Genomic DNA, 86,513 nt, shown 5'->3' on the forward strand with positions numbered 1-86,513 from the left:
CCATCGGGTACTCCCCGTCGAAGCAGGCCCGGCAGAGCTGGTCCTTGGGGATCGTGGTCGCCTCGATCATCCCGTCGGTGGAGATGTAGGAGAGCGAGTCGGCCCCCAGCGACTTGCCGATCTCATCGGTCGACAGCCCGTTGGCGATCAGTTCGGCGCGGGTGGCGAAGTCGATGCCGAAGAAGCAGGGCCACTTGATCGGCGGCGAGGAGATCCGCACGTGCACCTCGGTCGCCCCGGCCTCGCGCAGCATCCGCACCAGGGCGCGCTGCGTGTTGCCGCGGACGATCGAGTCGTCCACGACGACCAGCCGCTTGCCCCGGATGACCTCCCGGAGCGGGTTGAGCTTGAGGCGGATGCCGAGCTGGCGGATGGTCTGCGAGGGCTGGATGAAGGTACGGCCCACGTAGCTGTTCTTGACCAGGCCGGAGCCGTACGGGATACCGCTGGCCTCCGCGTAGCCGATCGCGGCGGGAGTGCCGGACTCCGGGGTCGCTATCACCAGGTCGGCGTCGGCCGGGGCCTCGGCGGCGAGCTTGCGGCCCATCTCCACCCGGGAGAGGTACACGTTCCGGCCCGCGATGTCGGTGTCCGGGCGGGCCAGATAGACGTACTCGAAGACACAGCCCTTCGGCTTTGCTTCGGCGAACCTTTGGCTGCGCAGTCCGTCCTCGTCGATGGCGACCAGTTCGCCCGGCTCGATCTCCCGGATGAAGCTCGCGCCGACGATGTCCAGCGCCGAGGTCTCACTGGCCACCACCCAGCCGCGCTCCAGGCGGCCGAGCACCAGCGGCCGGATGCCCTGCGGGTCCCGGGTCGCGTAGAGCGTGTCCTCGTCCATGAAGACCATCGAGAACGCGCCCCTGACCTGCGGCAGCACCAGCGGCGCCGCCTCCTCGACCGTGAGCGGCTTGCCGTCCGCGTCGGTCTGGCCCGCGAGCAGCGCGGTGACCAGGTCGGTGTCGTTGGTGGCCGCCACCTGGGTGGCCCGGCCGCCCGGCACATCGGCCTGCTCGGCCACCAGCTCCGCCAGCCGCGCCGTGTTGACCAGGTTGCCGTTGTGACCCAGGGCGATCGAACCGTGGGCGGTGGCGCGGAACGTGGGCTGGGCGTTCTCCCAGACCGAGGCGCCTGTCGTCGAGTAGCGCGCGTGACCCACGGCGATGTGGCCGCGCAGGGATCCGAGGGAGGTTTCGTCGAAGACCTGTGAGACCAGGCCCATGTCCTTGAACACCAGGATCTGGGAACCGTTGCTCACTGCGATGCCCGCGGACTCCTGACCGCGGTGTTGCAGGGCGTACAGGCCGAAATACGTGAGCTTCGCGACCTCTTCCCCCGGCGCCCAGACCCCGAAGACGCCGCATGCGTCCTGAGGGCCCTTCTCACCGGGGAGGAGGTCGTGGCTGAGCTTTCCGTCACCACGTGGCACGCTTCGAGTCTACGGCCAGCCACCGGCTACGCCGAACCCGGGACCTGTGACCTTCAGCCCAGTACCGGCAGCACCGGCGACAGATCGGCCCGGGCGCCGCTCGCGGTCAGCTGCGGGCCGGCCAGCGCCTCGGCCCAGGCGACCCGGCCGGTGGCCAGCCTGAGCCAGGTCAGCGGGTCGGTCTCGACGACGTTCGGCGGGGTGCCGCGGGTGTGCCGGGGCCCCTCGACGGCCTGGACGACGGCGAACGGCGGGATCCGCACCTCCACCGAGGCGCCCGGCGCCTTGGCCGCCAGCGCGTCCGCGAGCAGCCGGACCGCGGCCGCCGTCGCCTGCCGGTCCAACGCGATCCGCAGCCCGGTGGCCCGGGCCAGGTCGTCGCTGTGCACCACCAGCTCCACCAGCCGGGTCACGGTGTAGTCGAGCATCCGCATCGTGCCGAACGCGTGCGGGACCAGCAGGTCCTCGCGCACACAGGACTCCAGGACCGGCTCCAGATCGGCGACGGCCCGGTCGATGCGCTCCGGGCCGTCGGGCGAGGCCACCGCCTCCGCACGGGTCTCCTCGTCCAGCACCTCGGCGCGGGTCGCCGCCGCGAGGGCCCACCGGGAGAGGGTGACCTGCGGGGCCTGGCCAGAGACCTCCGTCCCCGGCCTGCCCAGCAGGCGGGGCACCGAGTCGATCTGCCGGGCGAGGTGGACGAGCAGGTGGTGCACATCCCAGCCGGGCAGCCCGGACGGGAGGGCGTGCTGCTCCGGTGCGAGGCGGTGCGCGGCGTCGGCCACGGCCTCGACCTGGTTGATGAGCGCCGTGCGGACGCGGGTCGGGTCGTAGGTACGCCGGTCTCTTCCGGTCGGGGCGGTGCGTCGGGCGGGCGGCATACGCGTGAGATTAGCGGGCCGCACACTTCCGCGCCCTCCCGCCCTGCGGAGGGCGGGAGGGCGCGGGCCGGGGCCGGGACGGGCCTCGGCCCGTCGGTCAGGGCCGGGACCGATCAGCCGAAGAGCTCCGGGATCGTGGCCTCGTGGTGGCGCCGCAGCTCCGCCAGCGGAAGCGAGAACTGGCCCTGGACCTCCAGCGCCTCCCCGTCCACCACGCCGATGCGCGCCGCGGGCAGCCCGCGCGCCGCGCACATGTCGGTGAACCGGACCTCCTCGCTGCGCGGCACGGCCACCAGCGCCCGGCCCTGCGACTCCGAGAAGAGGAAGACGAAGGGGTCGAGCCCGTCCGGGACGACGATCCGGGCACCCCTGCCGCCCTTGAGGCAGGACTCGGCCAGGGCCTGGACGACGCCGCCGTCCGAGACGTCGTGCGCCGCGTCGACCATGCCGTCGCGGGACGCGGAGATCAGGATCTGCGCCAGCAGCCGCTCCCGCTCCAGGTCGGCACGCGGCGGGCGGCCGCCCAGATGGCCGTGCGCGACCTGGGACCAGGCCGAACCGCCGAACTCCTCGTGCGTGTCGCCCAGCAGGTAGACGAGGTGGCCCTCGTCGCGGAACGCCATCGGGGTGCGCCGGGCGACGTCGTCGATGACGCCCAGTACGCCGACCACCGGGGTCGGGTGGATGGCGGCCTCGCCGGTCTGGTTGTACAGCGAGACATTGCCGCCGGTGACCGGGGTGCCCAGCTCCCGGCAGGCGTCCGCGAGCCCGCGGCACGCCTCGGCGAACTGCCACATCGCGGCGGGGTCCTCGGGGGAGCCGAAGTTGAGGCAGTCGGTGACCGCCAGCGGACGCGCGCCGGTGGCGGCGACGTTGCGGTACGACTCGGCGAGCGCCAGCCGCGCGCCCTCGTAGGGGTCGAGCTTGGCGTACCGGCCGTTGCCGTCGGTGGCGACGGCGACGCCCAGACCCGTCTCCGCGTCGATCCGGATCATGCCGCCGTCCTCGGGCTGCGCCAGCACCGTGTCGCCGAGCACGTAGCGGTCGTACTGGTCGGTGATCCAGGACTTCGCCGCCTGGTTCGGGGAGCCGACCAGGGCGAGCGCGGCGGCCCGCAGCTCCTCGCCGTCCGCCGGCCGGGGCAGCCCGGCCGGGTCGTCGGCCTGCAGCGCGTCCTGCCAGTCGGGGCGTGCGTAGGGGCGCTCGTAGACGGGGCCCTCGTGCGCGACCGTGCGCGGGTCGACGTCGACGATCTTCTCGCCGTGCCAGAAGATCTCCAGCCGGTCGCCGTCGGTCACCTCTCCCACGACGGTGGCGGTGACCTCCCACTTCTCACAGATCTCCAGGAAGCGGTCGACCTTGTCGGGCTCGACGACCGCGCACATCCGCTCCTGGGACTCGGACATCAGGATCTCCTCGGGGGAGAGCGAGGAGTCGCGCAGCGGCACGGTGTCGAGTTCCACCTGCATACCGCCGGAGCCGTTGGAGGCCAGCTCGCTGGTGGCGCAGGAGAGCCCCGCGGCGCCCAGGTCCTGGATGCCGACGACCAGGTCGGCGTGGAACGCCTCCAGGGTGCACTCGATGAGCAGCTTCTCCTGGAAGGGGTCGCCGACCTGCACGGCGGGGCGCTTGCTGGGCTTCTCCGCGTCGAAGGTCTCGGAGGCCAGGATGGAGGCGCCGCCGATGCCGTCGCCGCCGGTCCGCGCGCCGTAGAGGACGACCTTGTTGCCGGTGCCCGCGGCCTTGGCCAGGTGGATGTCCTCGTGCTTCATCACCCCCACGCACAAGGCGTTGACCAACGGGTTTCCCTGGTAGCAGGGGTCGAAGACGACCTCGCCGCCGATGTTGGGCAGGCCCAGGCAGTTGCCGTAGCCACCGATCCCGGCGACGACCCCCGGCAGCACCCGCTTGGTGTCGGGGTGCTCGGCGGCGCCGAACCGCAGCGGGTCCATCACCGCGACCGGGCGGGCGCCCATGGCGATGATGTCGCGGACGATGCCGCCGATACCGGTGGCCGCGCCCTGGTACGGCTCGACGTACGAGGGGTGGTTGTGCGACTCGACCTTGAAGGTCACCGCGTAGCCCTGGCCGACGTCCACCACCCCGGCCTGCTCGCCGATGCCGACGAGCATCGCCTCGGCGCCCGGGCCCTCGGTCGGGGCCTTCTCGCCGAACTGCCGCAGATGCACCTTGCTGCTCTTGTAGGAGCAGTGCTCGGACCACATCACGGAGTACATGGCCAGCTCGGCGCCGGTGGGGCGGCGGCCGAGGATCTCCCGGACGCGGTCGTACTCGTCCTGCTTGAGACCGAGTTCCGCCCAGGGGAGCGCGGTGTCGGGGGTCTGTTCGGCGTGCTTGACGGTGTCGAGCGGGTGGGAACTCATGAGGCGACCAGCTTCTTCAAGGCCGAGGTGAAGAATCCGAGCCCGTCGGTCGTCGGCCCGGTGAGGGCCTCGACCGCGTGCTCCGGATGCGGCATGAGGCCGACCACGTTCCCGGCCCCGTTGGTGATTCCGGCGATGTCCCGGCGCGAGCCGTTGGGGTTGCCGCCGAGGTAGCGGACGACGACCCGGCCCTCCCCCTCCAGCTCGTCCAGGGTGCGCTCGTCGGCGACGTAGCCGCCCTCGCCGTTCTTCAGCGGAACGACGATCTCCTGGCCCTCGGCGTAGTCCGCGGTCCACACGGTCTCCGGGTTCTCGACCCGGAGCCGCTGGTCCCGGCAGACGAAGTGCAGATGATCATTGCGGGTCAACGCGCCCGGCAGGAGATGGGTTTCGCACAGGACCTGGAAACCGTTGCAGATGCCGAGTACCGGCATTCCGGCCTTCGCCTGTTCGACAACCGCCTCCATGATGGGGGAGAAGCGGGCAATTGCGCCGCACCGCAGATAGTCGCCGTAGGAGAATCCGCCCGGCAGCACGACCGCGTCCACCTGCTGCCGGCGCAGGTCCCCGTCTCGGTGCCAGAGGGCGACGGGTTCCGCGCCGGCGATACGCACGGCGCGGCGCGCGTCGCTGTCGTCCAGGGAGCCGGGGAAAGTGACGACGCCGATACGGGTGGTCACGCGACTGCTCCCTCGGATGTCGCGTTCCCGGTGTCGCCGCCGTGCGGGTCCCCGTCACCGGCCGGGCGCTCGCTGCCGTCCGCGTCCTGGACGCGGACGGTGAAGTCCTCGATCACGGTGTTGGCGAGAAACGTCTCGGCGAGTTCGTGTATGCGGGCGAGGGCGTCCGCGTCGACGGGGCCCTCCACTTCGAGTTCGAAGCGCTTGCCCTGGCGGACATCGGAGATGCCCTCGAAACCCAGCCGGGGCAGTGCGCGCTGCACCGCCTGTCCCTGGGGGTCGAGGATCTCCGGCTTCAGCATGACGTCGACGACGACGCGAGCCACAGGTACTCCTAGTGCTTAGCGGGGCGCTGCGCTGGCCAGCGTACCCGGCGCCAGGATCTACGCGCGTTGATATCTCGGCCGGCCGCACCGGGACTTCACGAAGCACTGGGAAAAACGGCAGGAAAAAAGTAGGGTCCCGATTGCGGCCGGAAGCGGAACTCAATTCCGTGGGCCACAATCTTTGTGCGCCCTTTGCACTCCGGTGCCGAAGCGTCGCACACAGTTGAATATGAACCCGTCTCCTACTCGGGTTCGCCTGCATACCCGCCGATCGGCGGGGGCTTGCCGAGGAAGCCGCAATGCCGGGGGACCCCCTTTCGTGATCCTGCAGGAAGGACCGATATCCGTGGCACAGCGCGTAGTGGTCATGCTCTCCGACGACATCGACGGCGGAGAAGCCGCGGAGACGGTCTCCTTCGGCCTCGACGGCAAGACGTACGAGATCGATCTGAACGCCGAGAACGCGAAGCAGCTGCGCACCGAGCTGGCCCCCTTCGTGGAGGCCGGCCGCAAGCGGGCGCGCTCCGGCAAGACCTACCGCCGGACGTCGATCGACCCCGACCCGCGCGCGGTGCGGGCCTGGGCGGAGTCCAACGGGTTCGACGTCCCGGCCCGCGGGCGCATCCCGAAGAAGGTCTACGAGGCGTTCCGCGCCGCGAGCTGACCCGGCGGCCCGCCCCCGGCCGCCCCGGCCGCCCCGGTCGAACCGGTCGGGCCGCGCCGGTCGCGCGCCGCGCGGTCGGGCCGGCCCTCCCCCGCCCGGCGACACCCGCGGCGCCCTCCCCGCGCTCCCCGCGTCACGGGCCCCGAAAGCGGGGCGGCGGTCGGTCCGGAGTGTCCCCCATGGGCGTGACGAACCGGAACGGGCCGGTTCGGGGCTCGACTTGCCAGGGACCCCGGGTGATCGGCTAGAGTCAAGGCACGCCGCGAGGGAAGCCCCCGAGGGAAGACCTCAAGCAAGCGTGCGGGTGTAGCTCAGTAGTAGAGCGCCCTCTTTCCAAGAGGGAGGCGCAGTGTGCGATTCCTGTCACCCGCTCTCCAGTACGGACCTCCGGTCGGAAACGATCAGGTAGAGTATTGGTCGCACCACTCGGTGAAAGCCGGGTGGGGGCAATGCGGACGTAGCTCAGTTGGTAGAGCGCAACCTTGCCAAGGTTGAGGTCGCGAGTTCGAGCCTCGTCGTCCGCTCACTTCGGTAGGAAACGGCCCCGGTCCTCGGACCGGGGCCGTTTCTCGTGCTCGTGCTTGCTGGTGACCGGACGGCCGCTCGTGACCGGACGGGCCGGACTCCTCGTGACCGGACGTCTCGTGGCAGCGCGTCCGTGCTCCCGGCTCCGCGCCCGCGCGACGGCGCTCACCGGTCCGCCCGGCCTCCGACGTCCGCCGCCCTCCGATGACATTCGTCATCCACACCCATGACCGCGCGCACTGCCCTCGCGCCCTGACCGGCGGAAACCTGAAGGCATGGACGCGATCGAGGTCGAAGGACTCAAGCGCCGCTATGCGGGCCGGGCCACGTCCGGGCGCCGCACCGGCGCGACCGAGCAAGGATTCGAGGCGGTACGGGACGTGTCGTTCTCGGTGCGGGAGGGGGAGATCTTCGCGCTGCTGGGCACCAACGGGGCCGGCAAGACCTCCACCGTGGAGGTGCTGGAGGGGCTGGCACGTCCCAGCGCCGGCACCGTACGGGTGCTGGGATTCGACCCGTACGGCGAACGCGCCTTCGTCCGCCCCCGTACCGGAGTGATGCTCCAGGAAGGCGGCTTCCCCTCCGAACTCACCGTCGCGGAGACCGCGACGATGTGGGCCGGCGTCACCAGCGAGGCCCGGCCGCCGCAGGAGGCACTGGAGATCGTCGGGCTCGGTGGCCGGGCCGGCGTACGGGTCAAGCAGCTCTCCGGCGGCGAACGGCGGCGGCTGGATCTGGCACTGGCGCTGACCGGACGGCCCGAGGTGCTCTTCCTGGACGAGCCGACCACCGGCATGGACCCCGAAGGGCGCCGGGACACCGCCGAGTTGGTGCGCAACCTGCGGGCCGAAGGCACCACGGTGCTGCTGACCACCCACTATCTGGAGGAGGCCGAGCAGCTCGCGGACCGGCTGGCGATCATGCAAGCCGGCCGGATCGTGGCCTCGGGGACCCCCGAACAGGTGGTGGCCGAACGCCCCTCCCGGATCACCTTCCGCCTCCCCCGCGGCGTCCCCGCCGAGCGGCTGCCGTTGAACGTACCGGCCGCCGTGGACGGCCGGACGGTGGCGGTGCGGACGCACGAGCTGCAGTGGGCGCTGACCGAGCTGCTGGTATGGGCCCGCGAGTCCGGCATCACGCTGGAGGGACTGCAGGCCCGGTCGGCCTCGCTGGAGGAGGCGTTTTTGGAGATCGCCGAGGCGGGCAACCGGCCGGAATCCGGCCCGGACCGGACGGGTCCGGACACCGGAACGGGCACCGAGGCCGGAGCGGACGACGGAACGGGCACGACGACCGGCGCCGGCACCGGGGCCGGCGCGAGGACGGGGGTTCGGGCATGAGCGGGACGACGACCACGGCACCGGCCGGGAAGCCGGTGCGGAACACCCCTGCGGGGGCGTGGCGCAGGCTGTCGGCGCGCCGGGTGCGGGCGCTGGCCCGCGCGGAGCTGACATTGCTGGTGCGCAACCGGTCCGCGCTGTTCATCGCACTGCTGCTGCCGACCGCGATGGCCTTCTCCCTGAGGTCCACCGCCGCCCAGGCCGATCTGTCCGGCACCGGACTCTCGGTGGGCACCACCGTGCTGCCGGGCGCGGTGGGCATGGTGCTGCTGTTCGCCATCTACAGCAATCTCGTGGGCGTCTATGTGGGCCGCCGCGAGGAGCTGGTGCTCAAGCGGCTGCGCACCGGAGAGGCGGACGATCTGGAGATCCTCGGGGCGGCGGCGCTGCCGTCCGTCACCATCGGGGTCCTCCAGTCGGTGCTGCTGCTGGCGGGCGGGGCCGCGCTGCTGGACGTGGGAGCGCCGGCTCGGCCGGATCTGCTGGTGGCCGGGCTGCTGCTCGGCATGCTGCTGATGGCGACGCTGGCCGCCGCCTCCTCGGCCTTCACCCGCACCATGGAGCTGGCACAGCTCACCCCGATGCCGCTGATGCTGGCGACGTTCGCGGGCTCGGGGGTCTTCATCCCGCTGGAGATCTACCCCGACCGGATCGCCGAGTTCTGCCGCTGGCTGCCGATGACGCCGGTCATGGACCTGCTGCGGAGCGGCTGGACGGAGCAGCTCAGCGGCCCCGAGACGCTGCGGGCGCTCGCGGTCGCGGTGGCCTGGACGGCGCTGGGCGGATACCTGGTGCGCAAGCGGTTCCGGTGGGAGCCCCGCCGCTGACCGGCTGCCCCGGCCCCGGCCCCGGCCCCGGGGCCGGGGCCGGGGCCGGGGCAGCTCCTCGCGGTCGACCTCCCGATCGGGCCCCGCACCGCTTACGGTGGCCGGAGTGCGCCGGAACGAAAGAAGGCGTGCTCCGGAACGGGAGGCGGGCCACCGATGATCCACTGGGGCCGGGAGAAGCGGCGGAAGTGGCAGCGGCGCAGCAAGCTGCAGCAGGTCGAGGCCTCGACGTACTGGCTGCTGCTGCTCTCCCCCTGGATCTTCTACGTGAGCGGTATGCCGCAGTTCGGGGTGCAGGTGGCGGGACCGCAGCCCGCGGCGGTCCTGGAGGGGGCCGTCGTCGTGCTGGGGTTTCTGCAGTGCCTGCTCGGGGTGCGTGGCCTGCGGCGCGGTCTCGACACCTATCTGGGCACCGAGCAGGAGCCGCCGCGCCGGTTGCCGGCCGCCGGACTCGTGACGTTCCTGCTCACCACGGCGCTGGTCACGTTCCTGATCGCGCGGGGCTGGGCGGCGAACGACAATCCGGGGCCCGCGATGGCGCTGTTCGCCGGGCTCCCGAGTCTGACGGGCGTCTACGGGCTCACCGTGCCGCCCCGCCGCTCGGCGGCCCTGACCGCCGGAGGCTGCGTGCTGATCACCGCCGCGTTCGCCGCGGCCGGGGCGACCTGGCCGGCGCTGCTCGGCACGCTGTTCGTCCTGGTGATCGGCGGGCTGGTCGGGATCTTCTCGCCGCGCTGCTCGGCCTGGTACCTCGCGGTGATGCGGGAGCTCGACGAGGCACGGGAGGCGCAGTCGCGGCTCGCGGTCGCGGAGGAGCGGCTGCGCTTCAGCCGCGACCTGCACGACGTGATGGGCCGCGACCTGTCGGTCATCGCGCTCAAGAGCGAGCTGGCCACCCAGCTCGCCCGCCGGGGCGCCGCCTCGGCCGCCGAGCAGATGCGCGAGGTGCAGGAGCTCGCACGCAAGTCGCAGACGGAGGTGCGGGCCGTCGTCCGCGGCTACCGCGAGGCGGGGTTGGAGACCGAACTGGCCGGGGCACGCGCGGTACTGCGGGCGGCGGGGGTGGACTGCCGTATCGAGTCCGCGCAGCCGGGCCTGGGGCTCGACGCGCAGGCGGCGCTGGGCTGGGTGGTGCGCGAAGGGGCCACCAACGTGCTGCGGCACGCCGAGGCGAGCTGCTGCGTGATCCGGCTGACCCGCGACGCGGCCGACGCCACCGCGCTGGTGATGGAGAACGACGGGCTGCGGACGGACCAGGACCGGGCCGGCAGCGGGCTCACCGGCCTCCGGGAACGGCTGGCCGCCGTGGACGGCACGCTGACCGCGGAACGCGACGAGACGGCCCGGCTCTTCCGGCTGCGGGCCGAGATCCCGGCGTCCGGCTCCCGGAGTCGGCGACCGCCGCCGGGGCCGGAGGAGGCGGGGCCGGGTGCGGGGGCGCCCGGCCTCGCCGACGCCGCGGTCGGTGAGGGGACCGGTTCGGCGAGGGGGGAGAACCATGGGTGAGGAATCCGGCGAGGTGCCTGCCGCGTCCGGCGGGGAGGCCGTCCGGGTGCTGCTGGCCGACGACGAGCATCTGATCCGCGGGGCACTGGCCGCCCTGCTGGCGCTGGAGGACGATCTGGTCATCGTCGCCGAGGCGGCCTCCGGACCCGAGGCGCTGGCCATGGCCAGGGCGCACCGCCCGGACGTGGCCGTGCTCGATCTGCAGATGCCGGGCGCCGACGGCCTGCGGGTCGCGGCCACGCTGCGGGAGTCGGTACCGGACTGCCGGACGATGATCGTCACCAGCCACAGCCGGCCGGGGCACCTCAAGCGGGCGCTGGCGGCGGGCGTCCGCGGCTTCGTCCCCAAGACGGCGTCCGCCCAACAGCTCGCGGAGATCATCCGCAGCGTGCACGGCGGGAGCCGGTACGTGGATCCCGAGCTGGCCGCCGACGCCATCAGCGCGGGGGACTCGCCGCTGTCGGCCCGGGAGGCCGAGCTGCTGGAACTGGCCGCGGACGGAGCGCCGATCGCCCGGATCGCCGAGCAGGCGTCGCTGACCCAGGGGACCGTCCGCAACTACCTGTCGGCCGCCGCGGCGAAGCTGGGCGCCGAGAACCGGCACGCGGCCGCCCGGTCAGCCCGCGCACGAGGCTGGATCTGAGACCCGCGGGACGCGGTCCGGCACCGCCTCCGCTCCGGCTATACTGGGCCCCGCGCCACGGCGGCCCCGGTGAGTGGGCCGGCCGACGCGCAGTGTGCGGACGTAGCTCAGTTGGTAGAGCGCAACCTTGCCAAGGTTGAGGTCGCGAGTTCGAGCCTCGTCGTCCGCTCGGCAGACAGCCGTACGGCCCCGGTCATCCGACCGGGGCCGTACGCGTGTCGGGGCCCGGTGCGGGCCGGCCGTCGGCCGCCGCTCCGGGGAGGGGCCGCCGTCTCCGGAAAGGGGGCGCCGCTCCGGGTGTGGCGCGCCCCCTCCCCGGAGTGGCCGCGGGACGGCGTCAGCTCCAGGGGACGCCCGTGAGGCGTTCGTACGCCTCGATGTAGCGGCTGCGGGTGGCCTCGACGACGGCCTCGGGCAGCGCGGGCGGCGGCTGCTCGGAGGTGCGGTCCCAGCCGGATTCGGCGGAGTCCAGCCAGTCGCGGACGTACTGCTTGTCGAACGAGGGCTGGGAGCGTCCCGGCTGCCACTGGTCGGCGGGCCAGAAGCGGGACGAGTCGGGGGTGAGGACCTCGTCGGCGAGGGTGAGCACCGGTTCGCCGTCCTCGGTGCGGTTGTCGTCCCAGCCGAACTCGAACTTGGTGTCGGCCAGGATGATGCCCCGCTCGCGGGCGATGTCGCGGGCGCGGTCGTAGGCGGCGAGGGTGGACTGGCGCAGCGCGGCGGCGGTCTCGGGGCCGAGCCGGCGGGCCACCTCCTCGTAGTCGACGTTCTCGTCGTGCTCGCCGACGGCCGCCTTGGTGGCCGGGGTGAAGAGCGAACCGGGCAGCTCGGAGCCGTTCTCCAGGCCCTCGGGCAGGGCGAGCCCGCAGACGGTGCGGGACTCCTCGTACTCGGCCAGCCCGGACCCGGCCAGATAGCCGCGGGCCACGCACTCGACGGGCAGCATCCGCAGGGAGCGGCAGATCATGGTGCGGCCCGCCCAGTCGGCGGGGGCGCCCGCGGGCACCTCCGTGCTGATCACATGGTTGGGCAGCAGGTCCTCCAGCAGCTCGAACCACCACAGGGACAGCCGGGTGAGGACGCGGCCCTTGTCCGGGATGACGGTCGGCAGCACCCAGTCGAAGGCGGACAGCCGGTCGGTGGCGACCATCACCAGGTCGCCGTCCTCGTTCCGGTAGAGGTCGCGCACCTTGCCCGTGTGCAGGTGCACCAGGCCGGGGACCTGGGCGGGCTCGGGCTTTTCGACGAATCCCGTCACGTTCTCTCCTCAGCGGGGGGCCGGATTCCTGCGGCGCTTCCCACAGGTGCCCCGATTCTTCCTTGTCGCCCGCGCCGGGCGCCGGGCGGTACGGCCCCCGCCGGGTCGACGGCCCGGTGGTTCACCCGCGCAGCCTGGGGCCGGGTACGTCGGCGGCGGGCTCCGGGCGCCGGCACGCGGGTCCGGCGGCGATCCGCGTGGGCGGTCGCGGGGGTCATTCCCTGTGGCAGATGCGGTCCAGGAGGTTGCTGGTGGCGCGCTGGACTCGGGTGTCGATGTAGCCGGGGCGGTCCAGGGCCGGGGACCAGGCGAAGGAGCCGGAGGAGAAGACCAGCGCGCCGGAGGGCGCGCGGTAGAGCGAGGTCTCCTGGTGGCGGAGTGCGCCGGCGCGGTCGCGGTAGGGGGAGTGTGCCAGCAGGATCCGGGAGGTGTGCTGGGGCAGCGCGGTGCGCGGGAAGTAGCGGTCGGCCTCGCCGGCGACGAGACCTGGCAGCTCGTCGCCCTCGTGCGCCTCGGTGGCCGCCCACAGCCAGTGGTCGGCGTTGCGGACGATCAGCGGGTAGGGCTCGGCGACCTGTCCGGCGTACTGGATGCCCAGCAGCGCCTGCTCGGGCTCGCCCTGCTCGCGCCAGAGCGCGGGGCGCCCGGGTCCGCGCCGTTTTCGGCAGGTCAACAGCCGGTCGGTGGCGCCGGAGGGCAGCGCTTCGAGCTCCACTTGCCAGTACATGGTGTTGGCGGAGAGGAAGACCAGCGACGTGCCGCTGTCCCGCGCTCGTTCGGCCGCCCGGCGCATCGGGACGGACCAGTACTCGTCGTGGCCGGGGAAGACCAGGGCCCGGTAACGGGTGGGGTCGATGTGCCCGGCGTGCAGGTCGCGGGTATCGGCGTAGGCCAGGTCGTAGCCGTACCGCTCGGCCCAGCGGATGAAGTCGTAGGCGTGCCCGACGTGCAGGGGAAGGCCGGAGCCGGCGTAGGGGCGGTCGAACGAGACGGTCATCGCCGCCTCGCTCTCGCCGATCAGCCGGCCCTCCGCGTCCCAGGCGTGGTAGAGGCTCGCGCCGGTGCGGCCGTCCTCGGGGAAGAGGTTGTACGCCTGCCACGTCACGTCCGGGAGGATCAACAGCAGATCGGCCGGGTCACGGTCCCGGACGGTGAAGGGGATGTGCGAGCGGTGCCCGTCGGCCGTGGTCAGCACGGCGACGTAGGCACCGGTGGACCAGTAGTCGGGGATCTGGAGGCGCCAGGAGAGCCACCAGTGGTGGCAGGAGACGGTGCGCTCGGCGGTGAGCGGCGCGGGCTGCTGGATGCCGGACAGCCGCGGGCTGGTCGTGACCTTGGTGGCACCCGCGCCGCCGTAGTGGCCGATCCGGTAGACGTCGACGCTGAAGGGCTGCGGTGGATTGACGGTGATCCGGAAGTCGAGGGACTCGCCGGGCGGTGTGCCGCCCGCCGCCGAGGCGAAGCCCTTGATCTGGCAGCGCACATCGTCCGCTGCGGGCGGGGCGCTGCTGGAGAGGCCGCGGCTCCGGGGGCGGGGTACGGTCTGCCCGCCGCCGGCCAGCTCACGCACCAGTTCGGGGGTGCGGGAGGTCTGGCCGGGAGCCGGGTCGACGCAGTCCACGTACCAGGGGACGAGCCGGCCGTTCTCGAAGTAGTTCTCGCTCACTCGCAGCCACGGCAGGGGGCCCTGGCCGAAGGGGTCGGTCACGGCGTGCGCCAGCGCACCCGACTCCCAGCGCCGGGTCGGCTCGGTCGGTCCGGTCGCCTCGGCGGCCTCGTGGACGAGTGACGCGGGCTGCTGCTCGGTCCGCTCGGCTTCCCGTACGGGCTGTCCGGTCCGCTCGATTCCCATCGCTGCTCCCTCCCCGTACCCTCGCTGCGCTCGATGTGACGGCAGACAGCACATCACACTACGCAAGGGTGTGGTCACCCTTCGTCGCCAAATGGCTGGAGATGATCTTCAGACGAGCCGCACGGGCTTCTCCGGCCGCACTCCGGCCACCGCCAACCAGTCCCGCAGCCCCTCCGCCTCACCGTCCTCGACGAGAGCGAGCACCAGCGAGGGCAGCTCGCCCGCGCGCTCGCCGTCGACGTAGAGCGCCGGTCCGTCCAGCCAGTCCAGCCCCGGTACCGCCTCGGCCGTGTCGACGGCGGCGCAGCAGACGACGGCGGTGACGTGGTCGGCCAGTAGTTCCTTGCCGCTCCGCGGCGGCTGCAGTGGCAGTCCCATCGGTGCCAAGGGCGCGAGATGTGCGCCCCCGGTACCCGGCGGGGGCTCCGCGCCGGGGCTCGCACCGAGGCCACCGGGGGCGCTCACCGCATCCTCGCGCGCCACTTCCGCACTGATACGCGCTGCCAGAGCGTCGGTTCCGCCCGCCGCGGCGAACCTGTCGAGTACCCGCGCCAGCGTGGGCCCCGCCCACTCCGAGCCCGCCTCCTCGGCGGACGCCCCACTCGGCGCTCCACTCCCACCGGAGGGCGGTGCACAGGCGGAGGGCGGCAGCCGACGGCCGACCGGCACCGCGGATGTCGTGGCAGCGGAGGCCGAAGCCGCGGCACTCGCAGCCGACCTGGACGCGCCCACCGGCTCCGCGGGGCCGAGCGCGTCCAGCGCGGCGAAGAGGCGGGCGGCCTCCGCGCGCCAGATGCGGTCGACGACCTCCTCCGGATACGCCGCCCAGTCCACCGGCGTCCACTCCGGCGCCGGGCCGTGCCCGCCGGCCGCCGCGGGCGCCGGAGGGCACGGCCCCAGGAAGATCCGAGCGGCGAGCAGCGAGACAGCGCCGTCCGTGCTGCCGGGCTCCTTCAGCAGGTCGCAGGCGGGACGTTCGCCGAGCCGCGAGGTGAAACCCGCCGCGAGCCGGTCGCGGCGGGACAGCTCGGTCAGCGCCGAGACCACCCCCGCGTCGAGCCGGGTGGGCCACAGGCCGAGCCGCCAGGCGGGCAGCGCCACCCGGGTCAGCAGCCGGTCCCAGCCGGCATAGGCGAGGCCGACCTGTTCCTGCGCCGCGACCCGCAACCCCTGGTCGACGGCCTGGGCGCGGTCGGCCGCGGCAGCGGCGACGCCCTGCTCCATCGCGGCGGCGTGCGGTCCGGCGGCGCGCAGCATCAGCCGGGCGACCGGCCCCACCGCACGGTGCACCGCGCGGCGCAGCGGTGCCGCGCATCCGCGCACCACCCGCGCGAGCGCCCCGGGGGCCCGGAGCGCGGGTGCGCCCGGCCCGTCCGCCGCCGGGCCATCACCGTGCCACGGGTCCGCGGGGCGCTGGGCGTTGGCCACCGCCGCGTCCAGCCCTCGAACGACCCGGCGGGCCGCCGCTATGTCGGGGTGGGCGGAGGGGCCGGTGCCGGCGACCACCGGGGCGAGCAGCGCGCGCAGTTCGGCGACGCGCATCCACCACAGGAACGGTGAGCCGATGACCAGCACGGGGGCCGCACCCCGGGCGCCGCCCGCGCGCGCGTGTGAGCGGTCCTCCAGCCAGCTGTCGCAGTCCGGGGTGAGCGCGATGGCGGAGGGCGCGGGGACTTCCAGCCGGTCGGCGAGGTCGCGGACCAGCGCGTGCAGGTCGGGGGCCGCGGGCTCCTCGACCGGCACCGTCGGGGAGACGGCCGGCCGGCCGCGGGCGATGGCGAGCCCGGCGACCGCCGCGCAGGCGAGAACGGCGACGGCGAAGCCGCTCACGGTCCAGCGCGCCGTCTCCCAGCCGGGGCCGAACTGCCCCGTCGTGCGCCCCGTCCAGAGGATCACCGCGGCGGCGGCCGGGAGCAGCGCCAGGGCGAGCACCGTGCTGCGCACCCGCAGCACGGCGAGGGCGTGCGCGCGCGCCGAACGCACCCCTGCTCGGCTGCCGGGACCAAGACCCTCTGAACCGCGCACGTCTCACCCCCGCACCTTCGGGTCCGCCACCGGACTTTCCGGCTTCCACCCACTGTGTCACCGCGCTCCGACACCGCAATACGCGCTGCGCCAGTCGACGGACGGTTCGCCGGGCGGTCGGCGAGGCGCCCCGCAGTCGGCCGGGCCCGCCCGCGCAGGGCTGTCGGCGGGTGCACGGCAGTTGTGCGGCACCCTAGTCGGGGCCTCGGCGGGCGTCAGCAGTAAGCGGACGCGCTCACTCGATGGAATGGCTTTGGGGAGAGCTCTTGCCCGGCGGGGGCGGGAGGTATATGAGCCGCAGGTATGCCGGTATGCAGCGCTGCGCCCCCGCGCACGCCGTCCCGCCCGACCGCCGCCTACGGTCCGGGCGAGCCGGGGGATTCCGGACCGCTCAGTCGGCCGCGGCGGTCGCTCAGTCGACCGAGGCGGTCGCTCAGTCGGCCGCGGCCGCCTCGGCGGCGGCCCGCTCCGCGATGTCCGTACGGTGGTGCGAACCCGCCAGCCGGACGCGTCCGACGGCCGTGTACGCCCGCTCGCGCGCCTCGGCCAGATCGGCTCCGGTCGCGGTGACCGACAGGACCCGGCCGCCCGCGCTGCGCACCGTGCCGTCCGCGTCGGCCCTGGTGCCCGCGTGCAGCACGTAGGCGTCCGGACCGTCCTCCCGGACGATCTCGGCCAGCCCCTCGACGGCATCGCCCTTGCGGGGCTCGGCCGGGTACCCGTGTGCCGCGACCACGACGGTGACCGCCGCGCCGTCGCTCCAGCGCAGCGCGGGGAAGTCGGCGAGCTCCCCGGTGGCCGCCGCGTACAGCAGGCCGCCCAGCGGCGTGCGGAGCCGGGCGAGGACGGCCTGCGTCTCCGGGTCCCCGAACCGGGCGTTGAACTCGATGACACGCACACCGCGCGAGGTGAGCGCCAGGCCCGCGTAGAGCAGCCCGGAGAAGGGCGTGCCCCGGCGGCGCAGTTCGTTGACCGTCGGCTCCAGCACCGTGGAGACGACCTCGTCCACCAGCTTCGGGTCCGCCCACGGCAGCGGCGAGTAGGCGCCCATCCCGCCCGTGTTGGGGCCCCCGTCGGCGTCGTAGGCCCGCTTGAAGTCCTGCGCGGGCTGCAACGGGACCACGGTCTCTCCGTCGGTCACCGCGAAGAGGGAGACCTCCGGACCGTCCAGGAACTCCTCGACGACGACGGCGCCTCCGCAGGCGCGCGCGTGGGCGCGCGCCTCCTCGATGTCGTCGGTCACCACGACGCCCTTGCCCGCGGCGAGGCCGTCGTCCTTGACCACGTAGGGCGGGCCGAACGCGTCCAGCGCGGCGTCGGCCTCCTCCGGTCCGGTGCACACATAGCTGCGCGCCGTGGGGACCCCGGCCTCGGCCATGACCTCCTTGGCGAACGCCTTGGAACCCTCCAGCACGGCGGCCTCGGCCGACGGGCCGAAGACGGGGATGCCCCGCGCGCGGACCGCGTCGGCGACTCCCTCGACCAGCGGCGCCTCGGGGCCGACGACGACCAGGTCGGCGCGGACCGCGTCGGAGGCGGCGAGCGCGGCGACCGCGGCGCCGTCCAGCACATCCACCGCGTGCGGTGTGGCCACCTCGGCGGTCCCGGCGTTGCCGGGCGCGCAGTGCACGGCGACGACCTCGGGGTCCAGGGAGAGCGAGCGACAGATTGCGTGTTCGCGGGCACCGCCGCCAATGACCAGAATCCTCACGCCGCCAACCCTAGCGGCCCGCGCAGCCGCCTCCGCGCGGCCCTTACGGGTGACAAGGTGCCGCCCCCTACCCGACAGACCGCCACTTCCGGGGGGAATTCCGTGCGGATCGTCGGTGAGGTCCCACTTTCGGCGGTATGAATTGGGCGGTCGGACCGAACGCCGGGCTGCCGGACGCGTCGTCGAAGGAGCATGGGTGAAGCGGGTCAAGCAGCCGGATCTGCTGGGGCGGGGGTTCCCGTCCGGGGACTGGAACGAGCCCGCCGAGCGCCTGGAAGAGCTGTACCAGTGGGTCGAGCAGGAGGCGATGCGCCTCGTCGAGTGGTATCTGGCGGACCGCGTGCGCAAACGCCGCTGGGCCCGGTGGCTGCGCGGCGGCGTCGTGGCCGGGGCCTGCGTGGGGGCGATGCTGCCGCTCGCCGACCTGGCCGGGGTCGCCCTGGTGCAGGAGAGGTCCGGCTACCTCGGCTATCTGGCCCTGCTCGGCGCGGCCGGCTGCGCCCTCACCGACCGCTGGCTCGGCCTGACCTCCGGGTGGATGCGGGACGTCGCCGCGGCGGTGGCCCTGCACCGGCGGCTGGAGGCGCTGCGGTACGAGTGGGCCGCCGAGAACGTCCGCGAGGTCCTCGGCCCGGCCGAGGGCACGGCCGGTGAGGCGGCGGAGCGCGCCCTGGCCGTGCTCCGCCGGTTCTCGGACGACGTGAACGAGACGGTGCGGGCCGAGACGGTCGACTGGATGGTCGCCTTCCGCACCTCGGGCTCCCCGCTCCTGCTGACCCCGCAGGGCACGGTGCCCGGCGCGCGGGGCGCGCCGGCACGCCGCATGCCGCCCCCGAACGGAACCGCCGGCTGGGCCACCATGCCCCGCCAGCGGCCCCCGGGCGGCTGACCGGGGGCCGCGCGGGGCGGCGGCCGGACAGCGGGCCGGCGGCGAACGGTCAGCCGAAGACGATCATCGACCCCTGGGCCAGGCTGCGGGTCACGGCCGCGTGCAGACTCAGCCACACATGCCGCTCCCTGCCGAACGGGGTGCCGTCCTCGTAGCCGATCGCGGCGGAGGCCGCGGGCTCGTCCAGATCGGTGGGACGCAGCGGCGCGGCGGGCGCGGGCGGCGGGTTGCCGGGGTCGATCCCCAAGTGCGGCCCGAGCGCCTGGAGTTCGCGCAGCAGGCCGTGGCTGGAGCCCAGCGGACCGTTCCCCTCCAGCAACTCGTCGTCGTAGAGCGGCGCCTGGAAGTCCACCGGGATGTAGACACCCGCGTGGTCGTAGTGCCACACCAGATGGGACTGCTGCGCCGTCTGCTCGAACATCTCCAGGAGCTGCTCGTAGTCGCTGCCCAACTCCCCCACCGGCGCCACCTCCAGACCGGAGGCCAGCAGCAGGTGGGCTCGGCGCAGGTAGTGCAGCGCCTCGTAGTCGAAGCCCGCGACCGGGGCCACGTCGCCGGAGAGGCCCGGCATGTAGCCGAAGACGGGAACCGTGGGCAGACCGGCCTCGGTGAGCACCCTGTCGTAGGTGGCGATCTCTTCGGAGAAGGGGTTGTCGGGGCTGTGGCACAGCACGTCGACGAGGGGTACGAGCCAGAGGTCACAGGCCAAGGGGCGCTCCAATACCGTCAGGGACCTGCCTGCACCCCAGCGTAGTGCGGTCTCCTGCCGCCCGTCCCCCGTCCGGCGTACGCGGACCGGGGCCGGTGCGCCCCGGCGGCGCCCCCGGCACCCCGGCGGCGCCCCGGCGGGCTCACTCCGCTTCGGGGCCCTCCTCGGGCGGCGCCACCCCGTCCGCGCCCACCTGCGCCAGCGCGTGCCGGTTGTAGGCGGCGACGACCTCGCGGGCCGCCCGCGCGTCCCCCGACTCGACGGCGTCCAACAGCGCGTTGTGCCCCGCCCACAGGCGGCCGCGCAGCGAGGCGTGGCGGCGCAGCACCGGGACGGCGTAGACCCAGCACTGGACGCGGAGCCGGTCGAGGAAGTCGCAGACGTAGGGGTTGCCCAGCAGCCCGCTCAACTCCCGCCAGTACCGCAGGTCGTAGGCGATCAGTACGTCCAGGTCCCCGGCGCGGGCCGCGCGTTCGGCCGCGTCGGCGCGGCGGCGTACGGAGCGCACCACCTCGGGCCCCAGACCGTCGAAGGCACGGCGGGCGACCGCCCGCCCGGCCAGGACGGTCCCGCCGCCGGCAGCCCCGTCCGGACCGCCGGCGGCCCCGTCGACGCCCCGGAAGACCCCGTCGACGACGAGCTCCCGCGCCTCGCACATGGCCCGGTAGTCGGCCGCCGTGAACTCGTGCACGCGGAAGCCCCGGTGCTGCTCCACGTCCAGCAGCCCCTGCGCCGCGAGATCGACCAGCGCCTCCCGCACGGGCGTCGCGGAGACGCCGTACTGCTCGGCGATCTCCTTGACGGTGAAGTCCCGGCCGGTGGTGAGCCGGCCGGCCAGGATCTCGTCGCGCAGCGCGGTGGCGATCTGCGAGCGCAGGGTGCTGCGTGTGATCACTCCCCCGTGCTCCCCGTGCCCGCCGCGGCGCCGCCGGTGCCCGCCGTGGTGTGCGCGTCGGCCGCGGTCAGGGCCTCGTCCAGCACGCTCAGCCCTTCCTCGAGGTCGGCCTCGGTGATGTTGCACGGGGGGACGACATGGGTGCGGTTCATGTTCACGAACGGCCACAGGCCGCCGCGCTTGGCCGCGGCGGCGAAGTCCGCCATCGGCGCGTTGTCCGCGCCGGAGGCGTTGTAGGGCACCAGAGGCTCCCGGGTCTCCTGGTCACGCACCAGGTCGAGGGCCCAGAAGACGCCGGTGCCGCGCACCTCGCCGACCGAGGGGTGACGGGCGGCCAGCTCGCGTAGGGCCGGGCCGATGACGGTCTCGCCGAGCCGCGCGGCGTGCTCGACGATGCCCTCCTCCGCCATGGTGCGGAGCGTGGCGACGGCCGCACCGCAGGCCAGCGGGTGACCGGAGTAGGTGAGACCGCCCGGGTAGGGGCGCTGGTCGAATGTCGCGGCGATCTCCCCGGAGATCGCCACCCCGCCGAGCGGCACATAACCGGAGTTGACGCCCTTGGCGAAGGTCAGCAGGTCGGGTACGACGCCGTAGAGGTCGGCCGCGAACCAGGAGCCGGTACGGCCGAAGCCCGCCATCACCTCGTCCAGCACGAGGACGACGCCGTACTTGTCGCAGATCTCCCGCACCCCCGCCAGGTAGCCGGGCGGCGGCATCATGATCCCGGCGGTGCCGGGGATGGTCTCCAGGATGACGGCGGCGACGGTCTGCGGGCCCTCGTACGCGAGGGTCTGTTCCAGGTGTGCCAGCGCGCGCTCGCACTCCTGCTCCTCGGTCTCGGCGTAGAACGGGGTGCGGTAGAGGTGCGGCGCGTGGAAGTGCACGACGCCCGCCGTGCCGCTGTCGGACGCCCAGCGGCGCGGGTCGCCGGTGAGGTTGATCGCCTGCTGGGTACCGCCGTGGTACGAGCGGTAGGCGGAGAGCACCTTGGGGCGGCCGGTGTGCAGCCGGGCCATCCGGATCGCGTGCTCGACGGCGTCGGCACCGCCGTTGGTGAAGAAGATCTTGTCGAGGTCGCCGGGGGTCCGCTCGGCGATCAGCCGGGCCGCCTCGGAGCGCGCCTCGATCGCGAAGGCGGGCGCGAAGGTGCACATCCGCGCCGCCTGCTCCTGGACCGCGGCCACGACCTTGGGGTGCGCGTAGCCGATGTTGGTGAAGACGAGACCGCTGGCGAAATCGAGGTACCGCTTCCCCTCGTAGTCCCAGAAGTGGGAGCCCTGGGCGCCCGCGACCGCCGGAGGGTCTATCAGCCCCTGCGCCGACCAGGAGTGGAACACATGGGCCCGGTCGGCCTCGCGGACCGCCCGGCCGGCGGCCGGGTCCGGGGCGGTCGAGGTGGAGGGGGCGGTGGGAGTGTCCGACGAGGGGTGGTGCGTCGTCACGATCGGTACCTCGGTTCGCTCGCGTGGTGCCCGTCCGGCCCAGGACGGGCGGCTTCCGGGCGGGGAGGCCCCCGGAAGGGTGACAGCCAGCGTAATGTCGCCGCCCCCGGCCGGACGCGGGGAGGGCGGAAGTCTTCCGCGGCCGACACCCGGGTCGGACCGCAGCAGGGCACCGGGACCGCCCGGTGGGAAGCTGCTCCATCCGGTGCGCAGGCTGCTCCGCTCAGTGGGGAAGCTGCTCCACCAGCAGCAGTGCGCCGAGCAGGATCATCGCGACGCCGGAGAGCCGGGTGACGAGGCGGGCCGCGGTCGGCCGGGCCCGCAGCACGGTGCGCGCCAGCGAGCCCAGACCGAGGTAGACGGCCCCGGCCGTGCACATGTGCAGCAGTCCCAGGAGCCCGATCTGGAAGGCGAGCGGCCACTGCCCGTGCTGGTCGGCGAACTGGGGCAGCAACGCGACGTAGAGCAGCAGCGCCTTGGGGTTCAGTCCGCTGACCCCGGCGCCCTTGAGCACCCGGGAGCGGGCGCCCCCGGCCGCGGCGGTGGCGGCGTCGGTGTCGTCGTCGGCCTGCGGCAGCCCGGCCTCCTTCGCACCGGCGAACGTCGTCGCGCCGAGCCAGACCAGGTATCCGGCGCCGAGTGCGGTGAGCGAGGTCAGCACCCCGGGCGTGCGGGCGACCAGCGCGGCCACACCTGCCACGACCACGGCCGTCAGCCCCACGTACCCCAGCATCAGCCCGCCGACGGCGGGCACCACCGACCGGTCCCGCAGCCCGGAGGTGATGGTGAACGCCCAGTCCGCGCCCGGGACGAGGACGAGGAGGAAGGAGAGGGTGAAAAACGCGGCTATGGAACTGACAGCCATGGGGGGGTGTCCCTATGGGTTTCGTCAACCTGTAGGGGCTGGTTGGGGGGTGTAGAAGGTGCCGTCGCGGAGCATCGCGAAGAGCACGTCGGCTCGTCGTCTGGCGAGGCAGAGGAGGGCTTGGGTGTGGTGCTTGCCCTGGGCGATCTTTTTGTCGTAGTAGGTCCTGGATCTGGGCTCGGACAGGGCGGCGAACGCGGACAGGAAGAAGGCCCGTTTGAGTTGCTTGTTTCCTCGCCGGGACGGCTGTTCGCCCCGGATCGAGGACCCCGAGCTGCGGGTCGCCGGGGCCAGGCCGGCGTAAGCGGCGAGGTGGGCGGCTGTGGGGAAGCCGCTGCCGTCGCCCACGTCGATGAGGATCCTGGCTCCGGTCCTGACGCCGATGCCGGGCATGGACGTCAGGACCCGGGAAAGAGGGTGGGCATCCAGGAGTTCCTCGATCCTGGTGGCCAGCAGTTTCCGTTGGTCGAGCACGTTCTGGAGCGAGCCGGCCAGGCTCGGGACGATGAGTGCGGCCGCGTCGGTGCCGGGAACGACAACGGTCTGTTCGTCGAGCGCGGTGAAGATGTCCTCGACGAGTCGTTCGGCCATGCGCGGGGCTTTGGGACGTATGAGGCTGATGAGCCGCCGACGGCCGGCCTTGCGGATCTGGGCCGGGGAACCGAACCGGTCGAGCAGGGTGAGGACGGCCGGGTGCTGGATGCGCGGGCCCAGGACGCGTTCGAGGTGCGGGTGGATCTGGGTGAGCAGGCCGCGGAGGCGGTTGCTGATCCTGGTCGCCTCGCCGGCGAGGTCGTCGTCGAAGCCCACGACCATCTCCAGCTCGGCGACCGCCTCGTCCTCGAGGGCGATCGCGCGGAGGGTGTGAGGCATGGAACGGGCGGCGTCCGCGATGACGAAAGCGTCGCGGGCGTCGGTCTTGGCCTCGCCGGGGTAGAGGTCGGCGATCCTCCGCATCGTCAGTCCGGGAAGGTAGGCGACCTCGCAGCCCATGTCGCGGGCGACCGCGAGGGGCAGGGCCCCGATGGAGGCCGGCTGGTCGACGGCCACGAGCACGGTGCCGTGTTTCGCGGTCAGCTTGCCGAAAACCTCGCGGAGTTTGGGTTCGCTGTTGGGCAGCCGCCGGTCGAACGCCTTCTTCCCGGCCGGGGTGACGGCGGTGGCGTGGTGTTCGCCCTTGCCGACGTCCAGGCCCAGGAAGACGCCGATGTCGCTGATGTCGATCACGTGCAGTCTCCGGTCGTCCTCGCCCGGCCTTGGCACGGCACCGATCGCCACATCCACATTACGAAGAGCCTCCCGACCTGCGAAGAAGCCGGTGGTCATGTCCCTAATCAGCGGTCTGTCGATGCCTCCGGAACTGGTGACACCACCCCCCGGGCCATACGTTCGACAGGGGGACACAGTCATGCCAGCTCCAGAGGCCGGGAGCCCCGTTGCGAGGCCACGAAAACGGTAATGGGCGATCCCTTTCGCTCTGGCGGGAGTGCGGGAGGAACAATAGGAAGTTCAGCCCCGAAAGTGCTCCCCGGAATCCTCCGCAGTGCCGCCTGCGGTGGAATAATCTTCCCCATGGACGACATGGATCGGCAGATTCTTGCGGAGCTCCAGAACGACGGTCGGCTGACGGTCACCGAGCTGGCCGCACGGGTGGGGCTCAGCCTCTCCCCGTGCCACCGGCGACTGCGGGAACTGGAGCGCAGCGGCGCCATCCGCGGCTACCGCGCCGTGGTCGACACCGACGCGGTGGGGCTGACCTTCGACGCGCTCGTCTTCGTCACCATGCGCCAGGAGGACCGCACCACCATCTCCGCCTTCGAGCAGGCCCTGACCGAGCTGCCGCAGGTCGTCCAGGCCCAGCGGCTCTTCGGCGACCCGGACTACCTGCTCCGTGTCATCACCGCCGACCTGCCCGCCTTCCAGCGGCTCTACGACGAGAACCTCGCCACCCTGCCCGGCGTCCAGCGGCTGAGCTCCACGCTGGTGATGAAGCACGTGGTGCACGAGCGGCCACTGCCCGCCTGAGCCGCACCGCCCTCCGCCGCCGCCCGGGCCGCCGGGGCGCGCCGCTCCGCGTGCCCGGAAGCACGCGGGGAACCCGGATCCCCTCGGGATATCCGGGATATCCGGAACACCCGGGACGCCCGCCGGGCGGCGGGCGGATCGCGAAAGATTGACAGGGTGCTGCCATTTTGACAGAATGCTGTCATTACCTCGAGCGCCCGGAGGCCGCCATGACCGTTCACCTCGCCGTGTACGACACCCTCGCCGACTGGGAGTACGGGCACGCCGTCGCCCACATCCCCGGCGGCGTACGCACCGTCGGCCTGACCGGCGCCACCGTCACCACCAAGGGCGGACTGCGCATCGAGCCGGACCTGACACTGGACGGCCTGCGCCCCCTCGACAGCAGCATGCTGATCCTTCCCGGCGCCGACACCTGGACGAGCGGCACGCTCACCGCCTTCGCCTACACCGCGCGGGAGTTCCTGCACGAGGGCGTACCCGTCGCGGCCATCTGCGGAGCCGTGTACGGGCTCGCGGACGAGGGGCTGCTCGACGAGCGCGCGCACACCGCCGCGGCGCCCGAGTTCCTGCGCGCCGCCAACGGCTACCGGGGCGCGGCGCACTACCGCGACGCCGACGCCGTCACCGACCGCGACCTGATCACGGCCGGGCCGACCGAACCCGTCGCCTTCGCCCGCGAGATCCTGAACCGCCTGGGCGTCTTCGAGCCGCCCGTGCTGGATGCCTTCCACCGGCTGTACCAGCACTCCGACCCGGAGGCGTACGCGGTGTTCGCGGCGACGCAGGTATGAGCGGTACGCCGGACACGGCCGGACACCCGCGCGACACCGAACTGCTGAGCGAGACCGCGCTGGCCGTCTTCCGGCTCAACGGCCAGTTCCTCGCCGCCTCCGAAGTACTCGCCCGCCCGGCCGGGCTGACCGCCGCGTGGTGGCAGGTGCTCGGCGCCGTGCTCCGCGAACCGCTGCCCGTCTCCGGGATAGCCCGCGCCATGGGCATCACCCGGCAGAGCGTCCAGCGGATCGCCGACCTCCTGGTCGAGCGGGGCCTCGCGGCGTACGAACCCAACCCCGCCCACCGCCGCGCCAAACTGCTCGCCCCCACCCCCGAGGGGCGCACCGCCGTGGCGGGTATCGACCCCGGGCACGCCGAGCTGGCCCGGCGGCTGAGCGAAGAACTGGGCGGCGACCGGGAATTCGCCCGGGTCGCCGAGGCGCTGCGCCGGCTCTCGGGCGCGATGGCGGCGCTGCACCCGGAGGCCTGACCGGCTCGCCCCGCCCGGCCCCGGCGTCTCGCACGGCCGCCGCGTCGCACCGCGGCGGCCGTGCCGCACGGCCGCCGCTTCCTGCTTCGGCTCGCCGCCGCGTCCTACTTCGGATCCAGGTCCCGGCGCCGGAACCCCGCCAGCCCGGTGGCGATCAGGGCGGCGGCCACCAGCGTCAGGAGGACCATCGGGGTCCAGCTCATCTCCGCGGCGGGGAGCTGCGGGACGTGGCTGAAGGGAGAGAGGGCGCCGAAGGCGTCGGGCAGCCCGGAGAGCTTGCCGAGATAGCCGACGGCGAACCCGTAGGCGGGGACGATCCAGGCCAACCGGGTCGCGCGGGGCGCCCAGCCGTACACCAGGGCGGCGGCCCCGCCGGTCACCCACAGCGCCGGCGCGTAGGCCAGCCCCGCGCCCAGCAGCCGTACGCCCAGGTCTCCGTCGTGTGTGGCGGCGGCACCGGTCAGGGCCAGGGAGAGGGAGCCCAGCAGCAGCACGAGCGTGCCCCCGCCCAGCGCGGCCACCAGGTGCGAGGCCAGCCAGCGCGACCGGGACAGGCCGGTGGCCAGCAGGGGTTCGGCGCGTCCGGAGGTCTCCTCGGCGCGCGGCCGCAGCGCGACCAGGACCACGAAGAGAGAGGCGACGACGGCGACGATCAGCAGGATCGTGGAGGCGAACGACTCGACCAGCGTCCCGCCCGCCTCGGCGAGCGCCTCGCGGACCTCGGCCAGGTCCTTGAGCATGTCCTCGGCTCCGCCGAGGAGCGAGCCGTACATCGCGCCGAGCACCAGCAGCGCCGCACCGAACCCGGCGCACAGTCCGCGGTGCAGCCGGACGGCGAAGCCGACCGGGTGGGTGAGGGCCGCGGACGCTCCGGCCCGGCCCGTCCGAGGCGGCAGCAGTCCGGCGCCCACGTCGCGCCGGGTGCTGAGCAGATATCCGGCGGCGGCGGTACCGGCGGCCAGCGCGAGTGCGGGCAGCAGCGGCCACCAGCGGTCGTCGGCGAAGGGGTAGCTGCGCTGGATCCAGCCGATGGGGGAGCACCAGGAGAGCGCGTCGGGTCCGACGTCGCCCGCGGCCCGCAGCGCGTAGGCGGCGCCGAGGGCGGCCAGCGCCGCCCCGGTGGCGGTTCTGCCGTGCGAGGAGAGCTGCACGGTCACGGCGGCGACGCCCGCGAAGACCAGGCCGACGACGGTGAGCGCGGCGCCGTAGAGCAGGGCGCCGCCCGCCGTGGCGCCGCCGAGACCCGTGGCGGGCAGCAGGACCGCGAGCAGCAGCCCGAGCACCGTGTCGGCCGCCGCCGCGGTGGCGAGGGCCGCGGTGAGGGTGGCGTGCCGGCCGACGACGCCGGAGCGGAGGAGTTCGGCGATGCCGGTCTCCTCGTCGGCGCGGGTGTGCCGGACCACGGTCAGCACGTTCATCAGCCCGACCAGGACGGCGCCGTAGCCGAGCATCAGCATGCTGAGCACGGCCGCGGGCGTGGGGTCGGCGAGGTAGTGCTCGGGGCCGGTCATCGCGAGCATGGCGGGGCCGCCGAGGGTCGCGGCCGTGTCGGCGGCCTCACCCGGGTCGTCCGGCGCCAGGTCCGTGGCCTGCTGGAGGCTGGAGAAGGTGACCAGGAGGACGGCCAGCATCCACACGGGCAGCCGCACCCGGTCGCGGCGCAGGGCGAAGCGGAGGAGTACGCCGGTTCCGGTGAGCGCGCCGCCGCCGGGCTCGACCTGGCGGTTTCCGGCCCCGGTGCGGGCCGGCGCGACTCGGGTGGTGGTGCTCATCGCGGGCCGCCTTCCGGCGCGTCGGTGCCGGTACGGGTGCCCGAGTCGGCCGCGGCCGGGTGCGGTACCGGGTGGCCGCGGCCGGTCAGGTCGTCGCCGTAGTGCCGCAGCATCAGCTCCTCGAGGGTGGGCGGGTGGCTGACGAGGCTGCGGAGGCCGAGCCCGCCGAGGTGGCGTACGACGGCGTCGAGGTGTCCGCCGTCGACGGCGAAGTACGCCCGGCCGCCGTCCGTCCGCAGGTTGTGGACGCCGGGCAGCTCGCGGAGTCCGTCGAGGGGGCCGTCGGCCTCCGCCTCGATGGTGGTGCGGGTGAGGTGGCGCATCTCGTCGAGCGACCCGGACTGCACGGTCCTGCCCAGCCGGACGATGCTGACCCGGTCGCAGAGCTTCTCGACCTGGGACAGGATGTGGCTGGAGAGCAGGACGGTGCGGCCCTCGGCCTTCGCCTCGAGGATGACGTCCTGGAAGACGACCTCCATCAGCGGGTCGAGCCCTGAGGTCGGCTCGTCCAGCAGCAGCAGTTCGGCGTCCGAGGCGAGCGCGGCGACGAGCGCGACCTTCTGCCGGTTGCCCTTTGAGTAGCTGCGGCCCTTCTTGGTCGGGTCGAGGTCGAACCGCTCGACCAGTTCGGCCCGCTTGGTCGGGTCGATGCCGCCGCGCAGCCGCGCGAGCAGGTCGACGGCTTCGCCGCCGGTGAGGTTCGGCCACAGTTCGACGTCGCCGGGGACGTAGGCGAGCCGCCGGTGCAGGGCCACCGCGTCGTGCCAGGGGTCGGCGCCGAGCAGCCGCGCGGTGCCGCTGTCGGCGCGCAGAAGGCCCAGCAGGATGCGCAGGGTGGTGGACTTGCCCGCCCCGTTCGGGCCGAGGAAGCCGTGCACCTCGCCGGTGGCGACCTCCAGGTCCAGCCCGTCCAGGGCGCGGGCCGTGCCGTAGGTCTTGACGAGGGCGGATACGGAGATCGCCGTGCTGGGGGGCGCCGCGGAGGGGCGGGCGGTCGCGGTCGTGGACGCGTTCATGGTTTGGAAGCTACGCTCATTTCACAAATTTGTGAAGTTAAAGAAGCGTTAGGATCTTCCACAGGGCCCCTGGGCAGGAAGAACGGGAAGAGACGGGCAGACGTGTCAGACGACTCCGCGGCGGACGACCGGACCACAGAGGACCACCGGACCACAGAGGACCGCCGGAGGACCGCGGACCGCCAAGAGGCGGCGGACCACCCGGAGGTGGCGGACTACCGCACGAGGGTGTCCCCCTTCGTCGAACGGTTCGCCGCCGACCTCACCGAGGCGGGCATGCAGCGCATGGCGTCCCGCGTCTTCGCCTGCCTGCTCGCCTCCGAGGAGGGCGCCCTCACCTCCGCCGAACTCGGCGACCGGCTCCAGGCCAGCCCCGCCGCCATCTCCGGCGCCGTGCGCTACCTCTCCCAGGTCGCGCTGGTCTCCCGGCAGCGCGACCCCGGCTCCCGCCGCGAGCGCTACATGCTGCACCAGGACGTCTGGTACACCAGCCTGCTCAGCCGCGACCACGTCCTCGGCCGGTGGCTGGGCACCCTGAACACCGGCGCGGACGACCTCGGCGCCGACACCCCCGGCGGACGCCGGGTGCGGGAGAGCGCGGAGTTCCTGGAGTTCATGCGCACCGGTCTGGAGGACATGCTCAACCGCTGGCACGCCCGCCGGCAGTCCGAGTGACCGGTACCCGGGTGACCGAGACCCGGGCGGCCGGCACCGGAGCGGCTCACCCCGCCGGAAGCACCAGGTGCCAGGCCCGGGGCAGCACGGTCCAGGTACGGGACGCGGCAGGAGCCGCCGGAACACCGGAGTCGGCGTCCGCGTCGGCACGGTAGCGGAACCCGGGGAACCCCTCCGGCGCGGAGACCGTGACCGTGTGCGCCCGCACCCGCAGCGGCGTGCCCGCCAGCGGCTGGACGGACACCTCGGCGAGCCCGCCGGTACCCGTCGTACGCACCGTCACGTCCGTCACCGGCCGGTCCGGACCGGCCACCACCGCGCCGTCCGCCTCCACCCGCAGCCACTGGCCGCCGCGCACCGCCGGCCGGCGGGAAGGAGTCGGGGACGGCGGCACGGGCCGCCCCGCGGCCGCCGGCGGCAGCGCGCCGTGCTCCCCGGACGCCCGCCCGCGCCCGTGGGCCGGCATCGCGCGCGTCAGGGCCCGGTACATCCGCCGCCACTGCCCGGAGCGGCCGGCTCCGTCCGGGTCCCGCTCGGTGCGCTCCTCCCGGCGGGGCGAGCGCGCGGCCGGAGAGGCTTCGGTGCGCACCCCACCCAGCACGACGCCGTCCTCGTCGTCGACCAGCAGATCCATGGGGTGCGGGTTGCCGCGCAGCACCGCGCGGGCGGCCGAGACCGCGTCCATCGGCAGTCCGAGGCTGCGCGCCAGGGCGACCGAGGGGCCGTCGCCCACCGGCACCACCGACAGCGCCGTGGCCCCCAGCGCGCGCTCCTCGTGCAGATACCGGACGGCGTGCAGCAGGGCCCGGTCGTCACCGACCAGGACGGGGCGTCTGCTGCCACGACGGGCCAGCAGCCGCGGCGTCTGCGCGGGATCGTCGGGCAGGCACAGCTTGAGACCCGGCGTCGCCGCCCGCAGCACATCGCGTGCGATGCGTACGGACTCGGCGTCCGCGAGCCGGGCGACCGGGTCGACGACCAGGAGCAGCGGAACCTCCCCCCGGCTCTTCGAGCAGGTGCCCCCGGCGGCCCGGGCCACGCCCGCGGGGGGCCTCGCGGAATCTGGAGCCGACACCACGGTCCTTCCTCATGAATCCGGAGGGATCCGGATGGTTCCGACGGGTGATATGAGGTGTTACGCGTGTTACAGGTGGTTCCGATCGGTGTTTCCGACGGATACGCACGGTGCTGCGGCGGTACTGGTTCGTACGCCTGTCCGGGCCGGAGCACTCCCCTGTTCGTCACCCGGGAGAATTGTTCGGTAATCTCTCGGTGCAAGAGCCCCTGCCGCTGTTGCGCCAGGGGCTTCCTCTATCGGGGTACCGGACTGCGGCTCTTGCGAGGGTGCCGATCGGCGCCACCGCACGTGGGACATGCCCCGCCCGGAAGGGGTGTACGCCTGTGCCCGCACTTGTGCTGCTCGGTGCTCAGTGGGGTGACGAAGGCAAGGGAAAGGCCACCGACCTGCTCGGCGGCTCCGTGGATTACGTGGTGCGCTACCAGGGCGGCAACAACGCCGGCCACACGGTCGTCGTCGGCGACCAGAAGTACGCGCTGCACCTCCTCCCTTCCGGGATCCTCTCCCCGGGGTGCACCCCGGTCATCGGCAACGGCGTCGTCGTCGACCCCTCGGTCCTGCTCTCCGAGCTGAGCGGACTCCAGGAGCGCGGCGTCGACACCTCCAAGCTGCTGGTGAGCGGTAACGCGCATCTGATCACGCCATATCACGCGACGCTCGACAAGACGACGGAACGGTTTCTGGGCAAGCGCCGGATCGGCACCACCGGCCGGGGCATCGGCCCCAGCTACGCCGACAAGATCAACCGGGTCGGCATCCGGGTCCAGGACCTGTTCGACGAGTCGATCCTGCTGCAGAAGGTCGAGGCCGCGCTCGACTTCAAGAACCAGGTGCTCGCCAAGCTCTACAACCGCCGCGCGATCTCCCCGCAGCAGGCCACCGAGGAGCTGCTGGGCTACGCGGAGCAGCTCAAGGGCTTCGTCGCGGACACCACGCTGATCCTCAACGACGCCATCGACGAGGGCAAGGTCGTCCTGTTCGAGGGCGGCCAGGGCACGCTGCTGGACGTGGACCACGGCACCTACCCGTTCGTCACCTCCTCCAATCCGACCGCCGGCGGCGCCTGCACCGGCGCCGGCGTCGGCCCGACGAAGATCAACCGGGTCATCGGCATCCTGAAGGCATACACCACACGGGTGGGCGCGGGGCCGTTCCCGACGGAGCTGTTCGACGACGACGGCGAGGCGCTGCGCCGCATCGGCGGCGAGTTCGGCGTCACCACGGGCCGCAACCGGCGCTGCGGCTGGTTCGACGCGGTCATCGCCCGCTACGCGACCCGCGTCAACGGGCTGACCGACTTCTTCCTCACCAAGCTGGACGTGCTCACCGGCTGGGAGCAGATCCCGGTGTGCGTCGCCTACGAGATCGACGGCGAGCGCACCACCGAGCTGCCCTACAACCAGAGCGACTTCCACCACGCCCAGCCGGTCTACGAGTACCTGCCGGGCTGGAGCGAGGACATCACCAAGGCGAAGACCTTCGGCGACCTCCCCAAGAACGCCCAGGCGTACGTGAAGACGCTGGAGGAGATGTCCGGAGCCCCCATCTCCGCCATCGGCGTCGGCCCGGGCCGCGACGAGACGATCGAGATCAACTCCTTCCTCTGAGCACCCCGGCCCGTAGGCTCCGGGCTCTCCCCCGGCCCGCCGCAGTCGCACGGCTCTCCGGCCCCGCAGTCGCACGGCCCGGTCCGTGCGGCTGCGGGCCGGACCACTACGCTGCCCCGCGTGCAGCTCGCCGTGGACGGCACCGTCGTCGTGTCGGTCCTCCTCTCCCTGGCCCTCGCCACCCGGCTCCCGCTCGCCGCGACCGCCCGGTGGCTGCCCGGCCCGCGCCCCGCGCCGCCGGCCGGTCCGTCCGTCAGCCCCTCCGCCGGGCCGCCGCACGGTGTCCGTGTCCGGTGGGGACGACGGCGGCCCCCGTCCGGCGCGGGCCGGTCCCGCCGGGTGCCGGGACCGCTCGGTCTGCTCGGGCTGCTGGTCGGGGCCGTACTGGTCAACCAGATCGCCGTCGTGGTCCACATCCGGCGGGTGCACGGCGGCGACCCCGGCTTCGTGGCCCGGTATCTGCCGCCCGGCTGGTTCGAACTGCCGGCAGCGGACTGGCCGCCGACCCGGCTCGCGGCACACTGGCCCTGGCCCGAGGTGCTGGCCGGGTCCGTGCTGCGGGTCCAGGCCGCCCTCGAACTCCCGCTCGTGCTGCTGGCCTTCGCGGTGGTGCTGCGGTGGCTGGACGACGGGCTGTACCGCCGGGTATTCACCTCCCCGCTGCTGCTGGTGGCCGCGCTCGCCTACACGGCGGTCTTCTGCGCCGTCGAATGGGACCTGCGCAACCCGTGGACCACGGACGACCTGCTGATCCGGTGCGCGTCAGCACTGGTGACCCCGCCGCTGCTGGCGGCGGCTGCCCGGCACGGAGCACCCGGCCGGACGCCGCCCGCTGGACTCCCCCGACCCCGACCCCGACCCCGGCCCCGGCCCCGGCCGCTGTCCGCCGGGCGGCTGCTGCTCTTCCTCGGATCCCTCGCCTCCTTCGGCGGACTCGTCCTGCTCGCCTACGACACGCTGCTCCTCTACAACCTGGGGCGGCTGGAGGCACGGCTGCCCTTCGTCGCCGGATGCGCCGTCGTCCTCGCCGGCTGCCGGACGGCCGACCGGCGGCGGCGCACCGGCCCGGACGCGGGACCCGCCGTCGCCTTCCTCGGCCACGCCCTGCGCCGCTTCCTGCTGCTGTTCTTCGCCCCGGCGCTGGCCGTGCGGTACGGCGTCGTCTTCGGCACCCCGGCGCTGGCAGCCGGTGCCGGACTGCTGCTCGGCGCGGTGGCCGCGGCTCTCGCGCTGCGGGACACGCTCACCGCCGAGTCCGCCGGGACCGCCGCTCCCGGGCGGCTGCTGCTGCGGCTGGCCGCCGCCGCGGTCGCGGGCACGGCCGCCGGTTGGGGTGCGGCGCGGGTGATGAGCGGCGGCTACTACGAGACGGCGCTGCTCGCCGCCGCCGCGGCGTTCCTGGCGGTGGCGGTCGGCGTGTGCGTCCTCGGCGACGCCTGGGACGCGCGCCGTTCACCCGTGCGAGTGAAAGTGTGAAGATCGTCCCCGGTGCCGGGTCCGGGCCGGGCGACGCTGGCTTTCGCCTGGAAGGAGGTGCAACATGACGGTTATGGCCGAGCGCACGTCTCACATGACGGCGGAGGAGTTCGAACGGCTCGCCTCCACCGCCCCCGAGACCGTCACGTTGGAGTTCATCGACGGACGTATCGGAGAAAAAGCCGTGCCGGACGGAGACCACGAGACCATCGTCATGTGGCTGCTGAGGCAGTGCATGCAGTCCCGTTCCGAACTCGACCTCCACACCTCCCAGGGGCTGAAGGCCGGCGCCTACCGGAAGGGGAGAGTGCGCCCGGACGGCTCCCTCGCGCCCATCGCCCACTTCGCCGGGCAGGGCGAGTGGGCCGATCCCGCGGGTGTGCTGATGACCGTGGAGGTCACCTCCTACGACTCCGACACCGACCGGCGCGACCGGCAGGAGAAGCCGGCCGCGTACGCCGCAGTCGGCATCCCGGTCTATCTCCTCGTCGACCGCGACCGGTACGAAGTCGTCGTCCACACCAACCCGGACCGGGAAGCGGGCCGCTACCGCGACCTGCACACCGCGTCCTTCGGTGAAGAGGTGGTGCTCCCCGAGCCGGTCGGGTTCACGCTGGAGACCGACACGCTGAAGAACTACGCCCGCTGACCCCGGCTGCCGCGCCGGAGCCGCAGCAGCCGGCCCGCCGCACCGTGCGAGAGCGCGGTCGCCGCGGCGGCGGTCGCGAGGCCGACGGCGAGGTCGCGGGGCGCTGCCGGGCGGAGCACGCCCGCGTCCAGCAGCCGCCCGCGGGCCCAGGCCGTGAACGGGATGACCAGCAGCGGCGAGGTGACCGAGCCGGGGGTGTAGCCGCGGACAGCGGCGGCCTGCGCCAGATGGACGAAGCCGTGCAGCCCGAAGCCGGTGAGCGCCCCCTGGTAGAAGCCGCTGCGCCCGCCCGTGCGGTGGCCGTCGGCCGCGGCCGCCGCCACGATGACGCCCATGACGCCGACCGCCGTGGCGAACCGGCGTCCGTCCAGCGACTCCATCCGCTCCCACACCGCCTCGGGCACGCCGGGTATCCGCTCCCGCAGCTCGGGCACCCGGGTCCGGGTCCAGCGGGGCACCATGGCCACCTCCTCCGCGTCGTGCAGTGCCCATGCGGCGAAGAGCCCCAGGGTGACGCCGACGCCGACCGCTCCGGCGGGGTCCGCGTCGCGCGCTGCCGCAGCGGCCCCCGCCACGTTCGTCCGCTCGGTGTCCACATCCGTACGCATGTCCGTGTGCATGACGGAAGTGTGCCGGGGCGACCGCAGGGCCCCGCGGGCACCCCCGGTCGGCTCAGGTCCCGTTCGGCCGGGAGGCGCCCGTGCGGGGTAGATGAGCGGCACGTACGGACTAATGATGATCGTTCCGGTGCGCGGTGTGGAAGAGGTCTCGACGCACAGCCAGAACCGCGCGAGACCGCGCACCAGACCCGCAAGGAGCACCCATGCGCATCCGCACCGCGACCGCAGCCGCCGTGCTGGCGACCGCCGCCGTCCTCGGCTCGGCGGGCACCGCCTTCGCCGGCAACTCCTGGAACTCGTACGCGCAGGACTTCAGCGACCACATCCTGAACGCGCGAGTGAGCAGCAGCGACAACGACACCACGTCCGTGAAGTCGTTCCAGATCAACCACATCCACGACAACGTGGTGACGAACATCAACAGCGGCCTCGCCATCGGCGAGCTCGAACTCGACTGAGCCCGCCCCTCCTGAGGGCGCCCCGCGCGCCCGCGCCCGCTCCGGCCCCGCACACCGCGGGGCCGGACGCGTGTGCGCTGCGGATGCGCACGAGCGTGCGCCCCCAGGGGGCTAGCGGAGCGACCTGACGAGCACGTCGAAGGCCGGGGTGCGCGGGGTGATGGGCGCGTAGTGGCCCACGCCGGGCAGCAGGTGCAGCCGAGCACCCCAGTTGTTGGCGTAGCGGCGGGACAGCTCGATGGGCACCTCCTGGTCCGCGGTGCCGTGCAGGATCTCCACCGGTGTGCGGGGCAGCAGCCGCATCGGGTCCGCCTCTTCCAGCGCCGAGGCGACCTGCTCCTCGCCCCCGAGGAAGTCGGAGACGACGCCGCCGTTCAGCCGCGCCGCATGGGCCCGCTCCAGGTCGGCGACCGGCGCCGCCACCACCACCCGCCCGGCGGCCCGCTCCCGCGCGGCCGCGGCCCACAGCGCCAGGTGCCCGCCCGCCGAGTGGCCGAACAGCACACTGGGCGGAGCGCCCAGCAGGTCGAGCGCGGCACCGACGTCCTCGGCGGTCGCGGGCCAGCCGCCGCCTCCGCCCACTCTGCGGTACTCGACCAGCGCCACCGGTATGCCCTGGCCCGCCAGCGCCGCGGCGAACGGCGACAGATGGCCGCGGTCCCACCGCTCCCGCCAGAAGCCGCCGTGCAGCAGCACCACCCGGCCACCGGGCGCGCCCTCCCCGTACAGATCGACGACCTGCGAGGGGTGCGGCCCGTACCGCTCCTGGCGGTCCGGGGCCGCCGCCGGGAGGGCCAGCAGCGCCTTCTCCTCGTCCTGGCTCATCGTGCTCCCCCGATCACTTCGCCCAGGACGCGGGCAGCGCGCTCGGCGTCCCGGAACGAAGTGTAGAGCGGGGTGAATCCGAAGCGCAGGACACCGGGGCGGCGGAAGTCCCCGACGACGCCGCGCGCGATCAGCTCCTTCATCACCGGTTCCGCCTGCTCCGGCGGATCGCACAGCAGCGCGATCTGGCTGCCGCGCCGGGCGTGTTCGGCCGGTGTCAGGGACCGGACACCGAGCGCGCCGCCGTCCGCGTGGGCGGCGACGCAGCGCAGGAAGAAGTCCGTGAGCGCCAGCGACTTGGCCCGCACATCCTGGATCCCGACCCCGTCCCAGACGCCGAGCGAGGTCTCCAGCGCGGCCATCGAGAGGATGTCGGGGGTGCCCACCCGGCCGCGTACCGCACCGCTCGCGGGCGTGTAGTCCGGCGCCATGGCGAACGGGTCGGCGTGCGAGTTCCAGCCGGGCAGCGGGGAGTCGAACCGCTCCTGCAGGGCGCTGCGCACATAGAGGAAGGCGGGCGAACCCGGGCCGCCGTTGAGGAACTTGTAGGTGCACCCCACCGCGAAGTCCACGCCGTGCGCGTCCAGCTCCACGGGCAGCGCACCGGCGCTGTGGCACAGGTCCCAGACCGCCAGGGCGCCCGCCGCGTGCGCGGCCGACGTGAGCGCGGGAAGCGCGCGGAGCTCTCCGGTGCGGTAGTCGACGTGGTTGAGCAGCACGGCGGCGGTGCGCGGGCCCAGCGCCGCGTGCACCTCTTCGGGCGGTACGGCGCGCACCGTGCAGCCGGTGAGCCGGGCCGCGGACTCGGCGATGTAGCCGTCGGTGGGGAAGGTCGCCGCGTCCACCAGCAGCTCACCGCGGTGCGGGTCCTGCTCGCGGGCGATCCGGACCGCGCCGACCAGCGCCTTGAGGAGGTTCACGCTCGTCGAGTCGGAGACGACGACCTGCCCCGGCCCGGCGCCGACGAGCGGGGCCACCAGCTCGCCGACCCGCTCCGGCATCGTCCACCAGCCGGACTCCGCCCACGAGCGGATCCGCAGCCGGCCCCACTCGCGGGAGACGACGTCGGCGAGCCGTTCCTCGACGGCCCTGGGCAGCGCGCCCAGGGAGTTCCCGTCGAGGTAGACGGTGGCCGGGTCGAGCACGAACCGCTCCCGCAGCGCGGCGAGCGGGTCGGCGGCGTCCAGGGCCTGTGCTTCCGCGGCGAGTGCCTCGGCGGCCGGGCCCCGGGCCGCCGCGCGCGCGGCGACGGGTGCGTCCGCGGCTTCGGCTGATCCGCGGTCAGACATGGCTGCGTGCCGTCCACAGCTCGGGGAACACCTGCTTGGCCGCCCGCTTCTCCAGCCAGGCGACCCCGGACGAGCCACCGGTGCCGACCTTGGCTCCCATCGCCCGGCGGGTGGCCACGAGGTGGTCGTTGCGCCAGCGCCACACCAGCTCGGCGACCTCGGTCAGCGCCTCGCCCAGCCGGTGCGCCGCGGAGCCCGGGTCACCCGCGTAGACGCGTACCCAGACCGCCTCGACGCCCGGGTCGGGCTCGTACCGGGCGGCGACGTCCCGGCGCAGCACCGCCTCGGGGACCTCCGCGCCGTGCCGGGCCAGGAAACGCAGCGCCTCGTCGTAGAGGCCCGGCTCCTGGAGCGCCTTCTCCAACTCGGCGTACACCCGCGGCGCCCCTCGGTGCGGCACCAGCATGGAGGCCGACTTCTCGCCCAGCAGGAACTCCATCCGCCGGTACATCGCGGACTGGAAACCGGACCCGTCCCCCAGCGCCGCCCGGTAGGCGTTGAACTGGGCGGGGGTGAGATGCGCCAGCGGCTCCCAGGACGCGTTGAGCGACCGCAGCTCGTGGGTGGAGCGCTTCAGGGCTGCCAGCGCGCCCTCGGTGTCGTCCCGCCGCAGCGCCGCGGCGGCCGTCTGCCACTCGTGCACGATGACGGTGAACCACAGCTCCATCACCTGGGTGGTGACGAGGAACGCCAGCTCCCCGGGGTCGTCGGAGAGCGGTTCCTGGAGGTGGGTGAGGACGTCCGCGCGGACGTAGTCCTCATACGGTGTGGTGCCCGCGAAATCCAGTACCGGGGCATCGGGGTCGTGTGACATCGCTGTCTCCACTCACTGTGCGTCCGGGTAGCGGTCCGCCCCTTCCGGATAGACATCGGAGCCCCGGTCCCCTCGGGCCCTGCGGGCCCACGGGGCATCATGCGCGCTACGCGGCGGCGGCGGCAAGGTCACCGCTCTCCGCAGGCTCCCTCACCGCCGCCGTGCGCCCGCCGGCCACCGGCCGGGGGCTCAGCCCAGGGTCGAGGCAGCGGTGGGCGAGCTCTCCTTCAGGAAGGAGGAGCAGCGCTCGTACTCATCCTGCTCCCCGATCGCCTCGGCCGCACGCGCGAGCGCGTGCAGCGCACGCAGGAAGCCGCGGTTCGGCTCGTGCTCGAACGGCACGGGCCCGTGCCCCTTCCAGCCGTTCCGGCGCAGCGCGTCCAGCCCGCGGTGGTAACCGGTGCGCGCGTAGGCGTACGACTCCACGACGCGGCCCGCCTCGAACGCGTCGTCGGCGAGCTGCGCCCACGCCAGCGACGAGGTGGGGTACTGCGCGGCGACCTCGGAGGGCGCCGTCCCGGCGGCGAGCAGCTCGCGCGGCCCGGGGTCGTCGGGGAGGTGGGTCGGGGGCGGACCCCCGAGCAGGTTCTCGTGAATGGCCATGGCCCCAGTGTGCCTGTCCCTGTCCGCGGAACGGACACCGCGCCGCCCCGCCCGGCACCCCGCGCGCGCCCGGGACGGCCGCACCGGCGCCGCGGAACGCGGGAAGGCTCCCGGCGTACCGGGAGCCTTCCAGGGGTGCGGCGCTGTCGCGGGCGGCCCGTCGCGGGTGTGCCCCGCACGGGCGTACCGCCGCGGGCGGGGTGTTACTTCAGCCGGGTGCCGGTGGAGCGCAGGTTGCCGCAGGCGGTCAGGACGCGCTCGGCCATCCCCTTCTCGGCGGCCTTGCCCCAGCTCCGCGGGTCGTAGACCTTCTTGTTGCCGACCTCGCCGTCGACCTTCAGCACACCGTCGTAGTTGCTGAACATGTGCGCGGCGACCGGCCGGGTGAAGGCGTACTGGGTGTCGGTGTCGAGGTTCATCTTCACGACGCCGTTCTGCAGCGCGGTGGCGATCTCCTCCTCGGTGGAGCCGGAGCCGCCGTGGAAGACGAAGTCGAACGGCTTGCTGCCCGCGGGCTTGTCGAACTTCTCGGAGACACCCTGCTGGAGGTCCTTGAGCAGTTCGGGGCGGAGCACCACGTTGCCCGGCTTGTAGACGCCGTGCACGTTGCCGAAGGAGGCGGCGAGCAGGTAGCGGCCCTTGTCGCCGAGGCCGAGGGCCTCGGCGGTGCGGACGGCGTCCTCGACCGTGGTGTACAGCTCGTCGTTGATCTCGTGGGTGACGCCGTCCTCCTCGCCGCCGGTCGGGGTGATCTCGACCTCAAGGATGATCTTGGCGGCGGCCGCCTCGGCGAGCAGTTCCTGGCCGATCGCCAGGTTGTCCTTGAGGGTCTCGGCGGACCCGTCCCACATGTGGGACTGGAAGAGGGGGTTCTCGCCCCGCTGCACCCGCTCGCGGGAGACCGCCAGCAGCGGGCGGACGTAGCCGTCGAGCTTGTCCTTGGGGCAGTGGTCGGTGTGCAGGGCGATGTTCACCGGGTACTTCTTGGCGACGATGTGCGCGAACTCGGCGAGCGCCACCGCGCCGCTGACCATGTCCTTGCTGTACTGCCCGCCCAGGAACTCGGCCCCGCCCGTGGAGATCTGAACGATGCCGTCGCTCTCCGCCTCGGCGAAGCCGCGGAGCGCGGCGTGCAGCGTCTGCGTCGAGGTGACGTTGATGGCGGGGTAGGCGAACGTGCCCTCCTTCGCCCTGTCGAGCATCTCGTTGTAGATCTCGGGGGTTGCGATGGGCATGAGACCGCTCCTTGGGGTGCGTGGTGATCCGGCTTCGGGTCAACGGAACGACGTCATTGTCGTGCCCATCTTCCCAGACGGGGCCGGATGCTCCGGACGGGTGAGTTCACAAATGCACTTAATGCGCGCTGCGGCGCACTAGTCACCGCTCCACGCGCACGCATTCCACCCGAATGCGTTTCACGTGAAACAGCAGCCGCGGACGGACCGGACACTCAGGCCAGTTCGAGGTCGGACAAATCGAACGCATGGACGTACGGCACGCCGGCCCGCTCCATCGCCCCGGCAGCGCCGCGCTCCACGATGGTCGCCACCGCGACCACCTCGGCCCCCGCCTGCCGGGCCGCCTCGACGGCGGTCAGCGGTGAGTTCCCCGTCGTCGAGGTGTCCTCGACGATCAGCACCCGGCGCCCCGCCACGTCCGGGCCCTCGATCCGGCGCTGGAGGCCGTGCGCCTTGCCCGCCTTGCGGACGACGAACGCGTCGAGGTGCCGGCCGCGGGCGGCCGCGGCATGCAGCATCGCCGTCGCGACCGGGTCGGCCCCCAGCGTGAGGCCGCCCACCGCGTCGAAGTCCAGGTGCTCCGTCACATCCAGCATCACCTGGCCCGCGAGGGGCGCCGACTCCCCGTCCAGGGTGACCCGGCGGAGGTCGACGTAGAAGTCGGCCTCCGCACCCGAGGAGAGAGTGACGCGGCCGTGCACCACGGCCTTGTCCTTGATCTGCCGCAGCAGCGCGGCGCGCACGTCGTCGTTCATGAGACCTCAGCCTATGCGCCCCCGGCCCGCGCCCCGCGCCCCGGCACCACCCGCCTACAGCCGCTGCCAGCTCCAGGTGGTCGTCAGCTCCAGCGGATCCAGCGGGGTCACCTGGCGCGGGTGGGAGTTGAGCCCGTTGGGCGGGCCGCTCTGCGGCTCCACGCAGACGGCCTCCGCCGGCTCGTCGTAGACCACCAGGTACTCGGCGCGCGAGGTGATCCGCAAGGACAGCTCCGACGGCCAGGTCAGCGTGGCGTCGACACCGCCCGGCATCCCGAAGCAGTCGTCCCAAGGACCCGGCTGCGGCGCGATCCGCGCACCGGTCGGGATGTGGTCCGCACCCCGCTCCTCCTGCCACTCCGGCGAGAAGTCGAGCCGGACGTCTTCGCCGCCCCGGCCGAGATTGCGCAGGAACCAGGGGTGCCATCCGGCCTGCGCCGGGAAGGAGACGTCGAAGGTCTCGACGGCGAGCTTGAGGGTGAGCGAGCCGCCGTCCTCGGCGAGCTCGACGACCTGGGTCACCCGGCCCTCCCAGGGCCACGGGTCGGTCAGGTCGTAGGTGAAGGACGCCTTGGTGTCGGTGCCGCCGGGCGTCTGGCGCCAGACCGCGTCGCGAACGGTGCCGTGGAGGGCGTGCACTCCGCTGTTCAGCGGGAGTTGAAACATCTCGCCGCCGTTGCGGAACCGTCCCTGCGCGGTGCGGCCGCACCAGGGCGCCATCACGAAGGAGCCGTACTGCGGCCCCTGGCGAAGGAGTTCGGTGCCGCCCACCCGGAGGGAGGCGAGCCGGCACCCGCGCCCGGGTTCGACCGACACCTCGGTCCCCTGGGCGCTGAGCACAACGGACGTGGCTTCTGCGGAGGTGGGCAGATCAGTCATACAGCGACCATAACGGCGGTGTCAGCAACCCCGCCGCAAGACCCGCTGTCAGCGCCGTCTCCGCAGCACCCGGCCGAGTACGACAGCGCCCGCCACCACCGCGGCGGCGGCCGGTGCGGCCCAGCGCAGGGTGGCGGTCGCCGAACCCTGCTCCGGCGCCGGGACCGGCGCGTACCGGCCGCGCGGCGGGGCGTGGTCCACCTCCTCCGCGCTGCGCCCGATCATCGTGCGCCGGGCGTGCGCGGCCTCCGCATTGAGCCCCTCCGGACTACCGTCGAGCCCCTCGGCACCACGCGGCTCATCCGCCCCGGCTGTCCCGGCTGTTCCCTCGGCGGCGTCGAGCTCCGACTCCTCGTCGCGCCCCAGCGACGAGGGCGGCACCTCGGTCTCGAACAGCGGGGCGCGCTCCGGCTCCGGCTCCGGCTCCGGGATGCCCGGGATCGCGCGCTCGTTGTCGCCCGGGGCGCCGATGCCGCCCGCGACCGGGCCCTCGCTACCCTCCGGCCCCTCGTCGCCGGACGCGCCGTCACCGGACGCCTCCGCCTCCGGGCTGCCCGCGGGCGGTTCGGCGCGGATGCTGTCCCCGAGGGCCGCGGCGAACCTGTCGAGCAGTCGCACCCCCGCCGACGTGGCCGCCTTCTCCTCGAACGCGGCGAGTCTGCCGGTTCCGGTGACCGTGCCGACACAGACCAGCGCCGTGCCCTCGCCGTCGTCGGCCGACCGCGGCTCGACCGAGAGCGCGAGTTCGACCGTGCCCTCGCCGCGGGCCTCGCTGCCGCTGCCCTCGACCTCCAGCCGCTCCAGCGCGTCGGGAGCCGCCGCGGGGCCGGTGCCGCCGTGCGGGGTGAGGGTGAGAGCACCGCGGTAAGTGATGGTCGAGCCGCCGATCCGGACCTTCAACCGGCCGGCCACCCGCTCGGCCCCCCGCCCGTCGGCCGGCTCCTGCTGCTCCTGCTGGTCCTCCTGGAAACCGGGCACACAGCGGGCGACACGGGCGCTGTCGGTGAGAGCGGCCCGCACCGAGCCGACGGAAAGCGGTACGTACACCTCGTGCTCCATGGGCCGGAGCCTATTACCCCGCGGTGCGGCGCACATATGACCGGGCCGCATCTTTCGCGCAGCCGTGTTGGCCGGGCCCGGCCCGCGCCTCGGGGCCCGACCCGGCCCGTTCGTCCCGTCAGCCGGGATAGCGCGGGTGCATCAGCGTGGAGGGGCGGGCCTGCGGATCGCCCCTCGGCAGCGAGGCGGTCCGGCCCCCGGGCAGTTCGCAGTCCTGCGGCGCGGGCCGGGCGTGCCGGGCCAGCAGGAACCCGGCGTCGTCGGCGGCGTCCGGGTAGGGGCAGGGGCTCAGCTCGGCGGCCCGCAGAGTGGCGTGCACGGTCCAGAAGACGCGGGCCCGCTCGGCGGGTGCGCCCGCCCGCACGGCGAGGCGCCCCTCCTCGGCGAGCACCCGCTCGGCGAGACCGTAGAACTCCTGCGAGTACAGCTCGGGACCGGCGACGCGCGGGGCGGCCAGCGCGGAGATCACCACGTCGAACGGGGCGGCCCCGGAGCCCACCCGGTCCCGCAGCCAGTGGAAGGCGTCGGCCCGCACGACCCGGACCCGCCGGTCCTCCAGGGCTCCTCCGTTGAGAGCGCGCAGTCCCGGATCCCGCCGGGCGAGCCGTACGACACCGGGGTCGCCCTCCACCACCGTGACCTCGCGCACCTCCGGATAGCGCAGCACCTCGCGCAGCGCGACCCCGTCGCCGCCGCCGACGACCAGCACCCGGGCGCGCGGGCCGCCGGACATCGCGGGCCGGACCAGGGCCCGGTACTCGGCGCGGGCGCGGCGACCCCGCAGCACCAGCGCACCGTCCCGGAACAGCCGCAGCTCGCCCGCCGCCGACCACTGGCCGCGGGTCGCGCCACCGGTCAGGACGAGCTCCTGCCGGTCGGTGCGCACGGCCACCCGGACGTCCTCGCCGAACACCGCACGCCGCGCGGCGTGTTCGAACGGTCCGGTGAACGCCGTCCCCGCCAGCAGTACGAGGAGTACGCACCCGTTGGCCGCCAGCAGTCGACGGCGCACCGGGCCCGTCAGATCGTGGCGGAAGAGCCACTGCACGACCAGCCCTCCGGCCAGCGCGTTCACCACCCCGGTGAGCAGCGCGCCGGCCAACTCCCCGGCCAGCGGCAGCAGCAGGAACGGAAAGGTCAGCCCGCCGACCAGCGCCCCCACATAGTCGGCGGCGAACAGGTCGGCGAGGGCACCGCCCGGATCCTGCGCGCGGATCCGCTGGATCAGGGTCATCAGCAGCGGCATCTCCGCGCCGATCAGCACCCCGATGGTGAAGGAGATGACGACCAGCGCCACCCGGGCTCCGCCCAGCCAGGCGAAGGAGGCGTACATCCCCATGGCCGAGCCGCCGCCGACCAGCGCGAGCAGCGCCTCGACATAGCCGAAGCCCGCGGCGGCGTGGCAGCGCAACCGCTTGGCCAGCAGCGAGCCGACGCCCATCGCGAAGACCATGACGGACAGGACGACGGACGCCTGGGTGACCGAGTCCCCGACCAGCGAGGAGGCCACGGCGACCAGTTCGAGTTCGTAGACGAGACCGCAGGCCGCACACACGAACACCGAGGCGAGGACCAGGCCGCGCCCGAACCCCGCGGGGACGGGCAGCCGGGGGCTCTCCACGGAGGGCGGTGGACGGTCGATCATGGGTGCACGGTACGTCACATCATAGACACCTTAGGTCACTCACATGAGTGCTTCCGGTGTGCCCGGTCCCCCACCGGACCGGTCCCGGCGAGAGGTGCACGGCGCACCGCGTGCCGTGCCGCCCCGGGCCGCCCCGAACCGTGTCGACCGTGCCGGATCACCTCAGGCCATGGCCGGGCCGCGGCGGAGCGGGATCACGGAAGCGCCCTCCGGCCCCGGGGCTCCGCCCGTCCCTCTCCGCGCCCGGGTGGCCACCCGGGTCCGGGTCGAGACCAACGACCCTTCCTGCGGATAGGAATGCCAGGTACGCCAGCGGATCTGCCCCTCGTGCCGCTGGACGAGCAGCGCGGTGAAGGCGCTCGGCGCCCCGGGGAACGTCCCCGCGAAGCCGTGGGGGTGGTCCGCGACCAGCGCGAGCAGCTCCTGCGCGCGCCCGGAGAACGAGCTGGGCGACAACCGCTCGACGCGCGCCGCGAACTCGTACTCCCACCCGGTGAAGCGTTTGGAGACGCCCAGCGGGAGCGGGGTACTGCTGCCCGGCAGGCAGGCGACGGTCTCGCAGCACCCGCCGAAGTCATCGCCGAGCAGGACCTGGTGCGAGGCACCCAGCAGCCGCAACTGCACATGGGTGCCGTCCAGTTCGACATCCATGCAGGCGAGTGCCGGCAGCGGCGCACGACCCAGGTCCCAGGCGAGGTCGTGCGCGCGGGTGTCGGTGTAGGCGGTCTTCAAAGTGGTGAGCATGGGTCGGCTCCGCAGACACGCAGGGAGGAGTGGGCCGCCCCACTCCTCGACCTCCCGCACCTCCGGGCCGGGGACCAGGAGGTGCGGGGACGACAGTTCACGATTCACCGAATCACGGAAACGCCGTACCCACAGCGCTTTTCCCCAGGTTCTACGGATTTCCATCCCATAGGTATGGATGAGGTCATGTGTTCCCTTCCGGCTCAGCCACCGCCGGCTCCGTCCGCCGAGCTCCGGAGCGGGGTACGGGAGGCGGAGCAGAGGCGCGGGCGCCGGGCGCGGTTGCCGGTCGCGGGCGCAGGGCGCGGAGCCCGGGCGCGGGCCGCGTCGCGCGCCCACCGCGCGAGCGCTTCAGTCACCGTCGCCGGATGCCGCGCCGTCGCCGTACGCGGGGCCGTCGCCGTCCGAAGCACCCCCGCCGTACGCGGGGTCGCCGCCGGTCGGAATGTCGCCGTCGTACGAGGTGCGGTTGCCGCGGCCGCCCCGAACCCGCCGGGAGCCGCCGCGGGGCGGGTGGTACCGCGGGCGGCCGGAGACGGCCGGCTTGACGAGCACCGCGACCAGGGCGAAGGCGGTGACGATACCGACGAACACCAGAACTTGGGACATGGGCGCTTCCCCTCGAGTTCTGTGAACGGCAAGTCCCTTCCCGTGCAACCGTGCTGCCGTCCGCAGGCGTAGTCGGCTCCTGCCCGCCGCCGCGGGTGGGCAATGCCGGGTTGAGGAAGACCAGAGCTTGGCGGAGGATGGCTGCCATGACTGCTGGCCACGCCGCCGCCCCCGGAGCGCCGGGGACCGCGGACGCCGCCCGGACGGAGTCCGGCGAGGGGCGCCCGCTGCTCAACCGCCGCCTCGCCGGGTTCGGCACCACGATCTTCGCCGAGATGTCCGCGCTCGCCGTCCGGACCGGCGCGATCAACCTGGGCCAGGGTTTCCCCGACACGGACGGCCCCGAGGAGGTCCGGGAGGCCGCGGTCCGCGCGCTGCGGGACGGCCGGGGCAACCAGTATCCGCCGGGTCCCGGCATCCCCGAACTGCGCACGGCCGTGGCCGAACACCAGCAGCGCTTCCACGGCCTGCGCTACGACCCCGACACCGAGGTCCTCGTCACCGCGGGCGCCACCGAGGCCATCGCCGCCTCGCTGCTGGCGCTGGTCGAACCCGGGGACGAGGTCATCGCGCTGGAGCCGTACTACGACTCCTACGCGGCCTCCATCGCGATGGCGGGCGGCACCCGGGTACCCGTCACCCTGCGCCCCCGGGACGGCGCCTACCACCTCGACCTGGACGAGCTGCGGGACGCCGTCACCGACCGCACCCGGCTCCTCCTCCTCAACACCCCGCACAACCCGACCGGCACCGTGCTGCGCCGCGACGAACTGGCCGCCGTCGCCGAGCTGTGCGTGGAGCGCGACCTGCTCGCCGTCACCGACGAGGTCTACGAGCACCTGGTGTTCGACGGCGCACATCATCCGCTGGCCGGCTTCCCCGGGATGCGGGAGCGCACGGTCACCATCTCCTCCAGCGGGAAGACGTTCTCCTTCACGGGCTGGAAGGTCGGCTGGATCACCGGCACCCCCGCGCTGGTGACCGCCGTACGCGCGGCGAAGCAGTATCTGACCTTCGTGTCGGCGGGGCCCTTCCAGTACGCCGTCGCGGAGGCCCTGGCGCTGCCCGACAGCTACTACACCGATCTGCGCGAGGGCCTGCGCCGCCGACGGGACCTGCTGGCCGACGGGCTGGCGGAAGCGGGCTTCGCGGTGCACCGCCCGCAGGGCACCTACTTCATCACCACAGACATCCGCCCGCTCGGCGCCACCGACGGGGTCGCCTTCTGCCTCGCCCTCCCCGAGCGCGTCGGCGTCGTCGCCGTCCCCACCCAGGTCTTCTACGACCACGCCGCTGAGGGCGCTCCCTACGTCCGCTTCGCGTTCTGCAAGCGGGAGGACGTGCTGGAGGAGGCGGCGCGGCGGCTGCGGGGTGTGGCGGGCACCGGCTGACCCGCCACCCCCGGCGCGCGAGCCCCCCGTGCCCGCGCCCCACACGCGGGACCCGCTCTCCCCCGTGCGTCCCCCGTTCCGCGGGTCCCGCGCGCTTGTCCAGGAGTCTCCCGGCTCGGGATGCTGCGCGGTACCTGACGGATGACAGGGGTCCGGCGGGAACCGGGCACCAGGCACAATGCGGGCCGGGCCCCCGGGCGGGGGTGCGGACAGCACGAGGGGCCGGGCGCATCACCAGGATGCGCCCGGCCCCTCGGGAACTCGGGGTGCCGACGCCGCTACGCGTCGCCGCCCTCGCCCTCGGAGGAGTCGATGTCCTTCTCCAGGCCGAACTGCTCCACCAGCCACTTGTCGAACTCGATGCTGGCGCGCACCCAGCTGACCGTGGACGAGACGAAGTGCTCCAGCGAGACGCCCGTGCCCACCAGCATCTGCGCCTCACCGATCAGCCGGACGCTGCCGTCGTCGTGGGTGTGGCTGTAGACCTTGGGCCACAGGGTGCGACGGTTCCAGTCGTCGATGGCCTCCAACAGCTTGGGCTTGTCCTCGATGGTGTGCGGCCGGTCGTAGAACGTACGCACCGAGAAGACCTGCTGCTCCGCCTCACCCCGGAACATGAAGTAGGTGCGGAACTCCTCCCACGGCGCCGCGAGGTCTCCCTCGTCGTCGACGACGTACTTCAGCTCCATCTGGTCCAGGAGCTGCTTGACGAGATCCTGGTCGGGGATGATCGGTCCGGTGGGACCGGACTCCTCCGGCTCCTCGGGCTGGCCCCCGAAGTTCGGGATCGAGGACGGGTCGATGCTCACGTGGGTGTTCCCTTCATACGGCTTCGGTCATCCTCCCGCACGGGCCCCCCGCGGTGACAACCCTGGGGGTTCGGCCCGGCCGGGGCAGCGGAGGGGCGGCGCCCGCTGCGTGCGGCACCCCGCCACCCTTTCACCGTTTCACCGATTCCGGCACCGACGCCCCGGAATGCCCGGGGTGGCCCGGCACCCGGAGCGCCGTGCCCGCGGGTGCGGAAGGCGGCAGCGGAGAGGCCGGCAGCCGGCCCCTCCGACGGGTTTCAGGCCCCCGCGGCCGCTCCGGCGGTCGAGCCGACCGCCAGCCCCTCCCGCCCCTCGACGTGGTCCACCCGCACGGTGTCGCCGTCGCGGACTTCGCCCGCGAGGATCTCCCGGGCGAGCTGATCGCCGATGGCGGTCTGGACGAGGCGGCGCAGCGGCCGGGCGCCGTAGGCCGGGTCGTTGCCCTCGGTGGCGAGCCAGTCCAGCGCGGCGGGGGTGACGTCCAGCGTCAGCCGCCGCTCGGCGAGGCGGGTCTGCAGTGCGTCGACCTGGAGCCGGGCGATCCGCCGCAGCTCGTCGCCGGCCAGCGCGGAGAAGACGACCAGATCGTCCAGCCGGTTGAGGAACTCGGGCCGGAAGGCGGACCGGACGGCGGCGAGCACCTGCTCGCGCTTCTCCTCCTCCTTCTCCAGGGGATCCATCAGGAACTGGCTGCCCAGATTGGAGGTGAGGATGAGGATGGTGTTGCGGAAATCGACGGTGCGGCCCTGGCCGTCGGTGAGCCGTCCGTCGTCGAGGACCTGGAGCAGCACGTCGAAGACCTCGTGGTGCGCCTTCTCCACCTCGTCCAGCAGGACGACGCTGTAGGGGCGGCGCCGCACGGCCTCGGTGAGCTGGCCGCCCTCCTCATAGCCGACGTACCCGGGCGGCGCGCCGACCAGCCGGGCGACGCTGTGCTTCTCCCCGTACTCGCTCATGTCGATACGGACCATGGCCCGCTCGTCGTCGAAGAGGAAGTCCGCGAGCGCCTTGGCCAGCTCCGTCTTCCCCACGCCGGTGGGACCGAGGAAAATGAACGAGCCGGTCGGACGGTCGGGGTCGGCGATACCGGCCCGGCTGCGGCGCACCGCGTCGGAGACCGCGCGCACCGCCTCCTGCTGCCCGATCAGCCGCTTGCCGAGCTCCTCCTCCATCCGCAGGAGCTTCTGCGTCTCGCCCTCCAGCAACCGGCCGGCCGGAATACCCGTCCAGGAGGCGACGACGTCCGCGATGTCGTCCGAGCCGACCTCCTCCTTGACCATCCTGCTGTCCTGGTCGGCCTGGCCCGCCGCGATCTCCTTCTTGGCCTCTTCCTCCTCCTCGGTGGCGGCCGCCAGCTCGCGCTCGACGGCCGGGATCTCCCCGTAGAGGAGCTTGGAGGCGGTGTCGAAGTCGCCGTCGCGCTGGGCACGCTCGGCCTGGCCGCGCAGCTCGTCCAGGGTCTCCTTCAGCTCACCGACCCGGTTGAGGCCCTGCTTCTCCTTCTCCCAGCGAGCGGTGAGCCCGCGCAGCTCCTCCTCCCTGTCGGCCAGCTCGCGGCGCAGCCGCTCCAGCCGCTCGACGGAGGCGGGGTCGGTCTCCTTGTCCAGGGCCAGCTCCTCCATCTTGAGCCGGTCGACGGCCCGCTGGAGTTCGTCGATCTCCACAGGTGAGGAGTCGATCTCCATCCGGAGCCGCGAGGCCGCCTCGTCCACCAGGTCGATGGCCTTGTCCGGGAGGAAGCGGGAGGTGATGTAGCGGTCCGAGAGAGCGGCGGCGGCCACCAGCGCACTGTCGGAGATCTGCACCTTGTGGTGCGCCTCGTACCGCCCCTTGAGCCCGCGCAGGATCGCGATGGAGTCCTCGACGGTCGGCTCGGCGACCAGCACCTGCTGGAAGCGGCGCTCCAGCGCCGGGTCCTTCTCGATCCGCTCGCGGTACTCGTCCAGCGTGGTGGCGCCGACCATCCGCAGCTCACCGCGGGCCAGCATCGGCTTGAGCATGTTGCCCGCGTCCATCGCCGAGTCGCCGCCGGCGCCCGCTCCGACCACGGTGTGCAGCTCGTCGATGAAGGTGATGATCTGGCCGTCGCTCTCCTTGATCTCGGAGAGCACGGTCTTGAGCCGCTCCTCGAACTCGCCGCGGTACTTGGCGCCCGCCACCATGGCGCCCAGATCGAGAGCGACCAGCCGCTTGTTCCGCAGCGACTCCGGTACGTCGCCCTTGACCACCCGCTGGGCCAGTCCCTCGACGACGGCGGTCTTGCCTACACCCGGCTCACCGATGAGGACGGGGTTGTTCTTGGTGCGCCGGGAGAGCACCTGCACCACCCGGCGGATCTCCTGGTCCCGGCCGATGACGGGGTCGAGCTTGCCGTCCCGGGCCGCGGCGGTCAGGTCGGTGCCGAACTTCTCCAGGGCCTTGTAGGTGCCCTCGGGGTCCGAGTTGGTGACCCGTCGGCTGCCGCGCTGGGCGCTGAAGGCGTCCAGCAGCTTCCGGTCGTCGGCGCCCTGCTGCTCGAGCAGCTCGCCGGTGGCGCCGCCCTTGGCCGCCAGCGCGATCAGCAGGTGCTCGGTGGAGACGAAGCTGTCGCCGAGGTCCTTGGCCCGCTGGGCCGCGTCGGCGATGACGGCGAGCAGGTCGCGGTCGGCCTGCGGCCGGCTCACCGTCTGCCCCTGCACGGTGGGCAGGCCCGCGAGCAGCCGCTCGGCGCCCGAGCGCAGCGCCGCCTGATCGGCCTCGACGCCGGCGATCAGGTCCTGGATGTTCTCGTTGTCCTCGCCCGTGAGCAGGGCGAGCAGCAGATGGGCCGGGGTGATGTCGGGGTGCCCGTCGCTCACCGCCCGGTCGTTGGCCGCGCCGATGGCGTCCCGGCTCTTGTTGGTCAGCTCCGCGTCCACTGTCCTGCGTCCTCCTCCGGTGCTGGCTGCGGGTGCCGTGCCCTGGCGCCCCCTGCGCCCCGATCACCGGCACTTGCTACCCATAGCATGCAACAAGTTGAGTCTATTCCACTCAACCTAGAAACGTCTACGATCCTTCTTGTTTCCCGGCCGCTCCGGCCCGGAAAATCGCCCAACGAGCCGCTCAGCAGCGGCATTTGGAGCTGACAGAGTGAAGATCGGCATTGCTGGCACCCACCGTGTCGCCACGGTGATGGTCACCTCCTCCACCGTCCTGACGGCAGCCGCACTGACCGCCCCGGCCGCCGCGGCAGCCCCCGCGGCCACCGCACCGACCGCCGCCCGCACGGCCGCGACCCCCACGGTCACGGCCGCCAAGAAGCCGTCCGTCACCGCAAGGGGCGGCTATGTGATGAACAGCGGCACCGGCAGGAGCCTCTACACCAAGGCCGCCGACACCCGCCGGTCCACCGGCTCGACCACCAAGATCATGACCGCCCGGGTGGTGCTCGCCCGCAAGAACCTCGACCTCTCCCGGAAGGTCACCATCCGGAAGGCGTACAGCGACTACATCGTCCGCAACACCGCCTCCTCGGCGCGGCTGATCGTCGGCGACAAGGTCACCGTCCGCCAACTCCTCTACGGGATGATGCTGCCCTCCGGATGCGACGCCGCCTACGCGCTCGCCGACACCTTCGGCAAAGGCAGCACCCGCAAAGCCCGGGTGAAGTCCTTCATCGGTTCGATGAACTCCACCGCCCGCGGCCTCGGCCTGAAGAACACCCACTTCGACTCGTTCGACGGCATCGGCAAGGGCCGCAACTACTCCACCCCGCGCGACCTGACCAGGCTCGCCCGCGACGCGATGCGCTCCCCGACCTTCCGCTCGATCGTGAAGACCCGCTCCACCAAACAGAAGACGATCACCAGGAGCGGCGGCTACCGGTACATGAACTGGCGCAACACCAACCCGCTGCTGGGCGGCTACTCCGGAGCGCTCGGCGTCAAGACCGGCTCGGGCCCCGAGGCGAAGTACTGCCTGGTCTTCGCCGCCAAGCGGGGCGGCAAAACCGTGATCGGCACCGTGCTGGCCTCCTCCTCGTCCGCCGGCCGCACGAAGGACGCTAAGAAGCTGCTCTCCTACGGCTTCGCGCGGTAGGACCCGGCAGACCGGCCGGCCTTGCCCCGGAGCCGCTTCCCGGGCCGGTCCCGGCGGCCGCGACCGCCCCACGGGGGTGGCCGCCTGGACCGGGCCCGGGTCACTCCCGGGGCCGGATCACTCCCGGGGCCGGGGCCGCCAGACCACCAGCGCGCTGGACTGGCGCACATCCTCGTAGGGAACCAGATCGCGCCGGTAGGAGGCGTGCACCTGGGCCTCCCGCTGCTGCATCGCCGCCGCGGCGCCCTCCACCGCGGCCGACAGCTCGGCCACCCGCTGCTGGAGCGCCGTGACCTGGTTCTCCAGCTCGATGATCCGCTTGATACCGGCGAGGTTGATGCCCTCGTCCTGACTGAGCCGCTGCACCTCGCGCAGCTGCTCGATGTCGCGGGCCGAGTAGCGGCGGCCCCGCCCGGGCGTACGGTCGGGCGAGACCAGCCCCAGCCGGTCGTACTGCCGCAGAGTCTGCGGGTGCAGCCCCGAGAGCTGCGCTGCGACCGAGATGACGTAGACGGGAGACTCGTCCGTCAGCTCATACGCCGCGGAGCGCCCGGCCGCGAAGCGTCTGCGTCCGTCCCGGCCGTCCACCTCAGTCTCCCTTCGCTGCCTTGAACAACGCGGCCCGCGGATCCTCACCCGCCGTCGCGTCCCGATAGGACTCCAGGGAGTCCTTCGCCTCGTCGTCCAGCGCCACCGGTACCGCGACCTCCACCGTCACCAGCAGATCGCCGCGGGTGCCGTCCTTGCGGACCGCGCCCTTGCCCCGGGCCCGCATGGTCCGCCCGGACGGCGTACCCGGCGGGACCTTGAGGGTGACCGGCGGACCGCCCAGCGTGGGAACCTTCACCTCGCCGCCGAGCGCGGCCTCCGGGAAGGTGACCGGAACGGTGACCGTCAGGTTGTCGCCCCTGCGGCCGAACACCGGGTGCCTGTCCACGTTGACGACGACATACAGATCGCCGTTGGGGCCGCCCCGCTCGCCGGGGGCGCCCTTGCCGCGCAGCCGGATGCGCTGCCCGTCGGTGACGCCCGCCGGGATGCGGACCTGCATCGTGCGCGAGCTGGTCGCCCGGCCGGACCCCTTGCAGGTGTCGCAGGGGTCCTGCGCGATCAGGCCGCGGCCCTTGCAGTCCACGCACGGGTCGGTCAGCGAGAAGCCGCCGCCCGTGCCCCGGGAGACCTGGCCGGTGCCCACGCAGGTGGGGCACACCCGCGGGGTGCCGTTCTTGTCCCCCGTCCCCGCGCAGTCCTTGCACGCGGCGCTGGAGGACATCCGCAGCGGGACCGTGGCCCCGTCCACCGCCTCGGTGAAGCTGAGCGTCACCTCGGACTCGATGTCCTGCCCGCGCCGCGGCTGGGTACGGGTACCGGCTCCGCCGCGGTTGAACAGTCCGCCGAAGACATCGCCGAGCCCGCCGCCGAAGCCCCCGGCACCGCCGGGGCCGCCGGGGCCGCCGGCGCCGCCGCCCTGGCCGCCGAACAGGTCGCCCAGGTCGAAGTTGAACGTTCCGGCGCCGCCCGGCCCGCCCGCGCCGCCGCCGGGCCGGAAGCCGCCGCCGTTGCCGAAGAGGCTGCGCGCCTCGTCGTACTCCTTGCGCCGCTTGGCGTCACCGAGCACGTCGTACGCCTCGGAGGCGTCCTTGAAGCGCTCCTCGGCCTTGGGGTCGCCGGCGTTGGCATCCGGGTGGTTCTCCCGGGCCAGCTTGCGGTACGCCTTCTTGATCTCGGCTTCGGTGGCGTCCTTGGGGACGCCGAGGACCTTGTAGTAGTCCTTCTCGATGAAGTCCTTGGTACTCATCCTCGACGTCCCTCCTCCCGCACGCGGTCAGCCCTCGTCCGGGCCACCGTTCTCCTCTTCAGCCGCCGGTGCCTCGGCACCGGCCTCGCCCTTGCCGCCCGCGGCACCCGGCTGCGGCTCGGCCACGCCGACCCGCGCGGGACGGATGGTCCGCTCGCCGATTCGATACCCGGGCTGCAGGATCTGCACGCACGTCGTCTCCGTGACGTCCGGAGAGTAGGAGTGCATCAGGGCCTCGTGCACCGTCGGGTCGAAGGGCTCGCCCTCCTTGCCGAACTGCATCAGCCCCATCTTGGCCGCGACGGTCTCCAGCGACTCGGCGACCGACTTGAAGCCGCCCACCAGCTCGCCGTGGTCCCGCGCCCGGCCGATGTCGTCCAGCACCGGCAGCAGCTCGGTCAGCAGGTTCGCGACGGCGATCTCCTTGACCGCCTCCCGGTCCCGCTCGACCCTGCGGCGGTAGTTCTGGAACTCCGCCTGCAACCGCTGCAGGTCCTGGGTGCGCTCGTGGAGGGCCTTCCGGGCGGCCTCCAGCTCGGTGGTCGGGCCGCCCTCGGCGGACTCGCCCCGCTGCTGGTCGGCGCCCTCGCCCTCCCAGACGTCCTGTGCGCTCACATCGCCCTCACTCTGCTGGGCGTCCCCGGCCGGCGGCGCCCCGGGCGCCGCCTCCTCGGAGGCGGCGGCCCGGTCCGCGTCACTCGGCTCACCGGCGTCGGCGGGGACGTCGGGCTCCTTGCCGAAGCCCGCGGTCTCCTCCGTCACGCCGCACCGTCCTTGGGCTTCTGGTCCTCGTCGACGATCTCGGCGTCCACGACGTCGTCCTCACCGGCGCCGCCCTCGGCCTTGCCGGCACCGGCCGCGCCGCCCTCGGCACCGCCTTCCTGGGCCTGCTGGGCGTCGGCGTAGAGGGCCTGGCCCAGCTTCTGGCTGGTGGCCGCCACCTTCTCGGACGCCTCGCGGATGGCCGCGGTGTCCTCGCCCTTGAGCTTCTCCTTCAGGTCCTCCAGCGAGGTCTCGACCTCGGACTTGGTCTCGGCCGGGACCTTCTCCTCGTTGTCCTTGAGGAACTTCTCCGTCGTGTAGACGAGCTGCTCGGCCTGGTTGCGCGTCTCGGCGGCCTCGCGGCGCTTGTGGTCCTCGTCGGCGTACTGCTCGGCCTCCCGCATCATCCGCTCGATGTCTTCCTTGGGAAGGCTGGAGCCGCCGGTGACCTGCATCTTCTGTTCCTTGCCCGTACCCAGGTCCTTGGCGGAGACGTGCATGATCCCGTTGGCGTCGATGTCGAAGGTGACCTCGATCTGCGGGACGTTGCGCGGCGCCGGGGGCAGGCCGGTCAGCTCGAACATGCCGAGCTTCTTGTTGTAGGCGGCGATCTCCCGCTCGCCCTGGAAGACCTGGATCTGCACCGAGGGCTGGTTGTCCTCCGCGGTGGTGAAGGTCTCCGAGCGCTTGGTCGGGATGGTGGTGTTGCGCTCGATCAGCTTGGTCATGATGCCGCCCTTGGTCTCGATACCGAGGGACAGCGGGGTGACGTCCAGCAGCAGGACGTCCTTGACCTCGCCCTTGAGCACACCGGCCTGGAGGCTGGCGCCGATGGCCACGACCTCGTCCGGGTTCACGCCCTTGTTCGCGTCCTTGCCGCCGGTCAGCTCCTTGACGAGCTCCGCGACGGCGGGCATCCGGGTGGAGCCGCCGACGAGCACCACGTGGTCGATCTCGCTGAGCTGGATGCCCGCGTCCTTGATCACGTTGTGGAACGGCGTCTTGCAGCGCTCCAGCAGGTCCTGCGTGAGCTGCTGGAACTGCGCCCGGGTCAGCTTCTCGTCCAGGTGCAGCGGGCCCTCGGCCGAAGCGGTGATGTAGGGCAGGTTGATCGTGGTCTCGGTGGACGAGGACAGCTCGATCTTCGCCTTCTCCGCGGCCTCCCGGAGGCGCTGGAGGGCCATCTTGTCCTTGCCCAGGTCCACGCCGTGGCCGGACTGGAACTGCTTGACCAGGTAGTCGACGACCCGCTGGTCCCAGTCGTCACCACCGAGGTGGTTGTCGCCGTTGGTCGCCTTCACCTCGACGACACCGTCGCCGATCTCCAGCAGCGAGACGTCGAAGGTGCCGCCGCCGAGGTCGAAGACCAGGATCGTCTGGTCCTCCTTCTCCAGCCCGTAGGCGAGCGCCGCGGCGGTCGGCTCGTTGACGATCCGGAGCACGTTCATGCCCGCGATCTCACCGGCCTCCTTGGTGGCCTGCCGCTCGGCGTCGTTGAAGTACGCCGGGACGGTGATGACCGCGTCGGCGACCTTCTCGCCCAGGTACGACTCGGCGTCCCGCTTCAGCTTCTGCAGCACGAAGGCGCTGATCTGCTGCGGGTTGAACTCCTTGTCGTCGATACCGATCTTCCAGTCGGTACCCATGTGCCGCTTGACCGACCGGATCGTCCGGTCGACGTTGGTGACCGCCTGCCGCTTGGCCACCTCGCCGACGAGCACTTCGCCGTTCTTCGCGAAGGCCACGACGGACGGCGTGGTCCTGGCGCCCTCGGCGTTGGTGATGACGGTGGGCTCACCGCCCTCGAGAACACTGACGACGGAGTTCGTCGTACCCAGGTCGATGCCGACCGCACGAGCCATTTCGGGTTCCTCCAGCTTGGTCTTGAGTGAAGCTGACTCAAGAGTGCACGACCGAGGAGAATGCGTCAAGAAGCTTGAGCCGAGCCGACTCAACCTCCATGACTACGGTGCGCGCATATCTGGCTGCGAGAGGGTGCGGAGCGGTGCCTCGGAGCCCCGCGACGGCGGCCCGACCCCGGGCCGGGCGGCCCCCGGGGTCGCCCCCGGGGGCCGGCGACGGCGGCCTCGGCCGTGCGGTGACCCGTGCGGGGCGACGCAAATCACCGGGGTGCGCGGTGCAGGGAGTGGCGACGAGTGGGTAGTCTCGTACGGACTGGATAAGTTACTGCTTAGTAAACGCCGCCTCCGTGCTCCGAGGAGCCGCTATGCAACTCGCCGCGATCGTCGTCACGCTGCTGCTCACCGCGGTCGGCGTTGCGCTGTTCGCCCGCGCCATTGCGCAGATCTACCGCTTCGTCAAGCTCGGCCAGCCACTGCCCGCGGGTACCCGCAAGGACAGCCCCAAGCAGCGAACGGCCACACTCCTCCGGGAGTTCCTCGGGCACACGAAGATGAACCGGTGGGGCGTGGTGGGCGTCGCCCACTGGTTCGTGGCGATCGGCTTCCTCACCCTGCCGCCCACCATCGTCAACGCCTACGGCCAGCTCTTCCAGGCCGACTGGACGCTGCCGGTCATCGGCGGCTGGCTGCCGTACGAGATGTACATCGAGTTCATCGGCTTCGCGACCACCGTCGGGATCGCCGTCCTGATGGTGATCCGGCTGCTGAGCCTGCCCTCCAGGGCGGGCCGCAAGTCGCGCTTCGCGGGCTCGAAGATGGGCCAGGCGTACTTCGTCGAGTACGTCATCTTCGTCATCGGCCTGGCCATCATGATGCTGCGCGGCCTCGAGGGCGCCCTGCACCACGTGGACAGCTACGAGCCGGCCTACTTCCTCTCCTACCCGCTGGTCGCGGCGTACAACGGGCTCGACACCGGCACGCTGCAGAACCTCGTCTACCTCTGGGCGCTGATCAAGCTGGGCACGACCATGATCTGGATGATCACGGTCGGTCTGAACACCAACATGGGTGTGGCCTGGCACCGGTTCCTCGCGTTCTTCAACATCTGGTTCAAGCGGGAGGCCACCGGCGGCGCGTCGCTCGGCGAGCTCCAGCCGATGATGTCCGGCGGCAAGGTCATCGACTTCGAGACGGCCCTGGACGACAGCGACGAGGACGCCGAGGAGGTCCGCTTCGGCGCCTCCCAGGTCGAGGACTTCTCCTGGAAGGGCATCCTCGACTTCTCCACCTGCACCGAGTGCGGCCGCTGCCAGTCGCAGTGCCCCGCCTGGAACACCGGCAAGCCCCTCTCGCCGAAGCTGCTGATCATGTCGCTGCGCGACCACGCGTACGCCAAGGCCCCGTATCTGCTGGCAGGCGGCGGCAAGACGATGGAGGGCGCGGAGAAGGCGACCGAGGAGCAGCTCAAGGACGTCCCGGCGGCCGCGCTGGCGGAGGCCGAGCGCCCGCTGGTGGGCACCGCCGAGGAGAACGGCGTCATCGACCCGGACGTGCTGTGGTCCTGCACCACCTGCGGCGCCTGCGTCGAGCAGTGCCCCGTCGACATCGAGCACATCGACCACATCGTCGACATGCGCCGCTACCAGGTGATGATCGAGAGCGCGTTCCCCTCCGAGGCGGGCACGATGCTCAAGAACCTGGAGAAGAAGGGCAACCCCTGGGGCCTGGCCAAGAAGCAGCGGCTGGAGTGGACGAAGGAGATCCAGCAGGACGCCGGCTTCGAGGTGCCGATCGTCGGCAAGACGATCGAGGACCTGACCGAGGTCGAGTACCTGTACTGGGTCGGCTGCGCCGGCGCCCTGGAGGACCGCGCGAAGAAGACCACGAAGGCGTTCGCCGAGCTGCTGCACATCGCGGGCGTCAACTTCGCCATCATGGGCGGCGACGAGAAGTGCACCGGTGACTCGGCCCGCCGGCTGGGCAACGAGTTCCTCTTCCAGCAGCTCGGCGAGGAGAACGTCGGCACGCTGAACACGGCCTTCGGCGAGTCCCTCGGCGAGGACGGCGAGGTGGACCCGGCGACGCGGAAGCCGAAGTCCGCGAAGAAGATCGTCGCCACCTGCCCGCACTGCTTCAACACGCTGGCGAACGAGTACCCGCAGCTCGGCGGGCACTACGAGGTCATCCACCACACCCAGCTGCTCCAGCACCTCATCGACGAGGGCAGGCTGGTGCCGGTCACCCCGGTCGAGGGGCTGATCACCTACCACGACCCCTGCTACCTCGGCCGCCACAACAAGGTCTACACCCCGCCCCGGGAGATCATCGGCCGGGTGCCGGGCCTGCGCAACGAGGAGATGCACCGGCACAAGGAGCGCGGCTTCTGCTGCGGCGCCGGCGGCGCCCGGATGTGGATGGAGGAGCGCATCGGCAAGCGGGTCAACAACGAGCGGGTGGACGAGGCGCTCTCCCTCGACCCGGACATCGTCTCCACGGCCTGCCCGTTCTGCCTCGTCATGCTGACCGACTCGGTCAACGGGAAGAAGAACGACGGCAAGGCCAAGGAGGCGCTGCAGGTCGTGGACGTGGCCCAGCTCCTGCTGGACTCGGTCAAGACGCCCGGCGAGCCTCCGGCGGCCGACGGCGAGACGGAGCCCGAGCCGGAGCCCGAGCCGGAGCCCGCCTCGTAGCACCCAGGTGGCCTGAACCGGGTACTTCGCACCCTCACGATGGCCGGTCCCGTATCCACGGGGCCGGCCGTTGCGCGTTTTCCGGCAAGTCGTGGTCAAATGCGATCAGTTAACGCACCACACGAGCCAAACCACGGTCGCGGTATACCCATCGCCGCGTGCCGGGCCTAGCCTCCTAACCGCACGCACGCGGAGCGGAGCAGCGGGACAGGCGAGGAGGAGCAGCAGGTGGCGGACCGCGAGGCCCCGGGCCCTACGGCCCAGGACGGACCGGCCGAAAACGGCCGGCCGCCGGACCCCGGCCCGCGCGCGATCACCCGGAGCCGCCCCGCCGCCCGGCCCGCCGTCAGGCACACCTCCCGGCCCGCCGCGGCCCGGCCCGCCCTCCGGCCCGCCCCTCGGTCAACGGCGTGGGAAGGTGCCCCATGCTGACACCCGAGCTGCTGTGCCGACTGCGCTTCACCCTCCGCGACCTGCCCAGACTGCGTGCCGAGGTCGAGGCGCGGGCCGCGTCGGCGGGGCTCGGCGAGCCGCGCAGGGGCGAATTCGTCGTCGCCGTCGACGCCGTGGCCACCAACGCCGTCGAACACGCGGGCGGCGGCGGACAGCTCGTCCTGCGCCACCTGCCCGGCGAACTGGAATGCCAGGTCGCCGACTCCGGCCCCGGCTTCACGGAGGACGTCATCCCCGAACTGCTGCCGGGCCTGGACGGCGCCACCAGCGGGCGCGGCCTGTGGCTGGCCCGGCTGGTGACCGACCGGCTGACCGTGGCCGGCGCAACCGGCCAGGGCGCCCTCGTCACCTTCGCCGTCCGCCTCCCCGGAGAGTGACCCTCCCCCCGAGGGAGTGACCTCCTTCCGGAGGAGCGCGCCCTCCTCCCCGGTCCCCTCCCGGCCGGGCCGCCTCCCCCCTCGGTGGGGGTCGCGCGCGCCGGTTCCCCTAGGGGATGTCACAGGTCAGCAGCGATGTCCGGCCATCTCGCCCGGCCGTGGCACACGTGACCCGCGGAACACGGTACGTTCGATCGCGTGGCTGGTTTCAGGAGCGGACGCGGCCGGGACTCCCGGGGCGCGCAGCAGCATGGGCAGTACCCGCAACACCCCCCGGGTTCGCCGTACCCGCAGGGCCCGGGGCCAGGACCCGGGCCCGGCCCAGGGCCCGCGCCCGGCCCCTGGCAGGGCGGCGGGCAGCACGGCGAACCGGAGTACTTCGGCGACCCGCAGCCGCACTACGGCGGACCGCAGGGCTACGGCCCGGGCCCCGGTGCCGGAGCGCACGGCGGGCAGCCCGGTGGCCCGCAGGGCTGGCACGGGCAGGACCCGCACGCCAACAACCCCGGCAACACCCAGGCGTTCAGCATCCACGACCCGTACGGCGGCCCCGGACCGGACCCGCACGGCCCCGGCGGCGGCCCCGGTCCGGACGGCTACGGGTACACCGGCGGCGCGACGTACCACGCGGGCAATTCCCCCGCCCCGCCGCCCGGACCCCGGCTGCCCTGGAAGGACCTGCTGACCGGGATCGTGCTGCGCCCGAACGCCACGTTCTGGCAGATGCGCGACTACCCGGTGTGGGCCCCCGCGCTGATCGTCACGTTCGTCTACGGGCTGCTCGCGGTCTTCGGCCTCGACCAGGCACGTGAGGACGTCCTCCACACGACGCTCTCGCAGGCCGTCCCGTATGTGCTGATCACCGGGGTGGCCGTGGTGTTCGCGGGGCTGATCCTGGGCGCCGTCACCCACACGCTGGCCCGGCAGTTCGGCGGCGACGGCTCGTGGCAGCCCACCGTCGGACTCGCCATGCTGATCATGTCCCTGACGGACGCACCGCGACTGCTGTTCGCCCTGTTCCTGGGCGGCACGGCCACCTTCGTCCAGGCCGTCGGATGGGCGACCTGGGTAGCGGCCGGCTTCCTCTTCACCTCCATGGTCAGCCGGTCCCACGACCTGCCCTGGCCCAAGGCCCTCGGCGCCTCCGCCATCCAACTGCTGGCCCTGCTCTTCCTGATCAAGCTGGGCACCCTGTAGGCCCGGCCCCGCTCGCCAGGCCCCGGCCCCGGGCTCCGGTCGCTTCGCGCACGCAGGGCGGGGCGCCCCCGCTCGGGGCGCCCCGCCCTGCGGGGGCCCCGGCACCGCGGAGGCACCCCGCCGCACGGAGCGACGGCTCAGCAGCTCAACCGGCGAACCGCTGCGCCGCGGACCCGTCGCACGCAGCGAGCCGCGCCCGCTCCTCTGCGCCCGGCAGCGTCACACACAACCCGGTGTCCCCGGCGGGCCGGAACGTGGATCCGTTCCGCACGAACTGCTGCGCACCCGCCCCGGAGCAGTTGCCGAGCTCCAGCCCGGCCCCGCCCCGGACCGCGCCATCACTCTGCACGCACCGGTCGTGGGTCTGGCCCGCGTAGAGCGCCTTGCCCTGCGCGTCGTACCACCACTGCTGGTTGCGCTTGTCCGCCGCACCGCAGGCCCAGCCGCGCACCTCCGTGCCGACCCCGCTCGCGGCCCCGTCGGCGTCCAGGCAGCTGCCGGTGCCCTCGTTCCGCAGCGGCCCGAAGGCGTCGTCCCAGGCGAGTCGGTAGAGCTTCGGCTCGCCGCGGCCGGCGGGATCCGCGCAGGAGGCTTCCCGTACGCCCTGCTGCCCGGCCCGGTACATCTCGGTGAAGCACGCGGCGAACGCGCCGTGCCCGCGCACGTTCGGGTGGAAGGACTGGCGGACCGAGTTGGAGTCCGGCGGGAACGGGTTGGTGAGGTCCACATACAGCCCGCGGGCCCAGGTGTTCTCCATGCACACCTCGTGACCGTGGAAGAGCCGGGAGGCGTCCAGGAAGTCGGCGCCGGTGTGCGCGGCGGCCGCCCTGATGCCCTTCTCGAACTTCGGCACCGCCGTGTTGCGGCCCCAGGCGGCGTCACTGGTGTAGCCGACGCAGCCGCCGACCAGCTTGCCGGGGAACTTGGGGTTGTCCTTGATGTCCGGACCGATGGGGCTGGGATAGGCCATCAGGACGAGCTGGTAGTCGTCGTCCGCGTAGCCCGCGTCACGCATCACCGTCCGCAGGTCGCCCACGGTCCGCTCCACCTTGGGCACCAGGCCGTCGACCCGGTCCTGCCAGCCGGGGTCGTACTTGGGCTCACACCGCCCCTGAAAGGTCAGGTAGCGGGTGACGCAGTCGGTCATCACCGGCCCGAACCGCAGGTCGTCGTTGGCCCCGACGACGAGCATGATCTGCTTGAGCCGCGTGTTGCGTGCCTTGATGGCCAGGCTGTCGCTCTGCACCAGTTCGTCGGCGTACTGCTTGGTGCCGCCGATCCGGATGTTCTCGGTGCTCGCACCGGAGCAGGCCACGTTGTACGTCACGTCCGCGTCGATGCCCGTACGATGTACGGCCGCGTCGGGCGACCGATGGCACCAGTTGTCCGGGCCGTTGGTGCCCGGCTCGTAGGTGCCGACACCCTCCCCGGAGATCTCGCTGTCACCGAGCGAGATGAGGCTCGTGCTGCGTTCGTCCAGCGGCCGCTCCTCCGGGCTGCCGTAGAGCTCCCGGGCCTCCGCCGCCCGGATCTTCTCCAACTCGGGCGGCAGCGGCGCACTCACACGGGCGTCCGCCTTCGCGGCCGCCCCGCTCGCGACCGCCCCGCTCGCGGGGGCGGCCGCCGCAGCGCCCGCACCTCCGCACACCATGAGCAGAGCCGCCGCGAGCGCGGTCGCGGATCTCCTACGCGCCATCAGGTGGTCTCCCTACGGCCGGCAACATTGTTACCAGCGGTACCTACCCGCAAGTACCGGAGAAGGGAACCACCCGCGCGGACCCCACCGCACGGCGCTCACCCTCGACACGCCGCCACCACGGCACAGTTGACCGACCCCGCCGACCTCCCGACCCGCCCTCAGGGTCGAGCACCTGACCCTCCCGACGGACCACAGGGGGCTCGACGGATTAGCTGACTTGACTAGATGACAGTAGTAATCTAGTCCCTGCTTTCGCGGGCAGGGGAGGGCCGAAGTGGCGCGTAAGGTGGGCATTTACACCCGCATCTCACGGGACGACGAGGGCGATTCGCTCGGTGTGGCCCGACAGCAGCAGGACTGCGAACGTCTGACGGACCTTCGGTCGTGGCAGGCGGTGAAGGTCTACGAGGACAACGACGTATCCGCCTTCAAGCGCAACGTCACCCGCGACGACTTTGAGCTGGTGCTCAAGGATCTGCGCGCCGGACTGATCGACGGCATCGTGGCCTACGACCTCGACAGACTCGCCCGGCAGCCCCGTGACCTCGAACGCCTCATCGAGGTCTTTGACGAGCGACCCCGCTTGGAGTTCGCCACCGTCACCAACGACATCAATCTCGGCACCCCGGATGGCCGAACCATGGCCCGGATCATGGTCGCGTTCGCCAATAAGTCATCCCACGACTCCTCACGTCGCATCAGACGCAAGCACCTCGAACTGGCCCAGCAAGGCAGAGACAGCGGCGGCCCCGCACCCTACGGATGGCGTAAGGAAGATCGCACCAAAGTTGACCCCAAAGCTGCGGCAGCCATCCGAGAAGCCCAACGCGAGATTCTCGCCGGCGTCCGTATCGGCACCATCCGAACAAGGTGGCAGGAACAGGGTCTCGGTAACCCCCGCGCGGGAACGAAGCGCATGGCCCATCACCAGGTCGAACACATTCTGATCAGTCCGCGACTCGTCGGATATCGGACCTACCACGGCGAGATCCTGTACGGGGAAGACGGCCGACCGGTACCCGGCAACTGGGAGCCCATCAACAGCCTCGAAGAGTGGGAAGCGGTCTGCGCCGCTGTCGCGGAGCGGAAGCAGAAGAAGCCCGGGAAGTCGCTTGCGCGCAAGTACCTGCTGTCCGGTATCGCCCGGTGCGGCCTCTGCAAGAGCAAGATCCGGGGACAGACGAATACGCGCTGGGAACCAGGCTCCAAGGCAGCCAAGTTCACCTACCAGTGCTCCGTGGTGAACGGCGGTTGCGGCAAAGTCGGCCGCGTGGGAGAACCAATCGACAGACTGATAGCCCAGCTCGTACTGGAGGAGCAGCGGGAGCGTGCAGCAGTCACCAGCGTCCCCGCGGAACAGCGATGGGACCGCGAAGGCGAGTTGGCTGAGGTGGAGCACGATATCACCCAGCTCGTTGAGGCCGAACGCGCGAAGGAGATCTCCGTAGCCACTCTCTTGCAGCTTCTACCTGGCAAGGAGCGAGCGCGCGAGGGGCTGAAGCTTGAGCGAGCCCGCTTCCACAAGGAGCAGAAGCAGGCCGAGGCGAAGGAGAACGCAGCTGACCTGTCAGTGGACGACTTCTTCACGCTGCCGATCGAACGTCAGCAGGAGATCGTGCTGCACAGCCTGTCCGCCGTCCTCATCCATCCTGCCGGCAGGGGCCGAAGGAAGTTCGACCCCAGCCTGATTGAACCAGTCTGGCACTGACGATCACCAGGCTGCTGCGATGTATTCGCAGATCAAACGGCTTCCTTGTTCTCCTTGGGAGCCTCGCCAGACTTATGTACCGGAGGCAAGACGCTCCAAGGGAAATTGATCCACTTGTCGGTGCGACGCCACACGTATTCACAGTTGACCAGGGAAGACGGCTTCTCATAGATCACAGCGCTACGAACTTCCGCCGCGTGCCCCTCGCAGAACTCATAGACCAATTTGAGCGTCTTGCCCGTATCTGCAACGTCATCAGCCACTAGCACCCGCTTTGCGGAGAAATCGACCGCGTTGGGCAGAGGTGGCAGCATTATCGGCACGTCGAGAGTGCGCCCAACACCCTCGTAAAACTCGACATTCATCACATGAAGGTTCTTCACGTCGAGCGCATAGCCCAGCCCGCCGGCCACGAAGAGCCCGCCCCGGGCGATGGAGAGGATGATGTCCGGCTCGTACCCGTCATCGGCCACCCGCTGCGCCAGCTCCCGGATGGCCTGCCCGAAGAGGCTGTAGGTCAGGTTCTCGCGCTCGTGCGCCTGCTCGTCACTCACAGGTGGCCCTCTGCTCTCTCGTCCCTCAGTTGCTCGGCCGTCCGCCCAGCCGGTCACCCGGCAGGTCGCTCGGCCGCGGATCCGCCTCAGACATGGGTCCGGTGAAAGTTCAGATAGGAGCGGGACGGCGTGGGCCCGCGCTGCCCCTGGTAGCGGGAGCCGTACCGCGCCGAGCCGTACGGGAATTCCGCAGGCGTCGTCAGCCGGAACATACACAGCTGGCCGATCTTCATACCGGGCCACAGCTTCATGGGCAGCGTCGCGACATTGGACAGCTCGAGCGTCACATGTCCGGAGAAGCCCGGATCGATGAAGCCCGCCGTCGAGTGCGTCAGCAGCCCCAGCCGCCCCAGCGAACTCTTCCCCTCCAGCCGCGAGGCCACGTCCTCCGGCAACGTGATCACCTCATAGGTCGACGCCAGCACGAACTCCCCGGGGTGCAGGATGAACGGCTCGTCGCCCTCGGCCTCGATCAACCGCGTCAGATCGGGCTGCTCGACAGCGGGGTCGATGTGCGGATACCGGTGATTCTCGAACACCCGGAAGTAGCGGTCCAGCCGCACATCCACACTCGAGGGCTGCACCATGGCCGGATCGTAGGGGTCGATCCGCACCCGGCCGGCGTCGATCTCGGCCCGGATGTCCTTGTCTGAGAGAAGCACGGGCCGAGACTACGCGCACGGAACGGGGCCGGCCCAATCGGACCGGCCCCGCAACGCTGAGCGCCCCCTCGGAGGAGGACGCCGCGCCCTCATCCCTTCCGCTGCCGCACCACGGGCACCGCCTGCCGCAGCCGCCCGCACTGGGGACAGCGCAACAACCGCCCAGGGCCGATCCGGGAGGTTCCGAGCTGCTGCATCGGGAACGTCGTGGTGCTGAAAACATGCCCCTCGGCACACCGGACGACAGTGGATTCCATCGCTTCCCTCTCCCCAGTCACGTGGATGCGTGGACGACAAAAGCCACGTTAGGGGATGAGTCCGACGCTCTGACGCCCGGCACTCCGCCCCCACCGTACGCCCCCCCAACTCGCCCACCGAGCCGCCCGGAACACGCCCGGACCACGGTTGCGGACACGGTTCCGGGCACGATTCCGGACACACCGAAGAGCCGCGGACACCCGCGATGACAACGGCGAAACAGCACCCGCGAACCGGGCCGACGAAGACCGGACGACACCCCCACCACCCGCCCGAGGCCCGCGCCGACGCCCCCGCGCCCCGCGCCCCGCGCCCCCGGAACAGCAGAAAGACCCAGGCCGTATGCGACCCGGGTCCGCCATGGGGTAGAGTGTCCGACGACGAGCCAGCCCATATCCGGCTCCTCGCGGGCGTAGTTTAATGGTAGAACATGAGCTTCCCAAGCTCAGAGCGCGGGTTCGATTCCCGTCGCCCGCTCCATGACGAAGACCCAGGTCAGCGACCTGGGTCTTGCTTGTTGTCTGGACCAATTTCGGGTCGCGTGCCATTCGCGTGCCATAGCGCACCACTTAAGTGGTGCGGTGCGAGCCGCATGGGGATGCCGTCCCCAACCTGGCGCTCCGTCATCTCATTGAATGAGATCGACTTTCTGTGCAGTGGGTCACAGGCTGGCGCGGAAGTCGATGTGTGCGGATGCGAAGCCGCGACACACCACTGGGCCGGACCCGCGCTGTGCGGGTCCGGCCCAGTGGCACACCGATCCCCACCTGGTCGCCTCCTGGGACGGCTACGCACCCGATCCCGGCCGCACAGACGACGCCATCGCCACGAGGAAGCTCCTGGTGGCAGACCTCGACCTGCGGGTGCGCCAAGCCGGCGACCGCGCACCTCAGCAGCACGTGTGGCACTGCTCCCTGCGGGCCACCCCGGAAGACCGCCTCCTCGCCGACGAGGAGTGGGCCGAGATCGCCCGCCGCGTCGTCCGGGCCACCGGCATCGCCCCCGAGGGCGACCCGGACGGCTGCCGCTGGGTAGCCGTCCGCCACGCCGACGACCACATCCACATCGCCGCCACCACCGTAGGCGGCGATCTCCGCAAGGCCCGCCACTGGAACGACTACCTCACTGCCGACCGGGAACTGGAAGCCGTGGAGAAGGACTACGGCCTCCACCAGTTCGTGCGCGGTGACCGCACCGCCGCCAAGCTCCCCACCCGCGCCGAACAGGAGAAGGCTCACCGCACCGGCCGCCCCCAGCTGGCCCGCGAACAACTCCGCACTACCGTGCGCACCGCAGTCTCGGCGGCCACCAGCGCAGAAGAGTTCGTCCGCCTTCTCCGTGGCACGGACGGCGTCCTCGTGGAGGTGCAGCACGCCCCCCCGGCGACATCCGCGGCTACAAGGTCGCCCTGGGTCGGCGACGTCAACGCGGCAGGTGAACCGGTGTGGTTCTCCGGCTCCAAACTCGCCCCCGACCTCTCCTTCCCCAAGATCCGCGAACGCCTTAGCGCCACCGCATCCCCTGAGTCAAACGGCAAGCCCCACACCTGGCACCAGGCCACGGCCGCCGCCGAGCGCATACCCCACCGCTTGGAGCAGAACAACGACAACGCCTCCCAGGCCCACCTGGCCGCCCTCGGTGAAGCACTCGACGCCCTCCCCCTCCTCGCACCAGCCGGCCTCCGCCCGGACCTCCTCCAGGCCGCGACCGAGCGCGCTACCCGCTCCCGCATCCGCCCAGACCACCAGCGCAGCCGAGCGCTCCGCGGAGCAGTCCGGACCATGCTGCGCGAACCCGCCCCTAAGGACGGGGCCGCACTCGCGATGTTCCTCAACGCGGCACTCCTCGCCGTGATCGCCGCCGTCCGCTGGCACGAGAAGCGTCACCACCAGCAGCAGCAGGCCCTCGCCGCACAACAGGCCCTGGTGCCCCTCCAGGCCACCTACGACAAAGCCGCGAAGGCACCCCTGGCCTCGCTCGCCAACCGCAAGCCCCCGCGCCCCGCAACCGAACGGCACGCAGAGGCCATCCGCCACACCATGCCCGAAGACACCGACAGCATCCTCAACAGCCCCAGTTGGGACGCACTGGCAACCGTCCTGAGCGACGCCAGGACCGCAGGGCACGACCCCGCCCCGACTGCTGAAACACGCCGTCGACCAGCGGGCACTGGACGACGCACGCTCCCCCACCAGGGTTCTGATCTGGCGCATCGAGCGCCTGAGCCAGCGCCCCGCCCCCAGCGCACGGGCACGAGCAGCCCAGGCCCGTAGCGCCGGAACCCGGCCGACGCCTCCGACGGCACCCACGCCCGCACACCGCGCGGAACCCGGCCACAACTCAGCACCCGGGCACCACCGCAGGAGGTGACGGAAGGCGTCCCCGAGAGCACGGCAGAGATATCCGCAAGCTGGCTTCCACAGGTACCGTTCCGGTGGAAGCCAGCCCACGAGTGAAGTTGGTGTCTGTATGCCGTTCGAGTTGGAGGAGCAGGAAGCGATCGGCCGCCGGATCAAGCGGCAACGCCTCCGGTTGGGTATGGCGCAGGCGGACCTCGCCGCAGCCGTCGGAAAGTCGCAGGGGTGGCTCTCGAAGGTCGAGTCGGGGCGGCTTGAGCTGGACCGCACGGCGTTGATCAACAGGATCGCGGCGGCCTTGCACTGCCACCCCAACGATCTGATCTCCAGGCCGTACAACGGGGCGGCGCCTGACAATCAGTGGCAGATGGCGGCAGCGTCGATCCTGCGTGAGCTGCGCCGATACGACCTCGCTCCGACCTTCGACGGCGTACCGCGGTCCTCGGCGATGCTGTGGGGAGAGATGCGCCGTCTGCACAGGCTGCGGGACGCGGCAGCGAACGTGGCAATCCTGCGCACTTTGCCCGACCTGCTACGCGAGGCACGCGCGCTGGCTGAGGTCTCGCAGGGGCACGAGCGTGAAGAGGCTTTCGGGGTCTATGCGTTGTGCTGCAAGTTCGCGCACACGGCCGCCCATGCCATGGGCCACCCCGAACTGGTGGCCACCACCTGCGAGCGGGCGGCCTGGGCTGCCGGCCTCTCCGGAGATCCGGTACTGCCGGCCGTCTCCGACTGGATGCGCGTCTGGGACATGTGGGCCACGGCGGACTGGGACGATGCCCTCGCGCTGACAGACAAGGCACTACGCAGCATCGGCGATGAGTTCGAGCACGGTGAGCCTCTGGCCGTTCGGGCCTGGGGGGCGTTGCAGCTGCGGGGCGCGGTCTCGGCGGCGCGGGCGAACAACTCCGCAGAGGCCGATCACAGGCTCGGCCTGGCACGGCAAGCCGGTGACCGGGTCGACGCCGAGACGGGACCACCGATCCAGGACCGGCACTCCCTCACGTTCTCGACCGGGAACGTGCAGATCCACGGGATCAACGTGGCGCTGGAGATGAGCGACCAAGCCAAGGCGCTGCGTCTGAACGAGGAGGCCAGCGACGAGCACTTGGCGACCTTGCCCAACTCCCGTAGAGGCCACCACCGAATGGATCTGGCGCGGGCCTGGCTATGGGACGGGGACCGGCACCGCGCCCTTCGCGAACTCACTGAAGCCGAGCACTTGGCCCCGCAGTTGGTGCGCAACCACCCCATCGCGCGAGCCACGCTACGCCGCATCGTGTATGCCGAACGCGCCTCTACACGCGAGCAGTTGAGGGGCATGTCCAGTCGATTTCACCTGGATGACCAGGAGCTATTCCCCTGATTCATATTCAAGGGTAGCCGCGCCCCTACCTTGCGTGACATGTCCGGAGAACGCAGCAACAACCCCCAAGCCGGGCCAGCCGCCGGGACGCATCGATGGGAACCCAAGCGCGGCGAGCTGGCCTACGACACCCGAAGTGATCGCCTGGGCGTGGTCGTCGCCGTGCCCAAGGACACCGGCACTCGTCTGTACCACCTGAGCCCCGAGGGAGGTGGCGAGACCTGGACCGCGCGCTCGGAAGCCTTGCGGCCGCACCCGGGGGCGGCGGAAGACGGCACCACTCTGGATGAGGCGGTCATGCCTCCGAAGCGAGAGCGTCCCCCGGAGGTCCAGCAGTGACCAACCGTCCTGCGAACACCGCGCCCCCTGACAGCGACTACTGGCTGCGTTTCGGCACGCGCGTACTGGATCGCGCGGCGAACGCCGAAGGCCAGGTGACCGGCATCGGCGAGCCGTTCGAGCACTGCACCGAGGCACCCTCCGTGGCATACGTCCGACCGCTTCACGGAGGCGTCGAGTGGAAGGCCGCAGTCAAGGACCTGTCCCCCGTCGATGAGACGGGAGGTTGCAGGTGATGCGGCGCATCACGAGGTGCGTACCGACGCCCATCCGTCCCCGCGAAGCGGAAGCACGGAGGTCCAGTGACCCGGTCGCCGCCGTTCTGAGCTGGGTCTGGGCCTGCGGGGCTGCGGCCACCATGGGGTGCCTCGGCGTCTTGGTACACGAAGAAGCTGGTCAAAGCCAGCCGACCACGAGCCCCGCAGCCTCGGTCCCGGATTCCTTCCCCGGCACCGAGCCACCCCAGACAACCATCTGAGGCCCCTCGCGCCGGTCGGTTCCATCCCCGGCTCCCCGCCCCGGCAGGCGCGAGGTTTCGCAATGCGTCACCAACACATCGAGAGGAGCCCGTTGTGCACGACTTCACCCCACCCCCGCCCCGTCCTTCGCAGCCACTGGAGAGGCTGTTCACCACCAAGAGCGTCAAGCGCGTACAGAGCCCCGCCGAGAGCCACGAGTACAAGAAGGAGTCCGGCTCCTCGGACGGCGCCATGACCTACGACACCACCAAGGTCTGACCCCAACCGACCAGCACACCGGGGAGCACGGGTCCCGTGCTCCCCGGCCCGGAGGCTCCCATGCTTAAGCTGCGCCTGACCCCCTACACCGATCTCACCGAATGGCACTGGGACGGAACCCATTACGTCACCGGTGACCGACTCAGCCACGTCACACCGTACGCGCATCCGCTGGTGGAGAGCCTGTCGGTCACCGACGGAGTGCGGACCCTGATCGTTGTACGCGAGCGCGTCACCGGCCGCGACCAGTGCGAGCCGCTTGTCCGCCGCCTCTCGCCCGGCGAGTACGACCGGACCCGCGCCCTGGCCGAGAACTGGCCGACCGACTACGTGCTCACCGAGACGTTCCCGGACCAGCCCGCACGGGTAACCGTCGGCGCGTGCAGAACCACCCCCCTCTATCTCGCCCACGATGATCGCTCACTGCACGGCTCGTGGGACATGGCCGACCTCAGGGAGCACGCACGGGGGCTGAACCCGAAGGAAGCCGCTCGGCTGCTGCTCTACCGGCCCCGCTACAGCAGCGAGACCCTGTTCCGCGGCATCCTCCGCCTCACCGAACGCGCCACAGCCCATTTCGGCGGCCACCTCAATCTTCGCTACCCCGAGCCGGCCCTACACAGCGGTCCGCGCGAACTGACCAGCCACTCCGATGTACTCGGTGCCTTCACGCACGCCATCGACACCGCGCTCGACCTGCGCCCCTGGCGACCGCAGGACACGATCTTCCACCTCACCGGAGGCTTCGACTCCGGCACCGTGGCCACTCGTGCCGCCCAGCAGCATCCCGACCAACTGGCGACCGCGACCCTCTTGATCGGCGGGCCGGGGCGCGAGCAGCAGATCCGCCGTCGCAAAGAGATGCGCGCTGCGGTTCCTTTCACCTACCGCGACACGCTCACCGACGCCATGGCGCACCTTCCCCTCGCACCTGCTTGCGACCGAATGCGAGGAGAAGCTGTCAGCCCGTACGAGGAACCCCTCCACCACCCCTTCACCCAGCTCACCCGCACCCTCGCCAAGGACGGCGCGAAGGCCCTTGTCACCGGTCTGGGAGGTGACGAGATGGTCGCCCTCGCCCAGCATGAGTACCCCCACCGCGCCATGGGCGACATCAGCGAACTTCCGCTTCTTCCCTGGATCGGCTCCCGGGCACGCGCCGCTCTGGAGTACGCCGATGACGCCATCGCCCCACCCGCCGTGATCAACTCCATGACGTTGCTCTCGCTGGAGACGACTGCTCCCATCCTGCTGCGCGACGGTATCTGGCCCCTCCACCCGTTCGCCGACCCCTACATGGTGCAGCTCGGCGAATGGCTCCCCTTCCACTGGCGAGAACTCAAACAGCTCCAACGCCGCCGCCTGGCCTCCCTCGGCCTCAGTGACGACGTCACCGACCCCACCGAACGCGAGTCCTTCGCCGAAGTCGTCCAGCACGCTCTCACCCTGCACGGCCGCCCTTTGCTCGCCCGCATGCTGCGCGACGGCTCGCCTCTCCTGGACACGGGGCTCCTCGATCCGGACGGGCTCACCGCCGCCCTGCATCGCCTCTCCTCCGGCACGTACCAAGAAAACGGCGACGCCCAACTCCTGCAAGTCATCAACATGCACCACGCCGCCCTCGCGTACCTGTGATCCCGTGGCAGGCTCCTCCGCGGAGCCTGCCGACACGCACCCCAGGAGCCCACGCATGTTCACCATGCGACCCGCCACCGGCGACGACACCAGCGCCGTGAAAGACGTCATCCTCGCCCGCTCCGCATGGCTGGAAGAACGCGGCCGACCCACCTGGCGCGACAGCGCCGAAGATCTCGCCGCCCAGGCGAGCAAGGGCTACATGTGGGTCCTGGAGTCCGACAGCTCAGGCGTCATCGGGTGCACCACTCTCCAGGAGGAGCACCCACCCTGGGGCTGGACTCCCGCCGAACTCGCCCAACCGGCGCTCTACCTCTACACGACAGCCACTCACCCCGACTGGCGCCACTACAAACCCGGCACCCTCATCGCATTCTGGGCCGTCGACCACGCCGCCAGGAACGACAAGCAGTGGGTCCGGAGAGGCTGCTTCTTCCCCGGACTCGTCCGCTACTACGAAACGCAGGGCTTCCACCTCGCACACGAAGTCGCACGGACGCATCACCGGGTCTACCTCATGGCTCGACAAGCGCAGCATCTGGCGGCGGGGGCGATACTGCGATAACTGGTGCCTGCCGCAGACCAAGACTCCTCCTTGGCAGCGACACCGTATAGGTCATCGACGCCCTGGGCTCATTCACCATCCCCCCTGTACAGAACGTGTGTTCGACATAAAGGATGGGGGGCGATCGCGTGCCAGTTCGGCGCGCGCCTCGTTAGACAGCGCAGTCGACGCGCACTTGAGCGCTGGCAGCGCTTCTCGGCGTGTACCAGGGAGGGCAGCGATGGGAGATCGCAGCACGATCGAGTGGACGCAAGCGACATGGAATCCGACAACTGGCTGTGACCGAACCTCGCCAGGCTGCGACAACTGCTACGCCCTGACGTTATCCAGGCGTCTCAAAGCGATGGGTACAGCGAAGTACCAGGCCGACGGAGACCCAAGAACCTCGGGCCCAGGGTTCGGCCTCACGCTCCATCCGGATGCGCTCACCGTCCCCCGTCGGTGGAAGGCGCCACGGATGGTGTTCGTGAACTCCATGAGCGATCTCTTCCACGCGAGAGTACCGCTCGACTTCGTCCGCCAAGTGTTCCAAGTGATCGCCGAGACCCCTCAACACACCTACCAGCTGCTCACGAAACGCGCTCGGAGACTACGGCGCCTGGCTGGCGAGCTGGAGTGGCCACCCAACCTCTGGATGGGCGTCTCTGTCGAGAACGCCGGACAACTGGACCGCATCGACGACCTGCGCCAGGTACCTGCCTCCGTACGGTTCCTGTCCTGCGAGCCACTGCTCGGCCCGCTGCACGACCTTGAGCTCGATGGGATCGGGTGGGTGATCGCCGGAGGGGAATCCGGCCTCAACCATCGCCCCCTGGAGGAAGCCTGGGTGACCGAGATTCGCGATGCCTGCAACGACGCCGAGGTCCCGTTCTTCTTCAAGCAGTGGGGCGGCCGTACACCCAAGATCGGAGGCCGACAGCTTGACGGCGAGACCTGGGACGAGATGCCGCTCATCCCGGCGACCCCCGCTCGATAACACCCCATCTCTCCTGTATGTCGCATGCCCTCTGGTGACCGGATACGGCAGCGTGTGACGCTTTCTCACAGGTTCACCTGGGGAGGGGAGAGTCGGCATGGCCGTACCCAAAGGAGTCATATGGGCACGTGATCCACACACAGCCGCCAAGCACGACCTGCTCAGGCAATACTTGCGGGCCTGGGCGCCGATCCTCCTCTCACGTCACGACGTGATCACGTACGCAGAAGGGTTCTCCGGACCAGGACGGATTCAACTGATCGTCGCAACACCTTGATCGGAAGGTGGAGCGATGGGTGCTGTGGAACGGCACAAGCAGGTTCGTGCGTACCGGGGGTTGATGCCGTCGCCGGGCAGGCCGTCGGTGGCCTGGCGTGAGGACAGGGTCAGGTTCTGGACGGAGATTGCTCGGGGTGCCAAGACCGAGGTTGCGTGCAGTGCTGCGGGGGTGTCCGGGCCGGTGGGGTTCCGCTGGTTCCGGCACGCTGGCGGCGTGAATCCGTGTCTTCCTGATGAAGTGTCCGGGCGCTACCTGTCGTTTCGAGAACGGGAGGACATCGCTGTCTGGCATGCCCAGGGCGCCGGCGTCCGCGAGACCGCCCGCAGGCTCGGACGGGCGCCGTCGACTGTCTCCCGTGAGCTACGGCGCAATGCCTCCACTCGGACCTACACGCTGGACTACCGGGCCTCGACCGCGCAGTGGCACGCTGAACGCCGGGCCCGGCGCCCGAAGACAGCCAAGCTCGTGGACAATCCAAGACTGCGAGTCTATGTCCAGGCCCGTCTGTCAGGGGACGTCACCGACGCCGGAGGCAACCGTGTCGGCCCCGAGGGCCCGGCCTGGAAGGGGCGCAACAAACCGCACCGCGGGGACAGAGGCTGGGTGACAGCATGGAGCCCGGAGCAGATAGCGCGACGCCTACCCATCGAGTTCCCCAACGACGAGGACATGCGCATCAGCCACGAGGCGATCTACCAGGCGCTCTACGTCGAGGGACGTGGCGCGCTGAAACGCGAGCTGGTGGCCTGTCTGCGCACCGGACGGGCGCTGCGTGTTCCCCGGGCTCGCGGCCGGCAGAAGGCGTGGGCCCACGTCACCGACAAGGTCCTCCTCAGCGAGCGTCCCGCCGAGGCCGAGGACCGCGCCGTTCCCGGGCACTGGGAGGGCGACCTCATCATCGGGCTGAAACGCTCGGCAATCGGAACCCTCGTCGAGCGCACCACCAGGTTCACCATGCTGGTCCACCTGCCGCGCGAGGAGGGCTACGGCGTGATCCCGCGCACGAAGAACGGCCCTGCCCTGGCCGGATACGGCGCCATCACGATGAAGGATGCCTTGGCCAGGACGATGACCACGCTGCCTGAGCAGCTCCTGCGGTCCCTCACCTGGGACCGCGGAAAGGAGTTGTCCGCGCACGCCGCCTTCACGGTCGAGACCGGCATCCCTGTCTACTTCGCCGACCCACACAGCCCCTGGCAACGCGGGACCAACGAGAACACCAACGGCCTGCTGCGTCAGTACTTCCCCAAGGGCACCGACTTGTCCCGCTGGAACAGCGAAGAACTCCAGGCCGTCGCGGCCGTCTTCAACAACCGACCCCGGAAGACCCTCGGGTGGCGAACCCCGGCTGAAGTGTTTACCAAGCAGCTACGATCGCTCCCACCAGTCAACGTTGCGACGACCGATTGAATCCGTCCAGGCATTTACGAGCACGGCGAGCCGGGATCCCCAGTCGTGGCCTACGACGTCTTCGCCGGCGCCCTGCACCGGTACCCCAAGAGACTCCGCATGTTCCTCATGGAGGAGCACAAACAGAGGGCTCAACAACTTGATCACCAGATGGGCCTGGCTCAGGCCAGGCGCCCCAGCGACCTGCGCAACCGGCTGAGCGTGGACGTGCGGGAAGGCGACTTCCACCCGGCCCTCATACAGAAGCTGCGCGCTACCGGCTCGTTAGGCAAACCGTTATTCGTCCTGCTGGACGGTTACGGAGGGCCGGACATCCCGTACTCGCTGCTTCACGAGCTCGCGCAGCAGCCGAGCACGGAGGTGATGGTGACGTTCGCTCCCAGCTTCCTGACACGCTTCGCAGAGAAAGACGCCGCCCACCGGCAGCGCGGAGACGCCGCCTTCGGCGGACAGGAGTGGCAGGAAGTATTCAGGAAGCCAAAGTCTGACAAGTTCCCTTTTCTCCGTGACCGGTATAAAGAGACGCTCCACCGTGCGGGCTTCTCCCACACCTTGCAGTTCGAGATGCTCGATGAGGGCGGCAGGTTGCTCTACCTCATCTTCGGCACCAGCCACGCCAAGGGCCTCGAGAAGATGAAGGACGCCATGTGGGGAGTCGACCCATCCCACGGCATCCGGTACCGCGACCCCAAAGACCCTGGCCAACAGCAGCTCGACCTCGCGCTGGAGCCCAATACGGCGCCGCTCCGCAGGATCCTCCTGGACCACGTCGCCTCGTCCAACGCCGGGAGAACCGTCGAGGAGCTTCAGGCGTACACCCTGCTGGAGACCGTCTTCCGGCCGGCCCAAGTCATCAACGTCATCCGCCGAATGCGCGACGCAGAGGCTGTGAGAACCGAACCCAACGGCGTCACCAAGAAGACCCGCGTACTCCTGCCCGCGAGCCATCCCACACCAAGCACGGCAGAGCAGGCCGCCCTCTGGTGAATCCGTGCCGGCGCTGTGGCGCTGCATGGCTCGTTGCCGCCGTCCATCAGCCGTCAGGCCGAACCTAGTCTCACCTGTAGGGGGCTCTTCATGCCGCGCCGGCAGGGACGCCTGTGCGCACGCGTGCCATTACGTGCCATTCGAACCGGTAAACAACGGCCACTATGCGTAACCACGGTCACGTGCGCGGACGGGGCAGCCGATGCATCTCGCCTGGTCAGAAAGCTACATGGCCCGCAACTCCGGGTGATTCCCAAGCTCAGAGCGCGGGTTCGATTCCCGTCGCCCGCTCCAACGCGAACCCCCAGGTCATGGACCCGGGGGTTCGTTCATTGTCGAGCAGCAACATGCACCGCTCAGGCCGCATACGGGGTGAAGGTTACCCGGGAGTCCTCCGCTGTGAGCGCAACGTTCAGCGAGCCGTCCAGGGCCTTGGCAAGGCGACGCAGCAGAGGAAGCGTCGGGACGGTGTCTCCACCCTCGATGCGCGAGATCCGCGGTAGCGTCATCTCCGCACAAGCGGCCAGTTCGGTCTGAGACAGGCCGAGTTCGACGCAGCGGTCGTAGATGGCCTGCCCGAGGTCACCGGCGAGACGTGTGTCGATGTACTCCTGGTCGTACTCCACAGCTTCGCCGAGAAGCTGCTTGGTACGACGCGTCTTCCACTGGTTGTGGTTCATCACGCCTCCCTGACTCGGTCGTAGATGTGCTGGGCCGGACCATGCTCGGCCTCGCAGGCTTTCTGCGCCTGATGGGTCCGGTCGACAGGGCGCCCCGGTGCACCGCGGCGCTCGCACCAGGTCACCGTCAGCGGTCGTAACAGGTAAACGAGCCATCCTGCTCCCGCGCGGTGGCGCTGGCGCCACCGCACTTCAGCATCGGTACGAGCGTGTACGCCCTGTAGCCGGCCGCGATGAGCAGCAGGCCGCACACCACGAACGTGGTGATCCGCAGTACCCCGGACGCTCGGGCGGCCGCGGCCAGCGCACACAGGGCTGCCCCGACACCGACAACGAGGATGTGCAGTGCAAGCCCACTGCGGTTGTCCCGAAGCCCTGAGAACGACTCTTGCTCCATCGTGAACATGAAGCTGAGCAGGAGCAGCAGCGCGGCAAGCGGCGCACAGCCCAAGACCAGACACCCTTTCACGAGCCCTCGCCCCTTCATCTGATGAAAAGCCGACCCGAGTCGCAGGGCAGCCTACGGCTCCTCGAAGTACGGGCCCGTGCCCGGTCCGTGCCCGATCGGACGGTGAATGACGGTCAGCAGGGACTTCGACGGGTCCTGGGACGCCAACGAAGATCTACCGGTTCTCCCGAGAGAATCAAGCTGGAAGATCAGGTGTGGCAGGGCCCAACGTTGAACCGCCCGATGCAAGGAGCTGAACCGTGCCGGTGATCCGGTACTTGAAGAGCAATAGCGGAGGGCCCGACACGGCGGCTGCGGTGACGGGGGACTGGATGAGGCCATGTTGAGCTTCCCTGCTGTGTGCGCCGCCGTCGCCGTAGTAGTGGCGGTCCTGGGTGAAGCTGGTCATGGGCAGGGAACACCACCACCGAATCGAAGAGGAAGAGCCCTACGGCGACACGTAGTCGCTCCTGCGGATGCGGCTGTGCGGATGAACAGGCCCATGTCCGTCGGACGGCCCCGGGTCGGGGCACGGTTGTCTGACAGTCCGTCCTGGACGTGCCAATCGCACGCCCTCCGGTCATCCGGTACTTCGCCTCCATGGCCGGCGGTTCCACCGGGTCCCGTTCCGGGAACGGAACCGCATGAGCGCGGCATGGCGTAGTGGACCGTGATCCGCGCCCGCTCGGAATCGGAGGCGAGCATGCGTTCACCCCTCCTGGAGAAGGGTCGCAAGGTGCCCAACCGTCGCCGGATCATTGCGGCGCGCCTCGTTCAGCTTCTTGCCTTGGGTGTGGTGCCGATCGGGATATTCCTCTCCTCCGTCAGTGCGGCCCTCGGCGCGCAGCTCACTTGGAAACGGTGGGTCGACGGCGCGGGCGGAAGCGACGTGGAGCGGTTGATCGAGGGGACGTTCGGGTTGGTCGTGACTCTCTTCGGGCTCTGTGCCCTGGCTGTCACCCTCTGGGCGGCGGGGTACGGCGTTCGATGGCTGGGGGCGCGCGTGGCCGGGACCGCCCTGGCGCAGATGACCGACGGCCTCGGAGGTGGCGGGGGAGGCTTCTTCGAGACGGTCTCGTCCGCCGACCGGAGGGTCCTGCCGCCCGGGGCCGTCCCGCGCCGAAGTGGTCCGCGCGACCGGAGGGGGTCCGTCTCGACCCGCCCACGTTTCGTCACTCTGCTGCTGGGGGTCTGGACGCTCTGCACCCTCTTCGTCGCATTGTTCCTCACCCTGGTGGGCATGGGTGCGGGCGTACTCGTCGCCGGGCGGGCCTCTCCCCTTCACAGCTGGTACGCACCGCTCGCCGGCCTCTTGGGCATCGTGGTCACGCTGGGAAGCCTCGGCGGCGTGCTCGGCGCCTTGTGGCTGACCCGTATCGCCTACTGTCGGGGCGTTCGCCGTCTCTTCGGGAGCGACGGCACGGTCATCACCGAGCCCCTGCCGAACAGCACGTCGCCGGGCGGCACATCACAGGTGGACAGCCGCCCCCGCAGCACCCGACGGGTCGTCGTGGCAGGCTTCCTGAGGTGTTGGGGAGTCTGCACGATCCTCGTCTGCCTGCTGATCTCTCTGTCGGGTTGCCTGATCGGTGCCAAGTTCGTCTGGGACGGGCTGTTGTCGTCGCAGGGCGCGGAGCGATGGACAGAGGCGCTCGTGGGCGCCCTCTTCACAGCCGGCTCGGCGGGTGGTCTCTTGGCCACCGGCTGGTTCTGCAGGACCGGCCTCGGCCGGATGATCCGCCACGTCGCCCCGGGACCGCTGCACGCGGACGGGGCCGTCTGCGACAGCGGTTGACGCCACCGGCGCCCCACGGACAGCCGTCTGCGTTCTCGTCGCGGGTGAGCAACTGGTCCGATGGCAGTTCACCGTGGACCCTGGGCAGATGGCGGATGCTGTCGGTCCCGCGTCTCCTCGGCTTCGTCGCCCGTGGCGAGGAACTGCATCCAGACATGGCAGCGTCCTACCGGCCAACGTATGAGGGGGCGTGTTGCTGCACCGCAAACTGCCGGAAGAGCTCGGCGAACTGATCGAGGTGCACCGCCCGCACCACCCTGTGGGGTGGATCCTGCCGCTCGGGGTGTCGGTACCGATAGCCGTGCTGTTCGCCGTCGGGCCGCCCGGACCGCTGGTGGGACTGACCGTGTTCGCAATGACCTTCGTGCCGCTTCTCTACATGTTCGCGGAGTGGTTCCTGCTCGAGCACCGGGTCCACGAGAACGCACTCGTCCTGCGTACCGTCCTCCCCGGTACGTACACGTACGTCGTGCCCCTCCCGGGGGTCGAGCCCGCCCGCATCGGGGTCGCACCGCGAGCCAGGATGCCGAAGGACGCCACGGCGGCCCCCCGGGTGGACCGACGGTTCCGCCACAATCCGCTGCTGAAAGAGGTGGTGGGCTTCACCGGGCTCGATCCGGAGCCGGCGAGGGAACTGGCCAAGGGAAAGATCTCTTGGGACGAAGCGTGCGGCTCCGGGTACGCGCAGGACTGGGAGCTGAGTTCCCGTGACCCGGTGCGGCTGGCCCGGCAGGTCGCGGCCCGTTGCCATGGCACAGGGGGGATCGTGCGGCGCCCGGCGCGATAGCTGCCCGTAACGGGAGTAGCTTGTAGCTGGTCCTGAACAGGGTGTCGAGTTGCCGATCGTCCGGTCGTACGGCGCATCGTCCGGTCCGGAGTCGTACGGCGGTCAGCGCGGGACGCCCAGGTCCGGTCGGGAGAGCCGCCGGGTGGCCTTGGTGTTCAGGCCCTCGGCCGAGCCGGGGAGCAGCCAGAACTGCCGGGGTTCGTATGTGGTGGTGGCGAGGACGTCGAGAGAGCCGTCCCCGTCGACATCGAGCAGCGGGGGCCGTGGACGGAAGCGGGGGCGGGCGTGTGGCGTGTTCTGCCCCGGAACGCCGGCGCTGTCCAGGTCGGCGGACTGGAGCCGGGAGTTTCGGTCGGCGTGCGCCACGTCCGGGAGCAGCAGCACCACGCCGTGGGCTTTGTCGGCGCCGGCCAGGCCCAGTACGAGGTCGGGTTTTCCGTCGCCGGTGACGTCTCCCACGGTCTCGCCGGTCACATCGCCGTCGTTGAAGCCCTTGGGCGCGTCGAGTCCGGGCACGTCGCGGAAGGTGACACGGGTGCCGGCGCCCGTTCCCGGACCCTTGCCGGAGCTGGCGGTGACGCTCACCGTCAACTCCTCCCGGTAGGCGTCGAAGCCGACGCGGCAGATCTCGTCCGTCCCGTCGTCCTCCACATCGCAGATGAAGCCTTGCAGCGCGCGGTGGTCGGGGTATTCGCGCAGGTAGTCCGCTCCTTTCTCGGAGCCGCGGAAGTGCAGGACGTCGTCGATCCGGGGGTCGCCGTCGCCCTCGTTCTCCGGGTCCGTCCAGCGGAACCACACCGTGAAGTCGCTGCGGCCGTCGCCGTTCCAGTCCCCGACGGTCGCCTCGTACGGCTCGCTGTGGTCGGCGTGTTCGGCGTCGAGGGTCTGGGTGCGGGTGGGCTCCCCGGATCGGCTGAACGGGCCGTAGTGGATGACCCCCAGCGCTCCCGACCCCGTGCCGAGCCAGAGGACGTCACCGCTGCCGTCCCCGTCGAAGTCGCCCGCTCCGCCCGGCTCCCAGCCCGCGGAGGGTGGTGCGGGGTCGGCAGCGTATCCCGTGGCGAGCAGCCTGGGGGCGCTGACGCCGCGCGCCCCGCCCCACATCGCGTACTGGCGACCGTCGCTGAGTGTGGCCAGCAGGTCGACGAATCCGTCCTGGTCGAGATCGCTCCGGTGCAGCCGGGTGGCAGGCGACAGCCCGTTTCCGGCGTCCTCGGGCATGCGTACCGTGGCGCGGGTGCGCGGTTCGGGTCCCTCGGCGGAGCCGTAGACCACAGCGATGTGGGCGCCGGTGGCCATGGCCAGGTCGTCGTGGCCGTCGCCGTTGAAGTCGCCGGGCCGGGGGCGGTCCGCGGCGGATCCGGCGGGGGGCCGCTCGGGTCCCGGGCGCAGGTCGCCGGGGCTCCCGGTGGGCTTCGGGGGTGTCGGCCGCGGCGGGCCTCCGTCGTCCGTGGTTCTTCCGCTGTCGGTGGTGCACGCGCCGAACAGCAGCGCGGCGAGCACGGCACCCGCCGCGGCCACGGTCGTCCTGCTCCTCATGGGCCCCCCATCTGACGCCGGCCGAGCGACGACGACCGTACACGGCGGCCTTCGACCGGAGAAACCTGTGCGTACGGGACATGGAGGCGGGAGGCGGGCACCCGGGGAAAGCGGTGGGCCGCCCGGCTTGCTCGGGTGCCGTATGTCTTGCGCAGAGGCTGCCGTATCGCATTCGCCGCAGCACGCGTCGCCTCCGGCCAACTCCCCGGACCGCGGTTGGGTCGAGGCGGACGGCGAGAGTGTCGTCCCTCCTCGGTCCGAACCGGCCGGCCGGGCAGGCGGGCAAGCGGGCAAGCGGGCAAGCGGGCAGCCGGGCAGGTGCTGCGCTCGGGCAGGAGGCAACAGGTCAGCGCGCGGTGACGCTACTGGCTGGGCCGATCCCCTCCGCCTTCGGCTCGGTGGCAGTCGTCGGGAAAGCGTGGCGAACCTCCGCGAAGAGGTGGGGATAGCCGGTGTCATAGGTGACCGCCGCGGCGAGGAGCGCGTCCAGCGCCGCCTTGAGGGGGTCAGGGGCAGCAGCATCCGAGAGAGCGGCGAGGGCGGCGGCTTGGGGCAAGCCGGGGGTTCCGTCGTGCGGCCTCGGAACACGTGCGTCGGCGAACACTGCGTTCCGCAGCCGTCGTGAGTCGTCCAGCGGTGGCGAGAAGGGCTTCCCCAGGTCGAGCTCCGCCAGTCCGCGCGCGACCCAGTCGATCTCCCTGAGCCCTGCCGCCGCACAGGCGCGGTGCGCTGCCCAGCAGGCGAGCGCACGCTGCTCCTCGGCGCCTGCGGCGTCGATCGCGTGCACGAGTGCGGCGTCGAGGCCCACGATGCCCTTGGGGTGATCCTGGAATTTCCGGAGCTTGTTCCGGACCTCCCGCAGTCGGTCGCTGGGCAGGCGCCCGCCCCACGCGTTCCTCTGCTGTCGCAGCTCGGCTTTCTCCTTCGCCTCGCGGGCCTGCCGCTCTGCCTCGGCTTGCTCCTCGGAGGTGGGTACGCGGGGCTGCTCGCGCGCGAACGCGTGCCAGTAGGCGGCGGTTCGGCTGGTCTCTTCGACCACACGGTCCGGGGACGGCGGACTCGGCCAGAAGCGCAGCAGATACTCATCCCGTGGGGGCTCGCCGGCGTCGTGTACAGCGCCCCTCACTCCGTCCATGCCCCGGCAGCAGTACCTGACCCGGTACGAGAGCGCGGCGAGAGGTAGTGGATACCAGTCGCTTTCCCACTCGGCGAGCACGACCTCGTCCGCCGCGGGCCGGAACGACACCTCGACGATGTCCTCCCAGACGTCGGTCTCCAGGGGCGGCTCCGCCTCGTGCAGCTCAATGGTGATCGGGACACGGCCGGTGTGCGTGCCGGTCAGCAGAAGGAGATGGCCGGGCACCGCCCCACCGCACAGCCCAGCCCGCTGCCCGGCGAAGGAGCGCTCGAGGGCGTGGCTTTCGTCGCTGCAGACGTGGAGCTGACCGTATTCCACCCTCACTTCGCCGCTGAAGAGTGTGCGCATGGACCAAGCATGGTGCGGGGGTCTGACAAGGAGCGGTCTCTTGACAACGGTCGCACCTGTATCCGGCTCGCAGTCGGTTTCAGCGCCGGAGCGGCCACCGCCCGGCGCTACGTCACCGAGGTCGCCCGAGTGGCCGGGCGGGATGTCAGTCCTTGCCCGCGCGCTTTCGGACGTCCATCGCCACAGCGACACCGAGCATCAGCACGGCCATGCTGCTTCCGAACGTCAGGCTGTCCGACCAGGGGTCCTCCCACAGGCGTGACACCACGCCGATGAGCGCCCCGTACGCCATCGCCACGCCTATGCGCTTCCCCCACAGGATCACGGAGCGCTCGTACCCTCCTCGGGCCGGGGTAAGCGTCGACCACGCCGGACGTGGCCGGGTGTGCGGTACAGCCAGCGTCTCCCCCTGCGCTGTCGCGCAGGGCAGCTCCTCACGAGTCCGGTTGTCCGGGCTCGGCCGTCGGCCGCTGGTTGCGCCGCCAGAAGGTGGGACGCCACCAATAGAGCGCTGTCTGGTCGTCGGGCCACGAAGCGCTGCTGCCCGGTTCCTCGAAGGAGTCCCGGGTGAGGTCGATGGGCCGCCAGCCCGGATCGAGCGGTTCATCGTCCTTCGGCGGCCTCACCATGTTCCGGAAGCGCTCTTCCATCGCGCCGAACCGCTGGTGGTTCTGCTGGGCCTGGATCAGCGAGACGGCGTTCGCCCCCCAGCCCATCGAAGGCCAACGCATTTGCACGAGGTCGTCCTCCCAGAAACACACGGAGCAGATCTCGTATCCCCCCAACTCGGCGAACATCTGATGTCCGCAGCAAGGGCAGGGGAACCACCCCTCGGGGGGTGGCTGCACATGATTCTCCGGTTCCGGAAGGGGCTCCCCCCGCTCGACTGCGGCCTCCAGCGCTTCCAATTCGGCAAGCTCAGCGCGCAGCTGGTCGTCCACGTTGTCCATCAAACGATCGTATGAGGGGTATTACGGTCGAATCCACGCCTTAATGGAGCGGAGTGGACGTCCTCCGACAACGGCCGAGTCCTCACGAAGGACCACCCTCCGCCGGGGGACGGCTATTTCGCCGGGAGTGTCGCGACGTACCCCCATTCCGTGCCGACCCACTGGTCCAGTGCGGCCCCGTCGAGTGTGTCTCCGGCCGCGCGTACTCAACCGCGCATGGTCCTCCAGCGGCCTACGGCGACCCCCCGAGGAGAGCCATCGCCCGCCGGACCCGATTCCCCCCCACCGTCGTGACCGTTGTCAGCCCGCGTGCGTCCAGGCATCCGGGCGGGGCGACAGTACCGCGGAGACCACCGCTTGGGACGAGGCCATGACCTCGGCGACGAACCGCATGCGCCTGATGCCGAGTCGGCGCAGTGCCGAACCGTGGTCGGCTGCGACGACGAGAGAGACCGCGAGCAGAACAAGTCGCCACAGGGCCATCGTCGGGCGGCGCAGTGCGCGGGGCAGCTCCGCCAGGGAGGCGTGCAGCCGCTCGCAGTGGAAGGGGACGTGGCGCTGCTCGTCGGCCAGGATCCGCCCCGCCACATCCGCGGTGAGCGAGTCGTCGGTGCCGTCGCGGAGGGCGCGGTAGTAGCGCAGCGCCACCACTTCCGCGATCATCAGCATCAGCAGTTCCGTACGGAGGCCCATGAGACGCCGCAACCGCACGAACGCCGCGTCGCTCCAGTGCCCGGGCAGCGTGCCTGTGCCCCCGGCGGTCAGCAGTCGGGCCAGAAGACGGGCGTGGTTCTGTTCCTCGGCGACGAAGAGCCGGACGGCCTGCCCGTAGTCGGGGTCGCCGGCCTGGTCCGCTTTGTCGATCAGGTTGGCGCCGTCCCCGTCCTCGCCGACCTGGAAGCGCTGGATGCTGGCCCACACCGCCGACGGCAGCGCCGCGCCCTGCTCCCAGTCCGGATCACCCTGTGCGTGCCGGTGCGCACGCTCGTCCTCGAACCGCCTTGTCCACTTGGCGAAGCCACCCGTATACACCTGGTTCCCCCTTTCCAGGGCACAGCCACCGCGTCCTGGAAAGGGACGACGCAAGCGGACGCCCGAACCGTTCCACTGCTGCCAGGCCCAGCAGCTGACGTCAGCGCCGGGCAGTCCGGGGATCCGAGCAGCCGGAGGTGTCGCGGCCACCGTCCCGGAGGGCGACTGGGAACGGCCATGCACTCCGCTGAGCGGCCTGGCACGTCAGCTCATCCGGTCACCCCGTCGCGTCCGGCACTCACAACCCGGTCGGACGGCGCTTCCCGGGTGCTCCGCGATCGTGCTCATGGGGCCAGCTCGAGCAACTCGTTCACGCCGTACGGGTACAGCCATGGGCTGTGGTCACCGGCCTGGAGGCGGTCGACCGCGATCACCGCGTCCGCAGCGGTCTTGCAGCTCGGATGCCGCCGGGCAAAGGCGGCGATGCGGGGTCGCTGGGTGGGAAGCCAGGCGGCAATCACCTGGGGATCGCCCTCGTGCCACCACGTGAACTCGAGCTCCTCCCAGAGGAGCTCGGTCGCCCAGTCGAGAGTGAGACGGACGAGCCCGGCATCCGCCGCTGGTCCGGGAAGCCCGGCAAGATGAACCAACCACGGCTCCACACCATCCGTCGCGTGCGCGATTCCCTCGATGAGTTCGGTGATGTCCGAAGGGAGACGACCGTCGACCAGAGCGATGGCCAGCAATGCGCGGAAGGCTTGCTCCACAGCAGCGCGTTCCGGCGCGGGCCAGTCGACGAATCCGGCACCGCGTCGGCCGAGGTGACCGAGCTCCTCGGAGGGATCGGCACCGTGCCCGTCCGGTCCCCAGTAGCGCAGCGCGCGGGGCATGAGGCGACGCCACAGGACGGGGTACTGGTCCGCCTCCCAGTGGCTGGGGACCTCACGGATGAATTGCCCGAGGAGATCGTCCGG

At 71.6% G+C, this 86,513-nt stretch carries 78 protein-coding genes, 4 tRNA genes and 1 pseudogene (1 of these 83 only partly in view); 36 read left to right on the forward strand and 47 right to left on the reverse strand.

Translation table 11 applies throughout. The features are described from left to right. The 5 genes from purF to purS form a co-directional block, all read right to left on the reverse strand. Positions 1 to 1,429 carry the 5' portion of an amidophosphoribosyltransferase gene (purF, locus tag P2424_RS29530; RefSeq protein WP_276478709.1) on the reverse strand. The gene continues 122 nt to the left of window position 1, outside the view, so the window shows 1,429 of its 1,551 coding nt (coding positions 1–1,429); the start codon lies at positions 1,427 to 1,429; its stop codon lies beyond the left edge, outside the window. A 53-nt stretch (positions 1,430 to 1,482) separates the two neighbouring features. Further along, a complete protein-coding gene (locus tag P2424_RS29535; RefSeq protein ID WP_276478710.1) occupies positions 1,483 to 2,310 on the reverse strand; it encodes a sterol carrier family protein in 828 nt (275 codons plus the stop codon). Between the two features lie 113 nt (positions 2,311 to 2,423). Continuing rightward, complete coding sequence (purL, locus tag P2424_RS29540) at positions 2,424 to 4,694, reverse strand: phosphoribosylformylglycinamidine synthase subunit PurL (RefSeq protein ID WP_276478711.1); 2,271 nt, start codon at positions 4,692 to 4,694, stop codon at positions 2,424 to 2,426. Then, entirely contained in the window at positions 4,691 to 5,374 is a 684-nt protein-coding gene (gene purQ / locus P2424_RS29545) for a phosphoribosylformylglycinamidine synthase subunit PurQ (RefSeq protein ID WP_276478712.1), read from the reverse strand. Before purQ ends, purL begins: the two co-directional genes overlap by 4 nt. Beyond that, positions 5,371 to 5,700 (reverse strand): phosphoribosylformylglycinamidine synthase subunit PurS, encoded by a 330-nt coding sequence (gene purS / locus P2424_RS29550; protein ID WP_276478713.1) that lies wholly within the window; start codon positions 5,698 to 5,700, stop codon positions 5,371 to 5,373. Before purS ends, purQ begins: the two co-directional genes overlap by 4 nt. 346 nt (positions 5,701 to 6,046) lie before the next feature. Between purS and P2424_RS29555 the strand changes: the two genes are divergently transcribed. From P2424_RS29555 to P2424_RS29590, 8 genes are all read left to right on the forward strand, one after another. Then, positions 6,047 to 6,364, forward strand: a complete 318-nt coding sequence (locus P2424_RS29555; protein WP_026004379.1) for an Lsr2 family protein — start codon at positions 6,047 to 6,049, stop codon at positions 6,362 to 6,364. 300 nt (positions 6,365 to 6,664) lie between these two features. After that, positions 6,665 to 6,736 (forward strand) — tRNA-Gly (locus P2424_RS29560). Positions 6,737 to 6,815: 79 nt separating this feature from the next. Further along, a tRNA-Gly gene (locus P2424_RS29565) sits at positions 6,816 to 6,888 on the forward strand. Positions 6,889 to 7,164: 276 nt separating this feature from the next. Beyond that, positions 7,165 to 8,229 carry an ABC transporter ATP-binding protein gene (locus P2424_RS29570; protein WP_276478714.1) on the forward strand — a complete coding sequence of 355 codons (1,065 nt, stop codon included), beginning with the start codon at positions 7,165 to 7,167 and terminating at the stop codon, positions 8,227 to 8,229. Further along, positions 8,226 to 9,056, forward strand: a complete 831-nt coding sequence (locus P2424_RS29575) for an ABC transporter permease (protein ID WP_276478715.1) — start codon at positions 8,226 to 8,228, stop codon at positions 9,054 to 9,056. The genes P2424_RS29570 and P2424_RS29575 overlap by 4 nt, the downstream gene beginning before the upstream one ends. A 156-nt stretch (positions 9,057 to 9,212) precedes the next feature. Continuing rightward, positions 9,213 to 10,562, forward strand: coding sequence for a histidine kinase (locus P2424_RS29580; RefSeq protein ID WP_276478716.1), 1,350 nt, complete (start codon positions 9,213 to 9,215; stop codon positions 10,560 to 10,562). Continuing rightward, positions 10,555 to 11,205, forward strand: coding sequence for a response regulator transcription factor (locus tag P2424_RS29585; RefSeq protein ID WP_276478717.1), 651 nt, complete (start codon positions 10,555 to 10,557; stop codon positions 11,203 to 11,205). Before P2424_RS29580 ends, P2424_RS29585 begins: the two co-directional genes overlap by 8 nt. 96 nt (positions 11,206 to 11,301) lie before the next feature. Then, positions 11,302 to 11,374, forward strand: a tRNA-Gly gene (locus P2424_RS29590). A gap of 168 nt (positions 11,375 to 11,542) precedes the next feature. Here P2424_RS29590 and P2424_RS29595 read toward each other — a convergent pair. The 4 genes from P2424_RS29595 to purD all read right to left on the reverse strand — a co-directional run bounded on the left by P2424_RS29595 (position 11,543) and on the right by purD (position 18,051). After that, complete coding sequence (locus tag P2424_RS29595) at positions 11,543 to 12,463, reverse strand: phosphoribosylaminoimidazolesuccinocarboxamide synthase (RefSeq protein ID WP_276478718.1); 921 nt, start codon at positions 12,461 to 12,463, stop codon at positions 11,543 to 11,545. Positions 12,464 to 12,677: 214 nt separating this feature from the next. Next, complete coding sequence (locus P2424_RS29600; RefSeq protein ID WP_276478719.1) at positions 12,678 to 14,315, reverse strand: N,N-dimethylformamidase beta subunit family domain-containing protein; 1,638 nt, start codon at positions 14,313 to 14,315, stop codon at positions 12,678 to 12,680. 108 nt (positions 14,316 to 14,423) lie between these two features. Beyond that, entirely contained in the window at positions 14,424 to 16,298 is a 1,875-nt protein-coding gene (locus tag P2424_RS29605; protein ID WP_276478720.1) for a hypothetical protein, read from the reverse strand. Positions 16,299 to 16,773: 475 nt separating this feature from the next. After that, positions 16,774 to 18,051: a phosphoribosylamine--glycine ligase gene (gene purD / locus P2424_RS29610; protein ID WP_276478721.1), complete on the reverse strand. Its 1,278-nt coding sequence runs from the start codon at positions 18,049 to 18,051 to the stop codon at positions 16,774 to 16,776. Between the two features lie 196 nt (positions 18,052 to 18,247). Here purD and P2424_RS29615 point away from each other — a divergent pair, with 196 nt between their 5' ends. Beyond that, positions 18,248 to 18,940 (forward strand): SLATT domain-containing protein, encoded by a 693-nt coding sequence (locus P2424_RS29615; protein ID WP_276478722.1) that lies wholly within the window; start codon positions 18,248 to 18,250, stop codon positions 18,938 to 18,940. Positions 18,941 to 18,989: 49 nt separating this feature from the next. On the opposite strand, the gene P2424_RS29620 is transcribed toward P2424_RS29615, so the two are convergent. The 5 genes from P2424_RS29620 to P2424_RS29640 form a co-directional block, all read right to left on the reverse strand. Beyond that, positions 18,990 to 19,649 (reverse strand): hypothetical protein, encoded by a 660-nt coding sequence (locus P2424_RS29620; protein WP_276478723.1) that lies wholly within the window; start codon positions 19,647 to 19,649, stop codon positions 18,990 to 18,992. A 142-nt stretch (positions 19,650 to 19,791) separates the two neighbouring features. Continuing rightward, complete coding sequence (locus P2424_RS29625) at positions 19,792 to 20,544, reverse strand: GntR family transcriptional regulator (RefSeq protein ID WP_276478724.1); 753 nt, start codon at positions 20,542 to 20,544, stop codon at positions 19,792 to 19,794. Next, positions 20,541 to 21,986: an aspartate aminotransferase family protein gene (locus tag P2424_RS29630; RefSeq protein ID WP_276478725.1), complete on the reverse strand. Its 1,446-nt coding sequence runs from the start codon at positions 21,984 to 21,986 to the stop codon at positions 20,541 to 20,543. The genes P2424_RS29625 and P2424_RS29630 overlap by 4 nt, the downstream gene beginning before the upstream one ends. Before the next feature lie 223 nt (positions 21,987 to 22,209). Then, positions 22,210 to 22,851, reverse strand: a complete 642-nt coding sequence (locus P2424_RS29635; RefSeq protein WP_276478726.1) for a LysE family translocator — start codon at positions 22,849 to 22,851, stop codon at positions 22,210 to 22,212. A gap of 24 nt (positions 22,852 to 22,875) precedes the next feature. Continuing rightward, positions 22,876 to 24,078 (reverse strand): IS110 family transposase, encoded by a 1,203-nt coding sequence (locus tag P2424_RS29640; protein WP_276478848.1) that lies wholly within the window; start codon positions 24,076 to 24,078, stop codon positions 22,876 to 22,878. A 345-nt stretch (positions 24,079 to 24,423) separates the two neighbouring features. Between P2424_RS29640 and P2424_RS29645 the strand changes: the two genes are divergently transcribed. The 3 genes from P2424_RS29645 (at position 24,424) to P2424_RS29655 (ending at position 26,143) form a co-directional block, all read left to right on the forward strand. After that, positions 24,424 to 24,876 carry an Lrp/AsnC family transcriptional regulator gene (locus tag P2424_RS29645; protein ID WP_019355060.1) on the forward strand — a complete coding sequence of 151 codons (453 nt, stop codon included), beginning with the start codon at positions 24,424 to 24,426 and terminating at the stop codon, positions 24,874 to 24,876. Between the two features lie 209 nt (positions 24,877 to 25,085). Then, positions 25,086 to 25,670: a DJ-1/PfpI family protein gene (locus P2424_RS29650; RefSeq protein WP_276478727.1), complete on the forward strand. Its 585-nt coding sequence runs from the start codon at positions 25,086 to 25,088 to the stop codon at positions 25,668 to 25,670. Further along, positions 25,667 to 26,143, forward strand: coding sequence for a MarR family transcriptional regulator (locus P2424_RS29655; protein ID WP_276478728.1), 477 nt, complete (start codon positions 25,667 to 25,669; stop codon positions 26,141 to 26,143). The genes P2424_RS29650 and P2424_RS29655 overlap by 4 nt, the downstream gene beginning before the upstream one ends. 104 nt (positions 26,144 to 26,247) lie before the next feature. On the opposite strand, the gene P2424_RS29660 is transcribed toward P2424_RS29655, so the two are convergent. Both P2424_RS29660 and P2424_RS29665 read right to left on the reverse strand, forming a co-directional pair. Continuing rightward, complete coding sequence (locus tag P2424_RS29660; protein WP_276478729.1) at positions 26,248 to 27,915, reverse strand: ABC transporter permease; 1,668 nt, start codon at positions 27,913 to 27,915, stop codon at positions 26,248 to 26,250. Beyond that, the gene (locus P2424_RS29665; RefSeq protein ID WP_276478730.1) at positions 27,912 to 28,931 is read right to left on the reverse strand and encodes an ABC transporter ATP-binding protein; all 1,020 of its coding nucleotides are present in this window, start codon (positions 28,929 to 28,931) and stop codon (positions 27,912 to 27,914) included. Before P2424_RS29665 ends, P2424_RS29660 begins: the two co-directional genes overlap by 4 nt. Before the next feature lie 102 nt (positions 28,932 to 29,033). On the opposite strand from P2424_RS29665, the gene P2424_RS29670 reads away from it, so the two are divergent. Beyond that, positions 29,034 to 29,606 (forward strand): MarR family transcriptional regulator, encoded by a 573-nt coding sequence (locus P2424_RS29670; RefSeq protein ID WP_276478731.1) that lies wholly within the window; start codon positions 29,034 to 29,036, stop codon positions 29,604 to 29,606. A gap of 46 nt (positions 29,607 to 29,652) precedes the next feature. Here P2424_RS29670 and P2424_RS29675 read toward each other — a convergent pair whose 3' ends face one another. Continuing rightward, positions 29,653 to 30,681: a hypothetical protein gene (locus tag P2424_RS29675; RefSeq protein ID WP_346660122.1), complete on the reverse strand. Its 1,029-nt coding sequence runs from the start codon at positions 30,679 to 30,681 to the stop codon at positions 29,653 to 29,655. A 326-nt stretch (positions 30,682 to 31,007) separates the two neighbouring features. Here P2424_RS29675 and P2424_RS29680 point away from each other — a divergent pair, with 326 nt between their 5' ends. From P2424_RS29680 to P2424_RS29690, 3 genes are all read left to right on the forward strand, one after another. Next, the gene (locus tag P2424_RS29680) at positions 31,008 to 32,291 is read left to right on the forward strand and encodes an adenylosuccinate synthase (protein ID WP_276478732.1); all 1,284 of its coding nucleotides are present in this window, start codon (positions 31,008 to 31,010) and stop codon (positions 32,289 to 32,291) included. Positions 32,292 to 32,411: 120 nt separating this feature from the next. Further along, positions 32,412 to 33,767 (forward strand): hypothetical protein, encoded by a 1,356-nt coding sequence (locus P2424_RS29685; RefSeq protein ID WP_276478733.1) that lies wholly within the window; start codon positions 32,412 to 32,414, stop codon positions 33,765 to 33,767. A gap of 64 nt (positions 33,768 to 33,831) precedes the next feature. Continuing rightward, a complete protein-coding gene (locus P2424_RS29690) occupies positions 33,832 to 34,416 on the forward strand; it encodes a Uma2 family endonuclease (protein WP_276478734.1) in 585 nt (194 codons plus the stop codon). On the opposite strand, the gene P2424_RS29695 is transcribed toward P2424_RS29690, so the two are convergent. Next, a complete protein-coding gene (locus tag P2424_RS29695) occupies positions 34,404 to 35,036 on the reverse strand; it encodes an HXXEE domain-containing protein (protein WP_276478735.1) in 633 nt (210 codons plus the stop codon). The two genes, P2424_RS29690 and P2424_RS29695, sit on opposite strands and share 13 nt — an antisense overlap. A gap of 203 nt (positions 35,037 to 35,239) precedes the next feature. Between P2424_RS29695 and P2424_RS29700 the strand changes: the two genes are divergently transcribed. Further along, on the forward strand, positions 35,240 to 35,494 hold the full coding sequence (locus tag P2424_RS29700; protein WP_276478736.1) for a hypothetical protein: 255 nt from the start codon (positions 35,240 to 35,242) through the stop codon (positions 35,492 to 35,494). Between the two features lie 111 nt (positions 35,495 to 35,605). On the opposite strand, the gene P2424_RS29705 is transcribed toward P2424_RS29700, so the two are convergent. The 11 genes from P2424_RS29705 to P2424_RS29755 form a co-directional block, all read right to left on the reverse strand. Next, the gene (locus tag P2424_RS29705) at positions 35,606 to 36,319 is read right to left on the reverse strand and encodes an alpha/beta hydrolase (RefSeq protein WP_276478737.1); all 714 of its coding nucleotides are present in this window, start codon (positions 36,317 to 36,319) and stop codon (positions 35,606 to 35,608) included. Continuing rightward, on the reverse strand, positions 36,316 to 37,608 hold the full coding sequence (gene kynU / locus P2424_RS29710; protein ID WP_276478738.1) for a kynureninase: 1,293 nt from the start codon (positions 37,606 to 37,608) through the stop codon (positions 36,316 to 36,318). The genes P2424_RS29705 and kynU overlap by 4 nt, the downstream gene beginning before the upstream one ends. Beyond that, complete coding sequence (locus P2424_RS29715; protein ID WP_276478739.1) at positions 37,601 to 38,422, reverse strand: tryptophan 2,3-dioxygenase family protein; 822 nt, start codon at positions 38,420 to 38,422, stop codon at positions 37,601 to 37,603. Before P2424_RS29715 ends, kynU begins: the two co-directional genes overlap by 8 nt. 189 nt (positions 38,423 to 38,611) lie before the next feature. Next, positions 38,612 to 39,025 (reverse strand): DUF3151 domain-containing protein, encoded by a 414-nt coding sequence (locus tag P2424_RS29720; protein WP_276478740.1) that lies wholly within the window; start codon positions 39,023 to 39,025, stop codon positions 38,612 to 38,614. Between the two features lie 203 nt (positions 39,026 to 39,228). Continuing rightward, the gene (gene fbaA / locus P2424_RS29725; RefSeq protein ID WP_276478741.1) at positions 39,229 to 40,260 is read right to left on the reverse strand and encodes a class II fructose-bisphosphate aldolase; all 1,032 of its coding nucleotides are present in this window, start codon (positions 40,258 to 40,260) and stop codon (positions 39,229 to 39,231) included. Positions 40,261 to 40,475: 215 nt separating this feature from the next. Beyond that, positions 40,476 to 41,018, reverse strand: coding sequence for an orotate phosphoribosyltransferase (pyrE, locus tag P2424_RS29730; RefSeq protein ID WP_276478742.1), 543 nt, complete (start codon positions 41,016 to 41,018; stop codon positions 40,476 to 40,478). A 54-nt stretch (positions 41,019 to 41,072) separates the two neighbouring features. After that, the gene (locus P2424_RS29735) at positions 41,073 to 41,897 is read right to left on the reverse strand and encodes an aldose 1-epimerase (protein ID WP_276478743.1); all 825 of its coding nucleotides are present in this window, start codon (positions 41,895 to 41,897) and stop codon (positions 41,073 to 41,075) included. Between the two features lie 48 nt (positions 41,898 to 41,945). Beyond that, positions 41,946 to 42,956 carry a hypothetical protein gene (locus tag P2424_RS29740; protein ID WP_276478744.1) on the reverse strand — a complete coding sequence of 337 codons (1,011 nt, stop codon included), beginning with the start codon at positions 42,954 to 42,956 and terminating at the stop codon, positions 41,946 to 41,948. A 118-nt stretch (positions 42,957 to 43,074) separates the two neighbouring features. Further along, complete coding sequence (locus P2424_RS29745) at positions 43,075 to 44,601, reverse strand: polyamine aminopropyltransferase (protein WP_276478745.1); 1,527 nt, start codon at positions 44,599 to 44,601, stop codon at positions 43,075 to 43,077. Between the two features lie 162 nt (positions 44,602 to 44,763). After that, positions 44,764 to 45,345, reverse strand: a complete 582-nt coding sequence (locus P2424_RS29750; protein ID WP_019355040.1) for a DUF2617 family protein — start codon at positions 45,343 to 45,345, stop codon at positions 44,764 to 44,766. Between the two features lie 351 nt (positions 45,346 to 45,696). Continuing rightward, the gene (locus tag P2424_RS29755) at positions 45,697 to 45,954 is read right to left on the reverse strand and encodes a hypothetical protein (RefSeq protein ID WP_276478746.1); all 258 of its coding nucleotides are present in this window, start codon (positions 45,952 to 45,954) and stop codon (positions 45,697 to 45,699) included. Positions 45,955 to 46,100: 146 nt separating this feature from the next. Here P2424_RS29755 and P2424_RS29760 point away from each other — a divergent pair, with 146 nt between their 5' ends. Continuing rightward, on the forward strand, positions 46,101 to 47,345 hold the full coding sequence (locus P2424_RS29760) for a pyridoxal phosphate-dependent aminotransferase (protein ID WP_276478747.1): 1,245 nt from the start codon (positions 46,101 to 46,103) through the stop codon (positions 47,343 to 47,345). A 278-nt stretch (positions 47,346 to 47,623) separates the two neighbouring features. On the opposite strand, the gene P2424_RS29765 is transcribed toward P2424_RS29760, so the two are convergent. Then, complete coding sequence (locus P2424_RS29765) at positions 47,624 to 48,154, reverse strand: YbjN domain-containing protein (protein ID WP_276478748.1); 531 nt, start codon at positions 48,152 to 48,154, stop codon at positions 47,624 to 47,626. 257 nt (positions 48,155 to 48,411) lie between these two features. Next, on the reverse strand, positions 48,412 to 51,051 hold the full coding sequence (clpB, locus tag P2424_RS29770; protein ID WP_276478749.1) for an ATP-dependent chaperone ClpB: 2,640 nt from the start codon (positions 51,049 to 51,051) through the stop codon (positions 48,412 to 48,414). 211 nt (positions 51,052 to 51,262) lie between these two features. Here clpB and P2424_RS29775 point away from each other — a divergent pair, with 211 nt between their 5' ends. Next, on the forward strand, positions 51,263 to 52,210 hold the full coding sequence (locus tag P2424_RS29775) for a serine hydrolase (RefSeq protein WP_276478750.1): 948 nt from the start codon (positions 51,263 to 51,265) through the stop codon (positions 52,208 to 52,210). Positions 52,211 to 52,327: 117 nt separating this feature from the next. On the opposite strand, the gene P2424_RS29780 is transcribed toward P2424_RS29775, so the two are convergent. The 4 genes from P2424_RS29780 to dnaK are packed head-to-tail and all read right to left on the reverse strand — an operon-like array spanning position 52,328 to position 56,632. Then, positions 52,328 to 52,798 carry a helix-turn-helix transcriptional regulator gene (locus tag P2424_RS29780; protein ID WP_074998948.1) on the reverse strand — a complete coding sequence of 157 codons (471 nt, stop codon included), beginning with the start codon at positions 52,796 to 52,798 and terminating at the stop codon, positions 52,328 to 52,330. A gap of 1 nt (position 52,799) precedes the next feature. After that, on the reverse strand, positions 52,800 to 54,008 hold the full coding sequence (gene dnaJ / locus P2424_RS29785) for a molecular chaperone DnaJ (protein ID WP_276478751.1): 1,209 nt from the start codon (positions 54,006 to 54,008) through the stop codon (positions 52,800 to 52,802). Positions 54,009 to 54,035: 27 nt separating this feature from the next. Beyond that, positions 54,036 to 54,770: a nucleotide exchange factor GrpE gene (gene grpE, locus P2424_RS29790; RefSeq protein ID WP_276478752.1), complete on the reverse strand. Its 735-nt coding sequence runs from the start codon at positions 54,768 to 54,770 to the stop codon at positions 54,036 to 54,038. Then, positions 54,767 to 56,632 carry a molecular chaperone DnaK gene (dnaK, locus tag P2424_RS29795; RefSeq protein ID WP_276478753.1) on the reverse strand — a complete coding sequence of 622 codons (1,866 nt, stop codon included), beginning with the start codon at positions 56,630 to 56,632 and terminating at the stop codon, positions 54,767 to 54,769. The genes grpE and dnaK overlap by 4 nt, the downstream gene beginning before the upstream one ends. Before the next feature lie 365 nt (positions 56,633 to 56,997). Here dnaK and P2424_RS29800 point away from each other — a divergent pair, with 365 nt between their 5' ends. The 3 genes from P2424_RS29800 to P2424_RS29810 all read left to right on the forward strand — a co-directional run bounded on the left by P2424_RS29800 (position 56,998) and on the right by P2424_RS29810 (position 61,349). Beyond that, positions 56,998 to 59,322, forward strand: a complete 2,325-nt coding sequence (locus P2424_RS29800; RefSeq protein WP_276478754.1) for a (Fe-S)-binding protein — start codon at positions 56,998 to 57,000, stop codon at positions 59,320 to 59,322. Positions 59,323 to 59,747: 425 nt separating this feature from the next. Then, positions 59,748 to 60,152, forward strand: coding sequence for an ATP-binding protein (locus P2424_RS29805; RefSeq protein ID WP_276478755.1), 405 nt, complete (start codon positions 59,748 to 59,750; stop codon positions 60,150 to 60,152). A gap of 198 nt (positions 60,153 to 60,350) precedes the next feature. After that, positions 60,351 to 61,349 carry a Yip1 family protein gene (locus P2424_RS29810; protein WP_276478756.1) on the forward strand — a complete coding sequence of 333 codons (999 nt, stop codon included), beginning with the start codon at positions 60,351 to 60,353 and terminating at the stop codon, positions 61,347 to 61,349. A gap of 145 nt (positions 61,350 to 61,494) precedes the next feature. Here P2424_RS29810 and P2424_RS29815 read toward each other — a convergent pair whose 3' ends face one another. Then, positions 61,495 to 63,045: a ricin-type beta-trefoil lectin domain protein gene (locus tag P2424_RS29815; protein WP_276478757.1), complete on the reverse strand. Its 1,551-nt coding sequence runs from the start codon at positions 63,043 to 63,045 to the stop codon at positions 61,495 to 61,497. Positions 63,046 to 63,322: 277 nt separating this feature from the next. On the opposite strand from P2424_RS29815, the gene P2424_RS29820 reads away from it, so the two are divergent. Then, positions 63,323 to 64,756 (forward strand): recombinase family protein, encoded by a 1,434-nt coding sequence (locus tag P2424_RS29820; protein WP_276478758.1) that lies wholly within the window; start codon positions 63,323 to 63,325, stop codon positions 64,754 to 64,756. 32 nt (positions 64,757 to 64,788) lie between these two features. Here the strand turns inward: P2424_RS29820 and P2424_RS29825 are convergent, their stop codons facing one another. Beyond that, positions 64,789 to 65,310: a phosphoribosyltransferase gene (locus P2424_RS29825; RefSeq protein ID WP_276478759.1), complete on the reverse strand. Its 522-nt coding sequence runs from the start codon at positions 65,308 to 65,310 to the stop codon at positions 64,789 to 64,791. Between the two features lie 86 nt (positions 65,311 to 65,396). Further along, a complete protein-coding gene (dcd, locus tag P2424_RS29830) occupies positions 65,397 to 65,972 on the reverse strand; it encodes a dCTP deaminase (protein ID WP_074998957.1) in 576 nt (191 codons plus the stop codon). A gap of 664 nt (positions 65,973 to 66,636) precedes the next feature. Here dcd and P2424_RS29835 point away from each other — a divergent pair. From P2424_RS29835 to tcmP, 11 genes and pseudogenes are all read left to right on the forward strand, one after another. Next, positions 66,637 to 66,710 (forward strand) — tRNA-Gly (locus P2424_RS29835). Between the two features lie 263 nt (positions 66,711 to 66,973). Next, positions 66,974 to 68,600 (forward strand): annotated as a pseudogene (locus P2424_RS29840) (mobilization protein); the annotation flags it as partial. Between the two features lie 99 nt (positions 68,601 to 68,699). Then, positions 68,700 to 69,953, forward strand: a complete 1,254-nt coding sequence (locus P2424_RS29845; protein WP_276478760.1) for a helix-turn-helix transcriptional regulator — start codon at positions 68,700 to 68,702, stop codon at positions 69,951 to 69,953. Positions 69,954 to 69,992: 39 nt separating this feature from the next. Further along, entirely contained in the window at positions 69,993 to 70,292 is a 300-nt protein-coding gene (locus tag P2424_RS29850; RefSeq protein ID WP_276478761.1) for a hypothetical protein, read from the forward strand. Beyond that, positions 70,289 to 70,528, forward strand: a complete 240-nt coding sequence (locus tag P2424_RS29855) for a hypothetical protein (protein ID WP_276478762.1) — start codon at positions 70,289 to 70,291, stop codon at positions 70,526 to 70,528. The genes P2424_RS29850 and P2424_RS29855 overlap by 4 nt, the downstream gene beginning before the upstream one ends. A 336-nt stretch (positions 70,529 to 70,864) precedes the next feature. Beyond that, positions 70,865 to 71,029 (forward strand): hypothetical protein, encoded by a 165-nt coding sequence (locus P2424_RS29860; RefSeq protein ID WP_276478763.1) that lies wholly within the window; start codon positions 70,865 to 70,867, stop codon positions 71,027 to 71,029. Between the two features lie 60 nt (positions 71,030 to 71,089). Continuing rightward, positions 71,090 to 72,664 carry an asparagine synthase-related protein gene (locus P2424_RS29865; protein ID WP_276478764.1) on the forward strand — a complete coding sequence of 525 codons (1,575 nt, stop codon included), beginning with the start codon at positions 71,090 to 71,092 and terminating at the stop codon, positions 72,662 to 72,664. Positions 72,665 to 72,719: 55 nt separating this feature from the next. After that, complete coding sequence (locus P2424_RS29870; protein WP_276478765.1) at positions 72,720 to 73,229, forward strand: GNAT family N-acetyltransferase; 510 nt, start codon at positions 72,720 to 72,722, stop codon at positions 73,227 to 73,229. Positions 73,230 to 73,449: 220 nt separating this feature from the next. Next, positions 73,450 to 74,205, forward strand: coding sequence for a phage Gp37/Gp68 family protein (locus P2424_RS29875; RefSeq protein ID WP_276478766.1), 756 nt, complete (start codon positions 73,450 to 73,452; stop codon positions 74,203 to 74,205). A 292-nt stretch (positions 74,206 to 74,497) separates the two neighbouring features. Continuing rightward, positions 74,498 to 75,895, forward strand: a complete 1,398-nt coding sequence (locus P2424_RS29880; RefSeq protein WP_276476414.1) for an IS30 family transposase — start codon at positions 74,498 to 74,500, stop codon at positions 75,893 to 75,895. A gap of 12 nt (positions 75,896 to 75,907) precedes the next feature. Then, entirely contained in the window at positions 75,908 to 76,882 is a 975-nt protein-coding gene (gene tcmP, locus P2424_RS29885) for a three-Cys-motif partner protein TcmP (RefSeq protein ID WP_276478999.1), read from the forward strand. Between the two features lie 356 nt (positions 76,883 to 77,238). Here tcmP and P2424_RS29890 read toward each other — a convergent pair whose 3' ends face one another. From P2424_RS29890 to P2424_RS29900, 3 genes are all read right to left on the reverse strand, one after another. Then, positions 77,239 to 77,562 (reverse strand): helix-turn-helix transcriptional regulator, encoded by a 324-nt coding sequence (locus P2424_RS29890; protein ID WP_276476413.1) that lies wholly within the window; start codon positions 77,560 to 77,562, stop codon positions 77,239 to 77,241. A 127-nt stretch (positions 77,563 to 77,689) separates the two neighbouring features. Beyond that, positions 77,690 to 78,031, reverse strand: coding sequence for a hypothetical protein (locus tag P2424_RS29895; RefSeq protein WP_276476412.1), 342 nt, complete (start codon positions 78,029 to 78,031; stop codon positions 77,690 to 77,692). Positions 78,032 to 78,206: 175 nt separating this feature from the next. After that, complete coding sequence (locus P2424_RS29900) at positions 78,207 to 78,419, reverse strand: hypothetical protein (protein WP_276476411.1); 213 nt, start codon at positions 78,417 to 78,419, stop codon at positions 78,207 to 78,209. Between the two features lie 294 nt (positions 78,420 to 78,713). Here P2424_RS29900 and P2424_RS29905 point away from each other — a divergent pair, with 294 nt between their 5' ends. Continuing rightward, complete coding sequence (locus P2424_RS29905; protein ID WP_276476410.1) at positions 78,714 to 79,805, forward strand: hypothetical protein; 1,092 nt, start codon at positions 78,714 to 78,716, stop codon at positions 79,803 to 79,805. A gap of 190 nt (positions 79,806 to 79,995) precedes the next feature. After that, positions 79,996 to 80,592 carry a hypothetical protein gene (locus tag P2424_RS29910; protein WP_276476409.1) on the forward strand — a complete coding sequence of 199 codons (597 nt, stop codon included), beginning with the start codon at positions 79,996 to 79,998 and terminating at the stop codon, positions 80,590 to 80,592. A 102-nt stretch (positions 80,593 to 80,694) separates the two neighbouring features. On the opposite strand, the gene P2424_RS29915 is transcribed toward P2424_RS29910, so the two are convergent. The 6 genes from P2424_RS29915 to P2424_RS29940 all read right to left on the reverse strand — a co-directional run. Further along, a complete protein-coding gene (locus tag P2424_RS29915) occupies positions 80,695 to 82,131 on the reverse strand; it encodes a VCBS repeat-containing protein (RefSeq protein WP_276476408.1) in 1,437 nt (478 codons plus the stop codon). 346 nt (positions 82,132 to 82,477) lie between these two features. After that, positions 82,478 to 83,617: a hypothetical protein gene (locus P2424_RS29920; RefSeq protein WP_276476407.1), complete on the reverse strand. Its 1,140-nt coding sequence runs from the start codon at positions 83,615 to 83,617 to the stop codon at positions 82,478 to 82,480. A gap of 145 nt (positions 83,618 to 83,762) precedes the next feature. After that, positions 83,763 to 83,942, reverse strand: coding sequence for a hypothetical protein (locus P2424_RS29925; RefSeq protein ID WP_276476406.1), 180 nt, complete (start codon positions 83,940 to 83,942; stop codon positions 83,763 to 83,765). A gap of 109 nt (positions 83,943 to 84,051) precedes the next feature. Continuing rightward, complete coding sequence (locus P2424_RS29930; protein WP_276476405.1) at positions 84,052 to 84,567, reverse strand: CPCC family cysteine-rich protein; 516 nt, start codon at positions 84,565 to 84,567, stop codon at positions 84,052 to 84,054. A gap of 300 nt (positions 84,568 to 84,867) precedes the next feature. Continuing rightward, positions 84,868 to 85,599: a ferritin-like domain-containing protein gene (locus P2424_RS29935; protein ID WP_276476404.1), complete on the reverse strand. Its 732-nt coding sequence runs from the start codon at positions 85,597 to 85,599 to the stop codon at positions 84,868 to 84,870. 284 nt (positions 85,600 to 85,883) lie between these two features. Then, positions 85,884 to 86,513, reverse strand: a 630-nt coding sequence (locus P2424_RS29940; RefSeq protein WP_276478767.1) for a hypothetical protein, incomplete at its 5' end; no start/stop codon positions are given.

The sequence above is a fragment of the Streptomyces sp. WMMB303 genome, from assembly GCF_029351045.1.
GTDB lineage: Bacteria > Actinomycetota > Actinomycetes > Streptomycetales > Streptomycetaceae > Streptomyces.

Excerpts from the sequence above, each read along its gene's own strand:
- P2424_RS29900 (WP_276476411.1), bottom strand. The coding sequence starts at position 78,419 with ATGACCAGCTTCACCCAGGACCGCCACTACTACGGCGACGGCGGCGCA.
- P2424_RS29890 (WP_276476413.1), bottom strand. The coding sequence starts at position 77,562 with ATGAACCACAACCAGTGGAAGACGCGTCGTACCAAGCAGCTTCTCGGC.
- P2424_RS29650 (WP_276478727.1), top strand. The coding sequence starts at position 25,086 with ATGACCGTTCACCTCGCCGTGTACGACACCCTCGCCGACTGGGAGTAC.
- P2424_RS29745 (WP_276478745.1), bottom strand. The coding sequence starts at position 44,601 with ATGATCGACCGTCCACCGCCCTCCGTGGAGAGCCCCCGGCTGCCCGTC.
- P2424_RS29755 (WP_276478746.1), bottom strand. The coding sequence starts at position 45,954 with ATGTCCCAAGTTCTGGTGTTCGTCGGTATCGTCACCGCCTTCGCCCTG.
- pyrE (WP_276478742.1), bottom strand. The coding sequence starts at position 41,018 with ATGAACGACGACGTGCGCGCCGCGCTGCTGCGGCAGATCAAGGACAAG.
- P2424_RS29800 (WP_276478754.1), top strand. The coding sequence starts at position 56,998 with ATGCAACTCGCCGCGATCGTCGTCACGCTGCTGCTCACCGCGGTCGGC.
- P2424_RS29870 (WP_276478765.1), top strand. The coding sequence starts at position 72,720 with ATGTTCACCATGCGACCCGCCACCGGCGACGACACCAGCGCCGTGAAA.
- P2424_RS29735 (WP_276478743.1), bottom strand. The coding sequence starts at position 41,897 with ATGACTGATCTGCCCACCTCCGCAGAAGCCACGTCCGTTGTGCTCAGC.
- P2424_RS29585 (WP_276478717.1), top strand. The coding sequence starts at position 10,555 with ATGGGTGAGGAATCCGGCGAGGTGCCTGCCGCGTCCGGCGGGGAGGCC.
- P2424_RS29750 (WP_019355040.1), bottom strand. The coding sequence starts at position 45,345 with ATGCTCACCACTTTGAAGACCGCCTACACCGACACCCGCGCGCACGAC.
- P2424_RS29740 (WP_276478744.1), bottom strand. The coding sequence starts at position 42,956 with ATGGAGCACGAGGTGTACGTACCGCTTTCCGTCGGCTCGGTGCGGGCC.
- P2424_RS29920 (WP_276476407.1), bottom strand. The coding sequence starts at position 83,617 with ATGCGCACACTCTTCAGCGGCGAAGTGAGGGTGGAATACGGTCAGCTC.
- P2424_RS29695 (WP_276478735.1), bottom strand. The coding sequence starts at position 35,036 with ATGCACACGGACATGCGTACGGATGTGGACACCGAGCGGACGAACGTG.
- P2424_RS29635 (WP_276478726.1), bottom strand. The coding sequence starts at position 22,851 with ATGGCTGTCAGTTCCATAGCCGCGTTTTTCACCCTCTCCTTCCTCCTC.
- P2424_RS29905 (WP_276476410.1), top strand. The coding sequence starts at position 78,714 with ATGCGTTCACCCCTCCTGGAGAAGGGTCGCAAGGTGCCCAACCGTCGC.
- P2424_RS29705 (WP_276478737.1), bottom strand. The coding sequence starts at position 36,319 with ATGAGCCAGGACGAGGAGAAGGCGCTGCTGGCCCTCCCGGCGGCGGCC.
- P2424_RS29930 (WP_276476405.1), bottom strand. The coding sequence starts at position 84,567 with ATGGACAACGTGGACGACCAGCTGCGCGCTGAGCTTGCCGAATTGGAA.
- P2424_RS29715 (WP_276478739.1), bottom strand. The coding sequence starts at position 38,422 with ATGTCACACGACCCCGATGCCCCGGTACTGGATTTCGCGGGCACCACA.
- P2424_RS29570 (WP_276478714.1), top strand. The coding sequence starts at position 7,165 with ATGGACGCGATCGAGGTCGAAGGACTCAAGCGCCGCTATGCGGGCCGG.
- dnaJ (WP_276478751.1), bottom strand. The coding sequence starts at position 54,008 with ATGAGTACCAAGGACTTCATCGAGAAGGACTACTACAAGGTCCTCGGC.
- P2424_RS29915 (WP_276476408.1), bottom strand. The coding sequence starts at position 82,131 with ATGAGGAGCAGGACGACCGTGGCCGCGGCGGGTGCCGTGCTCGCCGCG.
- P2424_RS29655 (WP_276478728.1), top strand. The coding sequence starts at position 25,667 with ATGAGCGGTACGCCGGACACGGCCGGACACCCGCGCGACACCGAACTG.
- dnaK (WP_276478753.1), bottom strand. The coding sequence starts at position 56,632 with ATGGCTCGTGCGGTCGGCATCGACCTGGGTACGACGAACTCCGTCGTC.
- P2424_RS29805 (WP_276478755.1), top strand. The coding sequence starts at position 59,748 with ATGCTGACACCCGAGCTGCTGTGCCGACTGCGCTTCACCCTCCGCGAC.
- purL (WP_276478711.1), bottom strand. The coding sequence starts at position 4,694 with ATGAGTTCCCACCCGCTCGACACCGTCAAGCACGCCGAACAGACCCCC.
- P2424_RS29880 (WP_276476414.1), top strand. The coding sequence starts at position 74,498 with ATGGGTGCTGTGGAACGGCACAAGCAGGTTCGTGCGTACCGGGGGTTG.
- P2424_RS29645 (WP_019355060.1), top strand. The coding sequence starts at position 24,424 with ATGGACGACATGGATCGGCAGATTCTTGCGGAGCTCCAGAACGACGGT.
- P2424_RS29760 (WP_276478747.1), top strand. The coding sequence starts at position 46,101 with ATGACTGCTGGCCACGCCGCCGCCCCCGGAGCGCCGGGGACCGCGGAC.
- P2424_RS29600 (WP_276478719.1), bottom strand. The coding sequence starts at position 14,315 with ATGGGAATCGAGCGGACCGGACAGCCCGTACGGGAAGCCGAGCGGACC.
- P2424_RS29580 (WP_276478716.1), top strand. The coding sequence starts at position 9,213 with ATGATCCACTGGGGCCGGGAGAAGCGGCGGAAGTGGCAGCGGCGCAGC.
- P2424_RS29535 (WP_276478710.1), bottom strand. The coding sequence starts at position 2,310 with ATGCCGCCCGCCCGACGCACCGCCCCGACCGGAAGAGACCGGCGTACC.
- P2424_RS29700 (WP_276478736.1), top strand. The coding sequence starts at position 35,240 with ATGCGCATCCGCACCGCGACCGCAGCCGCCGTGCTGGCGACCGCCGCC.
- P2424_RS29815 (WP_276478757.1), bottom strand. The coding sequence starts at position 63,045 with ATGGCGCGTAGGAGATCCGCGACCGCGCTCGCGGCGGCTCTGCTCATG.
- P2424_RS29875 (WP_276478766.1), top strand. The coding sequence starts at position 73,450 with ATGGGAGATCGCAGCACGATCGAGTGGACGCAAGCGACATGGAATCCG.
- P2424_RS29665 (WP_276478730.1), bottom strand. The coding sequence starts at position 28,931 with ATGAACGCGTCCACGACCGCGACCGCCCGCCCCTCCGCGGCGCCCCCC.
- P2424_RS29690 (WP_276478734.1), top strand. The coding sequence starts at position 33,832 with ATGACGGTTATGGCCGAGCGCACGTCTCACATGACGGCGGAGGAGTTC.
- P2424_RS29720 (WP_276478740.1), bottom strand. The coding sequence starts at position 39,025 with ATGGCCATTCACGAGAACCTGCTCGGGGGTCCGCCCCCGACCCACCTC.
- P2424_RS29865 (WP_276478764.1), top strand. The coding sequence starts at position 71,090 with ATGCTTAAGCTGCGCCTGACCCCCTACACCGATCTCACCGAATGGCAC.
- fbaA (WP_276478741.1), bottom strand. The coding sequence starts at position 40,260 with ATGCCCATCGCAACCCCCGAGATCTACAACGAGATGCTCGACAGGGCG.
- kynU (WP_276478738.1), bottom strand. The coding sequence starts at position 37,608 with ATGTCTGACCGCGGATCAGCCGAAGCCGCGGACGCACCCGTCGCCGCG.
- P2424_RS29575 (WP_276478715.1), top strand. The coding sequence starts at position 8,226 with ATGAGCGGGACGACGACCACGGCACCGGCCGGGAAGCCGGTGCGGAAC.
- P2424_RS29850 (WP_276478761.1), top strand. The coding sequence starts at position 69,993 with ATGTCCGGAGAACGCAGCAACAACCCCCAAGCCGGGCCAGCCGCCGGG.
- P2424_RS29660 (WP_276478729.1), bottom strand. The coding sequence starts at position 27,915 with ATGAGCACCACCACCCGAGTCGCGCCGGCCCGCACCGGGGCCGGAAAC.
- P2424_RS29845 (WP_276478760.1), top strand. The coding sequence starts at position 68,700 with ATGCCGTTCGAGTTGGAGGAGCAGGAAGCGATCGGCCGCCGGATCAAG.